Annotated in this window: 106 protein-coding genes, 1 tRNA gene and 1 pseudogene; 56 read left to right on the top strand and 52 right to left on the bottom strand. The window is 58.3% G+C overall.

Features of this window, described 5'->3' with window-relative positions:
- Window positions 1–95: 95 nt before the first annotated feature.
- On the top strand, window positions 96–545 hold the full coding sequence (locus L8V01_RS05835; RefSeq protein ID WP_269946192.1) for a DUF2871 domain-containing protein: 450 nt from the start codon (window positions 96–98) through the stop codon (window positions 543–545).
- A 180-nt stretch (window positions 546–725) separates the two neighbouring features.
- Here L8V01_RS05835 and L8V01_RS05830 read toward each other — a convergent pair whose 3' ends face one another.
- The 6 genes from L8V01_RS05830 to L8V01_RS05805 all read right to left on the bottom strand — a co-directional run bounded on the left by L8V01_RS05830 (window position 726) and on the right by L8V01_RS05805 (window position 3939).
- Window positions 726–1319, bottom strand: coding sequence for a Type 1 glutamine amidotransferase-like domain-containing protein (locus tag L8V01_RS05830; protein ID WP_269946191.1), 594 nt, complete (start codon window positions 1317–1319; stop codon window positions 726–728).
- A gap of 96 nt (window positions 1320–1415) precedes the next feature.
- Window positions 1416–1491 (bottom strand) — tRNA-Arg (locus L8V01_RS05825).
- A 70-nt stretch (window positions 1492–1561) separates the two neighbouring features.
- Window positions 1562–1843, bottom strand: a complete 282-nt coding sequence (locus L8V01_RS05820; protein WP_200436020.1) for a glutaredoxin domain-containing protein — start codon at window positions 1841–1843, stop codon at window positions 1562–1564.
- Complete coding sequence (locus tag L8V01_RS05815; protein ID WP_269946190.1) at window positions 1843–2373, bottom strand: dihydrofolate reductase; 531 nt, start codon at window positions 2371–2373, stop codon at window positions 1843–1845. The genes L8V01_RS05820 and L8V01_RS05815 overlap by 1 nt, the downstream gene beginning before the upstream one ends.
- Window positions 2373–3170, bottom strand: coding sequence for a thymidylate synthase (locus tag L8V01_RS05810; RefSeq protein ID WP_269946189.1), 798 nt, complete (start codon window positions 3168–3170; stop codon window positions 2373–2375). Before L8V01_RS05810 ends, L8V01_RS05815 begins: the two co-directional genes overlap by 1 nt.
- Before the next feature lie 10 nt (window positions 3171–3180).
- Window positions 3181–3939 carry a 3'(2'),5'-bisphosphate nucleotidase CysQ gene (locus L8V01_RS05805; protein ID WP_269946188.1) on the bottom strand — a complete coding sequence of 253 codons (759 nt, stop codon included), beginning with the start codon at window positions 3937–3939 and terminating at the stop codon, window positions 3181–3183.
- Between the two features lie 35 nt (window positions 3940–3974).
- On the opposite strand from L8V01_RS05805, the gene L8V01_RS05800 reads away from it, so the two are divergent.
- The 3 genes from L8V01_RS05800 (at window position 3975) to L8V01_RS05790 (ending at window position 11006) form a co-directional block, all read left to right on the top strand.
- Complete coding sequence (locus tag L8V01_RS05800) at window positions 3975–8774, top strand: ATP-dependent helicase (RefSeq protein WP_269946187.1); 4800 nt, start codon at window positions 3975–3977, stop codon at window positions 8772–8774.
- Between the two features lie 18 nt (window positions 8775–8792).
- Window positions 8793–9611 (top strand): DNA-formamidopyrimidine glycosylase family protein, encoded by an 819-nt coding sequence (locus L8V01_RS05795; protein ID WP_269946186.1) that lies wholly within the window; start codon window positions 8793–8795, stop codon window positions 9609–9611.
- A 141-nt stretch (window positions 9612–9752) separates the two neighbouring features.
- A complete protein-coding gene (locus L8V01_RS05790) occupies window positions 9753–11006 on the top strand; it encodes a site-specific integrase (RefSeq protein WP_269946185.1) in 1254 nt (417 codons plus the stop codon).
- On the opposite strand, the gene L8V01_RS05785 is transcribed toward L8V01_RS05790, so the two are convergent.
- Complete coding sequence (locus L8V01_RS05785) at window positions 10956–11333, bottom strand: helix-turn-helix domain-containing protein (RefSeq protein ID WP_269946184.1); 378 nt, start codon at window positions 11331–11333, stop codon at window positions 10956–10958. The two genes, L8V01_RS05790 and L8V01_RS05785, sit on opposite strands and share 51 nt — an antisense overlap.
- 133 nt (window positions 11334–11466) lie before the next feature.
- Here L8V01_RS05785 and L8V01_RS05780 point away from each other — a divergent pair, with 133 nt between their 5' ends.
- The 7 genes from L8V01_RS05780 (at window position 11467) to L8V01_RS05750 (ending at window position 15752) form a co-directional block, all read left to right on the top strand.
- Window positions 11467–11691: a helix-turn-helix domain-containing protein gene (locus L8V01_RS05780; protein WP_269946183.1), complete on the top strand. Its 225-nt coding sequence runs from the start codon at window positions 11467–11469 to the stop codon at window positions 11689–11691.
- An 80-nt stretch (window positions 11692–11771) separates the two neighbouring features.
- The gene (locus L8V01_RS05775) at window positions 11772–12362 is read left to right on the top strand and encodes a hypothetical protein (RefSeq protein ID WP_269946182.1); all 591 of its coding nucleotides are present in this window, start codon (window positions 11772–11774) and stop codon (window positions 12360–12362) included.
- Between the two features lies 1 nt (window position 12363).
- A complete protein-coding gene (locus tag L8V01_RS05770) occupies window positions 12364–13449 on the top strand; it encodes an AAA family ATPase (RefSeq protein ID WP_269946181.1) in 1086 nt (361 codons plus the stop codon).
- Window positions 13450–13624: 175 nt separating this feature from the next.
- Window positions 13625–13981 (top strand): hypothetical protein, encoded by a 357-nt coding sequence (locus L8V01_RS05765; RefSeq protein WP_269946180.1) that lies wholly within the window; start codon window positions 13625–13627, stop codon window positions 13979–13981.
- A complete protein-coding gene (locus L8V01_RS05760; RefSeq protein ID WP_269946179.1) occupies window positions 13978–14517 on the top strand; it encodes an HNH endonuclease in 540 nt (179 codons plus the stop codon). Before L8V01_RS05765 ends, L8V01_RS05760 begins: the two co-directional genes overlap by 4 nt.
- Window positions 14517–15314: a helix-turn-helix domain-containing protein gene (locus L8V01_RS05755; RefSeq protein ID WP_269946178.1), complete on the top strand. Its 798-nt coding sequence runs from the start codon at window positions 14517–14519 to the stop codon at window positions 15312–15314. Before L8V01_RS05760 ends, L8V01_RS05755 begins: the two co-directional genes overlap by 1 nt.
- 24 nt (window positions 15315–15338) lie before the next feature.
- On the top strand, window positions 15339–15752 hold the full coding sequence (locus L8V01_RS05750) for a YccF domain-containing protein (RefSeq protein WP_269946177.1): 414 nt from the start codon (window positions 15339–15341) through the stop codon (window positions 15750–15752).
- A 165-nt stretch (window positions 15753–15917) separates the two neighbouring features.
- Here L8V01_RS05750 and pgi read toward each other — a convergent pair whose 3' ends face one another.
- From pgi to L8V01_RS05735, 3 genes are all read right to left on the bottom strand, one after another.
- Window positions 15918–17555, bottom strand: coding sequence for a glucose-6-phosphate isomerase (gene pgi / locus L8V01_RS05745; RefSeq protein WP_269946176.1), 1638 nt, complete (start codon window positions 17553–17555; stop codon window positions 15918–15920).
- Between the two features lie 86 nt (window positions 17556–17641).
- On the bottom strand, window positions 17642–18988 hold the full coding sequence (locus L8V01_RS05740; RefSeq protein ID WP_269946175.1) for a Na+/H+ antiporter family protein: 1347 nt from the start codon (window positions 18986–18988) through the stop codon (window positions 17642–17644).
- A 47-nt stretch (window positions 18989–19035) separates the two neighbouring features.
- Window positions 19036–19359 (bottom strand): chorismate mutase, encoded by a 324-nt coding sequence (locus L8V01_RS05735; protein WP_269946174.1) that lies wholly within the window; start codon window positions 19357–19359, stop codon window positions 19036–19038.
- A 97-nt stretch (window positions 19360–19456) separates the two neighbouring features.
- On the opposite strand from L8V01_RS05735, the gene pcrA reads away from it, so the two are divergent.
- Window positions 19457–21982 (top strand): DNA helicase PcrA, encoded by a 2526-nt coding sequence (gene pcrA / locus L8V01_RS05730; RefSeq protein ID WP_269946173.1) that lies wholly within the window; start codon window positions 19457–19459, stop codon window positions 21980–21982.
- Here the strand turns inward: pcrA and L8V01_RS05725 are convergent.
- Window positions 21979–22737 carry a M23 family metallopeptidase gene (locus L8V01_RS05725; protein ID WP_269946172.1) on the bottom strand — a complete coding sequence of 253 codons (759 nt, stop codon included), beginning with the start codon at window positions 22735–22737 and terminating at the stop codon, window positions 21979–21981. The genes pcrA and L8V01_RS05725 overlap by 4 nt on opposite strands.
- Before the next feature lie 570 nt (window positions 22738–23307).
- A complete protein-coding gene (locus L8V01_RS05720) occupies window positions 23308–24057 on the bottom strand; it encodes a M23 family metallopeptidase (protein WP_269946171.1) in 750 nt (249 codons plus the stop codon).
- Between the two features lie 537 nt (window positions 24058–24594).
- Between L8V01_RS05720 and L8V01_RS05715 the strand changes: the two genes are divergently transcribed.
- From L8V01_RS05715 to L8V01_RS05695, 5 genes are read left to right on the top strand one after another with little or no spacing between them, the layout of a single operon-like run.
- Entirely contained in the window at window positions 24595–26172 is a 1578-nt protein-coding gene (locus L8V01_RS05715) for a cell division protein PerM (RefSeq protein WP_269946170.1), read from the top strand.
- 22 nt (window positions 26173–26194) lie between these two features.
- A complete protein-coding gene (gene purN, locus L8V01_RS05710; protein WP_269946217.1) occupies window positions 26195–26803 on the top strand; it encodes a phosphoribosylglycinamide formyltransferase in 609 nt (202 codons plus the stop codon).
- Between the two features lie 27 nt (window positions 26804–26830).
- Window positions 26831–28363, top strand: a complete 1533-nt coding sequence (gene purH, locus L8V01_RS05705; protein ID WP_269946169.1) for a bifunctional phosphoribosylaminoimidazolecarboxamide formyltransferase/IMP cyclohydrolase — start codon at window positions 26831–26833, stop codon at window positions 28361–28363.
- Window positions 28364–28377: 14 nt separating this feature from the next.
- Window positions 28378–29295, top strand: coding sequence for a serine hydrolase (locus tag L8V01_RS05700; RefSeq protein WP_269946168.1), 918 nt, complete (start codon window positions 28378–28380; stop codon window positions 29293–29295).
- 58 nt (window positions 29296–29353) lie between these two features.
- Window positions 29354–29986: a hypothetical protein gene (locus L8V01_RS05695; protein WP_269946167.1), complete on the top strand. Its 633-nt coding sequence runs from the start codon at window positions 29354–29356 to the stop codon at window positions 29984–29986.
- 7 nt (window positions 29987–29993) lie between these two features.
- Here the strand turns inward: L8V01_RS05695 and L8V01_RS05690 are convergent, their stop codons facing one another.
- From L8V01_RS05690 to rpmB, 6 genes are all read right to left on the bottom strand, one after another.
- Window positions 29994–30710: a TetR/AcrR family transcriptional regulator gene (locus L8V01_RS05690; protein WP_269946166.1), complete on the bottom strand. Its 717-nt coding sequence runs from the start codon at window positions 30708–30710 to the stop codon at window positions 29994–29996.
- A gap of 102 nt (window positions 30711–30812) precedes the next feature.
- Window positions 30813–31592, bottom strand: a complete 780-nt coding sequence (locus L8V01_RS05685) for a putative nucleotidyltransferase substrate binding domain-containing protein (RefSeq protein WP_269946165.1) — start codon at window positions 31590–31592, stop codon at window positions 30813–30815.
- Window positions 31593–31847: 255 nt separating this feature from the next.
- Complete coding sequence (rpsR, locus tag L8V01_RS05680; RefSeq protein WP_005279904.1) at window positions 31848–32102, bottom strand: 30S ribosomal protein S18; 255 nt, start codon at window positions 32100–32102, stop codon at window positions 31848–31850.
- Between the two features lie 15 nt (window positions 32103–32117).
- Window positions 32118–32423, bottom strand: a complete 306-nt coding sequence (rpsN, locus tag L8V01_RS05675) for a 30S ribosomal protein S14 (protein ID WP_005279906.1) — start codon at window positions 32421–32423, stop codon at window positions 32118–32120.
- A 3-nt stretch (window positions 32424–32426) separates the two neighbouring features.
- Entirely contained in the window at window positions 32427–32591 is a 165-nt protein-coding gene (rpmG, locus tag L8V01_RS05670) for a 50S ribosomal protein L33 (protein WP_005279910.1), read from the bottom strand.
- Between the two features lie 2 nt (window positions 32592–32593).
- On the bottom strand, window positions 32594–32830 hold the full coding sequence (gene rpmB / locus L8V01_RS05665; RefSeq protein ID WP_005279911.1) for a 50S ribosomal protein L28: 237 nt from the start codon (window positions 32828–32830) through the stop codon (window positions 32594–32596).
- Window positions 32831–33306: 476 nt separating this feature from the next.
- On the opposite strand from rpmB, the gene L8V01_RS05660 reads away from it, so the two are divergent.
- The 7 genes from L8V01_RS05660 to L8V01_RS05630 all read left to right on the top strand — a co-directional run bounded on the left by L8V01_RS05660 (window position 33307) and on the right by L8V01_RS05630 (window position 38652).
- Window positions 33307–33576: a type B 50S ribosomal protein L31 gene (locus tag L8V01_RS05660; RefSeq protein ID WP_005323793.1), complete on the top strand. Its 270-nt coding sequence runs from the start codon at window positions 33307–33309 to the stop codon at window positions 33574–33576.
- Between the two features lie 15 nt (window positions 33577–33591).
- A complete protein-coding gene (gene rpmF / locus L8V01_RS05655; RefSeq protein WP_005279913.1) occupies window positions 33592–33765 on the top strand; it encodes a 50S ribosomal protein L32 in 174 nt (57 codons plus the stop codon).
- A 164-nt stretch (window positions 33766–33929) separates the two neighbouring features.
- Window positions 33930–34628: a response regulator transcription factor gene (locus L8V01_RS05650; protein WP_269946164.1), complete on the top strand. Its 699-nt coding sequence runs from the start codon at window positions 33930–33932 to the stop codon at window positions 34626–34628.
- A 161-nt stretch (window positions 34629–34789) separates the two neighbouring features.
- Window positions 34790–36184, top strand: a complete 1395-nt coding sequence (locus L8V01_RS05645; protein ID WP_269946163.1) for a HAMP domain-containing sensor histidine kinase — start codon at window positions 34790–34792, stop codon at window positions 36182–36184.
- Window positions 36185–36293: 109 nt separating this feature from the next.
- Window positions 36294–37712, top strand: coding sequence for a S1C family serine protease (locus L8V01_RS05640; protein ID WP_269946162.1), 1419 nt, complete (start codon window positions 36294–36296; stop codon window positions 37710–37712).
- Window positions 37713–37797: 85 nt separating this feature from the next.
- Window positions 37798–38406, top strand: coding sequence for a MogA/MoaB family molybdenum cofactor biosynthesis protein (locus L8V01_RS05635; RefSeq protein ID WP_269946161.1), 609 nt, complete (start codon window positions 37798–37800; stop codon window positions 38404–38406).
- Window positions 38407–38421: 15 nt separating this feature from the next.
- Complete coding sequence (locus L8V01_RS05630; protein WP_269946160.1) at window positions 38422–38652, top strand: hypothetical protein; 231 nt, start codon at window positions 38422–38424, stop codon at window positions 38650–38652.
- Between the two features lie 140 nt (window positions 38653–38792).
- Here the strand turns inward: L8V01_RS05630 and mscL are convergent, their stop codons facing one another.
- On the bottom strand, window positions 38793–39281 hold the full coding sequence (gene mscL, locus L8V01_RS05625; RefSeq protein WP_269946159.1) for a large-conductance mechanosensitive channel protein MscL: 489 nt from the start codon (window positions 39279–39281) through the stop codon (window positions 38793–38795).
- A 236-nt stretch (window positions 39282–39517) separates the two neighbouring features.
- Here mscL and dcuC point away from each other — a divergent pair, with 236 nt between their 5' ends.
- Together dcuC and L8V01_RS05615 are read left to right on the top strand one after the other, a co-directional pair.
- Window positions 39518–40885, top strand: coding sequence for a C4-dicarboxylate transporter DcuC (gene dcuC / locus L8V01_RS05620; RefSeq protein WP_269946158.1), 1368 nt, complete (start codon window positions 39518–39520; stop codon window positions 40883–40885).
- A gap of 44 nt (window positions 40886–40929) precedes the next feature.
- Window positions 40930–42261, top strand: coding sequence for a lyase family protein (locus L8V01_RS05615; protein WP_269946157.1), 1332 nt, complete (start codon window positions 40930–40932; stop codon window positions 42259–42261).
- Window position 42262: 1 nt separating this feature from the next.
- On the opposite strand, the gene L8V01_RS05610 is transcribed toward L8V01_RS05615, so the two are convergent.
- Genes L8V01_RS05610 through L8V01_RS05600 form a run of 3 tightly spaced genes read right to left on the bottom strand, consistent with a single transcriptional unit; the run spans window position 42263 to window position 44512 of the window.
- Window positions 42263–43135 (bottom strand): MurR/RpiR family transcriptional regulator, encoded by an 873-nt coding sequence (locus L8V01_RS05610; RefSeq protein WP_269946156.1) that lies wholly within the window; start codon window positions 43133–43135, stop codon window positions 42263–42265.
- Window positions 43136–43156: 21 nt separating this feature from the next.
- The gene (locus L8V01_RS05605) at window positions 43157–43879 is read right to left on the bottom strand and encodes an SAF domain-containing protein (RefSeq protein WP_269946155.1); all 723 of its coding nucleotides are present in this window, start codon (window positions 43877–43879) and stop codon (window positions 43157–43159) included.
- Between the two features lie 57 nt (window positions 43880–43936).
- The gene (locus L8V01_RS05600; protein WP_269946154.1) at window positions 43937–44512 is read right to left on the bottom strand and encodes a 5-formyltetrahydrofolate cyclo-ligase; all 576 of its coding nucleotides are present in this window, start codon (window positions 44510–44512) and stop codon (window positions 43937–43939) included.
- A 67-nt stretch (window positions 44513–44579) separates the two neighbouring features.
- Here L8V01_RS05600 and L8V01_RS05595 point away from each other — a divergent pair, with 67 nt between their 5' ends.
- From L8V01_RS05595 to sepX, 4 genes are all read left to right on the top strand, one after another.
- Entirely contained in the window at window positions 44580–45506 is a 927-nt protein-coding gene (locus L8V01_RS05595; protein WP_269946153.1) for a UTP--glucose-1-phosphate uridylyltransferase, read from the top strand.
- A 56-nt stretch (window positions 45507–45562) separates the two neighbouring features.
- On the top strand, window positions 45563–46873 hold the full coding sequence (gene glp, locus L8V01_RS05590) for a molybdotransferase-like divisome protein Glp (protein ID WP_269946152.1): 1311 nt from the start codon (window positions 45563–45565) through the stop codon (window positions 46871–46873).
- Window positions 46873–47583 carry a GNAT family N-acetyltransferase gene (locus L8V01_RS05585; protein ID WP_269946151.1) on the top strand — a complete coding sequence of 237 codons (711 nt, stop codon included), beginning with the start codon at window positions 46873–46875 and terminating at the stop codon, window positions 47581–47583. The genes glp and L8V01_RS05585 overlap by 1 nt, the downstream gene beginning before the upstream one ends.
- A 143-nt stretch (window positions 47584–47726) precedes the next feature.
- A complete protein-coding gene (gene sepX, locus L8V01_RS05580) occupies window positions 47727–49115 on the top strand; it encodes a divisome protein SepX/GlpR (protein ID WP_269946150.1) in 1389 nt (462 codons plus the stop codon).
- Window positions 49116–49129: 14 nt separating this feature from the next.
- Here the strand turns inward: sepX and L8V01_RS05575 are convergent, their stop codons facing one another.
- Window positions 49130–49846 (bottom strand): DNA-3-methyladenine glycosylase I, encoded by a 717-nt coding sequence (locus L8V01_RS05575; RefSeq protein WP_269946149.1) that lies wholly within the window; start codon window positions 49844–49846, stop codon window positions 49130–49132.
- 153 nt (window positions 49847–49999) lie between these two features.
- Here L8V01_RS05575 and L8V01_RS05570 point away from each other — a divergent pair, with 153 nt between their 5' ends.
- Together L8V01_RS05570 and L8V01_RS05565 are read left to right on the top strand one after the other, a co-directional pair.
- Window positions 50000–50413 carry a DoxX family protein gene (locus L8V01_RS05570; RefSeq protein ID WP_269946148.1) on the top strand — a complete coding sequence of 138 codons (414 nt, stop codon included), beginning with the start codon at window positions 50000–50002 and terminating at the stop codon, window positions 50411–50413.
- Complete coding sequence (locus L8V01_RS05565; protein ID WP_269946147.1) at window positions 50400–51101, top strand: zf-HC2 domain-containing protein; 702 nt, start codon at window positions 50400–50402, stop codon at window positions 51099–51101. Before L8V01_RS05570 ends, L8V01_RS05565 begins: the two co-directional genes overlap by 14 nt.
- Window positions 51102–51117: 16 nt before the next feature.
- On the opposite strand, the gene L8V01_RS05560 is transcribed toward L8V01_RS05565, so the two are convergent.
- Window positions 51118–52737: a dolichyl-phosphate-mannose--protein mannosyltransferase gene (locus L8V01_RS05560; protein WP_269946146.1), complete on the bottom strand. Its 1620-nt coding sequence runs from the start codon at window positions 52735–52737 to the stop codon at window positions 51118–51120.
- A gap of 24 nt (window positions 52738–52761) precedes the next feature.
- On the opposite strand from L8V01_RS05560, the gene rsmI reads away from it, so the two are divergent.
- The 3 genes from rsmI (at window position 52762) to metG (ending at window position 57704) form a co-directional block, all read left to right on the top strand.
- A complete protein-coding gene (gene rsmI, locus L8V01_RS05555; RefSeq protein ID WP_269946145.1) occupies window positions 52762–53616 on the top strand; it encodes a 16S rRNA (cytidine(1402)-2'-O)-methyltransferase in 855 nt (284 codons plus the stop codon).
- Between the two features lie 245 nt (window positions 53617–53861).
- Window positions 53862–55718, top strand: coding sequence for a BCCT family transporter (locus L8V01_RS05550; RefSeq protein WP_269946144.1), 1857 nt, complete (start codon window positions 53862–53864; stop codon window positions 55716–55718).
- Between the two features lie 153 nt (window positions 55719–55871).
- Window positions 55872–57704, top strand: a complete 1833-nt coding sequence (gene metG, locus L8V01_RS05545; RefSeq protein ID WP_269946143.1) for a methionine--tRNA ligase — start codon at window positions 55872–55874, stop codon at window positions 57702–57704.
- Window positions 57705–57867: 163 nt separating this feature from the next.
- On the opposite strand, the gene L8V01_RS05540 is transcribed toward metG, so the two are convergent.
- Both L8V01_RS05540 and L8V01_RS05535 read right to left on the bottom strand, forming a co-directional pair.
- Window positions 57868–58368 (bottom strand): GNAT family N-acetyltransferase, encoded by a 501-nt coding sequence (locus L8V01_RS05540; protein WP_269946142.1) that lies wholly within the window; start codon window positions 58366–58368, stop codon window positions 57868–57870.
- Window positions 58369–58378: 10 nt separating this feature from the next.
- Window positions 58379–58873, bottom strand: a complete 495-nt coding sequence (locus L8V01_RS05535; protein ID WP_269946141.1) for a GNAT family N-acetyltransferase — start codon at window positions 58871–58873, stop codon at window positions 58379–58381.
- On the opposite strand from L8V01_RS05535, the gene L8V01_RS05530 reads away from it, so the two are divergent.
- The 4 genes from L8V01_RS05530 to L8V01_RS05515 all read left to right on the top strand — a co-directional run bounded on the left by L8V01_RS05530 (window position 58872) and on the right by L8V01_RS05515 (window position 63106).
- Entirely contained in the window at window positions 58872–59726 is an 855-nt protein-coding gene (locus L8V01_RS05530) for a TatD family hydrolase (RefSeq protein WP_269946140.1), read from the top strand. The genes L8V01_RS05535 and L8V01_RS05530 overlap by 2 nt on opposite strands.
- Before the next feature lie 285 nt (window positions 59727–60011).
- Window positions 60012–61193, top strand: a complete 1182-nt coding sequence (locus L8V01_RS05525) for a resuscitation-promoting factor (RefSeq protein ID WP_269946139.1) — start codon at window positions 60012–60014, stop codon at window positions 61191–61193.
- Between the two features lie 71 nt (window positions 61194–61264).
- Window positions 61265–62125: a 16S rRNA (adenine(1518)-N(6)/adenine(1519)-N(6))-dimethyltransferase RsmA gene (gene rsmA / locus L8V01_RS05520; RefSeq protein ID WP_269946138.1), complete on the top strand. Its 861-nt coding sequence runs from the start codon at window positions 61265–61267 to the stop codon at window positions 62123–62125.
- Window positions 62126–63106, top strand: a complete 981-nt coding sequence (locus L8V01_RS05515; protein WP_269946137.1) for a 4-(cytidine 5'-diphospho)-2-C-methyl-D-erythritol kinase — start codon at window positions 62126–62128, stop codon at window positions 63104–63106.
- Here L8V01_RS05515 and L8V01_RS05510 read toward each other — a convergent pair whose 3' ends face one another.
- A complete protein-coding gene (locus L8V01_RS05510) occupies window positions 63107–64420 on the bottom strand; it encodes a hypothetical protein (protein ID WP_269946136.1) in 1314 nt (437 codons plus the stop codon).
- A gap of 92 nt (window positions 64421–64512) precedes the next feature.
- Here L8V01_RS05510 and L8V01_RS05505 point away from each other — a divergent pair, with 92 nt between their 5' ends.
- Window positions 64513–66321 (top strand): ABC-F family ATP-binding cassette domain-containing protein, encoded by a 1809-nt coding sequence (locus L8V01_RS05505; RefSeq protein WP_269946135.1) that lies wholly within the window; start codon window positions 64513–64515, stop codon window positions 66319–66321.
- Window positions 66288–68021 (top strand): alpha/beta hydrolase, encoded by a 1734-nt coding sequence (locus L8V01_RS05500; RefSeq protein WP_269946134.1) that lies wholly within the window; start codon window positions 66288–66290, stop codon window positions 68019–68021. Before L8V01_RS05505 ends, L8V01_RS05500 begins: the two co-directional genes overlap by 34 nt.
- A 7-nt stretch (window positions 68022–68028) precedes the next feature.
- Here the strand turns inward: L8V01_RS05500 and L8V01_RS05495 are convergent.
- Window positions 68029–68942 (bottom strand): annotated as a pseudogene (locus tag L8V01_RS05495) (AEC family transporter).
- A 170-nt stretch (window positions 68943–69112) separates the two neighbouring features.
- Between L8V01_RS05495 and L8V01_RS05490 the strand changes: the two are divergent.
- Entirely contained in the window at window positions 69113–69703 is a 591-nt protein-coding gene (locus L8V01_RS05490) for a hypothetical protein (protein WP_269946133.1), read from the top strand.
- Window positions 69704–69791: 88 nt separating this feature from the next.
- Complete coding sequence (locus tag L8V01_RS05485) at window positions 69792–70115, top strand: putative quinol monooxygenase (RefSeq protein WP_259887353.1); 324 nt, start codon at window positions 69792–69794, stop codon at window positions 70113–70115.
- Between the two features lie 200 nt (window positions 70116–70315).
- Here L8V01_RS05485 and L8V01_RS05480 read toward each other — a convergent pair whose 3' ends face one another.
- On the bottom strand, window positions 70316–73798 hold the full coding sequence (locus tag L8V01_RS05480) for an acyltransferase family protein (RefSeq protein WP_269946132.1): 3483 nt from the start codon (window positions 73796–73798) through the stop codon (window positions 70316–70318).
- Between the two features lie 120 nt (window positions 73799–73918).
- On the bottom strand, window positions 73919–74716 hold the full coding sequence (locus tag L8V01_RS05475; protein ID WP_269946131.1) for an HAD family hydrolase: 798 nt from the start codon (window positions 74714–74716) through the stop codon (window positions 73919–73921).
- A gap of 68 nt (window positions 74717–74784) precedes the next feature.
- Here L8V01_RS05475 and L8V01_RS05470 point away from each other — a divergent pair, with 68 nt between their 5' ends.
- Window positions 74785–75828, top strand: coding sequence for a 3-hydroxyisobutyryl-CoA hydrolase (locus L8V01_RS05470; protein ID WP_269946130.1), 1044 nt, complete (start codon window positions 74785–74787; stop codon window positions 75826–75828).
- Here L8V01_RS05470 and L8V01_RS05465 read toward each other — a convergent pair.
- The 3 genes from L8V01_RS05465 to L8V01_RS05455 all read right to left on the bottom strand — a co-directional run bounded on the left by L8V01_RS05465 (window position 75805) and on the right by L8V01_RS05455 (window position 80087).
- Window positions 75805–76983: a DUF6882 domain-containing protein gene (locus L8V01_RS05465; protein ID WP_269946129.1), complete on the bottom strand. Its 1179-nt coding sequence runs from the start codon at window positions 76981–76983 to the stop codon at window positions 75805–75807. The genes L8V01_RS05470 and L8V01_RS05465 overlap by 24 nt on opposite strands.
- Before the next feature lie 133 nt (window positions 76984–77116).
- Window positions 77117–77716, bottom strand: a complete 600-nt coding sequence (locus L8V01_RS05460) for a TetR/AcrR family transcriptional regulator (RefSeq protein ID WP_269946128.1) — start codon at window positions 77714–77716, stop codon at window positions 77117–77119.
- Window positions 77709–80087, bottom strand: a complete 2379-nt coding sequence (locus L8V01_RS05455) for an MMPL family transporter (RefSeq protein WP_269946127.1) — start codon at window positions 80085–80087, stop codon at window positions 77709–77711. Before L8V01_RS05455 ends, L8V01_RS05460 begins: the two co-directional genes overlap by 8 nt.
- A gap of 233 nt (window positions 80088–80320) precedes the next feature.
- On the opposite strand from L8V01_RS05455, the gene L8V01_RS05450 reads away from it, so the two are divergent.
- Window positions 80321–80974, top strand: coding sequence for a hypothetical protein (locus L8V01_RS05450; RefSeq protein WP_269946126.1), 654 nt, complete (start codon window positions 80321–80323; stop codon window positions 80972–80974).
- Here L8V01_RS05450 and L8V01_RS05445 read toward each other — a convergent pair.
- From L8V01_RS05445 to L8V01_RS05435, 3 genes are read right to left on the bottom strand one after another with little or no spacing between them, the layout of a single operon-like run.
- Window positions 80971–81510 (bottom strand): gamma carbonic anhydrase family protein, encoded by a 540-nt coding sequence (locus L8V01_RS05445; protein WP_269946125.1) that lies wholly within the window; start codon window positions 81508–81510, stop codon window positions 80971–80973. The genes L8V01_RS05450 and L8V01_RS05445 overlap by 4 nt on opposite strands.
- Before the next feature lie 20 nt (window positions 81511–81530).
- Complete coding sequence (locus L8V01_RS05440; RefSeq protein ID WP_269946124.1) at window positions 81531–81908, bottom strand: hypothetical protein; 378 nt, start codon at window positions 81906–81908, stop codon at window positions 81531–81533.
- Between the two features lie 11 nt (window positions 81909–81919).
- A complete protein-coding gene (locus L8V01_RS05435; protein WP_269946123.1) occupies window positions 81920–82261 on the bottom strand; it encodes a hypothetical protein in 342 nt (113 codons plus the stop codon).
- Window positions 82262–82286: 25 nt separating this feature from the next.
- Between L8V01_RS05435 and L8V01_RS05430 the strand changes: the two genes are divergently transcribed.
- The gene (locus L8V01_RS05430) at window positions 82287–83156 is read left to right on the top strand and encodes a patatin-like phospholipase family protein (protein ID WP_269946122.1); all 870 of its coding nucleotides are present in this window, start codon (window positions 82287–82289) and stop codon (window positions 83154–83156) included.
- 151 nt (window positions 83157–83307) lie between these two features.
- Window positions 83308–84873, top strand: coding sequence for an aspartate-alanine antiporter-like transporter (locus L8V01_RS05425; protein ID WP_269946121.1), 1566 nt, complete (start codon window positions 83308–83310; stop codon window positions 84871–84873).
- An 86-nt stretch (window positions 84874–84959) separates the two neighbouring features.
- Here L8V01_RS05425 and L8V01_RS05420 read toward each other — a convergent pair whose 3' ends face one another.
- Window positions 84960–86594: a peptide chain release factor 3 gene (locus L8V01_RS05420; protein WP_269946120.1), complete on the bottom strand. Its 1635-nt coding sequence runs from the start codon at window positions 86592–86594 to the stop codon at window positions 84960–84962.
- 24 nt (window positions 86595–86618) lie between these two features.
- Window positions 86619–87455: an SDR family NAD(P)-dependent oxidoreductase gene (locus L8V01_RS05415; protein ID WP_269946119.1), complete on the bottom strand. Its 837-nt coding sequence runs from the start codon at window positions 87453–87455 to the stop codon at window positions 86619–86621.
- Between the two features lie 33 nt (window positions 87456–87488).
- Here L8V01_RS05415 and L8V01_RS05410 point away from each other — a divergent pair, with 33 nt between their 5' ends.
- Complete coding sequence (locus L8V01_RS05410) at window positions 87489–88889, top strand: TrkH family potassium uptake protein (RefSeq protein WP_269946216.1); 1401 nt, start codon at window positions 87489–87491, stop codon at window positions 88887–88889.
- Window positions 88882–89574, top strand: a complete 693-nt coding sequence (locus L8V01_RS05405; protein WP_269946118.1) for a potassium channel family protein — start codon at window positions 88882–88884, stop codon at window positions 89572–89574. The genes L8V01_RS05410 and L8V01_RS05405 overlap by 8 nt, the downstream gene beginning before the upstream one ends.
- Here the strand turns inward: L8V01_RS05405 and pth (L8V01_RS05400) are convergent.
- Window positions 89571–90218, bottom strand: coding sequence for an aminoacyl-tRNA hydrolase (gene pth, locus L8V01_RS05400; protein WP_269946117.1), 648 nt, complete (start codon window positions 90216–90218; stop codon window positions 89571–89573). The genes L8V01_RS05405 and pth (L8V01_RS05400) overlap by 4 nt on opposite strands.
- Before the next feature lie 35 nt (window positions 90219–90253).
- Between pth (L8V01_RS05400) and L8V01_RS05395 the strand changes: the two genes are divergently transcribed.
- Both L8V01_RS05395 and L8V01_RS05390 read left to right on the top strand, forming a co-directional pair.
- On the top strand, window positions 90254–91237 hold the full coding sequence (locus L8V01_RS05395; RefSeq protein WP_269946116.1) for a nitronate monooxygenase: 984 nt from the start codon (window positions 90254–90256) through the stop codon (window positions 91235–91237).
- A gap of 64 nt (window positions 91238–91301) precedes the next feature.
- Complete coding sequence (locus L8V01_RS05390; protein ID WP_394371657.1) at window positions 91302–92756, top strand: glyceraldehyde-3-phosphate dehydrogenase; 1455 nt, start codon at window positions 91302–91304, stop codon at window positions 92754–92756.
- Window positions 92757–92900: 144 nt separating this feature from the next.
- Here L8V01_RS05390 and L8V01_RS05385 read toward each other — a convergent pair whose 3' ends face one another.
- From L8V01_RS05385 to L8V01_RS05330, 12 genes are all read right to left on the bottom strand, one after another.
- Window positions 92901–94391 (bottom strand): ABC-2 family transporter permease, encoded by a 1491-nt coding sequence (locus L8V01_RS05385; RefSeq protein WP_269946114.1) that lies wholly within the window; start codon window positions 94389–94391, stop codon window positions 92901–92903.
- Window positions 94384–95097: an ATP-binding cassette domain-containing protein gene (locus tag L8V01_RS05380; protein ID WP_269946113.1), complete on the bottom strand. Its 714-nt coding sequence runs from the start codon at window positions 95095–95097 to the stop codon at window positions 94384–94386. The genes L8V01_RS05385 and L8V01_RS05380 overlap by 8 nt, the downstream gene beginning before the upstream one ends.
- An 86-nt stretch (window positions 95098–95183) precedes the next feature.
- Complete coding sequence (locus L8V01_RS05375; RefSeq protein ID WP_269946112.1) at window positions 95184–95843, bottom strand: response regulator transcription factor; 660 nt, start codon at window positions 95841–95843, stop codon at window positions 95184–95186.
- Entirely contained in the window at window positions 95836–97014 is a 1179-nt protein-coding gene (locus tag L8V01_RS05370; protein WP_269946111.1) for a sensor histidine kinase, read from the bottom strand. Before L8V01_RS05370 ends, L8V01_RS05375 begins: the two co-directional genes overlap by 8 nt.
- A gap of 29 nt (window positions 97015–97043) precedes the next feature.
- Window positions 97044–97931, bottom strand: coding sequence for a polyphosphate kinase 2 (gene ppk2, locus L8V01_RS05365; RefSeq protein WP_269946110.1), 888 nt, complete (start codon window positions 97929–97931; stop codon window positions 97044–97046).
- Between the two features lie 76 nt (window positions 97932–98007).
- The gene (locus L8V01_RS05360; protein ID WP_269946109.1) at window positions 98008–98868 is read right to left on the bottom strand and encodes a fumarylacetoacetate hydrolase family protein; all 861 of its coding nucleotides are present in this window, start codon (window positions 98866–98868) and stop codon (window positions 98008–98010) included.
- A gap of 5 nt (window positions 98869–98873) precedes the next feature.
- Window positions 98874–99410 (bottom strand): aminoacyl-tRNA hydrolase, encoded by a 537-nt coding sequence (gene pth / locus L8V01_RS05355; RefSeq protein WP_269946108.1) that lies wholly within the window; start codon window positions 99408–99410, stop codon window positions 98874–98876.
- Window positions 99411–99496: 86 nt separating this feature from the next.
- Window positions 99497–100150: a 50S ribosomal protein L25/general stress protein Ctc gene (locus L8V01_RS05350; protein ID WP_269946107.1), complete on the bottom strand. Its 654-nt coding sequence runs from the start codon at window positions 100148–100150 to the stop codon at window positions 99497–99499.
- Between the two features lie 223 nt (window positions 100151–100373).
- Window positions 100374–101759: a YkvI family membrane protein gene (locus L8V01_RS05345; RefSeq protein WP_269946106.1), complete on the bottom strand. Its 1386-nt coding sequence runs from the start codon at window positions 101757–101759 to the stop codon at window positions 100374–100376.
- 26 nt (window positions 101760–101785) lie between these two features.
- Window positions 101786–102760, bottom strand: coding sequence for a ribose-phosphate diphosphokinase (locus L8V01_RS05340; RefSeq protein WP_269946105.1), 975 nt, complete (start codon window positions 102758–102760; stop codon window positions 101786–101788).
- Window positions 102761–102775: 15 nt separating this feature from the next.
- Window positions 102776–104221 (bottom strand): bifunctional UDP-N-acetylglucosamine diphosphorylase/glucosamine-1-phosphate N-acetyltransferase GlmU, encoded by a 1446-nt coding sequence (glmU, locus tag L8V01_RS05335; RefSeq protein ID WP_269946104.1) that lies wholly within the window; start codon window positions 104219–104221, stop codon window positions 102776–102778.
- Between the two features lie 68 nt (window positions 104222–104289).
- Window positions 104290–105486 (bottom strand): MFS transporter, encoded by a 1197-nt coding sequence (locus L8V01_RS05330; RefSeq protein ID WP_269946103.1) that lies wholly within the window; start codon window positions 105484–105486, stop codon window positions 104290–104292.
- A gap of 121 nt (window positions 105487–105607) precedes the next feature.
- Here L8V01_RS05330 and L8V01_RS05325 point away from each other — a divergent pair, with 121 nt between their 5' ends.
- The 3 genes from L8V01_RS05325 to mfd all read left to right on the top strand — a co-directional run bounded on the left by L8V01_RS05325 (window position 105608) and on the right by mfd (window position 110726).
- Complete coding sequence (locus L8V01_RS05325) at window positions 105608–106357, top strand: trimeric intracellular cation channel family protein (RefSeq protein WP_269946102.1); 750 nt, start codon at window positions 105608–105610, stop codon at window positions 106355–106357.
- 124 nt (window positions 106358–106481) lie between these two features.
- Window positions 106482–107087: a TetR/AcrR family transcriptional regulator gene (locus L8V01_RS05320; protein ID WP_269946101.1), complete on the top strand. Its 606-nt coding sequence runs from the start codon at window positions 106482–106484 to the stop codon at window positions 107085–107087.
- Window positions 107088–110726 carry a transcription-repair coupling factor gene (gene mfd / locus L8V01_RS05315; protein ID WP_269946100.1) on the top strand — a complete coding sequence of 1213 codons (3639 nt, stop codon included), beginning with the start codon at window positions 107088–107090 and terminating at the stop codon, window positions 110724–110726.
- Here the strand turns inward: mfd and L8V01_RS05310 are convergent, their stop codons facing one another.
- The gene (locus L8V01_RS05310) at window positions 110727–112202 is read right to left on the bottom strand and encodes an amino acid permease (RefSeq protein ID WP_269946099.1); all 1476 of its coding nucleotides are present in this window, start codon (window positions 112200–112202) and stop codon (window positions 110727–110729) included.
- 57 nt (window positions 112203–112259) lie between these two features.
- Here L8V01_RS05310 and L8V01_RS05305 point away from each other — a divergent pair, with 57 nt between their 5' ends.
- Entirely contained in the window at window positions 112260–112847 is a 588-nt protein-coding gene (locus L8V01_RS05305; protein ID WP_269946098.1) for a MazG nucleotide pyrophosphohydrolase domain-containing protein, read from the top strand.
- An 11-nt stretch (window positions 112848–112858) separates the two neighbouring features.
- Window positions 112859–113620, top strand: a complete 762-nt coding sequence (locus tag L8V01_RS05300) for a lytic transglycosylase domain-containing protein (protein ID WP_269946097.1) — start codon at window positions 112859–112861, stop codon at window positions 113618–113620.
- The last annotated feature ends 35 nt before the right edge of the window (window positions 113621–113655 follow it).

The raw sequence follows: 113655 nt of genomic DNA, 5'->3' as shown, positions 1-113655 counted from the left end.
GATTCAAAATGGGGCCGAATGTAGAAAGATGAGTCCTTAGAGTATTTGATCCATCGTTAATCCAGCCGTGGCAGCGGTTGGGAAGGAGAATGACCATGAAACCTTTGTATTGGGCATCCATTTTCTACCTCCTGTTGGGCTTGGGCGCTGGAGTGTTCTATCGAGAATTCACGCGTGCCAATGATTTCCCCTCGGGTGAGTTCACTCAGCTCAGCGTGGCGCACACTCACTTGCTAGCGCTCGGTTTCATGATGAGCCTTATCTTCTTGGTATTGGAGAAGGTCTTTGGTCTGTCGCGCAGCCGCGGTCAGTTCAATGCGTTCTTCTGGCTCTATAACGTCGGTGTGGTCGTTACCGTTGGTGTCATGATCTGGCACGGATGCCTGACCGTACTGGGAGAGGAATCGTCTGCAATGATCTCTGGTATCGCTGGTCTTGGACACATCCTCATCACGGTGGGTCTAATCGCGTTCATTGCAGCACTGGGTAATGCCCTCAGTGAGGCCGAAGAAGCTAAGTCCCAGGCAGCAGGTGAACAACAATGAGTGAGACTGTCTCAAAGCGCCACAACGTCGGCTCTGCGAGATGGGAGCTTACCAAAACAAATGACCCTTATGGTCCCTACATAGTATTTTTAAGGGAACTGCTCGGTCACAAGGAAAGTACTGGTAGTTGAGGCGAAAAATGAACTTTCCTGGTCTGCTTGGCGTGTTTGTCATCGCAGATTAGATGAGAATGGACTTTTCATCTTCCATAAAGAGGGCTTGCCCATATCTCAAAAGCAACAGGTTCCATTCTCGGCCGTAGGTCTCGACAGTCTTACTGATGACCTCTATTGAATAGGGCCCAGTGGTTCCCTGTGCATGAGGAACAATGACATGAGGAGTGAAGTTTAGCCCTGTGTAGTCGGTGAGCTGCGGAGCCGTTTTGGAATCGTCCATGATTGATGCCGGCTCAATTGATGGGCCGGCAACAATTGCTCCTGCAGAACTTCCAGCGTAAAGCTTGCCCTGCTTTACTGCCTCAGTCAGTACACGGTCGGTACCCGTTTTCTTCAGTACGTCAAGTAGGCGGAACACGTCGCCGCTCGCGACATAAATGCAGTTGGCTGATGCAATTTCATTTTGAAGATCGCTTGATTTTGTTTGCGATAGGGTGAGAGGGACTAAGGTCTCTGCTGCCTCACCAATTGCCTTTAGTTCTGCCTGTGCAAATGGTGCTTGGCGCATCTCTGAAGCGGCATCATCGATATATAGCACTCGCCCTGAAATGTAGTCGCCGATTTCTGGGTGCAGGAATGAAGCGAGAAGAAGTTTCACGGGCCTAGATTACGAAATTCTTGCCACTCCCACCATTCGAAGAACAAAAGTCAAAAGTCTCGAGACAGCATAGGAACGATGCCTCGAGACGTTGTGTGGTGCCCCAGAGAAGATTCGAACTTCCGACACCGGCTTTAGGAGAGCCGTGCTCTATCCCCTGAGCTACTGGGGCAGGGTTGCGGGTGCAACTTGGCTAATCATAGCAGTGGGGCTGGGGTGCCCCGAAATGGCTGGGGTGTGGGTTAGCTTTCGGCCAATTCCTTCTGCTTATTGCGCACGGAGGAGGCTGGTGGGTTGGTCTCGTGGGTGCCGTCGGAGTAGAGGACGGTGGGGATGATGCGGTTGCCGTCGTTGACGGATTCGATCCAGGCGTTGATGTCGTCGGTGTTGTCACCTTCGACGTCGACAAGCGCGTATGGGGTTTCGGTGCGGTCCAGGTTCTTGATGAGCTTGGCGCAGAAAGGGCACCAGTCGGCGTAGAAGATGGTGACGTCAGCGGTGGTTTCGGGGGTTTGTACAGTCATTAAGCTGCATCCTTTCGGTCGTAGGTTAAAAAGCGGTACTTGATGGGAAGATCGCTGGCCTCTTTGTCCGGCAGCGCTAGGTGGCCCTTGGCGGAGGTGAGCCAGTCGGTGCTGTGGGCTAGCCCAAACTCATCGGGGATGGCGGGGGCGTAGATGGACTTATCGCCGTAGGTGCTACCGATATTGACGCCCATGAGGGTGACTTCAATGCGATCAACCTGGTCCAAGGTGGCGGTGTAGATTTGGCCGCCGCCGATAACCCAGGCGTCGGAAAGCGAGGGCATTGCGGTAAGCACCTGCGCGCCGGCGGACCACTGGCCGGGGACGCGGGAGGAGAGCACGTAGTTCTCGCGTCCGGGAAGTGGGCGGAACTTGGGGTTCAGGGACTCCCAGGTCTTGCGGCCCATGATGACCGGCGCGCCCATGGTCACCTCTTTAAAATGCTTGAGATCCTCCGGCACGTGCCAGGGCATCTGCTCGCCATCGCCAATGATGCCGTCCAAGGACTGTGCCCAGATCGCGCCCAACATTAAACGGACACCTGCGCCTTGATGGTGGGGTGGGGATCGTAGCCCTCAATCTCAAAATCGGCGAAGTCATAGGAGAACATATCTTCCGCCTTGTGGAGGTTGAGCTGCGGGTACGGGCGCGGCTCGCGGGAAAGCTGCTCTTTGACCTGCCCCACGTGGTCGTTATAAATATGGCAATCGCCGCCGGTCCAGATGAGCTCGCCCACCTTGAGTCCGGCCTGCTGGGCAAACATGTGGGTCAGCGCCGCGTAGGAGGCGATATTAAAGGGCACACCGAGGAACATATCGGCCGAGCGCTGGTAGACCTGCATGGACAAGGTGCCATCGGCCACGTAGAGCTGGAAGAGCAGGTGGCAGGGCATCAGCGCCATTTTGTCCAGCTCCGCGACGTTCCATGCGGAGACCAAGTTGCGGCGGGAATCCGGGTTGTTCTTGAGGGTATCGAGCGCCTGCTGGATCTGGTCGATGTGCTGGCCGTCCGGGGTGGGCCAGGAGCGCCACTGCACGCCGTAAACCGGGCCCAGTTCGCCGTTGTCATCCGCCCACTCATTCCAGATGCGGACCTTGTTGTCCTGCAGGAACTTGATATTGGACTCGCCTTTGAGGAACCACAAAAGCTCGCCCAACACCGCATGGAAATAGACCTTCTTGGTGGTCAGTAGCGGGAAGGACTCGGCCAAGTTATAGTGCAGCTGCGCGCCAAAGATGGAGCGCGTGCCGGTGCCGGTGCGATCGCCTTTGGGCGTGCCGGTCTCTAGGACCTTTTTCAGCAGATCCTCGTACGGGGTCTCAATCATGCGCACTAGTTTAGAATCCGCCGTGCTCCTCGGCAAAGGCCTGGGCGTGTTCCAAGATCTCATCCTTGAGCTCGGGGCGGCAGATGAGGATATCCGGGATGAACGTGTCCTCATTATTGAAGCGGATTTCGGAGCCATCCAGGCGGCAGCAGTGTAGACCGGAGGCTTGGGCGACGCCTACCGGGGCGGCCTGATCCCACTCGTACTGGCCGCCAGCATGGATATAACCGTCAAAATCACCGAGTAGCACGTGCATGGCCTTAGCGCCCGCGGAGCCGACGCCCACGGTTTCATAGCCCATTTTCTCCGCGATGTAGCTGGCTACCTTGGGCGGGCGGTTGCGGGAGATGACGAACTTCTTGGACAGCGGGCCGGTGACTGCGCGTACGTCCGAGGACTTGAAGGTTACGCCCTTGTCCGGCAGGCCCACCGCCGCGTGGATGGGGATGCCGTTTTCTACTAGGGCGATGTGTACGGCCCAGTCTTGGCGGCCGGTGGCAAACTCCTTGGTGCCGTCGAGCGGGTCTACGATCCACACGCGGTCCTTCTTCAAACGGGCAAGATCATCGGAAGCCTCCTCAGAGAGCATGCCGTCCTGGGGGCGGTGCTGCGCGAGGACGCGGGCGATCCATTCTTGGGCGGCCTCATCGCCGGCGTCGCCAAGCGAAAGGCCCCGCAGCAGGCCCCCGTTGCGCACACCTTTAAGGATCTCACCGCAGCCCTGGGCGAGGGAATTGGTCAGGCGGGAATCAGAAATCTCGACGGTCATGGTGCCCACATTACAACGCGGACTAGAGTGTGGGCATGCCAGAAAACATCCTCGACCGCTTCCGGCCGCAAGTAGCGCAGTGGTTTAAGGATGTATTTGCTGCTCCTACCGCCGTGCAAGCGCAGGCCTGGGAGAAGATTTCCCGCGGTGAGCACGCCCTTGTGGTGGCCCCTACCGGCTCCGGTAAGACACTCGCGGCGTTCTTGTGGGCGCTGAATAATTTGGTCGAGCGCGAGGGCCAGCTGGCGCTGCCGGTGGGCTCAGGGACAACCGGATCCGCCTCCGGGGTGAAGGTGCTGTATATCTCGCCGCTGAAGGCGTTGGGCGTGGACGTGGAAAACAACCTGCGCGCCCCGCTGACCGGCATTGCGCGCACTGCGGAAAACCTTGGGCTGGATGTACCGGATATTTCGGTAGGCGTGCGCTCGGGCGATACGCCTTCGGCGGAGCGCGCGCGGCAGGTGCGCAAGCCGCCGGATATCTTGATTACCACCCCGGAGTCGGCCTATTTGATGTTGACCTCCAAGGCAGCGGGGATTTTGAAGACGGTGGATACCGTCATTATCGATGAGATTCATGCTCTGGCCGGTACCAAGCGCGGCGTGCACCTAGCGCTGACTTTAGAGCGCCTGCAGCAGGTGGCAGGGGACTTCCAACGCATCGGTCTTTCTGCCACTGTGCGGCCGCTGTCTGCGGTATCGAATTTCTTGGGCGGCAACCGGCCGGTGGAGATTGTGGCCCCGGACGCGGAAAAGAAGTGGCAGCTGGACGTGCACGTGCCGGTGGAGGATATGTCCGATCTTCCTACGCCGGAGCAAGGCTCCACCATCGGCGAGATGACCGTGGATGATGCCATAGGGATTAGCGCGCCTTCTGTGGATGAATCCGCGCTGCCCACGGCGAAGTCCATCTGGCCGTATATCGAGGAAGACCTCTACGCGGAGATTATGGCGCACCGCTCCACGTTGGTGTTTGTGAATTCCCGCCGCACCGCCGAGCGGCTGACCAGCCGGCTCAATGAGCTCTATGCGCACGAGCACGATCCGGAGACGCTCTCGCCTGCGACTCGGCGCGACCCGGCCCAGTTGATGAAGCAGGTCGACGTCGCCGGCAAGGCCCCAGCCGTCATCGCCCGCGCCCACCACGGCTCGGTGTCCAAGGATGAACGCGCGATGACAGAAACGATGCTGAAAGAGGGCACGCTTAAGGCCGTGGTGGCCACGAGCTCGCTGGAGCTGGGCATCGATATGGGTGCTGTGGAGCTGGTGGTACAGGTGGAATCGCCGCCCTCCGTGGCTTCGGGCCTGCAGCGAGTGGGCCGCGCCGGGCACTTTGTGGGCGCAGTTTCGCATGGTTCCTTTTATCCCAAGCACCGCGCAGATTTGGTGCAGTCCACGCTGACGGTAGCGCGCATGCGCGCCGGGCTCATTGAGGAGATGCATACCCCGCGCAACCCGCTGGACGTACTGGCGCAGCAGACGGTGGCGGCGGTGGCCGCGGCCGGGGACGATGGGCTCGATGCCGATGAGTGGTACGAGATGGTTCGCCGGGCCTGGCCTTACCGCGATCTGGCGCGCGAGGTCTATGACTCCGTGCTGGACCTGGTCAGCGGCGTGTACCCGTCCACGGACTTTGCGGAACTTAAGCCCCGCGTGGTCTATGACCGCGTGACGGGGGTGATGACCGCGCGCCCCGGCGCCCAGCGCGTGGCCGTGACCAGCGGCGGCACGATTCCGGATAGGGGAATGTTTGGCGTATTCCTCTATGCCGGCGCCGGCGAGGGCTCCGGTGGCGCGCCGCGCCGGGTGGGCGAGCTGGATGAAGAGATGGTCTACGAGTCCCGGGTGGGCGATATCTTCACCCTGGGCGCAACCAGCTGGCGCATTGAGGACATCACCCGTGACCAGGTGCTGGTCACACCCGCGCCGGGGCATACCGGCCGCCTGCCATTTTGGAATGGCGATGGCGCAGGCCGTCCCTATGAGCTGGGCAAGGCGTTGGGAGAGTACCGCCGCGAGGTTTTTAGCTCGCCGGAGATAATCGCGGATGCCGACGATAATGCGCGTTCCAATATCGTGGCCTACCTGCAGGAGCAAAACGAGGCCACCGGTGTCATCCCGGATGAAAAGACACTAGTGCTCGAGCGTTTCCGCGATGAGCTGGGTGACTGGCGCGTGGTGCTGCATACCCCATTTGGCCGGCCGGTGAACTCCGCGTGGGCGCTTGCGGTAGGCGCCCGGGTAGGCGAGCGCACCGGCATGGACCCGCAGGCGGTGGCCGGCGATGACGGCATCGTGCTGCGCCTGCCGGAGGCAGAATCCGAGCCCGATGGATCCATCTTTGCCTTCGATGCCGATGAGATTGCCGATATCGTGGCCGAGCAAGTGGGCAATTCCGCCCTCTTTGCCTCCCGGTTCCGCGAGTGCGCGGCCCGCGCGCTGCTTTTGCCCAGGCGCAATCCCGGCAAGCGCGCGCCGCTGTGGCAGCAGCGCCAGCGTGCCGAGCAGCTTTTGGACGTTGCCCGCAAGTACCCGTCGTTTCCCATCATCCTGGAGACGGTGCGCGAGTGCGTCCAGGACGTCTACGACGTTCCTTCGCTCACGGAGGTCATGCGAGAGCTGGGCCACCGCCGCATCCGCATCGCGGAGGTCACCACCGAGCAGCCTTCTCCCTTTGCCTCTTCGCTGCTGTTTAACTACACCGGCGCGTTCATGTACGAGGGCGATTCCCTGCTGGCGGAAAAACGCGCGGCCGCCCTGGCCCTCGACCCAGCGCTTTTAGCCAAGCTGCTCGGCACGGTAGAGCTGCGCGAGCTGCTCGATCCGGAGATCATCGCCGAGGTCCATGCCCAGCTCCAGCGCACCGATCCCTCGCGCCGGGCCCGCACCACCGAGGAGGTTGCGGACCTGCTGCGCGTGCTGGGGCCGATTCCCATCGACGAGTTGGGCGAGCACACCGACGTGCCGCTATCCGCCTTGGACCAGCTGGGCACACGGATTATGCGCGTGCGCATTGGCGGGCGCGAGCACCTAGCCCAAGCGCAGGATGCACCCCTGCTTCGCGACGCCCTGGGCATCCCCATTCCTCCCGGCATCCCCGCCCAGGTGGCCACCATTTCCGATGCCTTACCGCAAATGGTCTCGCGCTGGGCCCGCACCCGCGGTCCGTTTGTGCTGCGAGATCTCACCGAAGCCTTCGGCATTTCCGTCTCCGCCGCGCACACCGTCCTTGGCGCGCTCGATGGCGTAGTTGAAGGCCGCTATCGCCAGGGGGTGGAGGAGCAGGAGTACTGCGCCGCAGCGGTACTGAAGACGATTCGCTCGCGCTCGCTCGCCGCCGCGCGGGCTGCTACCGAGCCGGTCTCGGGCGCTACCTTCGCCCGGTTCTTGCCGGAGTGGCATAGCATCGCACCAGCTGGAAAACGCCCGGCCCTGCGCGGTGTCGATGGCGTCTTTTCCGTCATCGAACAGCTCGCCGGGGTGCGCCTGCCCGCCTCCGCGTGGGAATCGCTCATCCTGTCCGCCCGTGTGGGCGATTATTCACCCACCATGCTCGATGAGCTCACCTCCAATGGCGAGGTGCTCATCGTGGGCACCGGCAAGGCTGGCGCGGCCGACCCCTGGATAATGCTGCTGCCTTCGGACTATGCCGCCCAACTCGCCCCGGAAACGGATGCCGAGGCCGTGAGCATGCTGCAGCGCGCCGTCCTCGACGTCCTTGGTCGCGGCGGTGGCTTCCTCTTTGCCGATATCGCCGCCGAGGTTCCCGGTACCACCGAGGAAACCCGCGAGGTCCTCTGGGGTCTAGTAGAGATGGGCCTGGTGAGCCCCGATTCCTTTGCGCCTATTCGCACCCGGCTGGCTTCCGGCGGCTCGCGCTCAGGCCGCACCGCGCATCGCTCAAAGCGCCGGCCTACCCGTTCCCGCCTGCGGATGGGGCGCACCTCTTTTGCTCAAGCACACAATGCCGCGGCCGCGCAGACCCCGCCCGATGTCATGGGCCGGTGGTCGCTCGCGGTTTCCGCCGCCACCGATGCCACCTCCCGGTCCGTCGCACACGGCGAGGCCTGGCTCGACCGCTACGGCGTGCTCACCCGTGGCTCCGTCGTGGCCGAAGACGTGCTCGGCGGCTTTGCGCTGGCCTATAAGGTGCTCTCCGGCTTCGAGGAATCGGGCAAGGCCATGCGCGGCTACGTCATCGACGGGCTCGGCGCCGCCCAATTCTCCACGCCCGCCATCATCGACCGCCTTCGTGGACTGGCCGATTCCCCGGACGTGACCGGCTGGCCTTCTGGCACCACCGAGCCCGAGACCTTCGTACTCGCCGCCTGCGACCCTGCCAATCCCTACGGTGCGGCCTTGCCCTGGCCGCAGCGCGACGACGCCGACGGCAAGGCCACCGGCGGGCCCACGCGTTCTGCCGGCGCGCTGGTAGTGCTTATCGACGGCCTACCCATCGCCCACCTCACCCGCGGCGGCAAAACCCTCACCACCTTTATCGAATCGCTGCCCGATGGCATCGACCCCGCCGAGGTGTATCCCCGCCTGGTAGGCGCGCTCACGGACATGGTGGCGAGGGGAGCGCTGTCGCCGTTGGTCGTCGAAAAGTGCAATGGCAGCCCCATCCATAAGACCAATGCGGCGGCCCACCTGCGCGAAGCCGGCGCCGGCATAACGCCTAAGGGCGTGCGCATCTCCGCTCGCGCCGCCGCACCACGCACCCCGCGCGCAGGGCGTCGGGCCGCTGATGCCATCGAAGAGCTTAGCTTTGATGATCCGCCGCCCGCCCCGCGCAATAATGGTGGTTTCCGCCCGCGCGGCGGGTACCGCCGCTAAAGCCACCTAGGAGGTGTTATGCCCGAAGGCGATTCCGTCCTGCAGCTATCCAACCGACTGCAGTTTATGGCCGGCCGCGAGGTGACCGGTTGCTCTGTACGCGTGCCGCGCTATGTCACCGTCCACCTAGACGGCATGGTGTGCGAGCGCGTCTGGCCCTACGGCAAGCACCTATTCATGCAATTCGACCAGACCATCGTGCACACCCACCTCAAGATGGAAGGCACCTGGGCCATCCACTATGTAGGCGACCGCTGGCGCAAGCCCGGACACACCGCCCGCATCGTGCTGCAGCTGGCCAACTCCCCGCGCGATATCGAGATCGTCGGCCACCAACTTGGCTTCGTAGAAATCTATCCTGCTGACCACTACCACCAGCGCATCGCTCACCTCGGTCCGGATATTCTCGACCCCGACTGGGACCGCGAGGAGGCCTTGCGCCGGCTTAACTCCCGGCCGCAGCGAGCCATCGGAGCGGCGCTGCTAGACCAAAAGGTCGTCGCGGGGATCGGCAATGAATACCGTGCCGAGGCGTGTTTCTTGGCGGGCGTGCATCCCGCCACTCCAGTAGCCGAGGTAGATACCGCCCGCATCCTCGATATCTCTCGGCGCATCATGTGGGCCAACCGCACGTCCCCGGTGCGCGTGACCACCGGCGTGCGCCGCGCCGGGGAGACCACCTATGTCTTCGGGCGCAACCGCAAGCGCTGTCGTCGCTGCGGCACGTTCATCACCAAGGGCGCGCTCGGAGGTGTGGACTTGGGCGGCGACGAAGGCGAACTCGAGCGCATCATCTGGTGGTGCCCGCATTGCCAGCCCCGTCAGGCCGCCTTTTGACTTGTACCAGTACAGGGATATTTTCTGGGGTGTGGTGTTTTCTTCGCAGTTCGCAAACTGTACTATGGTGTTCGTTCCAGTACAGGATGGGAGCTACCAGTACAGCTACCACCGCACAGCTACCGAAGCAGCTACACAACCATGAAACCAGTAAAAGACCTGAAACTAGGCTCCATCTATCAAACCAAAAATGGACGCTGGCGCGCCGCAATCACCGTAGGGTGGGACGGTAAAGGACGTCAGGTGCGCCGCACTGTCTCAGCAAAGACTGAGGCAGAGTGCATCCGCCGACGAAACGATTTGTATCTACAACTAAAAAAGGGTGAAAGCAACCCACAAAAAATAACCGTCGAAACCTTTATCAAAAAATGGCTAGACTCCACAGCCTTTGAACGCTACGCCCCGCAAACTCTCAGAGGCGTCAAAGGGCAGTCTCGAACGCACATAATCCCCGCCCTAGGGAAATACGCGCTGAAAGATGTTGGGGCAGACGAAGTACGAGAGTTAATATCAGCTGTTCGTAGCGCGGGGTGTGGAGATCTTCATACTCAGCAGGTCTATTCCACCTTTTCTGTGATTATGACGGATGCTGTAAGGCGTGGGCTCATTGATCGTAATCCTTGCGCAATGGTGGATAGACCTCGTGCTGTTCGGAACACGAGAACTGCGCTCACTGCCGATCAGGCGCGGCATCTGATTATTCATTCTGCCAAGGTTGGAGATCCGTTGGCTTCATTGTGGGCATCGTACCTTTTGCTAGGTGCTCGTAATGGTGAGCTATTAGGCCTTACGCGCAGTCGTGTGTCATTGGTGCCGGGTATGGCGCAGATTGATTTGTCGTGGGCGGCGACTAGCTTGCCTTGGCGACATGGGCAAAAATGTAAGTGTACGGCGGGGGCTGAGGCAAGATGGTGTAACGATAGGGAGGCTGCCGTTCCTCCGGCGTTTGAATGGTATGAGATTAGGGGAGCGCTTGCGTGGACGCGCCCTAAGACTGAGAAATCGCGCCGTATTGTTCCGGTTCCCGCGCCGTTGGATGAGGTGCTGCGGCGACATATTGCAGAGACGCCGCAGAATGAGTGGGACTTGATGTGGCTTTCAAGTAGTGGGCTTCCGCTGCGGCATAAGCGTGTCTTGATTAGGTGGAAAGCGGCGTTGAAAGATGCTGGTTTACCTATTGTGGATTTACATACGGCTAGGCATACGACGGCAACGCTTTTACGTGAGTGCGGTGTGGGGCCGGAGGTTATTGCGTCGATTCTTGGGCATTCTAATATTGATACGACTTTTGGGTATGTGCATGTGAATGCGGCGCAGACTCAGCGGGCTATGGATGCGTATTCGTCATTCCTCAGTTTGCCTGGCGGCTATGGTGAGGCCTCGGATAAAGGCTAGGGCTTCTCGTTGTAGGTGGGGTGGGAGGCGTTTGGCTTCGGTGGTGATTTCGTCGCTGAGGTTTGTGGGGGGTGTGGTTTCTAGTCCTGCGGCTTCGAATATTTGGTTGACGGGGAGGTTTACGCCTTGGGCTGCTTTGGCTAGTGCTTCTGGGGTGGCGGTGATGCGGATTTTTTGGCCGTTGCGGATGTTGATTCCGGTTTCTAGGCGTCTCCACCAGGATTCTGATAGGCCGGAGCGGCGGGCGGCTTCTGCTTTGGATAGGCCGTTGTGTTCGCGGGCCTGTTGGAGGAGTTGGCCGGGGAGCCATTGGTCGGGGGTTGTCATGGGTTTAGCGTATCAAGTTCATTGTTTGGTGGGTGATTTTACAAACCTCAGTACCGTATAGTACAGTTTAGTACAGGGGTAAGAAATAGCCCCGCCCTGCAAGGCAAACCCACCAGTCAGAAAGGAACTCCCCTTGGCTATCTACATTAAAGGCCACCCCGAGGGGCTGCTAGACCTCAAAGAGGCGCAGCAATACCTCGGCGGAATTGGACGCACCACCGTGTACTCATACATGAATCGCCCGCCACACGAAAACCGACTAATTAAAGCCTCGCGCCCTGGACGTAAGCTCCTATTCACCCGCCGCGACCTAGACACGTTCATTGAAATGGAACAGGCGCTAGCGGAAGCGGCCTAGCGCATAAGAAAAGCCCCCACGGCGCTGCAACACCATAAATGTGGAGGCTTGCACCAGTCAGAAAGGAAACTGAAAACCTGATGCCTACTCAGAATAACACCCCCGACCACACAAAGGCGAACGGTCTTAACCTCGCCCAGCGTGTAGTACTCCAATCCGCTGTACTCGGCAAGCTGTACAAGATGCACAAAGAGGAGAAGCGGGAACTAGAAAAGCAACTCGCCCCCGGCGACAAGCGCACCGTCACCAATGATCAGGGCGTGAAGCTGGGCACCGCTTCCATGAGCCAGCCTAATAAGAAAGCCGTATGTACCGATCCGGCTGTATTGCTTGGTATGGCTGAGGATTACGGTCTTGAAATCACAGACTCACTTCCAGATAAAGAGGATCCTCGCTCCCAAAAAATCATTGACCTACTTTTCGAAGATCATAAGGAACTGTTTGATTCCGATATTTCCAAGGAAGATAAGAAGTTCCTTTCGGGCAAAATTCTCGAAGAATGGCAAATTACTGGCCGGTTACCTGTCGGCTGGGAAATCCGCGACGCATCTACTTCGCGCATGAGTATCAATAAGGCGACTGACAATGTTGCTAAGGCTGCAATCGAGCACATGATTACCCGCGCCTCCAACTCGCTAGCAGAAATCACAGACGGAAAGGAAACCAAGTAAAATGCGAGAATTTAAGACCCGTAAACCAAGTGGCCGCGCATCGTTCCCCCTTATGCTCCTCGCGGGCCAAGAGGGTACTGGTAAGACGTGGGCGGCGGTTGAGGCAACCGGCATGGAGTCCGTAGACCGCGCTTTCTTCATCGAGGTTGGGGAGTCTCAGGCTGACGCTTATGGTGCTGTGCCGGGCGCTGATTTTGAAATCATCGAGCACGACGGAACCATCCGTAATATCCGTGAGGCGTTGCAATGGGCGGCAGCTCAGGAGCCAGCGGAGGGAAAGTTTAACCTCCTGATTATTGACTCCATGACCCAGATTTGGCAGCTGCTACAAGATAACGGGCAGCAGGAAGCGAATCGCCGCGCCCGCCGTAAAGGAAAGCCGGTTCCCGAAGATGGGGTGCGGCTGAGCATGGATTTGTGGAATCAGATTAAGGACGTGTGGAACGGTATCCTGCACCAGTGCCGCCAGTTCCACGGCCCGGTGCTGCTCACCTCCCGCCTGGAGTTGGTTACCGCAATGGACGATAAGGGCAACCCGACCCGCGACAAGCAGTGGAAGATTCAGGCGGAGAAGAACCTGCCTTATAACTGCCAAGTGGTGTTGCAGGCTCGAGCCCCACGTCAGTGGACAATGACGAAGATCGCCACCACCGTGCCGGAGCTACAACTGCCGGTGGGTGGGGAGATGCAGTTCAATGACTTTAGCGTGGCGAAACTCCTCACCTCTATGGGTATCGGCGCGGACGCTGAGGCCACCACGTTCGTGGAGACCCGCCCCGATGGTGAGTTCGATGAAGAGAAGATCCGCGAGGAGGAGCGCGCCCGCCAAGAGGAGGAAGCGCAGCGTCGGAAAAGTTACGTTTCTAAGCAGGCGCAGGGCTTGATGGATGCTGAGAAGAATCGTGACATGGATAAGCTCAGCGGCGCTTTGCGGTACTACCAAAAGCAGGGTGACGGGCAGTTAGTAGACATGGCGAAGGATACTATTCAGCGTCTACGTAAGACGCAGGCGGCTGAGGCTCAGCAGAATGTTCAGACCGTTCTTGATGGTGAAGTGGTAGAGGAACAGAATACTGAGGCAGCTTAGCGCCTAGCGCTTTTCTGAGGGTGGCCCTGCCCGCAAGCCGGGTGGGGCTATTTTTAATACCCTCAACAGCCCTTATGCTTAATTCTTAGTACCCCTCGTGTGCCTGCAAGCGCACGAGCGGGGAGTGACACAGAAAGGAAACACGGTGAAGCGAACACCACTTAAACGCACCCCTATGAAGCGCCGTCCCCGCCGTGGCGGCAGAATGCCCCAAGAGGTCTATGAGACTACGATGTTCAAGCGCGCTCGTGGGCTTTGTGAAGCCGGGCTGCCGGGGTGTGAAAAGAACGCTACTGACTTCCATCATCGGCAGCGTCGCCAGCGTGGCAATGACACGGTTGTGAACTCGGCTGCATTGTGCCGCGCCTGCCACCACCACATCACCCACGTATCACCGCAGGCGGGCCGCGAGTTGGGGCTGATTGTTCACTCGCATCACCCTAACCCTGCTGAGGTTCCTATGTGCGTACGTGGCGTGTGGGTGCTTCTCAATGAGGACGGCACCACCACCCGGACGGAGGTGCAGGCATGAAACGTGCTGTTGACTGGGCGATCCGCCAAAAAGGATTGCACCCTTACGAGAAACTACTTCTTATGACGATGTGCAACTCGGCAAAGAAAGTTACCGGGTTGCAAACCGTGCCGCTAGACCACGTTATGAATATTGGTCTTACGCCTGAGCAACTTAACTCTGCAATGTACTGTCTTGAGGATAAGGAACTGGTCATAGACCATCGATTCATCGATGATGAAAACGGGGTGTTCGTCGGCTTTTGGTTGACTCCCGAAGCTATCGATTTCCAGATTCACGGAGAGCGGGAACCGAAATTCAAAATTGAGGGAGTGCCCACTAACCGTCGCACGATTTCTTCATCAACCAAGCTGGCAGTATTGCGGGCCGACGGATACCAGTGCGTCGAGTGCGGTAGCCGTGACGATCTGTGTATCGACCACATCTATCCACTCGCTAAAGGTGGCAGCAACGATTACTCAAACTTGCAGACTTTGTGCCGACGATGCAATTCAGCCAAGGGTGCAAAGCTTTTTGATGAGGGGGTATTCGCGTAATGCCAGGAATCCTGATTGGAAAGAAGCCGGGCTGGGAAGCTATTCCTCATTGCGTATTCCGCTCACGCTTGCCGCACTCGACGGTTCATTTGCTCTGCAACCTACTCACCCACGCTGAGGGGTTTAAGCCGTCGTATGCCCTCATCTCTAGGCAAACGGGTATGTCTTCGGCCACTATCGCTAAGGGGTTAAAGGATCTCGTGAAGCTTGGTCTGGTGGAAGTCACTAAGGCCAAGAATGAGGGAACCTGGCAAAAAAATGAGTACGAGTTTGTTGCTGAGAATATCTGGCAATTGACACCGGATCTGGTTGATTATGCGCTGCGCGGGAAGTTACCAGAATCTGACGATACCGCTTTAGAAGCTAAAGACGGCCCCGCTTTAGAAGCTAAAGCCGATCCGCTTTTAAATCTAAAGTCTAAGAAGACCAAGATAAATAAACCAGATGAGATAAACCAACTTGCCCACCCTGCGGGCGAGCGTGAGTCCGACCCCATCAATGATGAGTTTGAGGAATGGTGGAAGCATGTTCCTCGTAAGACCTCGAAGAAGAAATCACGGACACTGTATCTCAAGGCGCGTAAGTTTGGGGTTTCTGCCGAAACGTTGGTGGAGGCGATTGAGCGCGATAAAGCGATTTGGCGGCGTGAGGGTCGGGATGTTTCTAAGATTCCGTATCCGTCTACGTGGCTTAGCCAGGAGCGGTGGGATGATGAGCCTGATGATTGGGTTGCGCCTACGCAAAGTGGTTCTGGTTCGTCGTTCTTGGACTTCGCGCCACTTCACCCCGCGCAGTAAGACTCCCGCGCTAGTGTGGGGGACATGCGTACCTTTCTTAACATCGTTTGGTTTATCACCGGCGGGTTCTTCCTAGCCCTTGCCTATTTCATCTTCGGCATCATTGCCTGCATCTTCATCGTCACTATCCCCGCGGGCGTGGCGTCGTTCCGCATGGGTAACTTCGCCCTGTGGCCGTTTGGCCGCTCGGTGGTGCAGCCGGTGAAGGGGAGCGGCTCAATGTCCACCTTCTCCAACGTCGTCTGGTTCGTGGTCGCCGGCCTATGGTTGGCGATTGGTCACATAACCACCGCGGCGGCACAGGTAGTGACCATCGTGGGCATCCCGGCCGCACTGGCCAACCTGAAGATGATTCCGGTGACCTGCTTCCCGTTCGGCCGCCGGATTGTTAACTCGGAGGAAATCCCCTTCGGCTGGGAGCCAATGGTCAAGCTTTAAACCGCATTCCGCTGACAAAACAAGCACGTTCTGCCTAATTTTCCTTTGATTTGGGGCAGAACGTGCTTGTTTTACATAGCCGTGGGGCAAGCGAGGCCATAAAGCAGCCGCGTTATCCGCCCCGCCGAGTGGGTGGGAGGAGATAACGCGGCTAAAAGTGGGCCTTTAGCGGTAGGTGCGGTACCAACCGATGAGCTCATCGGTGGACTGGTCGCCGGAGTTGGCAGCCTCAGCGCCGGAGACGGCCGGGGCCAGGTCATTGGCCTGCTGCTTGCCCAGCTCCACGCCCCACTGGTCAAAGGAGTTGATATCCCAGATAACGCCCTGGGTAAACACGATGTGCTCGTAGAGTGCGATGAGCGCGCCGAGCACCGCGGGGGTCAGCTCCTCGGCCAGAATCGTGGTGGTCGGGCGGTTACCCGGCATCACCTTATGGGGCACGACGGCCTCGTCCACGCCTTCGGCCGCGATTTCTTCTGCGGTCTTGCCAAAGGCCATCACCTTGGTCTGGGCAAAGAAGTTGCCCATGAGCAGGTCATGCATGGACCCGGAGCCATCGGCGGTGGGGAAGTCCTGCTTCGGGCGGGCAAACCCGATGAAGTCCGCCGGGATGAGGCGGGTGCCCTGGTGCATGAGTTGGAAGAAGGCGTGCTGTCCATTGGTGCCCGGCTCGCCCCAGTAGATTTCACCGGTGGAGGGTACGGTAACCGCGGTACCGTCGCGGCGCACGGACTTGCCGTTGGATTCCATGGTCAGCTGCTGCAGGTAGGCCGGGAAGCGGCCGAGGTCCTGGGAATAGGGGAGCACGGCGTGGGTCTGGGCGCCGAAGAAGTTGGTGTACCAGACACCCAAGAGGCCCATGAGCGCTGGGACGTTTTCTTCCAGTGGGGTGGTGCGGAAGTGCTCGTCCATGGCGTGGAAGCCCTCGAGGAAGCGCATGAAGTCCATCGGGCCGATGGTGCACATGAGGGACAAGCCGATGGCGCAATCCACGGAGTAGCGGCCGCCGACCCAATTCCAGAACGGGAACATATTCTCAGTATCGATGCCGAACTCGGCTACCTTATCTGCATTGGTGGATACGGCGACGAAGTGCTTGGCCACGGCGGACTCGTCACCATCGAATTGCTCGATGAGCCAGCGGCGCGCGGCGTGCGCATTGGTCAGCGTCTCCTGAGTGGTAAACGTCTTGGACGCGATGATGAATAGGGTGGATTCTGCATCCAGGCCATCGAGCGTGGCGGCCATATCGGCTGGGTCCACGTTGGAGACGAACTCGGCGGAGATGCCGGCGACTTCATAGGAGCGCAGTGCCTTGGCCGCCATGGCCGGGCCAAGGTCAGAGCCGCCGATGCCGATGTTGACCACCTTCTTGATGGTGTGGCCGGTATGTCCGAGCCACGAGCCGGAGCGCAGCGCGGTGGCGAAATCGCGCATGCGGCCTAAGACCTCGTGGACATCGGCAGCGACGTCCTGGCCGTCAACATTCAAGTCATCTTCGGCCGGTATGCGCAGTGCGGTGTGCAGCACGGCGCGGTCCTCGGTGTTATTGATGTGCTCGCCGGCGAACATGGCATCGCGGCGGGCCTCGAGGTCGGCGGCCTTGGCTACCTCTACCAGCTGCTTGACGATGTCCCCGTCGATCAGGTTCTTCGACAGGTCGACGTGCAAACCGGCGGCGTCGAAGGTGAAGTTGCGGGCGCGGTCTGCATCGGCGGCAAAAAGCTCGCGGAGGTTGAGGTCCTTCTTGTCCTCATATACCTTCGCGAGCTCGCTCCACTGGGCAGATGCGGTGATATCCATGATGGTTGGCCTTTCTGGCAACTAGCGCATTGGCAACATGTACCCCTCCCACCGTAGTCCAGAAAACGCTACCGCGTCGGGCCGTCTTAGAGGATGAGCGCGCCTACCCAGCCGGCGATAAGCAGCGGAATATTGAAGTGGATGAAGGTCGGAATAACCGAGTCGCGGATGTGGTCGTGCTGGCCATCCGCGCCCAGGCCAGCGGTAGGGCCGAGGGTGGAATCGGAGGCGGGAGAGCCGGCGTCACCAAGCGCGCCCGCGGTGCCAATGAGCGCAACCGTTGCCGCGGGGCTAAAGCCCAGCGACATGCACAGGGGCACATAGATAACGGAAATAATGGGAAGGGTGGAAAATGACGAGCCGATGCCCATGGTGACCACGAGGCCCACCACCAGCATCGCGCCGGCGGAGAGGACCTTATTGGTACCAAAGAGGTTGGCGGTGGCATCGACCAACGGGCCTACCTGATTCGTCTCCGTCATCACCGAGGCAAAACCCTGGGCGGTGATCATGATGAAGCCGATAAGAGCCATCATCTTCATGCCATTGGTAAAGACATCATCCGCGTGCTTCCAGTCCACCGCGCCGGTAAGCAGCAAAATACCCAAGCCGGTCAGCGCGCCGACCATGAGGCCATCGGATTCGAAGTCGAGCGCCTGCATGACAATCTGCACTGTAAAGGTGGCAATGATGGCTACGACGGAAACCCACACCTTATAAGCAGAGGGGGTCTCTTGGTGCTCCTCAGCGGCGATGGGCAGGTTCTCATAGTCGCGCGGTTTGCGGTAGCTAATGAAAATGGCGATGAGTAAGCCTGCGAGCATGCCCAGCGCCGGCACGCCCATGACCTGCATGATATTGATATCGGAGGTATCAAGCCCCGCCTGCTGGATATTAAAGAGCAGGATGTCATTCAAGTAGATGGAGCCAAAGCCCACCGGAATGAACATGTAGGTGGTGATCAGGCCAAAGGTCAGGCAGGTGGTAATTAGCCGGCGGTCCAAGCGCAGCTTATTCATTACTGGAAGCAGCGGCGGGACGATGAGCGGGATGAAGGCAATATGGACCGGAATGAGGTTCTGGCTCATGACGGACATGGCAATGAGCCCGACGATGAGCATCCACTTGGTAGCCAGGGCGGTTTTCGGATCCGCTTCGCCGCTGCCGCCGAGCTTGCGGATGAGGAAATTCGCCAGGATCTGCGGCAGCCCAGCCGAGGCCACGCCCATGGCAAAAGCGCCCAAAAGGGCATAGCTTAAAGCAATCTTGGCGCCGCCGCCGAGGCCATCTTGGAAGGCAACCATGGTGGCATCGAGTCCCATACCGGATAGGAGCCCGCCGACGATGGCTCCTAAGAAGAGCGCCACCACCACATGCACGCGCAACAGGGCGAGCACGAGCATGACAATGACGGCGACGAGAACTGCATTCATGCTAAGTCAGGGTACTGCATAGTATCGGCTGGGTCGTAATAATTCGACTAACCCAGTCGGCCGCGGCCCATGCGCAGCAGCGCCGAGGCGATGGTGGGTCCTTCCTCACCGAGTTCATCGCGGAACTGATTCAATATGGCGATCTCGCGCGTGTGGACCAGGCGGGTGCCGCCGGAGTTCATGCGGGTGCGGCCAATGGCCTGGGAGACTTCCGTGCGGCGCTTTGCGGCATCCAAGATGATGCGGTCCATGCGGTTGATTTCTTCGCGATACTGTTGGATCTCCGCATCAGAAAGGGGATCATCCGTTCCCGAAGGGGTGCGGATCTCCAAGCCGTTATCGACGATGTCTTTGTTTTCTTCTGCGGTCATAAGACCATATTGTGCCACCCGCCCACGCAAAAGGAAATAGCAGCTCGCACGGCGGAAACGGGACGTGTCCGGTGGGGCTAGTAGGTTGGAAGGCACTATGAACGAAAACTCTCCTTTTAGCCCCTCCCCGTCCACCGGCGGTGCCTCGACCCCTAGCCCCTTTGGCGGCTTCGGCGCACCGCGCGCAGCGAACCCGCAGCCTGATTCCCCCGATGCCTTGACCGAGGGCCTTAACCCGCAGCAGCTAGAGGCCGTTACCCATTCCGGTAGCCCACTGCTCATCGTGGCCGGCGCCGGTTCCGGCAAGACAGCGGTGCTTACCCGGCGCATTGCCTACCTCATGCGCCACCGCGGGGTGAATCCGTGGGAGATCCTCGCCATTACCTTTACTAATAAGGCCGCCGCGGAAATGAAGGAGCGCGTGGGCGGGCTGGTCGGCCCCGTGGCTGAGCGCATGTGGGTGTCTACCTTCCACTCCATCTGTGTGCGCATCCTGCGCCAAAACGCGCAGATCGTGCCGGGCCTTAATACCAACTTCACCATTTATGATGGCGATGATGCCCGCCGGCTTTTGTCCATGATTGCTAAGGACATGCAGCTAGATCTAAAGAAGTACACCCCGAGGGTCCTGGCCAATCAGATTTCTAACCACAAAAACGAACTCATTGGGCCCGAATCCGCACTGGAAAAGGCTCAGCAGACGAAGAACCCGTTTGAGACCACCGTGGCCCAGGTATATGCCGAATACCAGCGCCGTCTGCGCGCAGCCAATGCCGTGGACTTTGATGATCTCATCGGTGAGGTGGTGCGGATTTTCACCCAGCACCAGCAGGTGGTGGATTTTTATCGCCGGCGCTTCAAGCACGTGCTTATCGACGAGTACCAGGACACCAACCACGCCCAGTACGCGCTGGTTGCTGCGCTCGTGGGCAGGGGAGAGCTCGGCCCGGATGCGCCGGAGCTGTGCGTAGTGGGCGATTCGGACCAGTCCATTTATGCTTTCCGCGGCGCGACCATCCGCAATATCCAGGAATTCGAGCGCGACTACCCACAGGCGCACACGATCTTGCTGGAACAGAATTATCGCTCCACCCAGACCATTCTTAATGCGGCCAATGCCGTTATTGCAAAGAATGAGAACCGTCGCGAGAAGAACCTGTGGACCGCTCACGGTGAGGGCGAGCAGATCGTGGGCTATGTGGCCGATAACGAGCATGATGAGGCGCGGTTTATCGCCTCTGAAATCGACTCATTGGCCGATAAGGGACGCAGCTATTCCGATATCGCGGTCATGTACCGCACCAATAACGCCTCTCGTGCGTTGGAAGATATCTTTATACGTTCTGGTATTCCGTACAAGGTGGTCGGTGGCACGCGCTTTTATGAGCGACGCGAAATCCGCGATATGGTGGCCTACCTGCGCATTCTGGATAACCCGGACGATACGGTAAGCCTGCGCCGCATTATCAACGTGCCCAAGCGTGCCATTGGTGACAAAGCGCAAGGTCATATCGCCCTGCACGCGGAGAACCAAGGCATCAGCTTTGGCAAGGCGCTTGCCGATGTCCCTCGGGGCGAGGTTCCCGGCCTGGGAACTCGAGCCATTAACGCAGTCACCAAATTCAACGAGATGATGGAGGGCATCCGCAATCAGATTCCGTCCATGCGCGATGAGGTTACCGGCCAACCGGATTTGGGCGAGCTGCTTACCGCCATTTTGGATACCACGGGGTATAAAGCGGAATTGGAAAATTCGAACGATCCGCAGGATGGCGCGCGCCTAGATAACCTGAACGAGTTGGTATCGGTAGCTCGCGAATTTACCTCGGAGGCGGCCAACCAGCTTGCTGCTTCGGGCGCGGATGCGGTGGACCCCTCTGAGCTAGTGGAGGAGGGCGAGGCCGCGCCTGGCTCGTTGCAGGCATTCTTGGAAAAGGTCTCGCTTGTGGCCGATGCCGACCAGATCCCAGATTCTGAGACCGGTGTGGTCACTATGATGACTCTGCACACCGCAAAGGGGCTTGAGTTCCCCGTAGTCTTCTTGACCGGCTGGGAGGACGGTCAATTCCCGCATATGCGCTCACTCGGTGACCCGAAGGAATTAAGCGAGGAGCGCCGCTTGGCCTATGTCGGCATTACCCGTGCCCGCGAGCAGTTGTACCTTACCCGTGCCATTCTGCGCTCGGCGTGGGGCAATCCGGTGACTAATCCCGCCAGCCGCTTCCTCGGCGAGGTCCCTGAAGACCTCATCAACTGGCGGCGCGAAGACTCCGATAGCTCCTTGACCGGCGCGTGGGGCGAGGACGACTACCAATATGGTCGCTCCTACGGTCGCGACTGGTCTGGGTGGGGCAGTGGTGGTTCTCGGGGCGGATCCCGCGGTGCAGGGCGCGCTGCGTCTTCCCCATCGCAACGCACTAGGAAACCTGCGGCGACCTCAATGCCCAAGAACAATAACCTCAACCTCGCCGTGGGTGACCGCGTCAATCACGCCAAATACGGGCTCGGGACCGTTATAGAGACGGCCGGCTCCGGCAAGCGTGCCACGGTCACCGTGGACTTTGGTTCGTCCGGCAAGGTCCGGCTTATGCTCATCGGCGGAGTGCCGATGGAAAAGCTCTAGACCGAAATGCCGCGCTCGTTGAACCAGCTCACTGGATCAACAGGTGCGCCGCCACCCGGATGAACCTCAAAGTGGAGGTGGGGGCCAGTGGAATGGCCCTCATTGCCAATGCCGGCGATTTCTTGACCAGCGGTCACGTGTTCACCCACGTTCACCTTTAACTGGTCTGCTGGCATGTGTCCGTAGACGGAGATGGTGCCGTCTTCGTGTTGGATACGGATCCAGTTGCCAAAGCCTTGCGCCGGACCGGAATTAATCACCGTGCCGTCCATGACCGCGTGAATCGGGGTGCCAACCGAGTTAGCTACGTCAATTCCGTTGTGCGTGGTGCCCCAGCGCTGGCCAAAGCCGGAGCTAAGCGTTCCAGAGGTAGGGAACACTACGGTGTTGCCTGCGGAGTCCTTGCCGCGCTTCGGGCCAAGCCCGGAGTGGTTACCCTTTGGGGCGAATGCATCCTTCAACCCTGGTACAGAACCCGGGTCCAGGACGATGTTCACGCCGCCCGATTCGTTGCCGTCTACCTGTGGGGTCGCCTCGCCATTGAGGAGGCCAACCGAGGTGGTGGCTAGGCCAACAAGGGCGTCGACCACTCCGGCGTTATCTACATTGGTAGCGGTGGGCTCGGAGGAGCCGTCTGATACGTCCACGCTAGCCACTGGCTCTGCAGCAAAAGCGGTGGTGCCGGTAGCAAGAACGGTGCCGAGCGTGATGACGCTTAACGCTACATTCTTGCGTGCGCGGTTCATGCGCTTCATAGTTTTAAGTCCTTTTTCATGGCTGTGCATGGTCTCGGGACGCTCGCACCCTGAGGCGGAGCGGCGTCTTTCAACTGCCAACCGCGACACGCCGGAAAGCGGAAATGCTTGCATCCGTGTTCGCTTGTGGCAACGAGTTAAAAGTTAGCCCGCTTGAACTGTGCGCGCAATCTTAAAAATCGCTGGTAGCGGCGGAAATAATTCGAAATTATTCGAACATGCCAGCTTGTTGCGTGTGTTACGAATGTGACTAGAGTGGCGTGTGTAAAGTGCTGGTTTAGGGTCTGGGGGTGGACTTCGGGGGTAGATGTGTTGCTCTGGAAATGGTGTGTTGTGTTCAAACTCGGTGATTGGCAAAAATATGCATTTACCTGCGACAAGCCTGCGTACTGGACTGGCCTGTGCGGCGCAATGGGAATGCCGGGACGTACTTGTGACGTCTTGGGAAAAGTTGGCTGCAGCCTCGGTGATCGGGAGCCGTTGCTGGCTCCTTTGGCGCAATTGTGGACACGAAAAAGCGCCGCAGGGAAAGCCACTGCGGCGCTTAACAAGAAGGTATTGGGGTGGGCCTTAGAGGTCGATGCCTCGCTCAGCCAACCAAGGCTGCGGATCGATTGCCTCGCCACCGTTCGGGTGAACCTCGAAGTGGAGGTGGGAGCCGGTGGAAAAGCCCATCGAGCCCATGCCAGCAATCTTCTGGCCGGCGTGCACATGCTCGCCAACGGCAACGTCAAGGGTTTGCATGTGGCCATAAACGGTCATGGTGCCGTCGTCGTGCATGATGCGGATCCACTGGCCAAAGCCGGAAGCTGGACCGGAGTCGATGACCGTACCATCCATGACGGCAAGGATTGGGGTGCCGGGAGAGTTGGCGATGTCGATGCCCTTGTGGAAGGTGCCCCAGCGCATAGCGAATGGGGAGGTGAATGCGCCTTCGGCAGGGCGGGCAACGGAAGGTGCGCGAGCGGCTTCGTCAGCGGCGGCGCGTTCCTCGGAGGCTTGGATAGCCTTGTTGAGCTGGTCGCTAAGATCGGTAACCGGCTTTGCCTCGGCTACGTTGAGGATCTGTGGGGTGGCGTCAACGGGGGCTTCGGCAGCGTCCTGAACCTGGGTGGAATCGGAGGCGAGCTCGAAGTCGACGGACTGCGTCTTGGTAGTAGCCGCGTTATCGGACTGGATGTTTGCGGCGGCTGCGCCACCAACGCCGGCGGTGGAAACTGCACCTGCCGCAACCGTCATAACGGCGATGCGGCCCTTGGCGGTCTGCGAGGTGACAATCTTGCGATGGCGACCGGCGCCACGCTGAACTTTGCTTCGCATTAGGTCTTCTTTCGTCATCTTCACAATCTGTAAAAGGGTGTTACATCCCTGCCGGGTTAGTTACGAGATTGTGACCTTCTTGTTACCAACGAGATGTAACAGTAGCGTCTCGAAAAGATAACAGCAACCCAAACTAAGAATTCTTTAGGCGCTCTTCGTGGAAATTGCCCACGAGCTGGCAGCATGCCTTGAGTAGAAGTTTATAGGTGCGATAAAGATCCCACTTTGACTTCGCGTGCGTCACTTAAATTCGGTGACGTTCTAACTCATAGTATTGCATCAGAGTTAAAGGTGTGAAAAGAGGGTAGATTTCATGCTCCTTATATAATTGTATATTCCAGATGTAGTGGTTATTGGCGGTGATTTTGAGGGTGCCTCGTCGCGCCACCCCGAATTTGTTTCCGGAAGGTGGCAAAGTGGACGCCGATGAACAAAAACACCAGCCCCCAATCTCGGTCAACGCCCCGCCCGCGTAGCCAGGCGCGGGGCCGGACGGTCCGCGCGGAGCGCACCCCTCGCGCGCCCCATAGCAGCGGGGTGCGGCAACCATCTGGGTCAGCTCAACGCGTCGCCCGAAAGGCCGGCTCGAAAGCCAAGGCGCGCCGCGCTCCCGCCCCATTGACTAAGGCTGGCCGCATTCGCCGTCTGCTATTTACTGCGGCGGTGCCTAATGTGGTTATTGTCCTTATCATTATGGCCATTGCCCTCGGCGGACTATTGCTGGCTGGCTCGCCCATGGCGTGGTGGTACACCATCGTGGCGGAGTCCTGGATGGTCTTTAACCTTGCCCCGGTTTCAGCTGCTGAGGTGCATATTTCCTTCCTGCCGGCCTTGCCGGCCCTCATCCTCGCCACGGTGGTGGCAGTGCGGGTGCGCAGCGCGGTAAAACACAAAGTCAGTGTCAAGGACCTGCTTATCCTTTTGGCCTGCGTGCTCGGCGTCCCTGTGCTATTTACCCTCATTTCCTGGCTGATGCTGTGGGATGCGGGCAAGGTCTATGACGTTTCGCCGCCGAATCTCGCACAGGCGCTGCTCCGCGTTATTGTCCTCCATCTAGCCGCCATGGCGGCAGGTATGGGAACGCGCCTGTGGCGGGCCTTGGCAAAGTGCTATGGGCTTCCGCGCCTGCTTGTCGACGCCACCCTTATCGCCCTTCGCTACCTCGCCTATCTCGCCATCGGCGCAACCGTCGTCTTCGCGGTGGTATTTCTCATTAACGTTTCCCACCAAGGGGAGATGATGGATGAATATCCTACGGTGTCTGGAATGGGCGTTGCCGGGCTGGTGCTATTGAGCCTGCTATATCTTCCCAACGCAATCGTCAGCGCCGCCTCGGTTCTGGTGGGCTCGGAGTTTTCTGTGGGCGAGGGCTCGGTCAGTCTTTTTAGCGCTCACTTGGTTCCGCTGCCACCGCTGCCAATCACCGGCGGCATCCCGGCGTCCATGCCCGGTTGGGCCATAGCCCTACTCATTGTCCCCGTAGCTGCTGCGGTCTATTCCTTGTACAAGAAGCGGCCAAGCTTCCAAGAGGTCCTAGTGGCTACGGTAGCTTCCGCAGTGATTATGTTTATTGCCTGCTATTTAGTTAGCGGGGAACTCGGCTACTACGGCGCTACTGGGCCGCAGCTATGGACAGCCGCCGGGCTTGCTGCCTTGTGGATGGCCGTGGTGGGCTGCGCTGTCGCTGCGGGCTTTGCCTTTGTTGCTTGGCGCACCGCCCGCATGGCAGAAGCAGGGAACACCACAGGCTCGGAGGCGGACCAACCAGCTCCTGATCCGGCTGCCTCCGATGAGGACGCTGCGGGCAACGACGTAGCCGCCGATGCAGCCGCCGAGCCGGAACGCGAGCCCATTACTGATCCGGAAATCGTAGACGCTGAGATAGTCGAGGATGAGCCGACCGTCGATGATTCCGCCGAAGAGACCGAGAATGAGGAGGCTCCTGCAGGGGAAGCTCCAGCAGACGAGCCAGACGAGTCGGACCAGTCGGGCGAGTCGGACGAAGGGGCGAAAAGGAGCGTCGCCAAGCCGCTTAGCCAAGAGCTAGAGGCCGAAACGGACGAGGAACAGAATTCCTCTATCAAAGATTCCCCCGAGGAGGGGGAGAGGGACTAGGCTGTAGCGCGTGACTTCACCGATGCCCCCGCGTTATACCGCTGACCCTGATCACCTTCGAGTGGTCGTGCTCGTTTCCGGAACGGGCTCGCTCCTCCAAGCCATCGTGGATGCCCAGGCCGGGCACTACCAGGTAGTAAAAGTGGTAGCGGATAAGGAATGTCGCGGTATTTCGCGTGCACAGGACCACGGCATTGATACCGAGGTCGTGGCGCTGGGTGCAGATCGCGCCGAATGGAATCAACGTCTGGTTGACGCAGTAGATGCTGCGCAACCAGACGTTGTGGTTTCTGCGGGCTTTATGAAGATTCTGGGAGAGCGATTCCTCAACCGCTTCGAAGGCCGCACCATCAATACCCACCCGGCGCTGCTGCCCGCCTTCAAGGGGGCGCACGCCGTGCGCGATGCGCTGGATTATGGCGTGAAGATCACCGGCTCTACCGTCCATTTTGTTGACGCAGGCGTGGATACCGGCTCCATCATCGCGCAGCGGCCCGTAGCCGTGAATGCGGACGACGATGAGGCCAGCCTCCATGAACGCATCAAACAGGTAGAGCGCGAACTCATCGTGGAGGTGCTGCGCGCAGCAGACGTCCATGACGAGAAACTTACTATTCAACTCGCAGACTAAGACTTTTCGAAAGGCTTAATCCTCCTCATGAGCGAAGACCGCAAGCAGGTAAAGCGCGCCCTTATCAGCGTGTACGACAAGACCGGGCTGGAGGATCTAGCCCGCGCCCTCGATAAGGCAGGCGTGGAAATCGTCTCCACCGGCTCCACCGCGAAGAAGATCGCAAACCTGGGCATCGAGGTTACTCCGGTAGAAAAGCTCACCGGTTTCCCGGAGTGCTTGGAAGGCCGCGTCAAGACACTGCACCCTCGCGTACACGCCGGCATTTTGGCCGATACTCGCAAGGAAGGCCACCTCAACCAGCTCTCCGAGCTCGAGGTAGAGCCTTTCCAGCTCGTCGTGGTCAATCTGTACCCATTCCGTGAGACCGTGGCCTCTGGCGCGGACTTCGATGGCTGCGTGGAACAGATCGATATCGGTGGCCCGTCCATGGTGCGCGCGGCTGCAAAGAATCACCCGTCTGTCGCCGTTGTCGTGGACCCCTCTCGCTACGGTGAGGCCGTTGAAGCCGTCAACAATGGTGGTTTCACCCTGGAGCAGCGCCGCGGTCTAGCACGCGATGCTTTCCTGCACACCGCGGATTATGATGCGGCCGTCTCCGCGTGGTTCGTGGATCAGCTCAGCGAAGAGGGCCAAACCACCCCGCTGCGCTACGGCGAGAACTCGCACCAGGCAGCCACCGTCACCCGCACTGGGACTAAGGGCCTTGCCAATGCTATCCAGTACAACGGCAAGGAGATGAGCTACAACAACTACCAGGATGCGGACGCCGCATGGCGCGCCGCTTGGGATCACGAGCGCCCCTGCGTAGCGATTATCAAGCACACTAACCCATGCGGCATTGCCGTATCCGAGGAGTCCATTGCCGCCGCCCACCGCGCGGCGCACGCGTGCGACCCGATGTCCGCTTTCGGCGGGGTCATCGCCGTCAACCGCGAGGTCACCGTGGAGATGGCAGAGCAAGTCAAGGAGATCTTCACCGAGGTCATCGTCGCCCCGTCCTATGAAGACGGCGCCATCGAGGTGCTTAAGGCAAAGAAGAACCTCCGCGTGCTGCAGGCTGAGCACGAGGAACAGCACGAAGAGCGCAAGTACATCTCCGGTGGCATGCTTACCCAGCAGCCCGATACCTACCAGGCTGAGGGCGATAACCCAGCCAATTGGACCTTGGCCGCAGGTGAGGCTCTCAACGAGTCGGACCTGGCTGAGCTCGAATTTGCCTGGCGTGCCGTGCGCGCAGTGAAGTCCAACGCCATCTTGCTGGCCAAGGACAATGCGACCGTGGGCGTGGGCATGGGCCAGGTCAATCGCGTCGACTCCGCCAAGCTTGCCGTCGAGCGCGCCAACACCCTGGCCGATGGTGCCAACCGTACCGAGGGTTCCTTTGCTGCTTCCGACGCCTTCTTCCCGTTCGCCGATGGTTTGCAGGTGCTTCTCGACGCCGGCGTCAAGGCCGTCGTCCAGCCCGGCGGCTCCATCCGCGACGGGGAGGTCATCGCGGCGGCCAAAGATGCCGGCGTCACGCTGTACCTAACTGGTACCCGCCACTTTGCGCACTAGCCTAAGCTAGACCCATGTCATTCCCTATCCGCTGGGCTTGGGGCCCGGCAGCTGCTCTTAGTGCCTGCGCGCTCTTATTGAGCGCTTGCGGCGATGAGGATGCGGCGGATAATTCCCCTACTTTTGTCAATACCGAGGCACGCGGCACGGCTGATCCCCTGTATGGGGAGACGACGGCCGCATCGGCCCCGGTTTCATCTACGGCACCAGCTCCGGAGTCCGACTCGTCCTCCTCCACGGAGCCATCGGCCCCGGTCCCGGCCCCTGCCGGTGACGTCCAAGCCGTGCTTGACCGCATCGTGGCAGAACATGGAAACGTGGGCATTGCGGTCTCCGATGGCACCACCACCGTCGAGGCTGGGCGCACCGCTCCCGAAGCCGCGTGGTCAACTTCCAAGGTGCCCGTGCTCATCGCGGCAAATCGCACGGGTGGCGCCGATAACCAGTTGGTGTCTTCCGCGATTACCTACTCCGATAACGAGGCCGCCAGGACCGCGTGGGCGACACTGGGGGAGGCAGCTGCTGCCGCACAGGCCGCCCAAAGCGTTATTGCAGAGGCCGGCGATACCGCTACCCAGGTCCAATCCCAGGTCACCCGCCCGGAATTTACGGCCTTTGGCCAAACAATGTGGAGCGTGGGCAACCAAGCAAAATTTATGGCTGGGTTGCGCTGCGTTGAGGGAGCGCAGCCGATTATCGACGCCATGGGGGTCGCCGATCCCGCACAAAGCTATGGCCTACGCACCTTGCCAGGCGCCTTTATGAAAGGCGGATGGGGGCCGAGCCCCGCCGGTGCCTATGATGTGCGCCAGATGGGCATAGTGCAGCTGGGTGGCCACGACGTCGCCGTAGCAATGATTGCCTCTGCCCCCGATGGTCAATACGCCTCCGCGCAATCGGTTCTTACCTCTATGGCCGAAGACCTCGCTTAAGCCGATACGCAATGGCCAACCCCAGCCTGTTAGGTCCTAGCACTAGAAAGGAAAACTCATGACTTCTCGCTCTCACCTTCGCTCGTTTACCATCGCGGGCTTAGTCCCGCTCGTGGTAGCTAGCCTTGCGCTTAGCGGTTGCAACGACTCCAAAGATGAAGCCGCCCCCAGCTTCAAAGGGGAGGGCAGCGGAATGACCACGGTTAATAACTCCGATGAGGAAACGGAGGGTGCCGAGGAAACCACTGCCGCCAAAAAGACCGTGACAAAGGAAGAGGAAGCTCCAGAGGAACCACCGGTGGTCACGGTCACGCAGACGGAAAAGCAGGAGTCTTCATCCTCCTCCGGCGGGGGTCAGAAGAGTGGCGTGGAAAATTACATTTCTGACTTCAACGAGTACGGATGGCTTGATGGCGGCTACGCCAACTGTCAGCGCTTTGAGCGTGCTTTGTTTGCCGGCTCTGGGCCAGACGGCAGGGTCATTATTTGTGAAACCGGTGGCGGCGACAAGGTCTATCGCTCGTCGATGTTTGATGGTCAGTTCGAAACGAGCGACGTTTCTCAAGACGGCAATAACTACTACGTCAATGCGGATCCGTCTATCATCGTTGTGACTCCGAGCGGCGTGAGCGTGCGCGAAGGCGGCGGATTGGCCGCCGCGGGCGAATTCACGGAGTCGTGGCAGCGCTAAGGAAGAGTTAGCGCGCCTTCTTCTTGCGGTCGGCCGCTGCGGCGGCGGCCGCGGAGATAGAATCGTTGCGGTTCTTTAGCAGCTCGAGGGTGGTCGCCTCGGCGTTTTCGGGGACCCTGGCACCGAGGACGGCCAAGGCGGCGTCGGCAAGCATAGCGGCCGTCTTTGGCACAGTCTGGGAAGCATCAAAGGGTGGGTTGCCGTCATTAGGGCGCATTTCAATGACCGAAAGTGCGATATGGAAGGGCAGCTCCACGCGCGGATCATCCTCGCCCACAATGGCGGCGGCGTTAGAACGGAAATGGTTCTGCAAGCGATCGCGCGATTCGTGGTACTCCGAGAACTCTGAAGAATTGGCCACCGGAAGCTGATACAGACGGCCAACATTCCAGCCGCTGGTCAGCAACAGGCGCGATTCTGCGGCCACCAAAGACCACAGGCGCTGTTCTGGATCTGCGTCGGTGCCAGCCAGCTCATCGGCCAGTTCTAGGGAAGGCTCGATCGTGGAATTGAGCAGCGTTAGAAAGATCTCCGTCTTGGAGGGAAAATGATAGTACAGCGATGCCTGACGGATTCCTACTGCATCTGCAATCTGGTGCGTGGACGTGGTGGCAAAACCTTGGGTGGTGAAAAGCTCCGAGGAGGCGTCCAAGATCTCCTCGCGGGCGCTATTGCCCCTGCGCCGCGGACTGTGTTTGCGCGGCCTACCGACATTGCCTGCCATGCGGTGGGACGCCTCCTTTCACAAAAGAGAATTCACTTTTAATAACCAACTGTACAATCTTAAGTCCGACTAGGTACTGCTTCCGAATCCGCACCGTAGAGACTATTTATATTCTTCCGCTCGCCGGGTAATGGACTCAAACGTGGCCGATACAATCCGGCACGCCGAACCGTACGCGGTACGGTCCAATGGTGGCAGGTCTCGCAGCGTCGCCGCGTGATCGCTGACCCGCTCATACCAGCGCCGCAACTCTAACGCGTAGCCAGTGCGCCACGCTAGATCTAAAGATTCCGCATCGGAGGCGCTAAGCAAACCGCGCTCCACGCCAATCGCCAAGCGGTCTACGGTGGGTCGCGGTCCTGGAGCCGCCCACCGAGCGACGGCCGCAATAGGGGAGAGCAGGGTGGCCTTGATATCCACCGCGGCATCGCGATCTGGTAGTCCGTCTACCATCCTGAGCGCAGGCGGGCGCTGAGACAATGCCTCCTCAAGAAGCGCGTGCTCGCCACCACTTCCCAGCGGCAAGCCGGCGTCTACTCGGGTAGCGATGGAGTCGGTGGCCTCGTGAGCTTGAAGTCCAACATCAGCGAAGACACCCTGTAGGTCTGCATCCTGGCCAATCCACTCTACGGGCATGGAGGGCAGTTGGTCGCCACGGGCGGCCGCGCCGGTCAGACGCACAGGGGCATTAACGCCGGGAGCGCGGACAATATCCGTGACTAAACGGGAATACCAGTGTGCCAGTTCAATCTCATTGTCCTGATGGGCTACCGCATTTCGCAGGATATCTTGGGCCTCGGCGAGCAGACCGCGCGCCGTAGCTCGGGACTGGCAGTGCGGGGCGAGCTCTGAGAGATCGAGTAGGGACTGGTGCAGGGCCATTGCTCACTGCCTTTCACTTGTGCGGGCCTTTCCCCAGCGGCTGCGGGGTACACGAATAATTTCAATTTAACACCTCGGCTCCTTGGTATGAACAGCGGGCCAGCGTGGAGGTGAAAAACGGCGCGGTGAGGGGGTAAAGCATTAAAACGACTTTCGCCGCCTGCCCTCAAGGAGGCAGGCGGCGAAAGCTTATGGTTCTTTTACCGTGTCACACTTGCCAGCGGCAAAAGTGCGCTGTTGATACCCAGCTACTGTTTAGCGGGTGGTGAACGGCAGGAGAGCCATTTCGCGTGCGTTCTTGACTGCGGTAGCAACCTGACGCTGCTGCTGCGGGGTCAGACCGGTGACGCGACGGGAACGGATCTTGTGGCGATCCGAGATGAACAGACGCAGAGTCTTGGTGTCCTTGTAGTCCACCTTCTCGATGCCCTCAGCCTTCAAAGGGTTCTTCTTCGGGCGACGGCTCTGCTCCATACGGAACTTCTTTTGGTTATTGCGCTTATTAGCCATTGTGCAATTACCCCTTTACCAGCTGGACTTACGAACGCCCGGCAGCTCACCACGGTGAGCCATGCCGCGCATACGGACACGGGACAGGCCGAACTTGCGGAGGTAACCGCGTGGGCGGCCATCGGCAGCGTCACGGTTACGTACGCGGGCTGGGGAAGCGTCACGAGGCTGACGGTTCAGCTCGAACTGAGCCTCCAAGCGCTCCTCATCCGGGGTGTTCGGGTTCTTGATGATCTTCTTGAGCTCAGCGCGACGCTCCGCATAGCGGGCGACGATTTCCTTGCGCTGCTCGTTCTTAGCGATCTTGGACTTCTTAGCCATTGATTATCGCTCCTCGCGGAATTCGACGTGCTTGCGGGCAATCGGATCGAACTTCTTTAGAGTGATGCGATCCGGGTTGTTGCGCTTGTTCTTACGGGTCACGTAGGTGTAACCGGTGCCCGCAGTGGACTTCAGCTTGATGATTGGGCGGATATCGTTACGTGCCATACTTAAATCTTCTCCCCACGTGCGCGAATCTTAGCCACAACGGACTCGATGCCATCGCGGTCGATGATCTTCATGCCCTTGGTGGAAACATTCAGGGTGATGGTACGGCCCTCAGAGGGCAGGTAGTAGCGACGACGCTGCACGTTGGGGTTCCAACGGCGCGAAGTGCGGCGGTGCGAGTGCGAGACCTGCTTGCCGAATTCCGGCTTGCGGCCCGTTACCTGGCAAATAGCCGACATGGGTCTTCTTTCTCCTAGCCGCCCACATCGTGGCTATAAACAATGGAACGCCGACTGCCGAGTGAGGGTGGCAGTGCTCAGAAAGTGAGGTGTGAGCTGGTGCGGCGCCATCGTCAAACACCAGTAGACGGGGCGTAAAACGTATATTTTGACAACAGCAAGGGAAAATCTTACAGCCTTGGGCGGAAAATACCTAATCGCTTCCTCGCCATCGTTTGTGGCCTGTTTGCCGTGCTGGGGTGGCATTTGCCTGCGGGGCGTCGGCAAGCGTGGTGCAAGAAACGCGTGTGAAACGAGTGGTTGGCACCGGTTGGGGATTTCGCATCTGGGGTAGTTGACTGTAGGATAATTCAGGTTGTTGACCCATACCGCGCGGTACGGGGTCGACAGAGTAAAAACTGTACGTCCCAACTCGGGCACGATCCATGCCGAATGCGTGTGGAACCGACCCGTAGTCCAACCCTGAGGGAATATATATGAAGAAAGATATTCACCCAGATTACCACCCGGTAGTCTTCCGTGATGCTGGTACCGGTCACTCCTTTTTGACCAAGTCCACCGCTTCCTCCGACCGCACCGTGGAGTGGGAAGACGGCAACGAGTACCCACTGATCGTCGTTGACGTTACCGCTGAGTCCCACCCGTTCTGGACTGGTGCACAGCGCGTTATGGATACCGCCGGCCGCGTCGAGCGCTTCAACCAGCGCTTCGGTGGCATGGCTCGCCGCAAGAAGAAGAACGCGTAAGGAGGAGAGTAGAAAATGGCAACTCCTAAGTTTAAGAAGTCCCGTGCGAACACCCACGCACGCCGCTCCCAGTGGAAGGCTGACAACGTAGCCCTCCAGGAAGTCACCATCGACGGCCAGACCGTCCGTATCCCGCGCCGCCTGGTTAAGGCAGCCAAGCTGGGTCTGGTTGACGTAGAGCAGTTCTAAGCCTGCTCCGCCACTTCCCCGTATGGTCTCAGTAGGAGAGCCTACGGGGATTTATTTATTTGAGGACTAGTTTGAAGGAAGTTTTAAACTTATTTGGGGGTCTTTGGGGGTAAATATTGCTTTCAACTTCATGAAGTTGACTGCTATCAGTAATAATTAGGGCTATGAAAATCCTTGTGGTGGATGATGAACAAGCTGTCCGCGAATCGCTTCGCCGGTCCCTACGTTTTAACGGCTACGACGTTCTAACCGCTAACGACGGCTTGGAGGCCGTGAAGACGGTGCGCTCTGAGAATCCGGAATTGTTGATTCTGGACGTCATGATGCCCAATATGGATGGACTCGAGGTCTGCCGCACCCTGCGTAGTGAAGGGTGGGATCGTCCTATTCTTGTCCTCACCGCGCGTGATGGAGTGTCAGACCGCGTGGCTGGCCTAGATGCTGGCGCCGATGACTACCTGCCGAAGCCTTTCGCGCTGGAAGAGCTTTTGGCTCGCGTGCGCTCCTTGGTGCGCCGCGCATCTGCCGATTCCATTGCTGCTGAAGACCCAATAGAGAGCAAGCTCAGCTTTGAAGATCTAGAGCTGGATGCTGATACCCGTGAAGTAAGCCGTGGCGATCGTGCGATTTCCCTAACACGCACCGAATTTGCCTTGCTGCAGCTCCTCATGAAAAACCCCCGCAAGGTGCTCTCTCGTAGCAAAATCCTAGAAGAAGTCTGGGGTTATGATTTCCCTACTTCAGGCAATGCGCTAGAAGTCTACATTGGCTATCTGCGCAAAAAGACGGAAGGCGAGAGCGATTCCCGTCTCATCCACACTGTGCGCGGCGTGGGGTATGTCTTGAGGGAGACTAATCCGTGATTTTAAGGAAGCCCGCCTCTCCTGCGGTGGCTTCCGGGAAAGTACAGTCCACTCCTCTAACCGAATTCGCTGATCGTCAGGGGAGTTGGGCCTCACGGGCGCCACTGAGGTGGCGCCTAGCTACTGTTACTGGCCTTGTCGTTGCTGTTGCAGTTGCTCTGATGACATTGGCAACGTACTGGGTAGTATCTATGTCCCTGACAGCCTCGGTGGACGACCGCCTAGAGGCTAAAGCCGATGTCCTTTTGCGGCAGAGCCAAGACCCGCGGTTTATGGATGATATCGACCGCGAAATTGGGGACTTTAAGTCCTATAACCCTGGCACTCGGGTCGCCCTTTCACCTCCCTCTGTAAGCTTTTCCTATGGCGACACCATTCCCGAGGGCGGAGATTTCCACCGAACGGAAGACTACTCAGAAACATCTGTGCGTACCGTCGGTGGCGAGCGCGTTTTGGCTAAGCGGCATGACCTAGGAGCTACCGTTGTGGTAGCAGAGTCGCTTGCCCCTACCCAAGAGATCATCGCCATTTTGGGAACTGTGCTTCTCACCATCGTTGCCCTCGGAATCGTGCTGGCGATTTTCGCCGGCCTTATCGTTTCCAAGACTGGTATGCAGCCCATCGCCCGACTTAAGCGCGCGGTGGATTATGTGACGCAAACCAACGATCTGCGCCCTATTGAGGTGTCGAATAACGATGAAATGGCGCAATTGACCACCTCCTTCAATCAGATGCTTGAGGCGCTGCAGGAATCCCGCTCGCAACAGTCGCAATTCGTGGCCGATGCGGGTCATGAGTTGAAGACTCCGTTGACGTCCATGCGCACCAATATTGAGCTATTGATGATGCTAAATCGTAGTGGTGGCGGCTTTGGCATGAGCGATGAAGACCGCAAGGACCTCGAAGATGACGTTATGTCTCAGATGAACGAACTGTCGACGCTCATTGGGGACCTCGTTGACTTAGCGCGAGAAGATGGCAATGAGCGCGAACCAGAGCCGGTAGATTTGTGCGAGGTCATGATGTCTTCTTTGGAGCGCGCTCGGCGCCGCCGACCAGATGTGGAGTTCTTGGTGCGTTTTATACCGTGGGAGCTGGAGGGCGACCCATTCGCGCTGGGGCGCGCCACGCTTAATCTCATGGACAATGCCGCCAAATGGTCGCCGGCTACTGGCACCGTGCGGGTATCCATGGAACAAATTTCTTCCTGCGAAGTTCGTCTGCGCTTCGATGACTCGGGCCCAGGCATTGCCCCCGAAGAGCGCGAGAAGGTCTTCGAACGCTTCTATAGGTCTGCAGAGGCTCGCTCCATGCCGGGATCGGGCCTGGGCTTGGCCATTGTTAAATCTGTGATTGAGCGTCACGATGGAACCATCAAGATTAAAGAGTCCAATGATGGCGGAACTCGCATGGAGGTAATTTTGCCGGGTAAGCCGGCATCAGGCGAGGTATTTGTGGATGGACTGGCGGATCCGCAAGATAAACTACCAGGAGCCAAAGAAGACCCGAGCGATCGCGGCGAAATCTTTGCTCAGCGCTGGTTTAATCAGGAGTAGGATGCGCCCATTTATACTGGTGAAGTAACACAGCTACCTTTCGGGAATTCCTAGTAGGTTTACAGAACAGTATCAGTCTTGACCAAGCGAAGTGAGGCATAGTTTTCTCATGAACATGAGGAATGACGATTACCGCGGCTTTGATGGAACTTCCCAGGAGGGCTCGTTCCAGGAAGGCCCGGGTCGGGCCGAGCCGATTCAAGGTGGTCCGAACTTTGAAGAGTCTGAGCAGTCGAACGCTGGCGCACAGGCGCACGAGACTGGCTCCTATTCACAAGGCTGGAACCAGCCCCGTGGTGGTGCCGAAGGAACTGGGGCAAGCATGCCAGGCCCGCAGGGTGTGCCGTCGCAGCGGCAGTACGGACCGCAGGCACAGGATTTTCAAGGCCAGGGACAGGAGGGTCCGATGGTCACCCCACTGCCCCCACAGCCGCAGCAAAAGAAGAAGATTGGGCTCGGTGCTGCTACCGCTTTGGCCGCTGTAGCAGCGATTGCCGCAGGCTCAATCGCTGGCGCTATCGTGGGACTAAATTCCGGTGGCAATAACGACACCTCGGTGGTCAATGAGGCGCTCAAGGCGCAACCCACGGCAAACAGTACCGGCAAGGAGCCGGAAGAGGGGTCCGTTGAAGAGGTGGCTTCGAAGGTGCTGCCTGCTGTCGTCTCCATCCAGACGGTGACTCGGTCTGGTGGGGCAGAAGGCTCCGGCTCTGTGATTTCCCCGGATGGGTACGTATTGACCAACCATCACGTAGTCGCCGGTGCGGAGCATGGCGGGATGATGCAGGTAACCATGAACGATGGCAGCAAGCATGATGCAGAGGTTGTTGCCTCCGATGCCAATACGGATGTGGCGATTGTGAAGATTAAGGATGTTAAGGACCTGCCTTTCCTGCAGTTCGGTGATTCCGATTCAGTGGCCGTGGGCCAAGAAGTTGTGGCCGTCGGCTCACCCTTGGGCCTGAATGCGACGGTGACCTCCGGCATTGTTTCCGCCAAGAATCGTCCAGTGCGTGCTTCCCAGGAGGGTGGCGAGTCCTCGCTGATCGACGCCATCCAAACCGACGCCGCGGTTAACCCAGGTAACTCCGGCGGCCCCTTGGTTGATCGGGACGGCAATATTGTGGGTATGAACTCCATGATTGCCTCATTGTCTAGTAACTCCACCGGCGAGGGCGGTTCCATTGGCTTGGGCTTTGCTATCCCATCCAACTTTGCTAAGCGCATGGCTGATGAGCTCATTAACGACGGCAAGGTAACTCACCCCACTCTTGGCGTGAAGGTGCTAGCGCGCGATGATGGAAATGGCGCCCGTATAGCCGAAGTTGAGCCTGGCGGTCCAGCGGACAAGGCGGGGCTGAAAGAAGGCGATATTGTCACCCGAGTCAATGATCGTCTGATTGAAAATGCCGATGCGCTAATCGCAGCGGCACGTTCCCAGGACTTTGGCGCGACCGTGACCTTGGAGGTTACCCGTGAAGGCTCGGATGATTCCCGTCAGGTAGAGGTAACCCTCTCCGGCGAGTAAATTACTGTGCAAGACCTCTTTAGGTGCTGAATGCGCCCTACCTCACCCCGCCGAAAGGCCGTACTGCCTTAATTTAAGGAGAATAATGCCAGATTCGCAGCACGACTTGACCGACTCCGCACAGCCGGAGGGCGAGAACAAGCATGATTCCTTGATGGATGTAGCCGAGCCAGATGATGCCTTCCTGCTGGCGAGCGAGCAGGAAGATAGCGTGGCGGCCCCGCGCCGCGCCCTAATCGTAATCGTCACCGACCACCCTGGTGAGCAATCCGATAGCACCTCCCAACTGGTAAATGAGCTGCTCGCGGAGGCAAATTTCCGCGTGGACGGCGCCATCGTCGTGCGTTCCAAGAAGTCCAAGATCCGCCAAGCTATAGAGACTGCCGTGGTAGGCGGCGTGGACCTAGTCCTGACCGTCGGTGGCACTGGAGTAGGCCCGCGCGATAAAACCCCAGAGGCCACCCGTTCGGTCATCGACAAGATGGTTCCCGGCGTGGCTCAGGCGCTGCGTTCTTCCGGCCAAGCCTGCGGTGCGGTCGATGCCTGCACCTCTCGTGGTCTGTCGGGCGTTTCTGGCTCCACCGTAGTGGTCAACCTCGCTCCGTCGCGTGCGGCGGTACGCGACGGCATGGCTACCTTAGCGCCATTGGTGCACCACCTCATTGACCAGCTGCAGCAATCCAGCGTCCAATAACTGCCAGGTTTAACTATGACATCCCGTGCTAATCGCCGGCGCGTATTCCGCCAATCGGACGCTGCTGACTATGATCGCAGTGCTGATCAGCCAGGAGGAGGCGCTGCTGCCGGCGCTGATGAAGAACGCATAGTCGCGGTGGATGATGTGGATGCATCCCCCGGAGCAGAACCAGAGGAGGGGGAGTCCGCCCAGCGAGGTGAGCAATTCTACAGAGAAAACCAGCCCCCGCACTACGGCGGATAATCGACCTGAGGGGTCGGCCTCACAGGCATGGGCTAGATGGGGCCGAGGACAAAGGGAAATGCACGAGGTACAACAAAAGCCCGCGGTATCGCTTCTGGAGAAGTTATAACCGCGGGCTTCACGCTGCGTATTGCCGAGTATTAGGCCTGGTGGCGACCACCAGCGGAGCCGAAATTGGTATCGGTATCGGTGGCGGTAGAACCGGTAGCACCGGTGCCCGAAATACCATTGGTGGAAGCCTTTTGTGCCTCCAGCAGATCGCGGATTTCTGCAAGCAGTTCCTCGGAGGTTGGTGCCGGAGCCTCAGGGTCTACACCTTGGCGGCGCTTAGCAGCCTCGGTGAGCTTGTTGATCGGCATAACGATGAGGAAGTAGACCACTGCGGCGATGATGAGGAAGTTAATCGCTGCGGTGATTACAGCGCCGAAGTCCACAAGGGTGTTCTTGTTGTCGGTGATCTGGAAGCCTAGGCCGTCCACCTCAGCAGAGCCAAGGGAATTGATGATCGGCTGGATGATGGAGTCAGTAACGGCGGTGACGATCGCGGTGAAGGCGGAGCCGATGATGACTGCGGTGGCAAGTTCGATGACGTTGCCGCGCATAATGAAGTCTTTAAATCCCTTGAGCATGGTGAAATGCACGAACCTTTCTGGGAATAACTAAGGGTAGGTATAAACCATGGACAACGGAAACTCTAGTTTAGGAGAAAATTTACCACAACTGTTCCCCTGACCTCCGGTGAGATATTTCAAATATTTCTAGGACGTGAGAATGCGTCACACCAGGAGTGATATTATAGTAACACGAAGTGCTTTCCAGTGATGGAAAAGTAACATTGTTTCGGGTGTGAGGCGAAAGGATTTGAATGAGTGTCTTTCTTGCGCTATTGGCTCTAGTGGTGACCGTTGGGGCAGGGTATTTATTGGTTAGGGGGCATAAGCCAGTTATTATTTTGCTGCTTGCTGGTTTCTTATTGATAGCAGTGTCAACTGCTTGCCAGCCGGATTTTGACGTATTGAAGCCGGAAGAAACGACAGGCTCCCGCTGGTTAGATGTTATTGGAATCTTTGAAAGTGTGGCAGGAAGTCAGCTTACGAGTGTTGGCTTGATTATTATGGCAGCTGGTGGGTTCTCTGCGTATATGAACAAGATTGGGGCTTCCCAAGCGTTGGTAGAAGCATTGGCGGCGCCCATTTCAAGGTTTCAGCACCCTTATGTGATTTTGATTGGCACGTATTTCTTGGGTGTTGTTCTTTTCATGTTTATTCCTAGCGCCGCTGGACTAGCTATTCTTCTAATGGTGCTTTTGCTACCGGTGCTAAAAACAGCTGGGGTGAGTCCAGCTGCCGCGGGCGCGGTAATTGCTACAGCTTCTGCATTACCAATGGGGCCGGCCTCAGGTACCTCGGTCTTGGCAGCAAAGACGATTGAGCTCTCGCCAGTTGTATATTTTGTGCAAAACCAACTTGTGGTTGCTATCCCTACAGCAATTGCAATTGCTGTTACGCACTACTTTGTGCAGCGATACTACGATAAGCGTGGCCTTGAGAAATATCAGGACTCCAATGTTTTAGGTGGTAGCTCCGGTGACGCAGGACCGCGTTTCTATGGACTGTTTTTGGCACTTCCAATTGTCCTGTTAGTTTTCTTTAGCCCGTTGGTAAATGACAGCGTTGAGTTAACAACCGTGGGAGCCTTTTTAATAGTCTGGCTTCTAGCGATGGTGTGTGAATGCATACGGCACCGTTCCTTTATCGCTGCGACACAGGATGCCACGGCTTTCTTTACAGGAATGGGTAAGATGTTTGGGGGAGTTGTAGCACTCATTATTGCTGCACAAATTTTTGCCAACGGTCTCACGGCCACTGGTGCAATTCAGATGCTCATTGACAGTGGTCAGAAATTGGGTGCTGGTGCAATTGTCATTACAATTCTTTTCACCATTATTGTTGGTATCGTAACTTTGCTTACCGGTTCTGGCGTGGGCGCTTTCTCTGCTTTTTCTAGCCTTGTGCCGCAGGTTAGCCGGGAACTCGGTAGCTCTGCTGCGGCAATTATCACTCCGATGGAGTTCGCCAGTGGGCTTTTCCGTTCCGTTTCGCCAGTCTCAGGCGTCATCATTTCAGTAGCCGGAGGCGTTGGTATTTCGGCAACTGAGCTTGTACGGCGCACACTTCTGCCAGTCGCGGTTGGATTCATTGTTATGACTGGTTCGAGTCTTTTACTGCTGTAAAACGTTCTCTACGTCTGTATTTGATTTTTGGAGAAGGAGAAATCATGGGAATCGGAGCACTAAATTCTTCGTTTCAAAAAAATGGATATGTATCTGCGGATATGGAAAGGATCTGGGATGAGAAATCGCTGATCAAACGAATCTTTCAGGTTGAAGCTGAAATGGCAAAGGTACAGGCTGAATTGGGCATTATTCCGTGTGAGGCTGCGGATTTGATTTTGGAAAACGCTGAGCCTAGTGAAGAGCTGTTGCTCAAGGCAGGAAAAGGCGGCGTAGGAAATCCACTAGTCGCGGTTTTAGATGCATTACGTGAGGTCATTCCTGAAAAAGCTCGGGGATGGGTGCATTTTGGTGCCACAACACAGGATATCTTGGACACTGCCAGGGCACTTCAGATAAAAGAGGCAAGCGCGCTTTTGCATCGCCGACTCGATAATCTTGTTAAGATAACTGCCGACAATGCGCATGAACATGCTCACACGATGATGGTGGCGCGCACGAATGGTCAATATGCGCTTCCCACGACTTTGGGTACTCGGTTTGCGCGGTGGAATGCCGAGTTGAGGCGCAGTCGTGAACGCCTACAGGCAATGCGCTCACGTACTGAACAAATTCAGTTTACCGGTGCTGTAGGTACCTTCGCTTCTTTAGGTGAGCAAGGGCCAGAATTAAATAAGCGGCTTGCGAAAAAACTTGACCTAGTAGAACAAACTATTTCATGGCATGCAAGCTCCGATACGATTATGGAACTAGCGCTAAATGTTGCGGTGCTTGGACAAAGCTTGGCCAAGATTGCCGAAGATTTATTCGCCATGCAGGGGTCCGACCTTGTGGAAGTACGGGAGGAAATGGATGCGCATCTTTCGGGATCATCCACAATGCCTCAGAAGCTAAATCCGTTCACTACCATGAAAATATCTGTGGCGGCGAGATTGGCGAGTGGCATGGCCGCTACGTTGCTTACACAACCCCCAGCAACCTTCGAGCGAGATCACCGGCAATCCGAAGTCCACCGAGACCTGATTCCACAGATTTTTGTCGCAGTCGACGGCGCGGCGGCTAAATTAAACTTTCTCTTTTCCCGTCTGATTTTTGACACGGATGAGCTGGAAGCTGGAATTCGCAAGGGCGGCCCTGTCCTCATGTCGGAAGGAATAATGATGGCACTTGCTCCGCATATTGGGCACGGAACTGCTCATGATGTGTTGCAGGAATTTGCTAAGGAATATCGAGAAAAGCGAATGACTTTGAGCGAATTCTGTCGTACGCGCCCTCAGCTTGCTGCTTTGGAAGGCAGGCTTGATTTGGATTCACTCACTGATCCTCAAAACTATCTTGGCCGAGCTGTAGAAATTTCGGAGTCGGCCAGGGATTAATTCATTCCACTGAACTGGAAATGCGCGGGGTAATAAAATTGCCTTCCTCATCGATGAGCTTTTCTATCGTCTTGATGCGTTCTTCTACGCGTTCGGGTCGGCGGTGTTGAATGGCGGTTAGCAGTGCTTCCAAAACCGTTAACATGCCCACTCGACTCTTGAAACGTGGGTTTGGATTGCTATCAAGCACAAGTACATGGTCTGCATAGGTCTGAAGTGGGGTCACAGTTCGATTGCTTAACAGGATAGTGGTGGCAGATTGCGATCGTGCATATCGCAAAGCAATCTCGATTGGGCGCGGGTGGCGGTCAAAATTGGCGGTGAAAAGTACCCCTGAGGAATCAATATCTGCCAATACGTGAGGATGCGCCTCAACATGGGGTAGGAGAAATACTTGAGAGCGATGATACTTCAGCAGCATGTAAAAATATTCCATGAGAGCTCGCGTTGAGGCTACTGCGGTGAGGTAAAGTGGGCGAGATTCATCTGCCATAAGGTCAGCTATTTGTCGGAATTGAGTGGATGAAAGCTTAGGTAAAGAGTGTTCAAGCTCTCGGGCGACTTGAGAAAAATGTTGTGTTAATTCATCGGCGTCGATCGCCTTCTCACGCGAAGTCAGTCGCGTGAGGGGCCGATCGAAATTAGCAGAAACTTCAGCTTTAAGTTGGGTAGAAAAATCCTTAAAATCTGAATACCCTAATTTGCGAACAAAGCGAGTCACGGATGCTACGCTAACTCCTGCGCCCTTTCCGATTGCTTCTAAGTTCTGAAACGCCAAATTAGGAAATGATTTGGAAAAATAGATGGCCAGTGAGTGATCCGCTGCCGTCAACTCAGTGAGGACTGACATTCTTTCAAACAGCGATCCTTCCATAGAGCTCACTTTACACACCGCCTAAGATGTTCCTAGCATTCGGCTTTTATTTTGTGGGTGAGCCCTATCACCCACGATAACCACGGTTAGCGGCTGGCTCAGTGACGCGGCAGCTACATCATTAGCGTGGTCATTGGGCAAGGCGAGCAAAACCGTAGAGGAAGAGGCTTCACCTTCGGAAGTAGAGGTTGATACCACCCGGCCGCCGGAAGCAACGACGCGCGCTGCGGGGGCGTCCTCCGCCGCACCCGGGTGGGCAGCAGAAGAAGTCGCGCCGACGGCGGTAACCACATCTACGGTATCGCCATGATGTAGGTGCGGAATGATGTCGGGCTCGGCGAGTTTAACTGGAATCATGCGACCTGCCTTGCCCCCAGAGGGGTCGACCAGGCTGGAGACAAGGTCCTCGCCCAATAGACGCGTATCGGTGATAACTTCACCCTTGCTAGCCGCAGCGGTAATAACGCGGCCGCTGAGCTCCTCCGGCTCTTTAGCCACTGCAGATTCGGGGATGGAGGAAGCGGGCAGGCGGGCCAATTCGACGTCGGAAAGCGCAAGCTCTGCCCCAGCTGGGAGATCGCGGCTAAATACGGGAACGCGCGGTAACTCCTTAGCGGCCGAGAGCGCGGAAACGAGCGCGGCGATAAGCAGGGCCACCGCGATGATGCGGCGCATGAGCACGCCGCGGCGGTGGCCAGGTGTGCGCAAGGTAGAGAGCAGGCGAGGGGTATGTAAAGAGGGCATATATTTTTAGACTGCCCGGAGCCCCAAATGGTTCCCGCGCCATCCCTGCGCCTAAAACTAGAAGCGGGTAATGCCCTCAGCTGTGACTGCGGCATCGACCTTGCGGTCATGATCTTCGGTAGGAATTTCGTCCACGAACTCGGTGGGGTAGACCATGGCAAAAACCGGTGGCTTGCCGTGGGGCAGTGGCTCCAGCGCGCGGTCATAGTAACCGCCTCCCTTGCCCATGCGGTTGCCCTTGGCATCAACGGCCATGGCGGGGGCCAATACGAGGTCGCATTCGGCCAGCACACTGCTATCGAAACTCGGGCCTTGCGGCTCATTTAAACCCATTGCGCTTTCGCGCATTGCATCCTTGCCGCGGTATTCAGCGAAGGTCAGCGTGCCATTCTCTCCAGAGATGGGAAGTAGAACGCGAGAGACATGCTCCTTTAGCCACGGCACGAAGTCGGCACCGCCCGGTTCGGAGCCCAGCGGCCAATAGGCGGCAACGGTCATGGACTCAGTGAGCTCGGATTCTAGGTGCTCGCGCACAGCGGCGGTAAAAGCATCGTGGTCCTCGGAAGCAAGTTCGCGGCGGGCCTGGACCAAGCGGGCGCGCAGCTCGTTTTTGGCGGTGATGGAAGAGGTCATAAATTAATCATAACCCTGCGGCGTAGCGGTGCACGGGAAAATAATGTGGCGTTGTACGCTATTGTGCATGGCTATAGAACGCGAAGATTCCGCCCGCGGAATCACCACGGTTGTAATTCCAGCGGCAGGTATGGGCACTCGATTTTTGCCCGCCACCAAGACGGTTCCGAAGGAACTGCTGCCCGTTGTTGATACTCCCGGCATCGAACTCATTGCAGAGGAAGCGGCCTCTGTGGGCGCGCGCCGCCTCGCGGTGATCACCGCCCCGGATAAGCAAGAGGTCATGCGCCACTTTGAAGCCTTTCCGCAGCTGGTGGAAACCTTGGATGCGCGCGGCAAGGATGAGCAGGTGTCTAAGGTCAAGCGCGCTAACCAGCTCATCCACCCGGTTGCGGTGGAACAGGAAAAGCCACTGGGCTTGGGGCACGCGGTGGGCCTTGCAGAAGAAGTGCTTGGTGAAGACGAGGACTCCTTCGCCGTTATGCTCCCTGATGACATTGTGCTGCCCGCCACCGTCATGGCGGAAATGGCCCGTGTACGCGCGGATTTGGGAGGTAGTGTGCTGTGCGCCTTCGAGGTACCGCGCGAGCAGACTTATAACTACGGCGTATTCGATGTGGAAGATACCGCTGACCCAGCTGTGAAGAAAGTCGTGGGCATGGTAGAAAAGCCCGCGGTGGAAGATGCACCGTCTAACCTTGTGGCCACTGGCCGCTACCTGCTGGATCGCAAGATTTTCGACGCCCTGCGTCGCATCAAGCCGGGCAAAGGTGGCGAGCTGCAGCTTACTGACGCCATCGAGCTCCTCATTGAAGAGGGCGAGCCCGTCCATGTGGTAGTTCACAAAGGCAAGCGCCATGATTTGGGCAACCCCGGCGGCTATATCCCCGCTAACGTAGATTTTGGCCTGCGCGATGAAAAATACGGTCCCACACTGTATAAAGCAATCAAGCAGATCATGGCCGAATACGAGGCCGAACACGGCCTTTCCTAGAAGCCTTTCTTAAAGGCTGAGGATGAGGAAGCGAAGAAAGGGCGGGCATAGACCTTATGCGTTCAGTTGATGACCAGTTGGCGCTGGTAACCGATGCGGCGACAACGCCGGAGCCGGTGCGCATCGGTATTTCTAACGCGCTGGGTTTGATGTGCGCCGAGGAAGTTCAGGCCAATCAGCCCCTGCCGGGCTTTCCACAGGCGGCCATTGATGGCTATGCGGTGCGCGCCGTGGATATCGGTGGCGAGCGTGGCCTTAAGGTCCGCCGCTCCAAGAAGCAAGAGGATCCGGCCGCAGAAGGGGAGGAGGATGCGGATTCCCCGCAGCCGGAGGTAGAGCGTTCCTTGCCAGTAGTCGGCGAGGTTCCGGCTGGTTCAAAGCAGCCGCTGCGCTTGCAACCCAAGCAAGCCGTGCGAGTGTATACGGGTGCGCCATTGCCCACGCTTGCCGACGCCGTCCTGCCCCTCGAGTGGACCGACCGTGGCCGGAAGCGAGTTACCGCTCACCGTCCAGTGCGCTCCGGTGACTTTGTGCGCCGGGTGGGTGACGATATCCAACCCGGTGACGTAGCGGTGTCCTCTGGAACTGTGTTGGGTCCAGCCCAGATTGGCCTTCTGGCTGCGGTGGGCCGCTCTAAAGTATTGGTTTATCCGCGCCCGCGCATCACTATCATTTCCTTCGGCCGTGAGCTAGTAGACCTTGACCAGGAACCAGCTTTAGGCCAAGTCTTTGACGTTAATTCCTACTCTTTGGCGGCCGCAGCGCGCGAAGCCGGGGCCGAGGTGCACCGCGTGGGCATTGCCGAAGGCGAGCCGCGTCGGATCCGCGAGGCGTTGGAGAAACACATTGCCCGCAGCGAAGTGCTGGTCATCTCCGGCGCAGTCGGCGGTGCTGGCGCGGAGGCAATCCGCGAGATCCTCGATGACGTGGGAGATATCGATACCTCCCGTGTAGCCATGCATCCAGGTTCCGTCCAAGGATTTGGCTTGGTAGGCGAGGAGCGCATCCCGACCTTCTTATTGCCTTCCAACCCGGTATCCGCGCTCGTGGTTTTTGAGGTGTACATCCGTCCGCTCATCCGCTTGGCGCTGGGCAAGCGCAATGCGCACCGGCGCGTGGTGCGTGCCCGCGCACTAAACCACATCGATTCCCGGCCCGGCCGCCGCGGTTTTATCCGTGCCCGCTTAATGCGCGATGCGGAAACCGCTGACTACCTAGTAGAAGGCCTCGGTGGTGCGGCAGGAGCTCCAGCGCACCTGCTGGCAGGGCTTTCGGAGGCCAACGCAATGATTCGCGTGCCAGAAGAAGTAACGGAGATCCGTCCGGGTGATGTGGTCGATGTCTTGTTCTTGACCCAGCGCAGCTAATGCTTGATCCGTTTGGCACAGCGGCGGACAAATTCCGCCACCCTGCTACCGGCCCTGCCGATGACATGCACCCCGGTTGGCCGGAGTCAACGCCGTTCGTGCGGCTTCCCTCCTCGGCTGTGTTTCCATCGGGAGCGCGCATGCGTTTGCGCCCGCTTCTGCGTTCCGATGGCCACGCCTGGCGGCGCCAACGCATCGAGGACGAGGAGTTCCTTCGCCCAGTCGAGCCGACCCAAACGCTGCCTTGGGATGCGGCGCATAGCCAGCAGGCATGGTGGAATCATCTGATGTATCTGCGCACTGCCGCACGGGAGGCGCTGGTGGTTCCGCTCGTCATTGAGGTAGAAGGTCAGTTTGTAGGGCAGGTGACCTTAGGAAATATCCAGCATGGCAGCATTCGCGACTGCTGGATTGGTTACTGGGTCCATTCTGCCGTGCAGGGTGCCGGGGTGGCTACCGCCGCGACCGCCTTGGGAGTTGACCATGCCTTTGGCCGCGTGGGGCTGCATCGGGTTACCGCCACGTATCTGGAGCACAATCCAGCCTCAGGCCGGGTTTTGGCCACCAATGGGTTCCGGCACGAAGGTTACCTGCGGCGCAATCTGCATATAGACGGAGCGTGGCAAGACCATCATTACGTAGCTTTAGTGAGAGAGGATTACGCTTCCAGCGCCGTGGAGCGCCTGCGTCAAGCTGGCCGGTTGGCGTGAAATGACCTACGGAACTCTGGGAGTTTGACCTCAATTTTCACATAAGTCACAACATTGTAATTTGGGCGATTTTTGGGTGTTACGGTGCGGTTTCACCGTTTATGGTGGAATCACCATCTGTATTCAAGGGGAAGGTCTTTTTCGTGTCGACAGCTGTGCCGGTTATCGCGATCATCGTGGTGTGGCTCTTCGTGCTCGCACCATGGCTACTGGGCAGGAATAACCGCCCCATGAGTCATACCGGCGAGGCCTTTGAAGATACTCGCGTCTTGTTTGAAGGTGATTCTGGCAAGGTGGCCGGGCGGCGCCGTCCGCGCCTGCGGGCCGATGATGTCCACCGACGCGACGACGTGGACGAGGCAGGCTACGAAATGGTCGAGGCCGCGGATGTCGATGAGGCGGACACTGTAGCCGAGCCTGCCCAGGCCCCTTCTCGTTCCGTGACCATTGCCGGTGCAGCTCGCCGTGCCAAGTCCCAGCCTTTCGGCACTGGAAGCCGTGCAGTTCCTAATCCTTCTGCCGCCGGTGACGAGGAAGCGTCCCCAGCAGATGCGGATACTATCGACGGGGAACTGGTCGAAGAAGCCACTTCCACAGAAAGCGATCCTGCGCCTGAGTCGCAGGGCGCTGCTATTCCCGCTTCGCAGCACGCGAATACCGAAGAATCCGCTGTGACCACTGATGCGGACGACGCTGATGACGTCCTGCTCGAGGACGACGAAGAAGACGCTGCGCAAGATGATGCTGAGGACGTAGCCGCCGATGAGGCCGAGGTATTTAGTGCCCCGGCAGTTTCCACCGTGGCGAGTGATGCTTATGACTACGACGAGACCTACACTTCCCCGGTGGACCTCATGTATCCGGGCGCCGTGGACAAGGCCGAGGCTATCGAGGCCGATACCGTGGATGCTGATGCTACCGCGGATGCAGAGCCTGCAATACAAGAAGCAGCGGGGGACGGCGACGTCGATGAGCCAACACCAGACGCAGAGGCAGACGAAGCCGGCATTGATACGGATCTGTCCGAAGATGAGGTGGAATTTGCGCAGAGCCGCTTAGGCCGAGGCGGCTGGGATCCGGTGGCGGAAAAAGAAAAGTCTGCTACCCGCTACCAGCGCCGTCAGCGCACCCTATTGGGCCTAGCCGTCGCTGTGGTTCTTACAGTGGCGCTGGGAATCGTTGCCGGCGGTTGGACTTGGTGGTTGGCCGCCGTAGCCGGCGTGCTGACCGTGGTCTATCTCGTCGCCCTGCGGTCCCAGGTCCGCCAAGAGCGGGCACTGCTGCGCCGCCGCGTGCGCCATCTGCGTCGCGCCCGTTTGGGCGTGCGCAATGCCGACGATGAAGCGCTAAAGATCCCGCGCAACCTGCGACGTCCTGGCGCAGTAGTAGTAGAAATCGATGATGAAAGCCCTGATTTCGTGCATCTGCCGCTTAGCTATAGCGATGGCGAAGATGGTGATTTTGACGGACCACATGCAGGACCCGATGGCTACAACCGCCGTGATGACCTAGCGGCTCGCCGCGCCGGTTAAGCGTTGCCGCAGTATTAACCGGCCGCCTTCCGCACTTCGGCGGCCTGCGTTGGTTGCTGGCTCTTAATCGCCGCGTACTCTTGCGCTAAGCCGTAGTGAGGCACGCCGCTTTCGTGCCATACCCCAGAGGTGCCACGGCGATGGGAACCGAGGAGGTGGGTGTCTACCATGCCGATGGCCTCCATTAAAGCGAAACAGGTGACGGGGCCAACGAAGCGAAAACCCTTCTTCTTTAGCTCGCGCGACATGAGCTTAGACTCGTAGCTCTTTTTCGGAATATCCTCCATCACGGTGGGGTAGAGGTTTTCCGGCGGCTGGAATGCCCAGATGAACTCTGCGAGCCCACCCTCCTCGCGCAGCGCGATCGTGGCTTTGGCGTTATTGATGGCGGCGCGAATTTTAGTTTCGTTGCGGATAATGGAGGCGTCGCCAAGCAGGCGCTCTACGTCTGCTTCATCAAATTCGGCAACCTTGTCTGGATCGAAATTGCAAAATGCTGCACGGAAGGCTTCGCGCTTTTTCAGTACCACGGCCCAGGAAAGACCGGACTGGAAAGACTCTAGACTCAAGCGCTCATAGAGCGCCGCTTCCTCAAAAATGGGAAGCCCCCATTCGGTGTCGTAATACTCCTTAAGAAGGGGCGAAGACATAGCCCAAGGCGGACGGCCAAGGCCATCATCGTCATAGACCAAGGTAGTGCGTTCTGCGGACTGCGTTGTTGATTCGCTCATGGTGTTCTCCTTTTAACGTGTGCGTAGTCCCCATTGAAACAGCCCTTGCCGCAGAAAGCTGTTGCTTCCCCGCCACAAGGCGAATTTCCCAGGAAAGCGGGTGTAGCCTACCGCCTTCGCATTGAGTTGGGGGTTCAGGGTAATCTGTTCAGCATGAATAGACCTGCCGTACGCGATGCCGCACTGCTTATTTTTCGAGCGGTTCTCGGATTAATCTTTATCGCACACGGCGTGGACAAGATGTTTTTAACTGGCATGGACGAAACTGTGGGACAGTTCTCTGCCCTCGGGGTTCCGCAGCCCCACCTTTCCGGCTATATTGCAGCAATCGGGGAAATGGCAGGCGGCGCGTTCTTGGTGGTTGGCCTGCTTACCACCTTCGTGGCCGGTGCCCTTGCCTTGCTCATGGGGTGCGCCCTGTATTTTGTGCATCTGGGAAATGGGCTTTTTGCTGCCGATGGCGGAATCGAATACCCGCTGGTGTTGCTGGTGTCTTTGTTGATGATCGTGATTTTTGGTTCCGGTCGAGCCAGCATGGACGGGGTGCTCAGCAATGTTGACGCATAGTCAGGTCCAAGCGGCCGTCTCTGCGCAACTGGACGGCGAGCACTCCGAGTTGTCTAAGGACGTCATCGATGCCCACCTAGAAAGCTGCGCCGAATGCCGAGCCTTTCGCGATAAGGCGGCCGCGCTCTCACGCTCCCTAAATTTTGTGGAACCCTCAGATTCTGGCATGGCACCGCCAACGGATCTTTCCGAGGTCATTTTGGCCGGCGTGGAGCCGGAATGGCGGCGCACCTCGAGCGCTCGTCAAGCCAACCTGATGGTGGCGCGCATCGCCATGGTGCTTATGGGGGTCATTTTTGCAATCTGGGCTGTGGTACTCATCGTCCACGCCTCGGGGCTAGTACCGTTGGGTGCAGGCGGCACGGTGCTCGATCCCACCGCGGATCCAGAGCGAGCCAGCCTCCTCATGGAAGGCGCAGCGATGCGCTTTGGAATGGCTTGTGGTCTGTTCTTTAGCGCGTGGCGCCCCGCGGCGGTTACCGGTCTACTACCTGTATCGGCTACGATGTTTGCCTTCTTGTTTGGCTTTGGCATGCGCGATATCGCACTAAGCACCGTGACTATTGAGCAGGTGTATTTCCTTATCGCCACGGCTCTTGCGACCATTAGTTTGGGGTGGGGCTGGGCTGCCGAAAAGGGCTACTTAGTGCGCGCCTGGTGGAAGTCCCTTAACGCACAGCCACAGTAATCATGATTGCGCGTGGCTAGGTCCAGCTGGGCAACCACATCATGGAGTGGTACCAGGAATCAGGGATCTTGTAGCCGTACAAAATTGGCGAGAAGTAGAAAAACATCGCCACGACCAAGGCTAAGTAGAACACGGCGGCGATAGTCCCCCAGCGCACGGAACCGCCAGCCAAGCTTTGGAGCCATTCCCAACGCACCGGTCTGCCGTGGCCGATGAGCTGGCCCAGAGCCAAAGCAATAAGCACGATGACAAAGGGGATAAAGGCTGTGGCGTAAAAGAAGTACATCTGACGGTCAAAGGCCGCGAGCCACGGCAAGAAGCCAGCGGCAAAACCTACTAAGGGGATGAGGAAAGCGCGGTTGCGGCGGATGAGAAGTGACCACAGGCCCCACAGGACAGCCGGGATGACTAGCCACCAAATGGCTGGGGTGCCAAAGAGGTAGAGCATCTTGCGGCACTCATTGCTGCCATCACCGCACTGTAGGTCGGTGGAGGAGTAGTACAAGATGGGGCGGGCGCCAACGAGCCAAGCCCATGGCTTGGAATCCCACGGGTGATGGTGTCCGCCGGAGGAAGTCAAGCTCGCGTGGAATTCCAGGACAGAAGAGTGGTAGTAGAACCATCCGGCCAAGGAATCGGGGAGATGCATTAGCCACGAACCATCCTCGATGGTCCCGTCTACTTTGGCGTGGCGGTATACGGCAGTTTCAGAGGCGAACCAGGCCCGCCAAGTCCACGCGTAGAGCAGCACGGGTACCAGCACGATAGAAGCCAAGGCCGCCGGAGTATCGCGCACGAGAGTGCCTACTACATAGCGGCGCACGCCATAGCGTTTGCGCAACGCGAGATCGCTAAAGACGGACATCAAGCCAAAGAACATGATGAAGTACAGTCCGGACCACTTCACGCCTAAGGACAGGCCCAGGCACGCTCCGGCCAATAACCGCCACCAGCGGAATCCAAAGCGCGGACCGAAATCTGAGGAGCCCATCCGCCCTTTGCTAAAGGCACAGTGGAGGCGCTGCCGCATCTGGTTATGATCGCGTGCTAGCGCCCAAGCGGCGGCGACGATGAAGAAAACTTGGAAGATATCCAGCATGCCGAACTTGGAAGAGACCAAGAGCACGCCATCAAAGATGGCGAGCAGGCCAGCCAGGGTCGCTACCTGCCAGGATAAGGAGACGCGGCGCGCCAGGGACATCGTCAAGAGCACGGTGGCTGCGCCGAAAAGGGCCGTCATAAAGCGCCAGCCCATGGGGGAATAGCCAAAGACCCATTCGGATAGTGCCACGATCTGCTTGCCCAGCGGTGGGTGTACTACGAGCCCGTAACCGGGGTTGGTCTCAATGCCGCCTATGAAAAGGTTGTCCCAGCTTTTGACCATATCCCAGGCCTGTGGAACGTAGTGCTTTTCATCAAAGACGGGCGTGCCCTTGGATACAGGCGCGGTCAGTCCGACAAAACGGGTAATGAGTGCGAGCACGCCGACGACGCTAGTGCTTATCCAGTCAGCCTTGCCCCACACGTAGGCGCGGGGTGCTGGCGGAGCCACGGTGTCGTGCGTGGTGCGCGATGGGGCAGCGGTAGCAATAGTCACTTGGTTGAGTGTAGGCCACAAGGCGGCGCGCCCGCGCATTGAAGAGTATGGAATGCTAGAAGCATGTCTGCTTTAGGTCTGGATCCACTGCCGCGCGGGGTTATCCTCGCCGCCACGCCGTTAGGAAATGTGGGGGATGCCTCCGCGCGTTTAATGCATGCATTGCAGCATGCGGATGTTATCGCGGCCGAGGATACGCGCCGCGTGCGTAACTTGGCCCAGGCGCTGGGAATCGAGATTTCCGGACGGGTGGTGTCCAACTTTGATCACAATGAACAGGATCGCGCCCACCAGCTTATCGACGCCGCCGCGGCCGGCACCGTCCTCGTTGTTACCGATGCCGGTATGCCTATCATCTCTGACCCAGGCCTGTCCCTCGTGGCTGCGGCGGCCGAGCGCGATATCCCCGTTACCTGTTTCCCCGGCCCTTCTGCCGTGCCCACGGCGCTGGCATTGTCCGGCTTGGGTGTAGGGCACTTCCTTTTCGATGCCTTTCCTCCCCGCAAACCCGGGCCCCGCAAGACCTGGTTGGAGTCCCTGCGCAATGAAAAGCGTGCCATCGTCTTCTTCGAGTCGCCGCACCGCGTGGCCGAAACTCTGGCTGAGGCTGCGGATATTCTCGGCGCCGAGCGCCCAGCGGCCGTATGCCGTGAATTGACCAAGACGTATGAGGAGGTCCGTCGCGGCAGCTTAAGCGAGCTGGCTGAGTGGGCGGCAGACGGCGCTAGGGGAGAGATCACTGTAGTGATCGAGGGCGGTACGGCTGCGGCTGCTACCGCCCAAGAATTAGTGCCCAAGGCACTCGAACTAGCCGCGGCGGGTATGCGGCTTAAAGATGCCTGCAAACAAGCGGCGAAAGGGACTGAAGTTTCCAACCGCGAGCTTTATGACGCCGCCTTGGAAGCACGCAAGGCCTAAGCCCCCGTAGCCGCGATTGCGTCACACCTAGTGGTGACTGCAGATGGCTTCACTAAAAGGGCCTTTGTAATTGAATTGTTATAGTGTGCGGGTGGGTGAGAGGCTTAAAGCGCTATTTACATGGGGAAATGAAGCGTAAAAATCATTCAAATTACCGTGGAAAATTCCTGGGAAACGCCGTTGAGCAGCGAATTTTCTGCATATTTCGTTTGATAATTTAGTAGTTCGGCACCACTGTATATTTCATGACAAATTCGGAAAACATGGGCACAGGCGTGCCAGAAGAAGGAAAGGAACCGGTCGGTGCACAGGCACAGCCGGCTTCGGCTTCTTCGAGCGAGCAGCCTATTGAGAATTATCAGACTGTAGATGAACAGCTGGACGCACAATCTGCTACCGGCCAGCTTCAGGACATGATTCACTCCGATGGTTTCCACCCGGAGCGCTACGACGATCCTGAGGTGGAAATCGCGGCCGATCGTGACAATATGCCAATCGATTGGTCCATCGTCGGCATTGCCGGCGTGCTGATTGCCGCGATCGTCGTGTGGGGCTTGGCCGCCCCGGATAACTTCGCCAACTTCTCTTCTTCGGCCCTGACCTGGGTCGTAGACAACTTCGGTTGGGCCTATATTCTTTTCGGCACCGTCTTTGTGGTGTTCGTTGTCTTTATCGCTGCCTCTAAATTCGGCTCCATCAAGCTGGGCCATATTAATGAGGAGCCGGAATTTTCCACGCCATCGTGGATTGCGATGATGTTCGCCGCAGGCATGGGCATTGGCCTGATGTTCTACGGTGCCTCCGAGCCGCTTGCTAACTACCGCGACGGCACCCCCGGTGAGGGCACTGGCAACGTTGGCTCGTCCATGGCCTATGCCATGTTCCACTGGACTTTGCACCCTTGGGCCGTTTACGCCATCGTCGGTCTGGCCATTGCTTACTCCACCTTCCGCATCGGCCGCAAGCAGCTGCTAAGCCAAGCCTTTGTGCCGCTTATCGGCGAGCGAAATGCCAACGGCGCGGTGGGCAAGTTCATCGACATCCTGTCTATTTTCGCTACCGTCTTCGGCACCGCCTGCTCCCTGGGCCTAGGCGCCCTGCAGATTCAGGCTGGCCTGAAGGCCTCCGGCATCATCGATAACCCGACGAACTCCGTTGTTGTCGGCATCGTGTTGGTTCTGACCCTCGCATTCATCCTGTCCGCGATGTCCGGCGTGGGCAAGGGCATTCAGTACATTTCCAATGCGAATATGATTCTCGCCGCAGTGCTGGCCATCTTCGTGTTCATCTTGGGTCCGACCGTGACCATCTTGAACCAGATTCCAGGTTCTATCGGTAACTACCTCAACTACTTCACCGAGATGATTGGCCGTACCGCCGAGTCCGAGAACGGCACCGCCGGTGAGTGGCTGTCTGGCTACACCATCTTCTACTGGGCATGGTGGGTTTCTTGGTCCCCATTCGTGGGCATGTTCTTGGCTCGCATTTCCCGTGGCCGTTCCGTGCGCGAGTTCTGCTTGGGCGTACTCCTCATTCCCGCGGGTGTATCCACCCTGTGGTTCGCAATCTTCGGCGGCACCGCCATCCACATGGAGCAAAACGGCGAATCCATTACCGGTGAGTCTGCCGAGGAAGAGCTGTTCAATCTGCTGCAGACCATGCCAGGAGGCTTCATCGCTGGCATCGTTGCGGCAGTTCTGTTGGCGACCTTCTTCATCACCTCTGCGGACTCCGCTTCCACGGTGATGGGCTCCATGTCCCAGAATGGTGCTTCTACCGCTAAGCCGTGGCTATCCGCCGCATGGGGCGCACTGACCGCCTTGGTAGGCCTGACCCTGCTGCTGGCTAATGAGGACGCTCTGTCTAACCTGCAGAACGTCACCATTGTTGCCGCGCTGCCATTCCTGTTCATTGTCGTTGGCTTGATGTTCGCCATTTACAAGGCACTGAGCGAGGATGTCATCTACCTCGAATACCGCGAGGCACAGCAATTCCAGCGCAAGATGGCCCGCGAGCGCCGTCTGCACCGTGAATATCAGCGCACTCAGGTTCTTAAGAAGCGCCGCAATGAGCGCCTGAAGAATCCGATGAAGCGCAAGTAATCTGCGCCCTTAAGGCTGCCCATAGCCAGTGCCCATCGTTTCCTCTCCACGGGGGAGGCGGTGGGCGCTTTCTGCTGAAAATGCGGTTCACCAGCGAAGCCAATATCTGCCCTGATCGTGTAGGCAGGAGCTGGCTTCGATAAAGTAGGACCCATGACTGAGTCTGTAGTAGTAAATGTTGCTTGGCCCTACGCCAACGGCCCGCGCCACATCGGCCACGTGGCCGGCTTTGGCGTTCCTTCTGATGTTTTTGCGCGTTTCCAGCGAATGCGTGGCCGCAACGTACTCATGGTCTCCGGTACCGACGAGCACGGCACTCCGTTGTTGGTACAAGCAGATAAGGAAGGCGTATCCGTACGCGAACTCGCAGACCGCTACAACCGCCAGATCGTTACTGACCTGGCCAACCTAGGCCTGTCCTACGATCTCTTTACCCGCACCACCACCCGCAACCACTACTCCGTGGTGCAGGAGCTATTCAAGGGCTTGTATGCCAATGGATACATGCTTAAAAAGACCACCCAGGGCGCTATTTCGCCATCTACTGGACGCACCTTGCCGGATCGCTACATCGAGGGCACCTGCCCAATCTGCGGCGCGGATGGCGCCCGCGGCGACCAGTGCGATGAGTGCGGCAATCAGCTCGACCCAGTGGATCTTATTAATCCCGTATCTAAGATCAACGGCGAGACCCCTAAGTTCATCGAAACCGAGCACTTCCTGCTAGATCTGCCATCTATCAAGGGCGAGCTGCAGCGGTGGCTATCCACGCGCGAAGACTGGCGTCCGAACGTCTTGAAGTTCTCCCTGAATCTGCTTGAAGATATGCGCCCGCGCACCATGACGCGTGATATCGACTGGGGCATTCCCATCCCGGTTGAGGGCTGGCAAGATAATGACGCCAAGAAGCTTTACGTGTGGTTCGATGCCGTCATTGGTTACCTGTCTTCTTCCATCGAATGGGCTTACCGCATTGGCCAGCCAGATGCTTGGAAGGACTTCTGGCAAAACCCAGAGGCCCACCACTATTACTTCCAAGGCAAGGACAATATCACTTTCCACTCCCAGATCTGGCCGGCCGAGCTTTTGGGCTATGCCGGCAAGGGCGCAAAAGGCGGCGAGCTGCACCAGTACGGTGAGTTGAACCTGCCTACGGAGATCGTCTCCTCCGAGTACTTGACCATGTCTGGCTCCAAGTTCTCCTCCTCCAAAGGCGTTGTCATTTATGTCAAGGACTTCTTGGCGGAGTTTGGCCCAGACGCTCTGCGCTACTTTATCGCAGTGGCGGGACCAGAGAATAATGACACGGACTTCACCTGGGATGAATTCGTCCGCCGCATCAATAACGAGCTCGCCAATGGTTGGGGCAACCTCGTTAACCGCACCGTGTCGATGGCCTTCAAAAACTTCGGTGAGGTTCCAGCACCCGCAGCGCTAGAGGATAAGGACAAGGAAATCCTGCAGCTGGCGGAAGAGACCTTCGAGACCGCCGGTTCTTTGCTGGAGCAGTCCAAGTTCAAGCAGGCGATCACCGCTATCATGCACGTCGTCGGCGAAGCCAACGCTTATATTGCAGACCAAGAGCCGTGGAAATTGGCTAAGGACGAATCCCAGCGCGAGCGCTTAGCCACCGTGCTGTGGACTGCACTGCAGGTGGTCTCTGATTGCAATGTGATGCTCACGCCGTACCTCCCGTTTACCGCGCAAAAGGTCCATGAGACCTTGGGCCGCAGCGGCGTCTGGGCTGCACAGCCAGAAGTGCACGAAGTCAAGGACGATATTCCGGTTGAGCTCGTGGGTGCCGGTTTGCCGCCAGAAGGCCATGAGTACCCGGTCATCATGGGTGACTACAGTCACCAGCAGGCGAAGTGGGAGCGCATTCAGGTTGAGCCAGGCACTGCCTTGTCTAAGCCCAAACCGCTGATCTCCAAACTGGATCCAGAACTAGGCGAGACCGGTCCAGAGTGGGCTCCTGTTACTAAGTAACAGCGCACAAACGGCCGCGTTATTGCCCCTATACCGCAAAGTTAAGGGCATAACGCGGCCATTAGTGTATCCGGCGTAGACAAAACAAGCACGCACCTCCATATCTACGCCGAGAGAGGGAACTTCGTGCTTGTTTTGGATACCTAGGCAGAAATCGCAGCTATTAGCGCTCGAAATCGCGCTGGAGGTGCACCAAGCCGAGGCGGACGCCATCCTTGGTATGGATATTTGGCATGCGGCCGGTCTCGGTGAAGCCGAACTTCTTATGTAGGGCGATAGAACCCTCGTTGGTATCGACGATATAGGTGATCATCGTCTGCACGTAGGCATCGTCGGCGGCGAAGTCCATGAGGGCGTCGAGAAGCTCGGAGCCTACGCCCTTGCCTCGGGCGGACGGGGCAATGTAGACGGAATCTTCTACGGTGCCGTAGTAGATGGCCGGGGTCACAAATTGGAAGTAGGCCGCCCAACCGATGATTTCATCATCGTGCACGGCAACGAAGACTGGGGAGCCGGCCTTAAACATGTCTTTGAGCCACTCTTCGCGGTCGGCCACATCTTCTTGCCATGTGACCAGGTTGGCGGCGGGTTTCGCTGCGGAGCCGGCGTTGTAGATGGCGGTGAGCGCGGGGGCGTCGGCAAGCTCGGCAGGGCGGATATGCATAGAAATTCCTTTACACCAGAAGTTGTAGGTGGGCGAGGCTAAGCCAATGATCGAACTTGTAGCAAACCTCTTTAAGAGTACCCACGTTTTCAAACCCGAACTTTTCATGCAACTTCAGTGATGCCACATTGGTCGGAACCACCAGTGCGAGCAAGGAATGCACCTTCTTATCGGCGCGGGCTGCCTCAACGAGGGCGCCGAGGAGCGCGGTGCCCACGCCTTGTCCTTGCGCGGTGGGCGAGAGATAGATGGTGGTCTCATAGCAGCCGGTCCACACCCGCGGATCGCGGTAAGGGTGATAGAGCGCCCAGCCCAAGTAATCACCGGAATCAGACTCCGCAATAAGGCAAGGGCAGTCCTCCTCCCAGATGTGGCGCAGGTAGTCTTCGCGCTCTGCGATGCTGGCGGGGCTCGCGCGGAAAATGACGTCTGTGTGCTCGATAGCCCAGTTGAGGGTATCCGTCATGGCGGGCACATCTGCTAGGCCGGCGGGTCTGATCAACATGGCAGCCAATATTACAATTGTGGGCATGGCTAAAAAGAAGCGACGTCCTACTCCCGTTCCGGAGCCCGGCTTAAACGGCTTGGTTGATGCGCACACGCACCTGTTTTCCCATAAGGACACCGATGAGGTACTGGTGAATCGCGCGCGCACGGCTGGTATTGGCCGCATGGTGACAGTTGGTGATGATCGCCGCGAGTCGGCCGCTGCGTTGGCCACCGCGCATGCCTTCCCAGACGTTTATGCTGCCTGCGCTATCCATCCGGTACGCGCCAATGAGTTGGATGCGCCGACCAAGGTGGCGCTGGAGGAGATGGTGGCGGACCCGCGCTGCGTCGCGGTGGGCGAAACCGGCCTCGATGCCTATTGGGTTCACCACGAGCCGGAGACTACCGCGACCATGGTCCAGCAGGAGGAATCCCTGCGCTGGCATATTGATCTTGCCGTGCGATACGGCAAGACGCTAATGATCCACAACCGGGAGGCGGATGCGGACTTGCTGCGCATCCTTGCCGATGCCCCCGCTCCCGACACCGTCATGCTGCACTGCTTCTCTTCGCCGCTGAAGGTAGCCGAGGAAGCCCTAGAGCGAGGTTACGTATTGTCCTTTGCAGGAAACGTGACCTTTAAACGCAATGCAGAGCTGCGGCAGGCAGCGGCTAAGGCGCCGGCTGGCCAGCTTCTGGTGGAAACTGATGCGCCGTATATGACTCCAGAGCCTTACCGTGGCCAGCGCAATGAACCGGCTCTTATCGGGCACACATATGAGTGCATCGCACGCGCCCGCCACCAAACGGTTCAGGCGCTCGTAGCGGAGGTAAATGAAACCTTTGACCGCGTCTACGGCCTGCGTTAACGCCTAGGTGACGATCCTCACAAAATTGAAACCCGCTGGTCAGGGGTGGCCTGGGTGTTTAGTGTGGCAGCTGTGCGTCTAGTGAGGTGTGTTGCGGATTAGCTCTCGACTTTATCTTGCTGTTATCGTATCGTTATTAATCGTTCGTTTAGGTTCTAAGGTCGTGCAGCGCCACCCGCGGTGCGGCAGCAGCGGATCTGAGCAAGGGAATTGCCTGCGTGGACTTCTTTGCTGGCCTAAACTTTTGTAATTGTTGAAACCTGCACTACTGGAGATTTATTCAGCATGTCACCTCATCAGATTAAGCGCATCAATAACTCCCGCTCGCTGCCCCTGCGTCTGGCTACGGGCGGAGTATTGGGCACCCTAGCCGTCGGCGGCGTGGTAGCCGTTGCAGCACAAAAGGATGTCACCGTGAACATCAACGGCGACAAGGTGGAGCTGGCCACCTTTGCTAAGGACGTTGACGGCGCGCTGGAAGCCGCCGGTGTCCAAGTAAGCGAGGAAGATATCGTCTCCCCAGCGCCCTCTGAGTCCGTGGGCGATGGAGATGAGATCTCCGTACGCACCGCGAAGCCGGTGGCCGTAACTATCGACGGCGTGCAACAGCAGCTATCGACCACTGACCTGACCGTTTCTGACCTGCTGGGTAACTTGAGCGGCGTGGTTAAGGGTGCTTCCGTAAAGTCCGGTGACTCTGACGTAGACCAGGATGCGCAGCTGGAAGAGGGCATGGACCTAGAGGTTGTTTCTCCGAAGATCGTCAAGATCAATGATGGTGGCAAGGTCACCTACACCAAGATTGCCGCTAAGACCGTCGAAGACGTGCTCAAGGCGCGCAATATTGACGTCGACGATGATGACCGCGTCTTCCCGTCAAAGGACACCAAGGTCACCGATGGCATGTCCATCAAGGTGGACCAAGTTTCTACCACCGTCTATGACTCGGAAGAAGAGTTCGACGCTGAGCCTAACTTCGTGGACGACCCAGAGTTGGAGGAAGGCACCGAAGAGGTCCGCGAGGAAGGCGTTAAGGGCAAGCGCGTTATTACCCACAAGCTGGTGATGAAGGACGGCTCCAAGGAGTCCAATGACGTCATCAAGGAAAAGGTGACCGTAAAGCCCAAGGCGGCCACTATTGCACGCGGCACTAAGAAGGCCGAGGAAGAAAAGCCGGATGAAGGCGGCAATTCCGGTGCTGCTGCTCCGGCGGTAGCAGATGGCTCCGTATGGGATTCCATCGCCCAGTGTGAGGCCACCGGTAACTGGGCTATTAATACCGGAAACGGCTTCTCCGGCGGCCTGCAGTTCACCCCGTCTACTTGGGCCGCATTCGGCGGTACCGAGTATGCACCAGAGGCATGGCAGGCTTCCCGCGAGCAGCAAATCGCCGTGGCGGAAAAGGTCCAAGCCGCACAGGGCTGGGGCGCATGGCCGGCATGTACTGCCAAGCTGGGCCTGAGCTAAGCCGAAGGACTTACTGACCGCACACCTTATGTGGTGTGCGGTCTTTTTATCTCTTCTACTAAATTAGAAGCATGACTGATTCCACCGGCGCCGCGCTTTTGGGTCCTGTAGAAATCCGCGCCCTCGCGGAGAAGCTCGACATTGTTCCCACGAAGAAGCTGGGGCAGAACTTCCTGCACGATCCGAATACCATTCGGCGCATCGTCGCCGCGGCCGAGCTGGATTCTACAGACCGCGTCCTTGAGGTAGGCCCAGGCCTCGGATCGCTAACTCTGGGCTTGGTCGAGGCCGTAGATGAGGTTACCGCGGTAGAAATTGATTCCCGCTTGGCTGCGCAGTTGCCAGATACTGTGGCCGAGCGGGCGCCTGAGTTTGCGGAGCGGCTTCGTGTGGTGGAAAAGGATGCGTTGCGCGTAACGGCTGCCGATGTTGAAGCGCCGACTGCCCTCGTGGCTAACCTGCCGTATAACGTTGCCGTCCCAGTGCTGCTGCACCTGCTGGAGACATTCCCCTCCATTCGTCGCGTGTTGGTGATGGTCCAGCTGGAAGTGGCCGATCGCTTGGCTGCGCAGCCGGGAAGCAAGGTTTATGGTGTTCCCTCCGTCAAGGCGAGCTTTTATGGCAAGGTCTCCAAAGCCGGCACGATTGGCAAGAATGTCTTTTGGCCGGCGCCCAATATCGAGTCTGGGCTAGTGCGCATAGACGTCTTCGATACCGCCCCCTGGCCTGTTAACGATGAGTCTCGGGCTAAGGTGTGGCCGGTTGTCGACGCCGCCTTTGCCCAACGCCGCAAGACCCTGCGGGCGGCATTATCTGGCCACTTTGGTTCAGGAGCCGCCGCCGAGGAAGCGCTGCGAGCAGCGAACATCGATCCTAAGCAGCGCGGTGAAAAGCTTGCCGTGGAGGACTTCGTACGATTGGCAGGAATCTAAATGTCCGCACCGCTAGATAAAGAACCATTCGTCTATACCGCGCGCGCTCACTCCAAGGTCAATATCCACCTCGGTGTGGACGAGCCGCGCGAGGATGGATTCCACGAGCTTGCCAGTGTCTTTCAGTCTCTGAAGCTGCATGACACGGTGACATTGACGGACTTAGGCAGCCCGGAGGTGGATAAGCCGCGCATTCAAGGACTCACAGTCACAGGTCCCCACGCCAATGGCGTTCCAGAGGATTATACGAATTTAGCTTGGACCGCGGTCAACCGCATTATGCAGTACCTGTACACCACCCACGGGCCGAAGGCGCTGCCGGAGGTAGCGCTGGAAATCCACAAAGCCATCCCCACCGCCGGAGGCATGGCGGGTGGATCGGCGGATGCGGCAGCCGCGCTGCGTTTAGCCGAGCGCTGCTATGGCGGCTACTACGGCATCGACTCGGTAGGCGAGCCGATCTTGGACGCGCTCGGTGCGGCGCTTGGCTCTGATGTTCCCTTTACCCTGCTTGGAGGCACAGCACTTGGCACGGGGCGCGGCGAACAACTTACCCCAATGATGGCGCGCGGGACCTACCATTGGGCGCTTATCGCCTCGGATCGCGGACTTTCTACCCCGCAAGTGTTTCAGAAATTGGATGAGATGCGCGAGAAGGGGCGCGGCGGCGAGCCGCATATGGACACCGCGGCGGTATCGCAGGCGCTCATATCTGGTGACCCAGAGCGTGTGGCGCAGCACCTGCACAATGACCTGCAACCGGCCGCCCTCTCACTGCGCCCAGACCTGCGCAAGACCTTGGAAGCGGGGATGGCTGCCGGCGCGCTGCAGGGAATAGTCTCCGGTAGTGGGCCCACCTGCGCCTTCCTCTGCGCTGGGGCAGAGGAGGCTAGGGAGGTGGTTTCCCAAGTGACGGTAGAGGTTCCTGGAACCAAGGGCGTGGCCACCGAAGGCCCAGCCAGCGGCGCCGTGGTGCTGTAATTAGAGCACTGTCATCTCAGTGGGCTCAAGGCCGAGGTCGAAGCGGTTGACCTCCTTTCCTTGAAGGAGGTCAATGACTACGAGCTGCTTTTTCTGGGCGTCGGTAATGAAGGCATAGCCATCGGCAGCCTGCAGAATCGGGCCGGGCTGTTGCCACTCTTTATTTTCTTTCCACGGGGAGATCGCCTCGATCTGCTTGGTGATTTCACCGGAATCTGGGTCGATGATGTTGAGCTTGCCGTCGGTGGTAAGTACAAGCGCCTCGCCTAGGGGGCCGCGGGCTAGGGAACGGAACCAATAAGAGGCATCGAGATCTACCTTCTTGGCTGAAAAGTCTTTGGTATCCACCAAGGATACGGAGGTGGGGCGTTCGAACTCGGCGTCCTTATCGGTCTTATTATCAGCCAGGATAACATCGGACTCTTCGGATCCGGCGGCATTACCGGAACGTTGGTAGCCACCTGCGCCAGCATAAGCGGAGGCGTCAACCTTGTGGAACTTCTTGCCGTCGAAGACCACAGGGCCGTCCTCGCAGCCAAAAAAGATATTGCCGTTTCCGGCGGCAGCCTCTCCGTGTACCCCAGGGCATTTTGTGGTCTCGGTGAGAACCTTGCCGTTCTTATCTAAGTGCTGGATGGTGTGGCGCTCGTCCTCGGTGCCCTTGGTGATGAGCACCGAGCCATCCTTGAGCGGTACGGCCACTCCGTGATGCGCCGCTGCAGTCTCTACGGTATTGACCGGCTTGGCATCGTCCTTGCCTATGTTCTCGGTCTTGTAAATTTTGGCTACGCCGTCGCCATCGGAAAATAGTGCGGTAAAGCCGTCGTGGTGCACTACATGGCCGGCGTGTGGTGCGTTTATAGGGGCGTCGCCAAGCGAGGGCTTCGCGGTGTAGTAGTGGTTGTGATCCCCGTGGGCCTTGGTGATGCGTCCGGTGTCGAAGGTAAGGAAGCTATCCCCCTTGGTGACCATGACGTGGCGGCTATCACCGGCATCGTTCAAGCGTAGGAAGGCATTCATCTTTTCCTCGCTGAGGGCCTTTCCGGTTTTGGCATCATAAGACGTTAGACCTTCAGCATGGGAAATAACGATGCGTGTAGGCAGCTGGGCCACTTCGGTCTCGCCTTCTTTGGCCTCGAAGCCTGCGTGTGAGTGGCCAGCGTGGTCCTGCTCATGGGCATTGTCTTCCTCGCTCTGTGCGTGGCCGTGGGGCTGGAGGGAATCCTTTTCTTCTTCCGTGGGGGCGGAGCAGGAAACGATGGTCATTGCCGCTGTGGAGAGGACTGCGCAGAGGCTAAGTGTGTAGGTCTTCATACATAGAAACATTAGTGAAACTGAATTCCAATAGCAATAGTTAGAGGGGATGCGGGGGTACCCGCAGGAAGGTATTAAGATGGAGCCTCGTTATGGCAAACCTGATTAACCTCGAGCAAGTAAGCAAAACTTATGGATTAAAAACCCTCCTAGACGGGGTATCCCTAGGTGTGCAAAGCGGCGATCGCATCGGCATTGTGGGTGTTAATGGCGGCGGTAAAACCACCTTGCTTGAGGTACTCACCGGTATCGAGCCGCCGGACTCCGGGCGCGTTTCCCATACCTCGGATCTGCGCATGGCCGTGGTAACCCAGCGCTTTGACCTGCCCGATGAGCTCACTATCGCTCAAGTGATTATCGAGCCCCTCGAGCTGGAGACCTATGAGTGGGCGTCGAACGCCAAGGTGCGCGATGTCTTGGGAGGCCTGGGTATCGTAGATTTGGGATTGGATACTCCGGTGGGCTCACTCTCCGGTGGTGAGCGGCGGCGCGTGAACCTAGCCGCCGCGCTGGTACAGGACTTGGACCTCGTAGTACTTGATGAGCCCACCAACCACCTTGATGTGGAGGGTGTGCAGTGGCTGGCAGACCACCTGCTCAAGCGCAACCTAGCCGTGGTCGTGGTCACCCACGATCGCTGGTTCCTCGATACCGTGGCCACGTGGACCTGGGAGGTCCACGATGGCGTGGTAGATACCTATGAAGGCGGCTATAACGACTGGACCTTTGCCCGCGCCGAGCGCGCTCGCCAGGCCGATGCCATGGAACAGCGCCGCAAGAACCTCGCCCGCAAGGAGCTGGCCTGGCTGCGCCGCGGCGCGCCGGCCCGCACTTCCAAGCCCCGCTACCGCATTGAATCTGCCGAGGCGCTGATCGCCGACGTCCCGGAGCCGCGCAACAAGGTCGAGCTCATGGCCTTTTCTAAACAGCGCCAGGGCCGCGTGGTGATTGAACTCGAGGATGCCACCGTGAAGTCCCCTGATGGGCGCACCCTGGTGGATCACCTCACGTGGCGCCTAGCCCCTGGCGAACGTATTGGCCTGGTAGGTGTCAATGGCTCCGGCAAGACCACGCTGCTGCGCACCTTGGCCGGCGAATACGAGCTCGCGGCCGGCAAGCGCATCGAGGGCCAAACCGTGCGCCTTGGCTGGTTGCGCCAGGAGCTCGATGACTTGGATCCACAGCGCCGGCTTATCGACGCCGTCGAGGACGTCGCCACCTACGTACAGCTCGGCAAAAAGGAGCTTTCTGCCTCCCAGCTGGCCGAGCGGTTGGGCTTTTCCGCCAAGCGTCAGCGCACGCCGGTAGGAGATCTTTCTGGTGGCGAGCGCCGCCGCTTGCAGCTCACCCGCGTACTGATGGCCGAGCCCAATGTTCTGCTGCTGGACGAGCCCACCAACGATCTTGATATCGATACCCTGCAGGAACTGGAGTCTCTCCTGGACTCTTGGCCCGGCACCATGGTAGTTATCTCGCACGATCGCTACCTCATCGAGCGCATCGCAGATAATACCTATGCGCTTTTTGGCGATGGCAAACTCACCAACCTGCCCGGCGGCATCGATGAGTACCTGCGCAAGCGCGCCGCATTCGAAGCACAACAAAGCACCGGCGCGCTTAACCTGGGAGAGAAGAAGGCAAACAGTGCTGCACCGAAGCCAGAGAAGAAGCTTTCGTCCCAGCAAGAGCGTGAAATCACCAAGAAGATGAACGCGCTCGAGCGCAAAATGCAGAAGCTAGAAAAGGCGGCTGCGCAGATCAATGAGAAAATGGCGACCGCCGCGGAAAAGGTCGACACTCAAGCCTTAACCGAGCTGGACGCAGAATTGAAAGAAAACCGTAGCGCCTACGAAGAACTGGAGATGGAATGGCTGGAGTTGGGGGAGAAGCTCGAAGGGTAGAAGCCCGCATTGCCGATATCGCCGGCCACCTCGACCTGTGGGGCATTATCGGCGCTGCTGCCCTTTTTACCTTGGGGCTTACCCCATCCATCCTGCCGCGCGATTGGCTCTATCAAGGACTCGTCTCCGGCATCGGCGCTGGGCTCGGTTATATGCTGGGCATCGCGCTCAAGCTTGTCTGGTATCGACTCGTAGTGCGCTATGCGGCTCCCAGGCATTCTTGGCTTGATGCCACCACGTGGCCACCTCGGCGCTACCGCCTTGTCTCGCGCATTGCCACCGGCGCCTTTGTGGTCTGGATGGTGGGCTTTGCGATTTTTGCAGTGCGTTGGCAGCGCCAACTCGCAGCCGCCTTGTCCACACCTGCACCCACCATTGCCAGCTACGTGCTGGTGGTCCCCCTCGCCCTCGCGGTATTTTTAGCCTTTTTATTAGTCCTGCGCGTGCTGCGGTTTAGCGTGCGCTGGCTCTCTAGCCACTTTCCTCAACGCTTTCGCGCCGCCTACCGCGTTATGGGCGCGGTGATTATCGTGGCGCTGGTTGGCACCTACGCCGTGGAAAACCTCATCCCAGGCGCCATCGTTGGCGTGGGCGAGAGAATCTTTACTGCCCAAAACGCCGACCCTGATCCCGCCAGCAAGCGTCCCAGTAGCACTGAGCGCAGTGGCTCCCCAGACTCTCGTGTGGACTGGAATGGCGTGGGCCTGCAGGGATCGCGCTTCCTATCCTCCGGCGCGCACCGCAAGGAATTGGAAAAAGTTACGGGCAAGCCGGCAAAGGAACCGATCCGCGCCTATGCTGGCCTAGGCAACCGCGACAGTAATGAAGAGCGAGCACAGCTGCTTATCGACGAACTCGAGCGCACACACGCCCAAAACCGCAAGGCCCTGCTCCTTATTATGACCACCGGTACAGGCTGGGTGTCTTCTTATTCCGCTCAAGCTTTTGAGCTGCTCTACGGCGGCGATACCGCCATTGCTGCTGCCCAATACTCCGCGATGCCCTCGGCCTTACATTTCCTTTCCGGCGGTGGCCAAGTCGAGCGCGCTGGAGAAGAGTTCATTAACCCTATTGTGGACTGGTGGAATGGATTGCCGGAGGAAAAGCGTCCGAAGCTCTACTTGTACGGCGAGTCTTTGGGAACTACGGGTATTGAAGCGGCGTTTTCCGGGGTGCGCGATATCGCCAATTCCGTGGACGGAATCCTACTTACCGGCCCGCCGCACTTCAATCGCCTGCGCACCCAGTTCGTAGAAAGGCGTGACCCCGGCTCCTCCGAGATTTCCCCCGAATACGCCGGCGGCCTTGTGGTGCGCTTTGCTAACGATGCCGCGCAGGTACGCCAATGGGCAACGGTGCCGGAAGAAGAGTGGGGACGTACCCGCATGCTCTATATCCAACACCCTTCGGATCCTGTAGCTTGGTGGTCGCCGCAGATGGCTTTCAAGGAGCCGGATTGGATGCGCGAGCGAACCCCGTATTCTGCCGAGCGCGTCATGCAATGGATGCCAATAATTTCCTCCCTCCAAGTAGCTGCCGATTTGCCCGGTGCGAAAGATGTTCCCGATGGCCACGGCCACAACTACGGGGCGTCGGTATTAGACGGCTTTGCCGCCATTGCCGGACCAGACGTAGCAAGAAACATCGACCCCGAAGAATTGCAACGTGAATTTGCAGCACTCGACGTAGGTATTTACTAGGTACTACCTAGCCAAAGATGGCGGCGATAGCTAGCATTGCGGGCAGCGACAGGAACGTGGTGAGAAATACAGTATCCCGAGCGACGGTTTCCCCACCTCATAGGTGGCGGCATAGTTATACACATTTTGTGCTGTGGGCAAAGCCGCCAAAATCAACGCTGCATAAAGCTCCGTCCCACCAAGTCCCGACGCAGCTCCCACAACGAGTGCAATCGCGGGCATGCCCACCAGTTTCAAAACGGTTGCGGTAATTGTGGGCAGGCGATCCTCTTGCAAAAGCGCATCGCCCTTGAGCGAGGCGCCAAAACTCATGAGGATCATTGGAATGGACGCACCACCGAGAATCTCCAGCGGTTGCATAGCCACATCGGGTACCTGCTACCCCGCGGCGGAGACTATAAATCCTGCCACCGCGGCCAGCACCACAGGCGCGGTAACCCCTGAGACTACGGATCTCCATATCGAACGTAAGCTTGTGCCCTGCACATTAAGCCCGGCAATTATAAACGGTGAGAGCACCGCCATTTGCAGGACTAGGGCTGGGATAGCGTAGGTGGCGTCGCCGATGACGTAGGTGGCAATAGGCAGGCCGATATTGACCGAGTTGTAATAGCTAGCCGCTGCGGCACCTGCCATAGTTTCGGCACCGCTGCGGGAAAAGAATAGCCGGCTGCACACCCAATACAGAACCATGGTGGTTACGGAAGCTGCGGCAATTACTACTACGACCGGCGACACAAAGGCAGAGGTATCAGACTGAGCCACACTGGAGAAAATCAGCGCCGGTGTTGCCGCCCAAAATGCCGTGCGGTTGAACTGCAGTCGCGCCTCGCCTTTACCAATAACACCCCTGTGTGCAAGCACAAACCCCACACCGATGACTACGAAAATGATCGCGAACCCAGTCAATACGTCCAGCATTAGTCAACAGCCTTTCGCAGCCTTTTAGAAACATATATCTGCTGTGGGGTTATTGTCCCATCATCGATACTGCTTTAAAGGCACAGGGACCATAACAAAGCTGTATCGAATCGGCAGGGCAGCCCAGAAACACCTTTCCCAAAGCTTAGGCCCTATGGCACGGTAGAGACATGAAGCTTTCTCAACGTGCATCCATTGTCGCCCTGTCCACCGCTCTTGTCGTATCCGGAACTTCCAGTGTGGCTTCCGCTCAACCAGCAATGCCACCGCAGATTCAGCAGGCATCTTCGCAGGCCCAGCAGCTTTCTTCTGATCCTTTAACCGCGGTGAAGGATTTTCGTCTCACCTTACCTCCGCAAGCATATGAGCTTGCGGAAAAGTACAATATTCCGCTGCCGGAATTCCTGGCTAAGCCTGAAGGCCACGCACCTAAGGTCGCAGGAGAATTGGGTGCCGCCACCTCCACGCACCTCGAAAAAGCTGGACACCGAAAGGACGCGCGCGCGGCTGCTATTGCTCAGGAATGGGCCGATCAGGGTGCCGCCGGCAAGCTCGATTACAAGGGCGGGGTAGCCCACGGCCTAAATCACAAGGAAGAGGGCCAAGGCTCCGTTCACCGCCTGACCGAGCAGCAAGCACAAGATCGCCTGAATTGGTTCAACCGCGACGTTCCGGTAAACCCTAGCCCTCAGCACGGATTTGGCGTGGCAACCGCCTATGATGGCACCTACATTTACGTGGCGGAATATTTCCTCAACTAGTCCACGATTCACCTGCCCCGATTCCGCTGCCTTCATAGCCCCTAACTGCAACGATGCCGAAGGAACAAGGTGTCGGTAGGATCGGGGCATGATTTTGATTAACGTACAATTCCACGTCAAGCCTGAATACGCAGAGACTTTCCTCGATGAAATCAACTGGTACACCGAGGCCTGCAACGCAGAGCCGGGTTGCATTGATTTCAAGTGGTTCCGCGATCCGGAAGATCGCCAGCGCTTCCTGCTGCTGGAGTCCTACGCGGATGGCAAAGACGTTGAGCACGTTCAGAGTGAGCACTTCAAGCGCTCTTGCGAGGAGTTCCCGAAGTACCTCGTAGAAACCCCGGATATCATTAACGTCCACATCGATGGTCGCACCGGTTGGGATAAGATGGGCGAGTTCTCCGTAGACTAACCCCAATTTTATAAGCTCGTCCTCTACACACCACCGTGGAGGACGAGCTTTTTCTATGCCCGATTTGCTACCGGGCGCAGCACACCGCCCTTCGCGCTCACGGGGGAGGCTGAAACCGATGCTCCGGTAGTTCCCAGTGGGCGCGAAGGGCGGGGCGATAGGGGCCTAAGCGCTTGTCGACGCCGCTTCGAGCTAACGCGCTATTGCGACACGCACTGCGAGGACACGGTCTTGTCGTAGTTCGAGTACTTTTTCAGGGCCTCATAGAAAGCATCCGAGTACTCTCCGGTGCGCTCCGGCAGCGGGTGAACGCCGTCGGAATAGAGGATCGCCGGGTCTTTTTGTGCGTGTCCACACCAGTCTGCGACGTACACGTTGTCGTATTCCTTGGCGGCGTCTAGGACATCCTGTTGGGATTGGGACATCCATTCGCGGTCGCCATATGGGACAGCCATGACAACCGTATGGTCTTTGCCGATGATGTCCAAAGCTTCCTTAATCTGATCTGGGAAGGCAGGGCCGTTGGTTCCGAATCCCAAGAATACGGTGCTGCGAAGCTGCCCAGAATCCTTGAGCTGCTGCAGAACCTGAATGCCCGCAGTGTAGTGGCGGGAGACATCCGCATCGACGTAAATCTGAGGGAAGCGTTGCTTGAGGGCGTCACTAGAGGCCAGCATCACCGAGTCACCGACGGCGGTAATGTCCTTGCCCTGTGGCATGGGACGAGTCTTTTTCCCCTTCGAATCCTTGTCGCCTTTGTCCTCTACGGGTGCCTGCGGGGCAGAACTATTTGGTAGAGCAGGAGCGTTATTGCTGCTTTGGTTTTGCTGTTGGAGCTGCTCCAATTGCTGTTCTAGCTCAGTCTTATCGTTGGAATTAATTACGCCGTAAACTACTCCCGCAATAGAGGCAATAACGAGGAACGGAACTACTGGCCACATGGTCTTGCCAAAGCCATCACGCAACTCACTAAAACCTGGGCGGGAGGACCAGTAAGTCTTCCACGTCTTCTTGTAGCCACCGCGGCGGAAGGGGTTTTCGATGAACTGATAGGAAACCTCAGACAGAAGGAGAGAAATAGGCACGGCTACAAGGCCCAGGATCCACGACTTATCGGAGTTCTGGTTGCCTTCGAAAAGGGCCTTGAGCATCATGATGACCGGCCAGTGCCAGAGATAGAGCGAGAAGGATCGCTGACCAAACCAACGCATGACCTTGGTCCTAAAGAGCGGGGTCATGGGGCCGTACTCGCGGACTACGCCCCAGACCATAAGAACGCCGAGCACGCTGGTGAGGAAGAGGCCACCGCGGTAGGTGAACTCCGCGTCATCTGGCATCAGGAATAGCTGTGCGCCGTAGCCAATAAGCGCCAACGCACCGATGACTCCGGCAATGCGGGTTTCAGCTTTTCCTGCTGCGGGCCAAGAATCGGCCTTCGGGTCTGACTTGGTAGATGTCATCAGAAGCGATAGCACCGCACCGGTGAGCAAGCCGAAAGCGTGGGTATCAGTGCCGTAATACACACGCGTCGGGTCCTCGCCCGGTACAAAAATGAGCGCCATCGCTACCGCGGAGGCGATAGACAAAATTCCGGAGACCACGATAGGAAGCCGGCGCGGCTTGCGGCGAGAAATCAAGAAAACGCCGGTGATAAGGAGTGGCCAAATGACGTAGAACTGCTCCTCCACGGCCAATGACCAATAGTGCGCGAAGACCTGAATTTCATTGTCCGCGAAGTATGACTGAGAGGTAGCAATCTGCGTCCAGTTATTGACAAAGAATAGGGTGCCCAAGAATTGCTGGCGCAGGCCGACGGCTAGGTCCCCGCCGATCCACGCCACAAGCGCGGTGCACATGACCAAAACTGAAACCGCGGCAGGCAAGATGCGGCGGAATCGTCGCACCCAGAAATCCTTCAAGCTGATCCCACCGGAGGTCTGGAATTCACGCACCAGCAACGAGGTGATGAGGAAACCTGAAAGGACGAAGAAGAGGTCCACGCCTAGGTACCCGCCGGGGAGTAGGGAAGGGAAGAAGTGATACAGCACTACGGCGATGACCGCGAGGCCGCGCAGGCCGTCGAGCCCCTTGACCTGGCGCAGGCGGGCATGGCGCTTCTTTTTGACTACCTTGCTTTCCGGTGGGGTGGCCAAGGCTTCGGGGTCCTTAGCCTGCTGCTGTAGCGGATACTTTGACTTAGCCTCCGCCAGCGAGTCCTGTGCGGCTGGCTTCTGCACAGCCGGCTGTGGCTTAGCTTGCGGCGCCTTCTTGTTCTTTGCGGAAGCAGTACTGGCGGCGGCAACGCCCGCCGCAGTGGACTTGCCTGTGCTTGGCGACGCCGCCTTCGACCCATTCCTAGGCTGGGCCGGTTTGGGCTGCTTCGCAGGTTGAGGCTTTTCAGCCTGCGGCTTTGCTTTCGGCTTTTGGGCGGCGCGCGGTGATTTTTGTTGAGCCGGGGTAGGAGTTCCCACCTGTTGCGACTTTCGCGCCAGTCCACGGCTGATATCGGATGGTTTTACCTGTGGACGGCGCTGTGTCTTCTTCTTTACTTTGTCCTGTGGCGCAGAGGGCCTTGCCTGCTGGCGTTGTTCCTTCGGCTGTGGTTTGTTCTGACTCTCCTTTGGCGCTTTCACCGGTTGCTTTTTGGATTGAGCCTGTTTGTCCGCTTTTGCGGCAGGCTTCTTGGGCGCTGGAGATTTTGGCTTCTTTGGGGCGGCGTTCTGGTTGGAAGCGCCAGGCTTGCGCGTAGAAACCTGAGGCTGGTTCTGCGGTTTTGCTTTGTCTGCTTGCGCAGCCTTCTGCGGGCCTGGTTTGTGAACTTTCTCTGGTTGGCGGGAATTCTTCGCCGCGGCAGCTGGCTGTGGCTGCTTCGCCTTGGCAGGGGTGGAGGCTGCTTTCGCCTGAGCAGGCCGCTGCGTGGGGAGATCGGACTTCTTCGGCGCCTTTTTCTCGCTCGACAAAGAGTCCTTCATGCTCGATTTCGCTGCTGTCTTGGGGGAAGCGGCACGTGCAGGTCCGGCGTTGCGGGAGGACTGCGGCGAAGTTGCGCTGAAGCTTGCACCACGTCTCGGTTGTTGGACCGGTTCGTGTGGTTTACGCTGTGGCTTCTTTTCTTGTGTACGCGGTTGTTGTTGCTTTTGGGTTTGGGAGTGTGGAGAGCTTTGCGTTTTCTGCGGCTGAGCGGCAGAAGTCTTGCCATCGGCAGGTTTGCGCGCAGGCGATTTGGCTGCGGGAGATTGCTTTGCGGCCTTAGCTTGCTGCGCTTTAGAAGAATTATCCTTGTTGGCGCGTGGTTTCACGGTGCTTGGGCGCCTGTTTTCCTTTTGCGCAGGCTTGGCGGCGGGTTGTGAACCAGCGTCCTTGGAGGCAGCCGGCTTCGTCCCCGTAGCCGATGCAGGCTTGGTCGACGCAGCCTTGGGGGCGGATGCCTGCTTTCCTCGGTCTTTAGACTGGACATCCTTGGTCGAGCGAGCCTGTGGGTTGCCTTGCGGCGTGGTGGGCTTTGCACCCGCAGTCGAATCCGTGCTGTCGGATTTTTGGGGGTCGGCATTCTTCGCAGCTGGGGCTTGAGCCGCACTAGTAGAGCCAGTTTTGGGTTGTACTGGCTGATAGGTAGGCGTGCGTGGTTTATCTAAACGCTCAGGCTTTTTCTTTCCCAGCAGTGAGCGCAAAAATTGCTTCACAAAAACTCCCAAAGCACTACGTATATTTACTAAACGGACAATTTTAGCCCGCGCACAAGCCTCTCTCCCCATGCGGGGGAGTAACGAGGTGGCGCGCGGGTCGGAGGCGAAAATTCGAGTCTAAGACTCTTCGCTGTCAAAAAGCTGACGCAGGACTGTCATGACCCCATATTCGGTATTGGGCGGGGCGATGCGATCAGCAATCTCTTTTAATTTGGGGTGTGCATTCTCCATTGCGATGGCGGTACCGGCCTCATGGAGGAGCTCATAATCATTGAGAAAATCGCCAAAGGCGGCGGTGCGGGAAATCGGAACCGCCAAGAGCTTCGACATGGTCTGCAGTGCTACGCCTTTATTGACGCCATTGGCCATGACGTCGAGCCAGACGGCGCCAGAAATAGCGATATTGTGTTCCGGGACGGCCGCTAGAAGCGGCTGGTAAAGGTGCTTTTCGCTGCCGTCGGCGCAGTAGGCGGCAATTTTGATGATGTTCGTATCGAGCAGAGGATCGAGGTTATCGACCCATTCCACCGACCTATAGTATTTGGCAATTTCTGCGCGGGCCTGGTCATCGGCGCTCTTGTGCACATAGGCGGTATCCGGTGTGCAAAGCACTATGGTGTGCGGGACGTCGACAGTGCGGAGTGCAGAAATGGCGGCGTGAACGGCCGTGCTGGGCAGGGTAGTAGCACTGATGACGCGGTTGTCGTGCACCACCACGGAGCCATTTTCCGCAATGAAGGTATCTTCGTGCGGAAACATTTCCTGCAGGGTGGCAAGCTGGCGGCCGGAGGCAGGCACAAGGGTGACCCCGAGCTTGTGGGCGCGGGTGCTGATCGCGGCAAAATCTGGTGGAAGCTGGCCGTTGCCGTCCAGTAGGGTGCCGTCCATATCCAGGGCGATGAGCTGTGGGAGCAAAATCCGAACCTATCTGTGAATTAGTTGATGGTGGCTAGCGGCGTGAGCTGTGTGTCACACTAGGGGGTATGACAAACGCTGCACCTATTGTGTCCTCAATCCGTAACCATACCGGAGTCATTGAACTCAACCGTCCCAAGGCTCTCAATTCCCTCACCCCAGAAATGGTCGCCCTCATCGCAGCAGCGCTCGCGCAGTGGCGCGATTGCGATGAAGTGGAGCAAGTGCTTTTTACCTCAACCAGCCCCAAGGCGTATTGCGCAGGTGGTGACGTCCGCTATGCCCGCGAAGGGATCCAAGGCGGCACATTAGAAGACGTCGATAACTTCTTTGCGGAGGAATACACCTTAAACGGTGATATCGCGGAGTACCCCAAGCCGGTCATCGCGCTGATTGATGGCATTGCCATGGGTGGTGGCCTGGGAATTTCCGTCCATGGCTCACATCGAGTGATCACGGATAAGACTTTTGCATCCATGCCGGAGATGAACATCGGCTATGTCACGGACGTCGGCATGGCCTATGCCGCTCAGCGTGCGGTGGGAACGCGCGGCAAAGCTTCGCCAGAGTTGGCGAAGTTTTGGGGCATTACTGGTTACCGAATGTATGCCGCAGACCTCTTGTGGACCGGGCTAGCCACCCACTACGTGCCCGATGGGGAGGCCTTTGCCACCACGCTTATCGAGCAAGGTCTCGCTACTGCATTAGCACGGCATGCCACCGCACCTGCGGGTGATCCCCCTTTGACCGGGCTGGTTGAAGCCATCGAGGACACCTTCTGCCAGGACTCTTGGCAGGACATCACCGCAGCCTTGGAGGGCCATCCAGAGCTTAAGCAACTGGTAGCGGAATTGACCGCCCAAGCGTGCCCTACCTCCATTGTCGCGGCTATGGAACTATTCCGCGCCGAGCAGGAATGTAGTAGCGTGCGCGAGGCCTTGGACTTGGAAACCAACCTGGGCGCCTTTATGTACCGGCGCGCGGATTTCGCCGAGGGCGTGCGTGCGGTCTTAGTGGATAAACCCAACGATGCGGCGTTTGAGCCGGCCGCGCTTGACGACGTCGATGTGGAGGCCATCCGCGCCGCTTTACACGTCCACCCCGCGAAATGATCCATATGCGGCGCGGGCGCGATCGGCATCAATCCAAGCGGGCGGGGTAATCTCCAAGGTTGCCTCGGTGGCTGCAGGCGTAGGTTCGGGTAAGTGGAGCTGTGGGGCATCGAGGAGGACGAGGCCCACGCGGCCGTCGGCAAGCGTAGTGCCCGCCAGCGTCCAGATACCCAAGATGGGCAGTGCCAGGTGCGGGAGTTGGTGCCCGCGCGCCAGCTGGAGTGGAAGCTGAGGGTGCACCAATTCGGGCACCACCTCGTTCACACCGAAGCGCGCCAGGTTACCCGCCAACCGAGCTGCCGCGGTGTTCTTGAGCTCTGGGTCGGCCCACGCCCATGTGAATTCTTCTGCGGAGATGGTGGCGATGAGCACAGCGCTGGCTGCAATCTGCCCGCCGCGGTAGGAGACGGTGGCGGTAGCTTTGTCCGCATTGAGCTCTACCGTGGCATCGGGAAAGTTTCCCTGAAAATACATCTGGTTTTCCGCGCTGAGGTAAAACGCATCCTCCAAGACGCGGGCGGCAGCCAAGCCCGGGGTTATCCCAGAAACCTTGTGCACGTCGTGGCTTGCCTGCTCGAAACGCACCGTGGTGCCGTCTGAAAAATGCACATACGGCTCCTCCTCGGTGGAGTCCATCTCGAGGTATTGGGCTAGCGCGCGGGTAGGGCCAAGTTCATCCGTATTCGCCGGGCTTTGCTGGAGGCCGCGCATGAGGGTGCTGCGGAATTCTAAGTAAGGATGAAAATCTACCGCGACAATGGCTAGGTGTTTGCCTTGGCGTGCGCGCAGCACCGGCATATTTCCCACAATGAGGGAGGCATAGGCAGCCATGGTGTCGAGGTCTTGGGTCACTGAGCCGGCCTGTGGCAGGTCAGCAAAGTGCGTGGTGGCCGCGGTGGTCCAGTGCCACGCGTTATCGCAGATGACGGCTAACCGCACGCCGCGGAAATCAGAGACCTGTTGGGCGGTGCTTACCCGCACCTCCACGAGCTGATCGGTAGCAAAGCTGCCGTTCTCATCGCCAACGGAAGGGCCGAGGAAATTAAATTCCACGTCTGTTGCTGTGCCTATGCGTTCGCGAAAGGCGGCGTTGATACCAGCGCGGATAAAGCGGGCATCGGACGCAGCACGTGCAATGGAGTGATTAACATTCATGGTTGCTCATGATGATACGGGTACTGGCACGCGTAGTCATACGCCGCCACCAAGAAGCTCAACCTGCACAGCGATCTTTCATGCTGTAGCTAAGCGTCAAGGTGAACGAATCTATACGGTAGCGGCGCGCTTCCTAATCTAGGGTGCGTAAGACGGTAAAGGTGGCGTGAACCAGCTTTTTCTTCTCCTCGATGCTGACTTCACCTCCCGCAGCCTGGCGTCGGTCCAGCTCCTGCCGGATAGCAACGCTGCCGCCGGCGCACGCATTGAGGACAACGCTTAGCTCATAGTCCGTGTAATCAGTTCCGCGCTGCTGGAAGGCGGAAATGATGGTGTCAGATACGCGCTCGAAACGCCGCCTTTCTTCAGAAGTATGGCTGAGGTTATCGAGGGCCTCGCCAATGCGATACAGCGTATGGAGGGACCGCAGCTCCTTATCTTCGTCTTCCAAGGACTCGAGCAACGCTGCTTCCAATACGGCAAAGACGCTCTTGCCAGGGCAAACGGTGGGTATTTCCGCGGCGAAAGCCTCCAATACATCGGCCGCGAAGTACAGGAGGGCATCGGCCACCGAGGAGAAGTAGTTGTGAAAGGTGCGCGGGGAGACCCCGACAGCGGCAGTAATTCCTGAAACCGTGGCGGCTTCGGTGCCGCCGTCGAGGACGAGGCGCGCTGCCGCATCGGCCATGGCCTGACGCGTAGCCCGCTTCTTTTCTTCGCGCAGACTAGCCACGGTGTGTCTCGCCTACCTTCTCTCGTTGGGCGCGCAGGAGCGCCTCGCGGTCTGAGTGCAAGGCTTCGCCCTCAATGTCCATGTTAGGGGTGATCTTATCCAACCAGCGTGGGAACCACCATGCCTTTTTGTCCAACACGAACATGGTGGCCGGGATGATCATCATGCGGACCACGAAGGCGTCGATAAGAACGCCCGCAGCTAGGGCAAAGCCCATGGTCTTAATGAACGGCTCGTCCATCAAGATGAAGGCGGCGAAGACGGAAGTCATAATGAGCGCCGCGGCGGTTACCACGCGTGCGCCGTGCTTAAAGCCATTCGAGGTAGCGTTGCCGGCCGTCTTGCCATTGACAAAGCCCTCGCGCATGCGGGTGACCAGGAAGACCTGATAGTCCATGGCCAGGCCGAAGGTAAGGCCGATGAGCATAATGGGCAAGAAGGAAAGCAGTGGCTGTGGGTCGTCGACGATGCCGAACATGCCTTCTTGCCAAATGGCAACGGTGATGCCGAAGGTAGCAGCCATCGAAAGCGCGAAGCCGGCTGCGGCGATGAGCGGTACCCAGATGGAGCGGAAGACCAGCATCAAGACGATGAAGGCCAAGCCCAGCACGATGGCGACATAAGGGATAAGCACGTTATTGAGGCGCTCAGAAATGTCATCAAAGATTGGGGTGATGCCGGTAATACCGTAGGAGCCGCCGGTCTTTTCAAACTCACCCTGGTAATCGCGCAGGTGGTTGAGGGTTTCGGTGGTCTTTTCGTCAGTCGCTCCGGTGGTAGGGGTGATCATTATCTGCGCAGCATCATCGTTTTCGGTGGTCTGCACGATCTGGGCGTTTTCTACGCCGTCGTTGCTATTAAATTCCTGCAGTAGGTCCTGGAAGGCCGGCATGCGGTCCTGCTCGGGAACATCCGCCACATCAACGAAAGCGATCATCGGGGCATTGCGGCCTGGGCCAAAGGCATCGGCCGTGATCTCGTACGCCTCGCGCTGCGGGGTGCCGGGCTTGGCGGTGCCGTCGGTAGGCATGGCTAGGCGCAGCTGGGCGAATGGTACGGCCAAGATAGCCAGCAACACGACGCCCGCGATGAGGTGCAGCCACGGGTGGGCGCGCACGCGGCGTACCCAGCGCAGGCCCATGGTGGGCTTTTCGTCTTCTGGGTCTGGAACCTTCGGGCCAGGGACGCGGCCGGCGAAGATCTTGGTGCCCAAAAGGCCCAGCAGGGCAGGGATAAAGGTATTGGCAACGAGCACGGCGATAATCACCGTCGCCGCAGCAGCGATGGCCATGGTTCCCAGGAATGGGATGCCGATGATGGTCAGTGCGGCCAACGCGATGACCACGGTGGTGCCGGCGAAGACGACAGAACTGCCTGCGGTGCCCAAGGCCATGCCCATGGCGTGAGCGCGGGTGGCCTTATCCATCTTCTTCAGTTCCCTAGCTAGCTCCTTGGGGGAAAGGTTATTGAGACCAGACGAGGTAATGAGTTCATTGCGGAAGCGGTTGACAATAAACAGTGCGTAATCGATGCCGACTGCCAGGCCAATCATGGAGGCCAGGGTCGGGGTCATATCGGAGATGGTATCCGTAAATACGGTGGATACCTGCACACCAAGAATGCCGATGCCTACGCCGATGACGGCGGAAATGAGTGGCATGCCGGCAGCAACGAAGGAACCGAAGGTAATCAGCAGCACGATTGCGGCGACGATAAGGCCAATAACCTCGGCGCTGCCGCTCATCTGTTTGCCGGCGGCGCTAAAGGCATTGCCTTGGTATTTAACCGTGAGGTCGCCCTCGTCGTACTTGTGGAGCACGTCCGTTACCGCAGTCATATCTTCTTCCGGGATGTCCATGACATCGTCGGCGTCGAAGGTAATAGTGACGGTACCGGTAGTTTTGTCCTCGCTGAGTGGGGAGAGTTGCTGCAGGTTCTTCTTAATCTGCTCTTCCGGCATGTGCTGGGCTTTCATCTTTTCGCCCATCTGCTTTTCCATGCCGGCTGCGGCCATGACCGGGCTGACCAATTTGTCTTGGTTCTTGAGCGCACCGGTGTCCTTGAGATCGCTGAGGAGGTTGTCTACCTCGCCGGCTACCTGCTTATCGGTGAGGTCCTTGCCCTCCGGTGCTTGGATGACCACGGTGCCTTCGGGAGAACTCATGGCATCGGTGTCTTGGCCGAAGCGCTCCATCATTTTGTCTTGGGTGGTGGTGGAGTCCATCTCCGGCATGGAGAAGTTGGGGTTCGGTGACTTGGCAAAGCCGGCGGTGAGTCCCACCATGGCAACCAAGACGATCAGCCAGAAGGCTAGAAAGGGCCACACCTTGCGGTAGGACCAGCTGCCTAGCCGGTAGAGGATTTTAGACATCAAGTGTGCTTTCTCGTGCGATGTGCACGCAACGCTGTGCGCGCGGGTGAAAGTGAACAGTGAATCCGTGGGTGAAATTCTGCACCCTTCGGGAAACATTGCGTAGTGTATGCAAGTTTGCGGGTTGTGTGCAAAATATTGTGTGCTGGAGCATAAATGGTCGCTATTGAGATATAGGGTGTCTTTTCTTCGGGGTATCGGTAATAGCGGCACAGGGCGGTAGACTGTCCGGCATGCTCCACGCCGTTAGTTTCGCCCTCCTGGATTCCGTCAATGCCTTACTCATTGGCATCCTTGTGGCCATCGGCATTATTTTGCCCCGCGGTAAGTATCGGCGCATTGCCGCATTGGTGGTGGTAGGTGATTGGGTCGGAGTGCTCGTTGCAGCGGCAGTGGTGATGTTTTTTCTGCTTGGAGTAAAAGACCAAATTGAGGCCATTTTGAGCTCACCCATTGCCGGTTGGGTGCTTGTAGTGGTAGGCATCGCGGTGGCTTTCGGATCATGGCGATCTAAAGGGCAGCCCAATGCCTTAGTCAATCGGCTGCTAGAGCCGCTGCGCACGCCGTCACCGATTACCGCACTCATCGGCTTCGTAATGGGCGTAGTGCAATCGCTGACCTCGGTGCCTTTTTATTACGGGCTTATGCACTTGGCTACAGAAGATATTGCTCCGGCAGCACAATATGGCGGCCTGGTCTGGTATGCCAGCTTGGCGCTATCCCTGCCCACCATCTGCGGCCTATTTATCGCGGTGGTGCGCGCGCATCCCAAGTCAGCGGCGGGCCGGCTCTTTGCCGCAGCTCGCGCCAATAGCACCCAGGTGGCGCTCTTCGGTGGCTACCTCGTGGCGATCTTCCTTATCCTCATGGGCGTGCTTTCCCTCTAATCAAAGGTGACTTCATCCAGACTTAGCGCCGCATCGGATTGATGGCGCGCGCACTCTACATAGCGCGCAGCGTGAGGAATGAAGGACTGCGATTCTTCCAGGCTGAGTTCACGGCGCACCTTCGCCGGTACACCTGCGGCAAGGCTCCGTGGCGGGATTTCGGTGCCTTCTAGCACCACGGCGCCGGCGGCAATAAGCGAGCCCGCACCGATAGTGCAGCGCGAGAGCAGCGAAGAGGACATCCCCACCAGGCAACCGGCCTCCACGTGCGCGGCGTGCACCATCGCCATGTGGCCCACCGTGACATCATCTTCCAGCACACAAGGAGTATCTTCTTCCACGTGGAAGACGCAATTATCCTGAATATTGCACCGCGCGCCAATGCGAATTGCGCCCACATCTCCGCGCAGCACGCTGCCATAAAATACGGAGGATTCCGGGCCGATTTCTACGTCTCCGATGATGGTGGCATTCGGTGCAACCCATGCGCTGCGATGGATGCGCGGCTTCTTTCCAGCAAAGGGTAGGAGGAGCATGCTGGGGTCCTTTCCAGAATTTATTCGACCACTAGGGCCAAAGCGGGGGAGAGCTCATACTCGCCGGGGGCGGGGAGGTGGTCTAAGAGGGCGTCGCTAAGCGCCGGCGTAAGTGGAATAACCCAGCCGCGCCGGGGATCCTTGATGGGTAGAGCCTCCTTGTTGGTGGCGGCAAAATGAGCCGTGGCAGTGGGAGAGACCAAGGTAGCGGATTCACGGGCGCGGGCTACCTCGCAGAGCACTTCCGCGCCGGGCTGATTAGTGACCACAATGATAAGCGGGCCAGCGGTGTGGATCTCCAGCATTTCCACCCGTGCGGTGGGGGCGGTGGAATCGGGGCGCGCTAAGCGTGGGGGCTGCGCGCCGGTAAGCCGGGCGAGTGCGTCTTTTAATCCCATAAGCCCTTAGTCTAATGAGCCGGAACGGCGATGGTGCGGCAGCGTTCTAGATCGAAGTACGCGTGCTGCCCCGTGGCGGCGACGCGCTCGCGGGCTACAGACTCGTCTTGGGTAACGGCCGTGGAAAGGAATACTAGTGGGCCGTCTGGGTGGCGCCAGGTGCCCAAGTACCGCGCGCCTTCTTGCCTGGCAAGCGCGAGCGCTTTGCGTATCGCAGCCGGCGTGGGCTCATCTACTTCCAAAAGAGCCACACCGGTGGGGTTGTAGGCAAACCCGGTGCGGGGTTGCTGGCCCGTCTCGATATCGAAGGTGCCTTCCTCGTCCGCGAGCAATTGCCGGAAAATGCGCTTCATTGGGCCCAGCGTAGTATGGGGCACCATGATTGATACCAGCAACACCGCACTCGTTATTGAAGGCGGCGGCATGCGCAATTCCTATACCGCCGCGTGCATGGTCAAACTCATCGAGGAAAACGTGGACTTTGGCTGGGTGGGAGGCGTGTCAGCCGGGGCATCCCACACCGTTAACTATTTATCGCGCGATGCTCGGCGCGCGGAGGAGTCCTTTACGGACTTTGCCAAAAATCCTAGCTTCGGCGGCGTGGGTTCGTTGGTGCGTGGTACTGGATATTTCAACGCAGAGTACATCTATGAGCGCGCCGCGGATAAGGATCTGCCCTTTGATTGGCAGGCTTACCGCGACCATCCGGCCGATATGGTGCTGGCGGCGGCACGGGCGGATACCGGCGAGTCCGTTTATTGGTCGCGCCAGGACGTGCATACCCCCGAGGATCTTTTTGTGCGCGTGCGGGCCTCGTCCACGTTGCCGTTGATTATGCCGATGCGTTTTATCGACGGCGCGCCATATGTGGACGGCGCTTTGGGCTCTTCCGGCGGCATCACCATCGAGCAGGCAGAGCAGGCAGGCTATGAAAAATTCCTCTTCATCGGTACTAAGCCACGCGGGTATGTGCGCCCCGAGGTGGCGCGTCCAGCGCTCATCCGCCGTATCTTCCGCAGGTACCCCGCTATTGCCGACGCCCTCATTGCCCGCCCCACCTTATACAACGCCGCCAAAGACTGGCTCTTGGAATTGGAGCGCCAAGGCAAGGCCCAGCTATTTTTCCCGGAGGATATGCAGGTGGCCTCTACTGAGCGCAATGTGCACAAGTTGCGTGCGAACTACCAAGCGGGCAAGGCGCAAACCTATACGGAGTGGCCGCGGTGGAAGGAATTCCTCCTCGATTAGCTCACTGATAGCGCGGGTTGTGAGATGCACCGCTGCTGGGGGTGGGGCGTCGGCCGGGAAAGCGGTATGCCCAGTGTAAATGCCAGAAGGCCAAGGCATGGAAAAGCCTTTCACGTGGCGCTTTCTTGAGAAATGCCTAAACTATTCCAGCGTGTTAGCTATTTTTGATGGAAATATTTGGCTGAGCATTTTCTTCATAGTGCTGCTCGGCACGCTTTTTGGCATGATCCCCTTCGGCCCACTGCGCTTTGGCGCGGCGGGCACGCTTTTTGTGGGCTTGGCCTTTGGCTCATTCATAGACCTAGATAAAGACATCCTAAGCTCCATGCAAGAGCTGGGCTTGGGGCTTTTTATTTATATGCAGGGCCTTTCCGCCGGTGAGCGCTTCTTCAAGGGCTTTTCCAAACAGATGAAGCACATGCTCACTGCCGCAATTGCGATCATTGTGGCTGCCGGAGCTGCCCTATTCTTTGGTGGCATGTTGGGCTTGGATTCGCTTGCTTCCGTAGGCGTGTTCGCCGGCGCAACCACCTCGACGCCGTCACTGGCAGTGGCTCAGCAGCAAACCGGTGAAGAACTACCCGCTGTGGGCTATTCGCTGGGCTACCCCGTGGGCGTGGCAGTAGCCATCTTGTTTGTGGCCTTCCTACTCAAGCAAAACTGGCCTGCCAAGCGGGATAAGGACAATTCTGCCTCCAAGATCTTCCGTTCCCGCACCATCCGCGTTACCAAAGACGTGAACTACGAGGATCTGGAAGAAAAGTTCAAAGATCACTTTGTTATCGCCACTATCCGCCGCGGCAATAAGGTGCGCGTGGCAGGCGATCGCCCCGAACTAAATAAGGGCGATATTCTGCGCGTGATGGTCACCAAGGCCAAGGCCCGCGAGCTCACGCAGGTGCTGGGCAAGCGCCAGCCGCAGACTCCGTTCGTTGATAAGCGCCTCGTCATTGAAAACGTGGTTATTTCTAACCAAGATATTGCTGGGCGCACCGTGGAGGAACTGAACCTCTTCTCGCGCTACGGCGGGCGCATCGTGCGCGTGCAGCGCGGCGACGAGCAATTCTTGGCAAATAATGAAACCCACTTGGCTTCCGGCGATACCCTCGAGCTCATCGTGAAGTTTGATCGCTTGGGCGATATCAAGGACTACTTCGGTGACTCTATTAAGTCCTATTCCGAGCTGAACTGGGTAGCCCTTGGCGGTGGCCTCTTCCTAGGCTATCTGCTCGGCCAAGTAGTGGTGCCGATGCCAGGAGGTGCCTCCTTCGAGCTGGGATTTGCCCTCGGACCGCTGATTACAGGCCTGATTCTCGGCGCTTTGCACCGTACTCGCCGCATCCCATGGCAAGTTCCCGCTTCCATCAATACTGCGTTCCAGCAGTGGGGTCTAGTCATCTTCCTTGCTTCTGTAGGCCTATCTTCCGGTGAGGCGTTCATGTCCACCGCATTCTCCTGGATGGGCCTGAAGTGCATGATCCTTGCCGCCATTGTCACCTTGGTTGCCGCCATCCTCTTTGCTATGGCCAACCGTTTCATGGGGCAGTCTGAAACTCGCACCGCCGGCGGGCACTCCGGTATCTTTGGACAACCGGCGGTGGTCAACTACGCTACGGGGCTTAGCTCCGATACGCGCATCATGACCGGTTATGCCGCAACAATCGTGGTGGCGCAGATTGTCAAGATCGCGGTCATCCCCGTGATGTTGATGGTCTAGCTGACATAGCAAAGGGGCCGCTCACCGAAGATGAGGTGAGCGGCCTTTTTCCTTGCCTTTAGGAGGCGGGGCGAGGAAGCGGTGGCTTAGTCGGCCACGAGTGTTTCCATGGTCAGCTCTGGGTGTTCCTTTTCAATGAAAGCGAGCTTCCACTTATCACCAAAGAGAGCGATGAGCTCGCCATCTTGGCGGGTAAAGATTTCCACGCCACGCTGACGGCCGAGCTCCGGGGCGGACTCGGCATCGGTGCGCCGGGCCACGGAATAGGGGATGGGTTCGGTGACGGTTTCTACGTTATATTCGAACTCCATCCGTGCCTGCATGACCTCGAACTGCATGGGGCCGACGGCCGCCATTACAGGCGAGGCATCGCCACGGGCCTCGTTCTTGAGAATCTGGACTACGCCCTCGGCCGCCAGCTGCTCTAGGCCCTTGCGGAAAGCCTTGTACTTGCCCAGGGACTTCGCGCGCAGAATGCGGAAGACCTCTGGGGCGAACTGTGGCATGGGCTTGAACTGGACCTTTTTGCCGGAATAGATGGTGTCACCAGGGGCGAGCGAGCCGGCGTTGACGAGTCCCACGATATCGCCCGGATAGGCAGAATCGACGGTATCGCGCGTGCGTCCAAAGACGGTCAGTGCGTACTTGGTGGAAAAGCTGCGGCCGGACTGGGCGTGATTGACCTGCATGCCGCGTTCGAATTCACCGGATACCACGCGCATAAAGGCCAGGTTATCGCGGTGCTTTTGGTCCATGCCCGCTTGGACCTTAAAGACGACGCCAGAGAAATCATCGCTTACTTCGCGGACCTCATCAATGGCGCTGGTGGCAGCCTCTACCGCCTTTGGATCGGATTCGCGCGAGTGCGGAGCCGGAGCGATGGCGCATAGGGTATCCAGAATCTGGTGCACGCCAAAGTTCAGCATCGCGGAAGCAAAAATGAGCGGGGAGGTTACGCACTGCTCAAAAAGTTCCTGATCGTGCAGCGCGCCATCGGCGGCGAGCAGTTCGGCTTCCTCGACGGCGGTCTCCCACACGTCTTCTTCCTTCTCACCGGCGGCATCCGGGTCGAAGTGTTCTTCCGGGGCGATAGTGGAACCGCCAGCGGTGCGGATGAAGTGAATATACTCATCGGCCTCGCCGTCAGCATTGATATGCGCCAGACCGCGGAAGTCACCGGCAATGCCGACCGGCCAGTACAGCGGGGTGGGCTGCAGCTGGATTTCGTTGACAATTTCGTCGACAAGCTCCAAGGGCTCGCGGCCCACGCGGTCCCACTTATTGATCACGGTGACGATGGGCAGGCCGCGGGCCTTGCACACGCGGAAGAGCTTGAGGGTCTGGGGCTCGAGGCCCTTGGCGGCGTCGATAAGCATGACTGCCGCATCCACTGCGGTGAGCACGCGGTAGGTATCTTCAGAAAAATCTGCGTGGCCCGGGGTATCAACTAGGTTGATCATGTAGGGCTCGCCCTCGTGCCCCTCCGGCGCATACTCGAATTGGAGCGCCGAGGAAGCCACGGAAATGCCGCGGTCCTTTTCCATATCCATCCAGTCAGACACGGTGGACTTGCGGTTGCCCTTGCCGTGGACCGCGCCGGCTTCATTAATAACGTGTGCGTGCAGCGCCAGCGCCTCCGTCAGCGTGGACTTACCAGCGTCCGGGTGGGCGATAACGGCAAACGTGCGGCGGCGCGAGGCCTCAGAAACGACAGAACTCATGCGCCATAGTCTAGTGGTTTCCCGCTACCACTCCACATTGAGGCGGCGCCCCAGATCATCAAAGACGCGGCGGGCTACGGATAGCTTCTTTGCAATGGGGCGCTGCAGGCCGGGTTTGCGTTTGTCGTTGTAGTACTCGCCGGATTCAAAGTGGATTCCCTCGGTGCCCGTCAAATAGTAGGCGAGGTTATCGCCGCCTGCCGCAGGCTTGCCAAAGGCCTTGCCAATCAGCCCAGAATACATTTTGGACATTAAGCCAGTAGAAGACTTGGAAAAGTCTGTCGCCAGCACTCCAGGGTGGAAGGAGACCGCATTGAGACCGTGAGCATCGAAATAGCGGGTGAGCAGGATATCGCCCAACTTGGCGTTGCCGTAGGCGCGCTCAGGGCTAAAGTGCTCCAGCGTATTGGGATCGTTCGGATCAAAGTTGGACATGAGGAAATTAGCTAGCGAAGCCGTCTGGACCACGTTGGCGTTATCCGCGCGCAGTTTTTCGCGCAGCAGAGAGGTCAGCAGGTAAGGGGCGACCACGTTGACCTGCCAGGTGCGCTCAAATCCATCGGCGGTGGTGGAAGGGCCGTCGAAAATGCCGCCAGCATTATTGCCCAGTGCATGGATATGGTCCAGCTCGGCCAATTCTCCGGCGAGGCGGTGCACCTGACCTAAGGATTCGAAGTCTGCAAGAAAGTACCTGCCGCCGACCTCTTCGGCCACTGCGCGGGTCTTTTCCGGATTGCGGCCGATGATAACCAGATTGTCGTGCGGGCGGGTGCGGTGCAATTGGCGTGCGGCCGCAGCCCCCAGCCCGCCCGATGCGCCCGTAATCACAATGGTCCTGGCAGTGCTATTTGGGGAAGTCATAGCACCAATCCTATCTATGCGGCGGCGGTGGTGCTGGCCACCAGTTTCTTTGCACCGCAAGCAGGTCTATACTTCACCCTCGTGAAACACCTGCTTTCCGTGCGGCAGTGGGGACCGGCGCGCTTAACCGCAGCCGGATTTCTTTTACTCATTTTGCTGGGAACGGTTTTGCTCATGCTGCCGTTCGCTGAGGCCGGCACCGCCCGCGCTTCATTCCTGTCTGCCCTTTTTACCGCTACGTCTGCGGTATCGCTAACCGGCCTTATTGTGGTGGATACCGGTAGCTTTTGGAGCCCGGCCGGTCAAGTCATCATTTTGGCACTCATTCAACTTGGTGGCCTTGGCATCATGTCCCTGGCCTCGCTATCCGGCCTGCTATTTACCGGGCGAATAAGCTTTAAAGCACGCAAGACCGGTGCCTATGAGGGACGCCCCATTGCCCCAGGCGGAATCCGCAAGACGCTGATTTTTACTTTTGCCTTTACCGCCGTGGCCGAGACCATTATTGCTGTCATTGTGGCCGCGCGTTTGATGATCGGCTACGGTCACTCCTTTCCGCGTGCTGTGTGGGAGGGCATCTTCCATGCCGTCTCCGCCTTCAATAACGCGGGTTTTAGCACCAATAGCGATAACTTGGTGCCCTTTGTCTCCGATGCCTGGATTCTATTGCCCTTGGCCGGCGCGCTGATTGGCGGCGGCTTGGGCTTTCCCGTATGGGCGGAGCTGGTGCGCTTGGCGCGGCGCGACCGTCACGTGGTGCACCGAATTTCCATTACCGCGCGCATGACCTTGGCGGCTACGGCCGTGCTCTTGGTTTCCGGTGCGGTCTTTTTCGCTTGTATGGAGTGGACCGGGCTTTTGTCCTCGATGTCTTTGGGAGAAAAGCTCCTCAACTCCTTCTTTGCTAGTGCGTCTCCGCGCACGGCAGGATTTAACGCCATCGACTATGGGCAGGCGCATCCCATTACGCTGATGGGCACCGATATCCTGATGTTTATAGGCGGCGGCTCTGCCGGTACCGCCGGCGGCATTAAAGTCACCACCGCCTGCGTGCTCTTGGCAGCCATGGCAGCAGAATTTATGGGCCGGGAAACCACCACAATTGGCCACCGCAGCCTCCCCCGTTCGGTAACTCGCCAGGCACTAGCCCTGAGTTTTGCCGGGGTCATGGTGGTCACGTTGGGCGTGGCGGCCCTGCGCTTTTTCGATCCGGAGTTTAGCGGCGATCAGGTGTCCTTCGAAGTGCTCTCCGCTTTCGCTACTGTGGGCTTGTCCACTGGCATTACCGCGAGCCTATCTGCACCCTCGCAGATAGTGCTGTGTCTCATCATGTACCTGGGCCGTGTTGGCCCAACCACCCTGGTAGCGGCGCTGGCGGCAAAATCCGTCAGCCGGCGTTTTAGCTACCCCGAAGAAAGGCCGTTCCTTGGCTAATATTCTCAAGGCGTTGGGAAGCACCCGCGCCGGTATCGATATTCCACCCGTCGTCGTCATTGGGCTGGGGCGATTTGGTTCCTCGCTTGCCCACGAGCTTATGGCCAATGGCGTTGAGGTCCTCGGCATTGACTCCAGCGAAAAGCGCGTGCGCGAAGAAGCGCCGTACCTTACTGAGACCATCGCGGCCGATACTACTGACCCAGAGGCCCTGCGCCAACTAGGCGTGGAGGAGGTCGAGCGCGTCATCGTCGCTATCGGCTCCCACCTGGAAGATTCCATCCTTACCGCGTCCAACCTAGTGGAGCTGGGGGTTAAGGATATTTGGGCCAAGGCAGATTCAGAGGCGCACGCGCGCATCTTGAGCCAGATTGGCACCCACCATGTGATCCGGCCAGAGCGCGATACCGGCCGCCGCGTGGCTTACCTTCTGGGTGGGCGCTTCCGCGATTTTGCAGAGATTGCTACCGATTACGGCGTGACCCAGATGGCCGTGCCTTCTTCCTTGCTCGGCCAGCCACTCGATCTCGCCGCCATCTGGCGCCGTCACCGCGTGCAATTGGTCTCGGTGCGCCGCGCGGAAGGGGAGTGGGCCCCGCTTGCCGACGCCACCGAGCTCACCCCCACCGATTTCATCGTCGCCGCCGGCAGCCCCCAGGCCCTAGAGAAATTTTCCCAGTGCTAACGAGAGTGGATCTGGTTTTGGGCCTTGCCTAGCCCTTCGGTCACGATGAGGCGGGCGGCCTCGGCTGCGGTGGCGATGGCGTCATCAAAGCCTGCGCCGGCATCAACTGGCCCCAGTACATAGTCTGGAATGGACGAGCCCTTGGGCGGCCGTGCAATGCCAATGCGCACGCGCAGATAGTCGCGCGTTCCTAGGCGCTCGGTGAGCGATTTGAGCCCGTTGTGCCCATTCTCATTGCCGCCCTGCTTGATCCGGATTTTATCGGCCGGAAGGTCCAGCTCATCGTGGACGACAATGATGTGATCGGGAGCGATATCCAAGTGCTGTGCCAATGGCGCAATTGGATCGCCAGAAAGATTCATGAACGTGCCCGCACGCACGGCAAGCACCTTTCGGCCCTCCCATGTCAGCGGCGCTACCTGGACATCCATCCCGCGCACCGGCTCGAGGACATCTCCACCAGCCGCGAGAAGATCGTCGATGGCCATATAGCCCACATTGTGGCGGGTAGCGGCGTACTTCGCGCCGGGATTTCCCAAGCCTACGACAAGCCAGTCTGCCTCCAGCTCGGCCGGATTAAGGTCTGACTGCGGCCTATTTTTCGAGCCGAATATCCGCGCGAAAAAATCTCCTAAAGGTGCCACTGCGTTAGCTTCCTCTCTCGGTAGGGTGGGGTGCTATGACTCAGATTATTAGCTCCCTTTCCCGTAGCGTAATCCCCGCACCCATGGCCGGTGGCCCTACCACCCCGGAACTTGTACGCGCTGCTCATGCCGCAGGCTCTTTTGGCACGCTAGGTTTGGGCTCTGCCAGCATCGATTCCGCACGCACACAGATTGACCAGTGTGCCGGCATTCCGTTCGGGGTGAACCTCTTTTGCCCACAACAGCCACTTTCCAAACCGCAGCTGGAAGCCGCTCGCGAACTGGCCCGAGCAGAAAACCAACCACTGCCTGAGCCCAATTACTCCTTTGACTTTGAAGAAAAGCTGGAGCTAGCGCTGCGCGGCGGGGCCCGCGTGGTGTGGTCGATGTTCGGTACCTTTACTTCCCACCAATTGGAGCGAATCCATGCAGCCGGCGCAGAAGCGTGGACCACCGTAACTACCCCCGCAGAGGCAATTGCAGCTGCCCGCGGCGGCGTCGATACGCTTTGCGTCCAAGGACCAGACGCCGGTGGACACCGCGGAACTTGGGACTTAGCCGCGACTCCCAGTTCCCTGCCGTTGGAAAAGCTGGTGGCCGAGGTGCATGCCGTCGCGCCAGAGCATCCCATTATTGCAGCAGGAGGCCTGCGCACCGCAGAAGATATTGTCACCGCTTTGTCGTGGCCTGGAGTCATCGCCTGCTCGTGCGGTTCCGCTTTCTTGCTCGCTAGAGAAGCGGGAACGAGCGACTACAACCGTCGGCTTATCTGCAATGGTGGAAAGACTGTCACTACCCGTGCCTTCTCGGGCCGGTATGCACGCGGACTCGAAACCTACTACACCCGTAGCCACCCCAACCTTCCACCCGTTTATCCGCTCTTGAACCCCGTACTCAAGGAACGCCGTGCGCAGCACGATGATGCCGTAGCCTACTGCCTCGTCGGCACCGAAGTAGAGAAAATTAACGGGGGTACTGTGGCCGACATCCTGAATCAACTATGCCAAAACCCAAACTAGTACGCGCTAATATTTATGTTTGAACATTTAATGCCACCCCCGTGACAGAAAAGGAATGAATTACGTGACTGCGAACGCACATGTTGGCCATGATGATTGGAACGAGCGCCTCGAGCTGGCGCAGCAAATGATTCCACTCGTCCACCAGCTGCACCGCAACAACAACGTTGTCACCACCATCTTCGGCCGCCCGCTGGTGGGGCAGACCGATATCGACATCATTAAGTCCCACCGCTACGCACGCCGCATTGCGCAGCGCCACCTGTCCACGGCGGAAACCCTGCCTATCCTGGTGGAATTGGCAGACATGAACCTGGGTGCTGCCAGCGTTGACCTGGGCCGCCTAGTCCTTGGCTGGGAGGAATCCAACGAGGAAAACCTCCGCATGTACTTGGAAGGCGAGCTGTGCGACATCGTCGGTGCCGGTGTTGATCTGGAAACCACCGACGTCGTTCTTTACGGATTCGGCCGCATTGGCCGTCTGCTAGCCCGCCTGCTCGTTGCCCGCGAGGCGGCCTACGGTGGTGTTCGCCTGCGCGGCATCGTCCTGCGCAAGAAGGGCGACGGGGACATCCTCAAGCGCGCATCATTGCTGCGCCGCGATTCCGTCCACGGTGCCTTCAACGGCACCATCTCCGTGGACGAGGAAAACGAGGTCATTTGGGCTAATGGCACCAAGATCCAGATGATCTACGCCAACGACCCCACCGAAATCGACTACACCTCTTATGGCATTGACGATGCCATCTTGGTGGATAACACCGGCGCTTGGCGCGACCGCGAGGGTCTTTCCCAGCACCTCAAGGCCAAGGGCATCTCCCGCGTGCTCCTGACCGCACCGGGTAAGGGCGATATCAAGAACATCGTCTACGGCATCAATAATGACAACATCACCGATGAGGACACAATCCTCTCTGCCGCATCCTGCACCACCAACGGCATTACCCCAGTGCTGAAGGTCATCAATGACCGCTACGGCGTAACCCACGGCCACGTGGAGACTGCACACTCGTTCACCAATGACCAAAACCTCATCGATAACTACCACAAGGGCGATCGTCGCGGCCGCGCTGCCGGCCTGAACATGGTGCTTACCGCCACCGGCGCTGCTAAGGCCGTAGCTAAGGCCCTGCCGGAGTTCGAAGGCAAGCTCACCGGTAACGCCATCCGCGTTCCCACCCCAGACGTGTCCATGGCTGTGCTTAACCTCGAACTGGAAAAGGAAGTAGAGCGCGAAGAGGTCAATGACTTCCTGCGCAACGTCTCCCTGCATTCTGACCTGCGCCAGCAGATCTCCTACATTGCCTCCCCAGAGGTCGTATCCTCTGACTTCATCGGCAATACTCACGCCGGCATTGTCGATGGTGTAGCCACCATTGCCTCCGGCAAGCACCTCGTGCTCTATGTCTGGTACGACAACGAATTCGGCTACTCCAACCAGGTAGTCCGCATTGTGGAAGAGCTGGCGGATTCCCGTCCGGTTGTTCTGCCAAAGCGCGTATCTCCTGCTGAGCTTTAAGCGCACCTAGCCCAAGCCCGCGGCTTAACCGCGGGCTTTAGTCGTTTTATCCTTATGCGCCCCGGCGCTGGGCCGATATTGCAGCCGCGTTGTTGACCCAAAACGGGCCGAAGCGCCCGATATTGTGGCTGCTTTTTAGCGTTTCTACCTTGTGGGCCGCAGAGCAGTAGTCCGTAGTAACCGTGCGGATGCCCATGAACCAGCGACAGCAATCAACAACGTCAGAAGCGCCGCAACGGTGTAGCGTCCCGGAGAATCGGCATTCATCGGCCACGCTGGAAAGGCAAGGAGCCACAAGAAAGTCTTGGCTAGTACATCACCGCCGAGGGTTACGGAGACTATCGTGCCTACGATAGTGAAGGCGAGCGCACTCAAAATACCGAAAAGCAGCACGATAACTAGGGAAACTACCGTGATGGCAAAGCCCACCCCCACAGCCAGAGGCAGCTGTGCTGCTGCGGCCATGGCAGAACCACCAGAGCAGACCATCGCGAGCGATGCGGCAGAACACACGATCACAACAGTGCCAAGTAGCCACAAAAGGAGTGCGATTGGGCTATAGCGCGACTCAATATAACTGAGAGGCCACGAGGGCGCGAGAAGGGGCCACACCATCACGGGAAGGATCCCCGCACCTACCGGTAGCAATAAGAAGAGGAAGAATCCCTCTACATAGCTAGGCGGGTAGATAGCGGAGAGGAAAGCCAGAGCCAGCGCGGTTAAAGCTAAGCAGGCGATGAGTGCGGGGCTCAAAGCGGCACGGTGAAGTCCGCGCACCGCGCCCATAAGCCGGGAACGAGCTGCTGCACGAGGTATAGCCGCGGGGGTCCAAGTTCCAGCAGCGGTAGTTGGGGTGGCATTAGTAACAGGTGCCCCCGCGCGGCGGAGCAGAGAAAGACGTCGTGTGCGGCGAGGAGTAAGGATTGCAGCGCAGGTACCGGCTACCGCTAATAGGAGACATAGCACCGCAGCAGGCAAAGGACTTTCTTGCAGCAGCGGATCTCCCGGATCGAGAGGAACGGAATTCTGATGAATGCGCAGTGCAGGAAGTAATAGCCGCAGCGGCCATGCTGGCGGGAAAGCCCACCACGCATTGCCTTCGACAGTGCTCGGTAAAACACTAACTACCTGCCAGACAATACTCGCAACGAGCGCGGCGGCAAGACCACAACGACGTGCACCCGCTGCAGCGAAACCGGCGATGCCGATGGCGCCTAGGAAAGAATAGACTCCAGCTACTAGTAACAATTGATGGTTCGCTCGTCCTTGAAGTGCGACCACTGCCCAGGAAACTCCGAAATTCAGGACATGGAAGGCCGCAAGGCTAGCGAGTATGACAAGAAAGCGGGAAGCCTGTTCATAGTGAGGATTGACTCGCCGCCACAGCGTACCGCCGCTCCGAGTACGGGCCTCTCGGTGCTCGGGAACAGTGGCAAAAAGCGCAATGAGAGGTGCATACATGCCCGTGACGAACATGGACTGCCATCCTAAGACGCCAGTAGCGTCCTTCGCGGCGGAAGCAAAGGAGGAAAATAGTACGGTCATCACCACGAGCGGTATAGCTAGGAGCGGGAGCCATTGCAGCGCGCTACCGCGGCTGCGCAGGAGCTCGGCGGAAAGGTAGCGCTTAAACATGGCGCTCACCATCCGGAGACGTCAGGCGGAAAAATTCTGCTTCAAGTTGACCACTGGGAGCCAAGTTCTCTAGTGCGCCGGAATAGCGAATGGAACCCTCAGCAAGAATGGTGATGTCTTGGGCTAGATGGACAACCTCGCCGAGCTGGTGTGAACTCACGATTACGGTGTGGCCGACAGAAGCAAGCTTTTGCAAGAGGTTCCGCAGTTCTACGATGCCTTGCGGATCAAGGCCATTTTGTGGTTCATCCAGAACAAGGATTTCTGGATCGCCTAGGAGAGCCTGGGCCAAGGCGAGGCGTGCCTTCATACCGGTAGAAAAAGACTTTGCCTTTTTGGAACCAACTTCGCTGAGACCGGCGATGGAAAGCACGCGGTCGACCTCAGCTTCCGGCAGCCCGAGCAATCTAGTGTGTACGCGAAGATTGGCTGCAGCAGAGAGATGCCCGTAAAAGGCAGGGCCGTTGACGGAGGCACCCACGTGGTCCAGGACTTCGTGAGACCAGGGAACGCCATCTACTTTAACCACCCCGGAATCGGCGGAGAGCAGGCCTAAAAAGATCGAAAAGAGCGTAGATTTTCCGGCGCCATTGCGTCCCAATAAGGCGTGGACGCGACCAGGCACGATGCGAAAATCTATGTCGCGCAAAACCATGTGAGGCCCAAAAGACTTGGAGACGTGCTCAAAGGAGACTTCATAATTCATACTGCGTAGTCTCGCGCGCTGGGACGCGAATATCTTCCGCCCACAAGACGGACTTCGCAGCGAACATCTCCTACCGTAGTAGGAGACTAGGCAATTCCAGCGCGCTGAGCCAGCAAAACCAGCGCCACTCGGTCGCGTGCGGCAAGCTTAGAAAGCAGCGCCGAGACATGTGACTTTACCGTCGTGTCAGCGATGACCATCTCGGCGGCGATTTCAGAATTCGTGGCCCCACGGGCGATGAGCGAAAGTACCTCCATCTCGCGCCGGGTAACCAGGCTAAGCCCTTGGCGTTCCTGCGCACTCAGTTGGCCACGGGTAAGGGCGGTGCGGTAGGTCTCCAGAACCGGTCCAGTTACCTGAGCAGCCAGTACCGATGCGCCCTTGGCGACGTCCCGGACAGCCCCCGCAAGTACCTCCGGATCGGCGTCTTTGAGCAAAAACCCATGTGCGCCAGCGGCGATAGATTGAGCCACCAAATCGTCTTCATTAAACGTGGTGAGCATGATGACGCGGCAGTCAGGGACGCGAGAAAGGATTGCTTGGGCCGCGGCGATGCCGTCCATTCCCGGCATTCGGATATCCAGGATGGCTACATCAATGCGGTGGCTCATCGCCGCGGTGACGGCTTCTGCGCCGGTGTTCGTGGTGGCCACGACCTCAATATCATCCTGTGCGTTGAGAATGGTGGACAAAGCGGCGACAAGCATCGCTTGGTCATCGGCGAGCAGGACACGAATCTTAGACACGGCTTTCCTTCTGCAACGGTAGCTCGGCGCGCACGATGAACTTTTCGGCATCGCCCCAGGCATCCAGCTTTCCACCCAAAGCGTGTGCGCGTTCTGCAATGCCAACAAGACCCACACCGCTGCCGGGCACTTGGCTGGCAGTTGGGGAGGGGTTGGTAGATATAAGGGCGATCTGGGCGACGTCGGCTAGCGCTAGCTCTACTTCCACCCGTGTACCGGCTCCTTGATGCCGCAACGCATTAGTTAGGCCTTCAGAAATGATGCGCACCAGGGCCAATTGCGTGAGCGCTGCAACCTCGCAATTTTGTGGCAGGCGGGCAGAAATATCCAAGCCCGCCGTGCGGAATCCATCGATAATTCCCTCGATGTGCTCTAGCTGCGTGGTGGGCTTCAGAGCGGTGGGGCCGGTGCTGCGCAGCGCCGTGACGATGCCGCGAACCTCTTCCAACGCAGAATCCGCACCATCGCGAATGCTGGTCAGCGCTTCCTCGGCAGCTTTAGCATCTGATCGCCCGGCAATGATTCCAGCATTGGCCTGAACCTTTATCAAAGTTAGGGAATGGGCCAATACATCATGCAACTCTCGTGCGATGAGCAATCGCTCTTCTTCTTGGGCTTGGCGGAAACGCTTTTGGGCTAGGCGCTCGCGCTGGCGTGCCAAGTCGAAGTAGCGTACGGCGGCGAAGTAGGTAGTGCCCAAAACAGCCCAGTGCACGACCAACATGGCCACGTAGCGGCGGTCCAGTTGGTAATGCAAAACGAAAGACTCCGGATCTATGCGCCACATGAATGGCGAAATGAAGGAGCCAAGAATCGTTAGAGCCAGTACCGTGCGAGGAATGGCACGGCGCGTGACATAGCGGGAGGTGGCATACACCGCCATGGGGGCAGTCAGGGCCCAAGGGGTAAGCCCTAGATTGGTGGGCAGCTGGCTCATCCAAGCCACGGCCCATGCCGCGAGCAGCACAATAAAGCCCGTGGCGCTGAGCACGGGACGGCTCCGCCAGATCCACATAAATGGCAGGAATAGCAACGATAGACCTGCCTGAATAATCTCAATTATGCTGGGATTCTTCGCGGCAGAAATCACATAAAATAGCGCAATGAGCACCGCCACCGCAGTGAGGATTTTATCTCCTAAACGCGCTTGCGCGGCGGTGTCAGTGCTCATGAATGAAGATAGTAATATAGCCGGTGCTGCTACTTCTTCTTATCCTTCTTCTTGCCCTTCTTTGAAGTCTTCTTCGCCGTCTTGTGCTCGGACTTGCGCTCCAGCTTGGCGGCGACGTCCGGTACGTAGCGGAACTCTTCGCGGGCGGGGCGTTCGTAGGCTTCGCCATCAGACTCAGGGCGCTGCGGAATCTTTGGCATCTCGCGCTCGATCTTCTCGTATGGAATGGTGCTCAGCAGGTGCGAAATGACGTTGATACGCGAGCGCTTCTTATCTTCTGATTCCACGGTGTACCACGGGGCGGTCGGGGTATCGGTGTGGATGAACATCGCATCCTTGGCACGGGAGTAGTCTTCCCAGCGGGTAATGGACTGTAGATCCATAGAGGAGAGCTTCCAACGGCGCAACGGATCGTTGCGGCGGGATTCAAAGCGCTTAATCTGCTCCTCATCGGAGACCGAGAACCAGTACTTGCGCAGCATGATGCCGTCTTCTACCAGCATCTGCTCAAAGGTCGGTGCTTGGTGGAGGAAGCGGACGTATTCTTGGTCCGTGCAAAAGCCCATGACGCGCTCGACGCCGGCGCGGTTGTACCAGGAGCGGTCAAAGATGACGATTTCGCCCTTGGTAGGCAGCTTTTCCACGTAGCGCTGGAAGTACCACTGGCCCTGCTCACGAGAGTTCGGCGCGGGCAGTGCCTCGATGCGGCAGGTACGTGGGTTGAGGTACTGGGTGATGCGCTTAATCGCGGAGCCCTTGCCGGCGGCGTCGCGGCCTTCCATGATGATGACTACGCGGGCACCGGTTTCAACGACCCACTGCTGCATGTCCACGAGCTCTGCCTGAAGGCGCTCGAGTTCCTTTTCGTAGGCCTTCTTGTTGAGTTTCTTGGGGGATTTGCTGCTTTTTGTGCTCATTAACCCAGCTTAACCGGCGCGGGTAGCAGGGGAGAAAACGGTCCCGCCCTCGTCGGGGTGAGAACCTGGGCACAGCTTAAGCGCAGGTACAGCCTGGGCCGCAGCCGGGTTCGCCAAAGCGGGTTGTATTGGAAATATGCCCCAAGCCCTCAATGGAAATCGTTACGTTTTGGCCATCGTGAATAAACTGCTGCGGCTCTCGTGCAAAGCCAACGCCTTCCGGGGTGCCAGTAACGATGACGTCTCCTGGATTTAGCGGATAAAGCTGCGAGCAAAACTCGATAAGCTGGGCTACCGAAAAGATAAGGTCATCGGTGTTATCACGCTGTCTTTCTTCGTCGTCTACTGTAGTGGTAAGTATGGCTCCAGAACCCGGAGCCCACTCGTCAGCAGTCGTCAGCCAAGGTCCGAAGCCGGCGGTGCGATAAAAGGACTTGCCGGCATGGAACTGGCTAGTTTGGCGCTGGAAATCACGCAGCGTGTAGTCGTTCATAATGGCGTATCCGGCCACATAGTCAAGGGCCTCGTCTCGGCTGACATGGTGGGCGCGCTCGCCAATGATTACCGCCAGTTCGCCCTCATAATCCAACTGTTGTGTGCCATATTCTGGAATGAATACATCGTCATATGGGCCTGTAAGGGCATCCGCGAACTTGATGAACAGGGTGGGATGCTTGGGAAATTCGCGTCCCATTTCGCGGATGTGCTTGGCGTAATTGAGCCCAACGCAAATGACTTTGCCGGGAGCTGGTACCACGGCCTCCAAGTCAGCGTGGTCAAAGACCACCGGTTCGCCGGAAAGCTGGGCGGCCTTACGCCAATCCTCGCTGCGCAGCAGCTGGCCCACATCCTCATAATCCAATTCGACACCCACATTGTCCCCATCGATGCGGATAGCGGAGGTGCCAAAGCCGGTGCGTAGGGTAGCCAGTTTCATGGCGACTATCCTACGCGCAGGATTTCATCCACCGCGTTGGCACAGATGATGGGAATCTCGGCCTTTTCTTGTTTTGCCCATGGCTTGAGCACAAACGACGCCGGGTCCATCCGGCCTGGTGGGCGCCCAATGCCAATTGAAAGGCGCTTATAGTCCTTTGTCCCTAGGGACTTGGTGGTTGAGCGCAAACCATTATGACCGTGGTCGCCGCCGCCATGGCGAAGTTTAATGGCGCCAAAATCGAGCTCTAGCTCATCGTGGATGACGATGATATCGGCGGCGGAGAGATGAAAATATTGCGCTAAAGCCTTGATTGGCCCGCCGGAAAGGTTCATAAAGGATCGCGGCTTGGCACAAATAATTTTACGGCCACCGGCCAAGGCCTCGGCTACTTCGGTATTGGTTTTCTTGTGCACCGAAAAGCTGCTCAGCAGTTCCCCCGCCAGCTCGTCAGCTACGTCGAAACCGATATTGTGCCGAGTGCCTGCGTACTTGGGGCCAGGGTTTCCAAGGCCTACTACGAGAAGTGGAGTCACGCGCACAATTGTCTCATATGGCGAAGGAAAAACGACGAGGCCGCCGCAAGAAGCAATTCTCACGGCGGCCTACGTGCTTGAAGAGGAGGAGATTACTCCTCGTCGGAGTCGGAGGAACCTTCGCCCTCATCGACGGACTCAGCGCCAGCGTCTGCGCCGCCTTCCTCAGCAGCCTCAGCAGCTTCCTCGAGCTCCTCATCAACCTCAGGCAGGGAGATGGAGACGATAACGGTATCTTCCTCTGCCACCAAGGTGGTGCCCTCCGGCATGGTGACGTCGGCTGCGGTAACAACCGCGCCGTCCTCGAGACCCTCGATGGAAACCTCGAGCTCTTCCGGAATGTTCAGTACGTCTGCTTCAACCATCAGTACGTCAGCATCCTGGATGTGCATGGTGCCTGGGGCCGGCTCGCCGGTCAGGGTGACCGGAACCTCAACCTCAACCTTCTCGCCACGCTTAATGGCAAGGAGGTCAACGTGATCGATGTCCAGGGTCAGGACATTCTGGTCAACGTGCTTAACCATGGTCAGGTACTGCTCGCCGTCGATCTCCAGCTCCAGAACGGCGTTGACACCGTTGTTACGAACGAGGGACTGGATGTCCAGCAGCGGAACTGCGAAGTGAACCGGCTCCTGGTGGCTACCGTAGATAACGCCTGGGACCTTCCAGTCGCGACGCAGGCGGCGTGCGACACCCTTGCCGAACTCGGTACGTGCTTCAGCCTTGATTACTGGGCGCTGTGCCATGCTTCATTCTCCTTAGTCAAAGTAGTGCGGCGCGGCCAACGCGATAAAAACGACGAAAGCCTGCCGATGGACGTCTTGGACGAGTCATCGCAGGCGTATATAAAAGCAACATGCTCTAACTTCAATCGCGTCGATAACGGCTTCCTCATCCTGAGGTTGCCCTCGCCGAGACTGAGTTAGATTAGCATGTCAGGCTTCCTACAACCAAACCCCGAACGGGGCCTTAGCGGTTATTGTCCTTCTTAGGGACTTGGAAATGCTCTGTATCGGGATCTCGTAGCTTCTCTGCGGGAGGCCGCGTTGCGTCTAGCTTCTGCCAGTCTTTTTCCAGTTGGTAGTCTTCCGCATGGAAAGGAAAGGATTCTTGGTGATCCAGCTCCGCAATGACATCGTTTGCAACCTCATCTCGTAGGTGCGTGACTGACAAATTGGAGTTATAAACTTCGCGAGAAAGCTGAGATTGGTCTGAGGTAGTGAACTTTTGCTTCGGATCAATCATGCGAAGAATTAGGGCACGGATCTTGTTGCGGCGGCGAGACTCGGCATTGACAATGCTGCGGCCGCGGCGCAGCCACGTATAGATGAGCAAGCCGATGACGATGATGCCGATATAGCCCAAAATTGGGAAGACCATGCCGACGAGAGTGCCAAACGGAACAAACGACAAAACGAATGCGATGATGACGCTAGCTACCAAGATAGGCAAGTACCGATTGGGCCGGCGAGCGCTGAGGCGTCGCGCCATTCCGTAGAAGTTGGAAATCGCGGTGGAGAAAATCATCAGGTAGATAAAGACCGCTGCGGCGGTGCCCAACCAAGGATGAATCTCATTCAGCATTGCGAGAGTAGGAAGGTCTGCGTCCCAGACATCTTCCACGCTCAGCAGCAGTGCGATTACCAGCAATACCAACATTCCGGAAAAGAGCAGGCCGCCAAAGAAGCCACCGCGCCCCGCTTGCCGGGAATTAAGAGTGTCTGCGCCCATGACAATGCTCATTGCAGTGGAGGCCATGAGCGAAAGTCCAAGGTAGTTCAAAGTTGCCACCCACCAGAAGGGGAGCGGGGATTCCACGTGTGCGCTGGCGAATTCGTGTGCCTGTTGCAGGCCAGATGGCGGATCAATAAACGCCGCGCCCACTGCCAAAAGGAGCAAAATTAATACGAAGGGGGTAATCGCTCCTAGGACGTTTGTCACCTTTGCCACATTCATGGAGCTTACGATGAGGACCAGGACGGCCATGAGTGCGGAACCAACCCATGGTTGCAATCCCCACTGCTGGTGTAGGTTGGCCCCGCCGCCGGAGAGCATGACGAAGGTGTGGCAGAACTGGGTGAAGATGATGGCGTAGTCCACAAAGCGGGCTACTGGCTTTGAGGCAATCGAGGAAAACACGCGCCCGTGTGATGTTGCCTGAAAGTAGGAGCCGTATTGCATCGCAATCATGATGGTCAGCGGGTCGAGGATGAGCCCTACGCCGGCTCCTACTATTCCCCAAATGCCGAAAGCGGTGAAGTACTGCAAGAGCTCCTGGCTGGAGGCGAATCCGGCACCGACGCTAGGAGACTTGCCGCTGTTTTGCAGCAAAATAAAAGCGGTGAGCAAAGCCATGCTCACCGCCTTTAGCTATTGGGTATTTAGGCGCGGTCGAAAAGGGTGGTTACGGATCCATTTTCGAAGATCTCGTGGATGGTCTGCGCTAGCAGCGGTGCGATGGAGAGCACCGTGAGGTTGGACCAGCCTTCAGTGGACTGCGGCAGGGTATCGGTGGTGATAACTTCTTCCGCGCCGCACTCGGAGAGGCGCTCGCGTGCGGGATCGGAAAAGACGCCGTGGGTGCAGGCAATGACAACCTTCTTGGCGCCCGCATCCTTGAGCACGCGTACGGCGCCGGCGATGGTACCGCCGGTGTCAATCATGTCGTCGAGAAGCACGCAGTCCTTGCCCTCAACATCGCCTACCACGCGGTTGGACACCGTCTTATTGGCCTCGGTATTGGAGCGGGTCTTGTGTACGAAGGCCAGCGGGGCATCGCCCAAGTCATGGGCCCACTTTTCCGCCACCTTCACGCGGCCGGCGTCTGGGGAAACCACGGTGATGTTATCGGTGGCGTACTTAGATTTGATGTAATCCGTCAAAATTGGCTGGGCGTGCATGTGATCGACCGGGCCATCGAAAAAGCCCTGAATCTGATCGGTGTGCAGGTCCACGGACACGATGCGATCTGCGCCAGCAGCCTGCAGCAGGTCTGCCACCAGGCGGGCGGAAATCGGCTCGCGGCCCAGGTGCTTTTTATCCTGACGTGCATATGGGTAGAAGGGCAGGATAGCGGTGATGCGCTTAGCGGAGCCACGCTTCAAGGCATCGATCATGATGAGCTGCTCCATCAGCCACTTGTTGAGCGGCTGGGTGTGGGACTGCATTACGAAGCAGTCGGCACCACGCACGGACTCCTCAAAGCGGATAAAGATTTCGCCATTGGCGAAGTCGCGCGCGGTAGTAGGAACCAGATCAGTCTTGAGCTCCTTAGCCACAGCCTCCGCCAACTCTGGGTGTGCACGCCCAGAGAAGAGCTTCATGTTCTTGCTGCTACCAGTTACCTTGCCAGTCATGGGAGAATATGCCCCTTACTTTTCGTTGTCCTGCGCACGGGCTGCGGCCTCAGCCGCGGGAGTGCCCGGACGCTTCTTTTGAACCCAGCCCTCGATGTTGCGCTGTTTGCCACCGGAGACTGCGAGTGCTCCCGCAGGAACATCGTCCTTAATTACTGTACCCGCACCGGAGTATGCGCCATCACCGACATTGACCGGAGCGATAAACATTGTGTCAGAACCGGTGCGCACGTGGCTGCCGATGGTGGTGTGGTGCTTGTTCACGCCGTCGTAGTTAACGAAGACGGAGGAGGCGCCGATATTGGATTCCTCGCCCACGGTGGCATCGCCAATATAGGTAAGGTGCGGCACCTTGGAGCCGCGGCCGATCTGCGCGTTCTTTGCCTCTACGAAGCCGCCGAGTTTTCCGTTCTCGCCCACCACGGTATTCGGGCGAATATAGGTAAACGGTCCCACCTTGGCATTAGTGCCAATGACAGAATCGCTTCCGTGGGTGCGCACGACGGAAGCGCCCTCGCCTACCTGCATATTGGTCAAAGTGGTATCGGGCCCGATCTCGGCGTTATTGGCGATGCTGGTAGCACCCCACAGCTGGGTGCCCGGGTGGATGATGACATCGGAGCCTACTGTGACATTGACGCCAATCCAGGTGGTTTCCGGATCCACGATGGTGGCGCCGCCGCGCATCGCTTTTTCTACCGTGCGGCGGTTGAGTTCACGGCCTGCAGCGGCAAGCTGTACGCGGTCATTGACGCCCGCGAGTTCGGCAGGGTCGGCTGCCACATGCGCGCCGACGCCGTGCCCAGCGGTGCGGGCAATCTCGAGCACATCGGTGATATAAAGCTCGCCCTGGGCGTTATTGGAGTCGAGTTTCTGGAGGGCGTCGGCAAGCACGCGGCCATCAAAGGCGAAGACACCAGAGTTGACCTCATTGACCCGGCACTGCTCTTCGGTGGCATCCTTTTGCTCCACAATGGCAGACACACTGCCGTCCGCAGAGCGGATGATGCGGCCATAACCAGTCGGATCATCGAGGCGCATCGAAAGCACGGTAACCGCATTACCCTGCTCAGTGTGGGTAGCGCGCAGGCCCTCAATGGTTTCCGGGGTAAGCAGCGGTACATCACCATTGGTGACGATGATGGTGCCCTCGAACTCTGGGATAGGTTCCAAGCCGCAGGCTACAGCGTGGCCAGTGCCCAGCTGCTGTTCCTGCACCGCCTGGAGCACCTCACAGTCCAGCTCCGCAGCAATGGCGTCGACCGCGGGGGAGACTTGGTCGCGTTGGTGCCCCACCACCGTGACGATGCGCTCCGGATTAATCCCGGCAGCGGCATGCAGAGCGTGGCCGAGCAAGCTGCGCCCGCCAATCGCGTGCAAGGTCTTTTGCTTGGTGGACTTCATGCGAGTGCCGGCACCAGCCGCGAGGACTACTACGGCACACGGGGTTGTTGCTACCACGGGTTATTGAACTCCTGAGGGTTGAGTCTGATTATTATCCGGACTACATCCTATAGCCCGAGTGCAATTTATGTGTGAGAAACCTCCTTCAGGCCGCGGGCGCGCCACACGCCGATAAAACCGATGAGGGAAAGGAATAGCAGCGCCGCCTCCGGCCCGGCAAGCGCTACAACGGAGGAAATACCACCCACGATAAGCAAAATGACGCCCATCATCGTATTCGCGCCGCCCACATACTGGGTGCGCTTATCGCCGCCGGCCATATCCACCACGTAGGTCTTTCGCGCCACGCGGATGGCGGTATGGGCTAAGTTAACCGCAAAGAAACCTATAGGCATAACCCAAGCATTGACCCCATCTGGGGCCCAATGCGAGCTGGCCACCAAAAGCACCAGCACGACGGAAGCCACGGCCGCGCCCACAGCCATGGTGTTCTTAGAGGACTTATCCGAATACACACCGGAAATACGCCCGCCTACCAGCGAGGCCAGCCCCGAGGCAAGCACGAAGCCGTAGAGCCCGGAAAGGTTGCTGCTGAGCAACACGATAAAAGAGGTAGACAGCGCCGAGACCAAAAGGAGTGCGCGGACAATGACGAAATTGCGAAATTGCCCGTCGCTAGTAAAAAGCTGCCAGGTATCTTGCCACCAGCGCTTATCGATGCCCCCTTCGGCTTCCTCTGGCACCGGCTCATCCACGTGCGAAAAGACCCACGCGGCTATGGCCCACGTGGCCGCGCCAATGGCGAGTACCGCGCCCATCATGGGGATGCTGAGCTCGCCCAAAAAATAAAGGATAATGCCGGTAAGCAAGGTAGCACCGCCGCCGAGCGCGGCCGCACTTCCGGTCACTCGGCCACGCGCGCCCTTGGAAATGGTGCGAGCCTGTACGTCTTTGCCCGCTATCGAGCACAGGGCGCGAAAAAGCGAGAGGGCCGCCAAGGCCACAAGCGCCACCACGCCGAGTACTACCCCGTGGGCAAAGAATGTTGCTAGCGCGATGACCGCGGCAGCTACCGCCTGGCCAAGCGAACCGATAATCCACAGGCGCTTGCGGGCCCGGTATGTAGTCACCCACGGGGTCAGCGCCGCCTGCGGCAGCATCGAGCCTGACTCGCGGATAGGGGTAAGCAAACCGGTAAAGAATGCTGGCACGCCGGCCGCACTGAAAAGTGCAGGCAAAACCGTCTTGGCGGCAACAATCTGATCTCCCAAATTTTGCAGGCCATTGGACCAGATGAAATACCGGGCATTGGATTTAGACATGGAAAAGCGATCTTTCAGAGAAACGAGTTGGTTAAATAAGAGCCATGCTGACACGCCGGAGACGAAAACGTGGTCGCAGTCACGCCGAAATTCTACCCGTGCGGCAGGAGGCCTAAGAATCATGCACGATGTCGATCCCCTAATCAATTCGCTCTACCAGGCCTTTGATCTCCTCGGCGTGGCATTGAATGGCATCATCGGCGGCACCATCGCCCGCCGTCGCGAATTCGACATCGTTGGATTTGTATTCCTTGCTCTTTTCTCCGGGCTGGCCGGTGGCATGCTCCGCGATATGCTCATTGCCGATGGGGCAGCGGCCGCCATTGCCGATCCGTGGTACCTGGGGCTTGCCTGCGTGGGTGCGCTCATCGCTTTCCTTACCGATCTTAAAGGCAAGGCATGGGAACTTTTTCGTGAACACGGCGATGCCATCATTCTCGGCGTCTGGTCCACCACCGGATGCGTCAAGGCGCTTACGCACGGCATGCCGCCTATCCCGTGCGTGTTCTTGGGAGTGCTCACTGCGGTGGGCGGTGGCATGGTCCGCGATATCGCCTCTGGGCAAATCCCGTCCATCTTCGGCGGCAGCCCCCTCTACGCTGTGCCATCAATTCTGACCGGCATCGTTATGGTGACCTTTGCCCATTACGGCCAATTCGCCCTCGGCATGATCATCTCGCCCCTCGTTGGCAGCGGCATGGCCATCCTGTCTTACTGGCGCGGCTGGGTACTTCCCCGTGCTGGCGTCGCCCCCGTTAACTACACCGCTGCACAGGTGGCTGCGATTGCAAAGAAAGCCGAGCTAAAAGGATTTCGCCGCGGGCGGAAGAAAACTAAAAAGCTTCCCCACCAGGACTCGAACCTAGAATGACGGTACCAAAAACCGTAGTGTTGCCGATTACACCATGGGGAAACACAGCCGAAGCTGTACGCATAGCGTACCTGACACACCCGGGTAAATCACAAATTGCGTGGCTAAGGATAGGGTAGAGGGCATGGCTCGACAAAGGATGACCGGCCGCGAACGCCGCGAACAACTTATTTCCATCGGACGCGCCGCATTTGCGGAATTGGGGTTTGAAGGAACCAGCGTGGAAGAAATTTCTGCCCGCGCCGGGGTATCTAAGCCCGTTGTTTATGAACACTTTGGGGGAAAGGAAGGCCTCTACGCGGTGGTGATCGACCGCGAGATGCTGGCTTTGGAAAAGGTCATTACTGATTCTTTGGAAACCGGCAGCTGGCGCGAGCGAATCGAGCAGGCCGTGATGGCCATTTTGGCTTATGTCGAAGAGGAAACCGATGGTTTTCTTATTTTGGTGCGCGACGCCAAGCCAGGCGATGAGCGCAGCTTTTCCACGCTGTTGAACTCCGCCGTGGGCCAGGTTTCCTATATTTTGCGCGAAGCATTTGAGCATCGTGGTATCCAACCGGATTTGGCGGATATTTACGCCCAAGCGCTGGTGGGAATGGTATCGACTACAGCGCAATGGTGGTTGGATGAGCGCAGCCCGGATAAGGAAGTCGTCGCCACGCATATTGTCAATCTATGCTGGAATGGTTTGTCTGGTATGGAAGTAAAGCCCAAGCTAGGAGGCAAATAGATGGCAACGCCAATGCTGGCTGGCCTGCTGAAGGTAGCGGCCTCGGATCCCAAGCTCAAGGGCATGATTTCCCATGTGGGGGAAGACCTCCACATTACGGGCCTAGATCAGTCTCGACCGTGGGCTTTGGGAACCTTGGCCCACCATGCTCCGGTCCTCGTGGTGACCGCCACGAGCCGCGAGGCGGAAGATCTCACCGCGGAGCTGACGGCGATGCTAGGGGAGAAGGTAGCCATGTTCCCCGCGTGGGAGACGTTGCCACACGAGCGCCTGAGCCCAGGCGTAGACATCATCGGCCGCCGTGCTGAGGTTTTGCACAACCTCGATAGCCTGCAGGTCATCGTCACCGCTGCCCGTGGCTTATCCCAACCTATCCTCAAAGAGGTAGAAGGCCGAGCTCCCGTCCACCTAGAAGAGGACCACGAATATGACTTTGATGAGGTGGTCCGCGAGCTTGAGTTCCGTGCCTATAAGCATGTTGACATGGTGGCGAAGCGCGGCGAGTATGCTACCCGCGGTGGCATTATCGATATTTTTCCCACCACTCTTGATTACCCAGTTCGCGTGGAGTTTTGGGGCGATGAAATTACCGATATCCGCCAATTCTCCGTAGCTGACCAGCGCACCATCCCAGAAATCGAGGTGGGGCGTGTAGACATTTTCCCTGCCCGCGAGTTGCCCATTACGGATGCCATCACCAAACGCGCGGCCGATCTTGCGGTCAAGCACCCCGGCAACCCCGCCTTGGTGGAGCTATTGACCAAAGTCAGCGAAAGCATGCCGGCCGAAGGCATGGAGGCACTCCTGCCCGCGCTTTCCGACGCCCCCATGATCACCCTCCCCGAATTCCTCCGCCCCACCACGCACGTGGTCATGGTCGCTCCGGAAAAGATTCGTCGCCGCGTTGCGGATCTAGAAAAGACCGATGCGGAATTCCTTGCCGCTGGTTGGGAAGCCGCGGCCATGGGAGCTGATGGTCCGTTGGCCACTGAAGGGCTCGACACAGAGGCGTCCAGCTACCGCTCCTATGAATCGCTCGAGGTCACTATTAGTGAATCCGGGCTGCCCTTGTGGACTTACTCGCCGCCAGGAATGCTGGCAGCCCCAGAAGAAGAGACGCTGCCCCTCGAATTCGAACCTGGCCCCACTCCGCGCGGCAATATTGAAGAAATCGACGCCATGATGGCCCAGCTGCTCGCGCACACCAACGCGGGCGGCCGTGCCGCTTTTATTGCGCCGGCCCCAGGTGCCATCAAGCGCATGGTGGATCGCTTCGCGGAAAAGGGAATCCGCACCAAGGTGGCTACCCCCGGCTGGGAACCCACCGCCGGTGAAGTCACGCTTTACCAGGCGCTGAGCCATGCCGGCCTGGTATTTCCCAAGGTGAAAAAGCCCAAGGACGCCGAAGCCCTTCCATTGGTCGTCGTAACCGAGACGGACCTGACCGGCAACCGCGTAGGCGATATCGCCGAAGCGAAGCGGCGCCCCGCCAAGCGCCGCAATAAGGTCGATCCGCTTGCGCTCAAGCAAGGCGATTTCGTGGTGCACGAAACCCACGGCATCGGCAAATTCTTGAAGATGGCCGAGCGCACCATCCAGTCCGGCGACGAGACCAGCCGCCGCGAATACATCGTGCTTGAGTACGCACCCTCCAAGCGCGGCCAACCCGCCGATCAGCTCTGGGTGCCTATGGACTCGCTGGATTTGCTGAGCAAGTACACCGGCGGCGAATCACCCCACCTTTCTAAGATGGGCGGTTCCGACTGGAAGAACACCAAGAAGAAGGCTCGTGCTGCCGTGCGCGAAATCGCCGGAGAGCTCGTCGAGCTTTACGCCAAGCGCCAAGCCGCGCCGGGCCACCAATTCGCCCCAGATAATCCGTGGCAGGCGGAGATGGAGGATAATTTCCCCTTCGTGGAGACCGAAGACCAGATGCTGGCCATCGATGCCGTCAAGCAGGACATGGAATCCACGGTGCCGATGGACCGCGTCGTCGTCGGCGATGTGGGCTACGGCAAAACCGAGGTAGCCATCCGCGCTGCCTTCAAGGCCGTGCAAGACGGCATGCAGGTGGCCGTCCTCGTGCCCACCACGCTGCTAGCACAGCAGCACTTTGATACCTTCAGCGAGCGCATGACCGGCTTCCCCGTCAAGATTGAGGTGCTCTCGCGCTTTACCTCGAAGAAGGAAGCCGAGGAAATCTTCAAGGGCTTGGCCGATGGCAGCGTTGATATCGTCGTCGGCACGCACCGACTCCTGCAGACCGGCGTGCATTGGAAGAATCTTGGCCTCATCGTGGTTGATGAGGAGCAGCGCTTCGGCGTGGAGCATAAGGAGCACATTAAGGCCCTTAAAGCCAGCGTGGATGTGCTTACCATGTCCGCTACACCTATCCCGCGCACCCTAGAGATGTCTATGGCCGGCATCCGCGAGATGTCCACCATCCTTACCCCGCCAGAGGACCGCCACCCAGTGCTGACCTACGTGGGCGCTTATGAGGACAAGCAGGTAGCCGCGGCTATCCGCCGCGAGCTACTACGCGATGGCCAAACCTTCTTCATTCACAATAAAGTCTCTGACATTGAGAAGAAGGCCCGCGAACTGCGTGACTTGGTACCTGAGGCCCGCGTCGTCGTCGCGCATGGTCAAATGAATGAGGATGTCCTTGAGCAGACCGTCCAGGGCTTCTGGGACCGCGAGTATGACGTCTTGGTATGTACCACCATCGTGGAAACGGGCCTGGATATCGCCAATGCGAATACCCTCATTGTGGAAAACGCCCACCACATGGGCCTGTCTCAGCTCCACCAGTTGCGCGGGCGCGTGGGTCGTTCCCGCGAGCGCGGCTATGCCTACTTCCTGTACCCCAAGGGCGCTACGCTCACGGAAACCTCCTATGACCGCCTGGCCACCATCGCTCAAAACAACGACCTTGGTGCCGGCATGGCCGTAGCCATGAAGGACTTGGAGATGCGCGGTGCCGGCAACGTCCTTGGCGCCCAACAGTCCGGCCACATTGCCGGTGTGGGCTTCGATCTCTACGTGCGGCTCGTGGGCGAGGCGGTCGAGACCTTCAAATCGCTCGCCCGCGGCGAGGCCCCCACCGTTACCGATGAAGGCCCAAAGGAAATCCGCATCGATCTCCCCGTGGACGCGCATATTCCGGAAGGCTATATCGACTCCGAGCGCCTGCGCCTGGAGGTCTACCGCAAGCTTGCGGCCTCGCAGAATGACGATGATCTCAAGGCCGTCATCGAGGAAATGGAAGACCGCTTTGGCCCACTGCCGCAAGAGGTCCTGCGCCTGCTTTCCGTTGCCCGCCTGCGCCACCAGGCGCGCCGCGCCGGCATTTCCGATATCACCGTGCAGGGCACCCGCGTCAAGTTCCACCCAGTGGAGCTGCCGGATTCCAAGCAGGTGCGCCTCAAGCGCCTATACCCGGGCTCCAGCTTCCGCGCGGCGGCGAAGGCAATCAACGTGCCATTCCCCAAGGCCGGGCGAAATGTCACCTCCCCGAAGCTGCGCGATACCGAGCTCATTCAGTGGGCGGCGGACTTCCTAAGCGCGCTTTTCGACGTCGACCCCATCAATGTGAGCGGTGCAAAGTCCACCTCGAACGTGGTCAGCGTAGGCGAGTAGCTAGAGCGTGAGCCAGCCGGTGCTCAAGCCCCAGATGGCGGTGGCGGCACCGGCCAAAACAATGGCCACCACGCACCACTCGAAGGTGTTGAAAATGCGTTCCTTCTTCCAGATCCGGGTGCCGACATATGGGATTAGGCCTGGGACTACGGCCAGTGCGCCGAGCAGCACGTAGACGGGATCGGCCGCGTAAATTAGCCATAGCGAATAGATAAAAGCGAGCAAAGCGATGGCTAGGTGCTTGCGGTTTTCTTTACGGCTTACCTCTGGTCCAGAAAGGTCAAATTTGATACCCGCCTGCGGGTGGGACAGCCCCTTGCCGCGAAGCGCCAGAAGCAGCAGGTACAGGGAAGAGAAGATATACGGCAGCAGGTACATGATGGTGGCCAGCTGCACCATGGCGTTATAGGAGGCCTCGTTGAGGTAGAAGACGATAATGAATAGCTGGATTGCCATCGTAGAAATCAGCTGCGCTACCCATGGCGCACCTGCCACGTTGATTGTGCCGATGCGACGGGGAATGAGCCCGTCGATGGCCATCATCACGATGGGCTCGGCACACAGCATCTGCCAAGACACATAGGCTCCCAGAACGGACAAGCACAGTCCAATAGACACCAGCGCGCCGCCCCATGGGCCGATGACTTCAGTGAGTACGGACGCCATGGAATTATCGGGCAGCGCAGCCAACTCTTCCTTGGTCATAACGCCGAAGCTCAAGGTGGACACGGAAACCAGCAGTGCGAGCACGGAGAAAAAGCCGATCACGGTCGCACGGCCGACGTCGGTGCGCTTTGCAGCCTGCTTGGAATAAACGGAAGCGCCCTCCACGCCAATGAATACCCACACGGTAAAGAGCATGATGCCTTGGACCTGCTCAAAGACGCTAGCCTCGGCAGCGCGTCCCCAAAAGTCCAAGGTGAATTTATCCCAGCTGAACCCCAGGAAAGCAATGAGTACAACGAAGGCAAGGATGGGCACAATCTTGGCAATCGTGGTGACCAAGTTCATGAAAGCCGCCTGTTTAATGCCGCGGGCCAGGACAGCAAAAATGCCCCACGATAGCAGGGATACGGCAATAGCGGAGGTCCAGTGATGGTCGGCGTCGAAAAGCGGCAGGTAATGCCCCAGAGTATTGAAAAAGAGCGTGGCATAGCCCACCTGCGCCATAACGGAGCCCAGCCAATAACCCCAGCCAGAGGTAAAACCAATAAAATCGCCCAAGCCGGCGCGTACATAGGAATAAACGCCTGAATCTAGGTGCGGTTTGCGGCGGGCCAAAATCTGGAATACAAAAGCCACAGAGAGCATGCCGATGCCCGCTACCAACCAGCCAATGAGCATCGCGCCTGGGCCGGCAACGGAGGCAATGTTTTGTGGCAGCGAGAAAATGCCCGCGCCCACGGTGGAACCGATGATCAGCGCGACGAGGGTCCACAACGTCACGGAGTGGGATTTATTCTGGCTGGAGGTCATTGGCCTAAAATACCTTGAATAGCCCCATAATGGGAACTCGAGCTAGACTTTGTGCCCATGACTGTGCTGTTGCTCGATGAACGCTGGCCCACCATGATTCCCATGCAAGCACACGGGAAGCTGCGTGGCCCGGTTTACTTCACCGGTGAAGTGCCAGTTTCCGTGCGGTGGAATTTTTCCGATCTCCTAGTAGGGGAGGATGCCATCGGAACCTTGGTCAGCACCGACGAACACGATCCTGAAACCCGCGCTCGCCTAGCTACTGGAGAGCCAGTCATTCGTGCCGAATCCCTCGCGGACCCAGTCATGCAGGCGCGCCGGACCATGGCCACCGCGCGGCGCATCGGGCAGTGGGAACGAGAGCAAACCCATACCTCCCTCTTGCCATATCTTGAGGAAGAGTCTGCCGAATTCGCCGCAGCTGTGCGCAATCGTGAGCCAGAGGGCGAAGTGCTCAAGGAGCTAGGAGATATTTTCTTGCAGGTCCTTTTCCATGCAGAAATCTCCACCTTCTCGCTCGATGACGTCGCCCAAAGCTTCGTTAACAAAATGCGCGCTCGCGCCCCATACTTGTTTGATGGGACGACGGAGATAGTCGACGTCGACACGCAAGAGCGTCTATGGCGTGAAGGAAAGAAAATGTAGGATGGCATCTCATGAAGAGGCTGCTGCAGATATTCGGGGGCTGCGGAATCGCCGTAGTCGTCATTGTCGCGCTAGTGGCATGGCTGCTGACGGGGCACGGTACTTCTAAGCAGCCCGTACCTGAAAACATCCCGCCCGTTGAAGGCAAAGAGGTCGCCCACATTGACGTCAACGCCCCCGGCCGTACCGCAGATAAGCTTACCTACTGGGCCTCTGACCTAGCTGAGCAGACCGGTATCCCTCCAGCCGCCCTTCGCGCTTATGGCAACGCCGAACTCATCGCTCAGCAAAAGTGGCCGGGGTGCCACCTGCGCTGGAATACCCTCGCCGGACTCGGCTACGTGGAAACCCGCCATGGCACCTACAACGGCAATTGGTTTAAGTCCTCCAAGCTTGACGACGCCGGCTACCCCCAACCACCCATTAACGGCATTGCCCTAGATGGCCTTAACAATACGGCTCACACCCCAGATACTGACAACGGCGAAATCGATGGAGATTCGGAATATGATCGCGCCGTCGGACCAATGCAGTTTATCCCAACGACGTGGGAATCTGTGGGTGCTGATGCTAACGGCGATGGGAAGGCGGATCCCAACCAAATCGACGACGCCGCTATCGGTGCAGCCGGACTTTTATGCTTTGGTGACAGAGATCTCTCTGACCCAGATCAATGGAAAGAAGCAATCCTAAATTACAACCAGTCCAGCGAGTATTTGCATAAAGTTGCACACGCGGCCAATGCCTACTCCGTTCCACAAAGTGCCAAGTAGTGTCACACAGCAAAGTTTTCTGGAACAATTGGGAA

This window comes from Corynebacterium curieae, assembly GCF_027570035.1.
In the GTDB taxonomy this organism is placed as follows: domain Bacteria; phylum Actinomycetota; class Actinomycetes; order Mycobacteriales; family Mycobacteriaceae; genus Corynebacterium; species Corynebacterium curieae.
This window is presented reverse-complemented; position numbering and strand designations above follow the sequence as displayed.

Coding starts and splice junctions, on each gene's coding strand:
- L8V01_RS05835 (WP_269946192.1), top strand. CDS start 96: ATGAAACCTTTGTATTGGGCATCCATTTTCTACCTCCTGTTGGGCTTG.
- L8V01_RS05820 (WP_200436020.1), bottom strand. CDS start 1,843: ATGACTGTACAAACCCCCGAAACCACCGCTGACGTCACCATCTTCTAC.
- L8V01_RS05815 (WP_269946190.1), bottom strand. CDS start 2,373: ATGTTGGGCGCGATCTGGGCACAGTCCTTGGACGGCATCATTGGCGAT.
- L8V01_RS05810 (WP_269946189.1), bottom strand. CDS start 3,170: ATGATTGAGACCCCGTACGAGGATCTGCTGAAAAAGGTCCTAGAGACC.
- L8V01_RS05805 (WP_269946188.1), bottom strand. CDS start 3,939: ATGACCGTCGAGATTTCTGATTCCCGCCTGACCAATTCCCTCGCCCAG.
- L8V01_RS05800 (WP_269946187.1), top strand. CDS start 3,975: ATGCCAGAAAACATCCTCGACCGCTTCCGGCCGCAAGTAGCGCAGTGG.
- L8V01_RS05795 (WP_269946186.1), top strand. CDS start 8,793: ATGCCCGAAGGCGATTCCGTCCTGCAGCTATCCAACCGACTGCAGTTT.
- L8V01_RS05790 (WP_269946185.1), top strand. CDS start 9,753: ATGAAACCAGTAAAAGACCTGAAACTAGGCTCCATCTATCAAACCAAA.
- L8V01_RS05785 (WP_269946184.1), bottom strand. CDS start 11,333: ATGACAACCCCCGACCAATGGCTCCCCGGCCAACTCCTCCAACAGGCC.
- L8V01_RS05775 (WP_269946182.1), top strand. CDS start 11,772: ATGCCTACTCAGAATAACACCCCCGACCACACAAAGGCGAACGGTCTT.
- L8V01_RS05770 (WP_269946181.1), top strand. CDS start 12,364: ATGCGAGAATTTAAGACCCGTAAACCAAGTGGCCGCGCATCGTTCCCC.
- L8V01_RS05765 (WP_269946180.1), top strand. CDS start 13,625: ATGAAGCGCCGTCCCCGCCGTGGCGGCAGAATGCCCCAAGAGGTCTAT.
- L8V01_RS05760 (WP_269946179.1), top strand. CDS start 13,978: ATGAAACGTGCTGTTGACTGGGCGATCCGCCAAAAAGGATTGCACCCT.
- L8V01_RS05755 (WP_269946178.1), top strand. CDS start 14,517: ATGCCAGGAATCCTGATTGGAAAGAAGCCGGGCTGGGAAGCTATTCCT.
- L8V01_RS05750 (WP_269946177.1), top strand. CDS start 15,339: ATGCGTACCTTTCTTAACATCGTTTGGTTTATCACCGGCGGGTTCTTC.
- pgi (WP_269946176.1), bottom strand. CDS start 17,555: ATGGATATCACCGCATCTGCCCAGTGGAGCGAGCTCGCGAAGGTATAT.
- L8V01_RS05740 (WP_269946175.1), bottom strand. CDS start 18,988: ATGAATGCAGTTCTCGTCGCCGTCATTGTCATGCTCGTGCTCGCCCTG.
- L8V01_RS05735 (WP_269946174.1), bottom strand. CDS start 19,359: ATGACCGCAGAAGAAAACAAAGACATCGTCGATAACGGCTTGGAGATC.
- pcrA (WP_269946173.1), top strand. CDS start 19,457: ATGAACGAAAACTCTCCTTTTAGCCCCTCCCCGTCCACCGGCGGTGCC.
- L8V01_RS05725 (WP_269946172.1), bottom strand. CDS start 22,737: ATGAAGCGCATGAACCGCGCACGCAAGAATGTAGCGTTAAGCGTCATC.
- L8V01_RS05720 (WP_269946171.1), bottom strand. CDS start 24,057: ATGCGAAGCAAAGTTCAGCGTGGCGCCGGTCGCCATCGCAAGATTGTC.
- purN (WP_269946217.1), top strand. CDS start 26,195: ATGCCCCCGCGTTATACCGCTGACCCTGATCACCTTCGAGTGGTCGTG.
- purH (WP_269946169.1), top strand. CDS start 26,831: ATGAGCGAAGACCGCAAGCAGGTAAAGCGCGCCCTTATCAGCGTGTAC.
- L8V01_RS05700 (WP_269946168.1), top strand. CDS start 28,378: ATGTCATTCCCTATCCGCTGGGCTTGGGGCCCGGCAGCTGCTCTTAGT.
- L8V01_RS05695 (WP_269946167.1), top strand. CDS start 29,354: ATGACTTCTCGCTCTCACCTTCGCTCGTTTACCATCGCGGGCTTAGTC.
- L8V01_RS05690 (WP_269946166.1), bottom strand. CDS start 30,710: ATGGCAGGCAATGTCGGTAGGCCGCGCAAACACAGTCCGCGGCGCAGG.
- L8V01_RS05685 (WP_269946165.1), bottom strand. CDS start 31,592: ATGGCCCTGCACCAGTCCCTACTCGATCTCTCAGAGCTCGCCCCGCAC.
- rpsR (WP_005279904.1), bottom strand. CDS start 32,102: ATGGCTAATAAGCGCAATAACCAAAAGAAGTTCCGTATGGAGCAGAGC.
- rpsN (WP_005279906.1), bottom strand. CDS start 32,423: ATGGCTAAGAAGTCCAAGATCGCTAAGAACGAGCAGCGCAAGGAAATC.
- rpmG (WP_005279910.1), bottom strand. CDS start 32,591: ATGGCACGTAACGATATCCGCCCAATCATCAAGCTGAAGTCCACTGCG.
- rpmB (WP_005279911.1), bottom strand. CDS start 32,830: ATGTCGGCTATTTGCCAGGTAACGGGCCGCAAGCCGGAATTCGGCAAG.
- L8V01_RS05660 (WP_005323793.1), top strand. CDS start 33,307: ATGAAGAAAGATATTCACCCAGATTACCACCCGGTAGTCTTCCGTGAT.
- rpmF (WP_005279913.1), top strand. CDS start 33,592: ATGGCAACTCCTAAGTTTAAGAAGTCCCGTGCGAACACCCACGCACGC.
- L8V01_RS05650 (WP_269946164.1), top strand. CDS start 33,930: ATGAAAATCCTTGTGGTGGATGATGAACAAGCTGTCCGCGAATCGCTT.
- L8V01_RS05645 (WP_269946163.1), top strand. CDS start 34,790: ATGACATTGGCAACGTACTGGGTAGTATCTATGTCCCTGACAGCCTCG.
- L8V01_RS05640 (WP_269946162.1), top strand. CDS start 36,294: ATGAACATGAGGAATGACGATTACCGCGGCTTTGATGGAACTTCCCAG.
- L8V01_RS05635 (WP_269946161.1), top strand. CDS start 37,798: ATGCCAGATTCGCAGCACGACTTGACCGACTCCGCACAGCCGGAGGGC.
- L8V01_RS05630 (WP_269946160.1), top strand. CDS start 38,422: ATGACATCCCGTGCTAATCGCCGGCGCGTATTCCGCCAATCGGACGCT.
- mscL (WP_269946159.1), bottom strand. CDS start 39,281: ATGCTCAAGGGATTTAAAGACTTCATTATGCGCGGCAACGTCATCGAA.
- dcuC (WP_269946158.1), top strand. CDS start 39,518: ATGAGTGTCTTTCTTGCGCTATTGGCTCTAGTGGTGACCGTTGGGGCA.
- L8V01_RS05615 (WP_269946157.1), top strand. CDS start 40,930: ATGGGAATCGGAGCACTAAATTCTTCGTTTCAAAAAAATGGATATGTA.
- L8V01_RS05610 (WP_269946156.1), bottom strand. CDS start 43,135: ATGGAAGGATCGCTGTTTGAAAGAATGTCAGTCCTCACTGAGTTGACG.
- L8V01_RS05605 (WP_269946155.1), bottom strand. CDS start 43,879: ATGCCCTCTTTACATACCCCTCGCCTGCTCTCTACCTTGCGCACACCT.
- L8V01_RS05600 (WP_269946154.1), bottom strand. CDS start 44,512: ATGACCTCTTCCATCACCGCCAAAAACGAGCTGCGCGCCCGCTTGGTC.
- L8V01_RS05595 (WP_269946153.1), top strand. CDS start 44,580: ATGGCTATAGAACGCGAAGATTCCGCCCGCGGAATCACCACGGTTGTA.
- glp (WP_269946152.1), top strand. CDS start 45,563: ATGCGTTCAGTTGATGACCAGTTGGCGCTGGTAACCGATGCGGCGACA.
- L8V01_RS05585 (WP_269946151.1), top strand. CDS start 46,873: ATGCTTGATCCGTTTGGCACAGCGGCGGACAAATTCCGCCACCCTGCT.
- L8V01_RS05575 (WP_269946149.1), bottom strand. CDS start 49,846: ATGAGCGAATCAACAACGCAGTCCGCAGAACGCACTACCTTGGTCTAT.
- L8V01_RS05570 (WP_269946148.1), top strand. CDS start 50,000: ATGAATAGACCTGCCGTACGCGATGCCGCACTGCTTATTTTTCGAGCG.
- L8V01_RS05565 (WP_269946147.1), top strand. CDS start 50,400: ATGTTGACGCATAGTCAGGTCCAAGCGGCCGTCTCTGCGCAACTGGAC.
- L8V01_RS05560 (WP_269946146.1), bottom strand. CDS start 52,737: ATGCGCGGGCGCGCCGCCTTGTGGCCTACACTCAACCAAGTGACTATT.
- rsmI (WP_269946145.1), top strand. CDS start 52,762: ATGTCTGCTTTAGGTCTGGATCCACTGCCGCGCGGGGTTATCCTCGCC.
- L8V01_RS05550 (WP_269946144.1), top strand. CDS start 53,862: ATGACAAATTCGGAAAACATGGGCACAGGCGTGCCAGAAGAAGGAAAG.
- metG (WP_269946143.1), top strand. CDS start 55,872: ATGACTGAGTCTGTAGTAGTAAATGTTGCTTGGCCCTACGCCAACGGC.
- L8V01_RS05540 (WP_269946142.1), bottom strand. CDS start 58,368: ATGCATATCCGCCCTGCCGAGCTTGCCGACGCCCCCGCGCTCACCGCC.
- L8V01_RS05530 (WP_269946140.1), top strand. CDS start 58,872: ATGGCAGCCAATATTACAATTGTGGGCATGGCTAAAAAGAAGCGACGT.
- L8V01_RS05535 (WP_269946141.1), bottom strand. CDS start 58,873: ATGTTGATCAGACCCGCCGGCCTAGCAGATGTGCCCGCCATGACGGAT.
- L8V01_RS05525 (WP_269946139.1), top strand. CDS start 60,012: ATGTCACCTCATCAGATTAAGCGCATCAATAACTCCCGCTCGCTGCCC.
- rsmA (WP_269946138.1), top strand. CDS start 61,265: ATGACTGATTCCACCGGCGCCGCGCTTTTGGGTCCTGTAGAAATCCGC.
- L8V01_RS05515 (WP_269946137.1), top strand. CDS start 62,126: ATGTCCGCACCGCTAGATAAAGAACCATTCGTCTATACCGCGCGCGCT.
- L8V01_RS05510 (WP_269946136.1), bottom strand. CDS start 64,420: ATGAAGACCTACACACTTAGCCTCTGCGCAGTCCTCTCCACAGCGGCA.
- L8V01_RS05505 (WP_269946135.1), top strand. CDS start 64,513: ATGGCAAACCTGATTAACCTCGAGCAAGTAAGCAAAACTTATGGATTA.
- L8V01_RS05500 (WP_269946134.1), top strand. CDS start 66,288: ATGGCTGGAGTTGGGGGAGAAGCTCGAAGGGTAGAAGCCCGCATTGCC.
- L8V01_RS05490 (WP_269946133.1), top strand. CDS start 69,113: ATGAAGCTTTCTCAACGTGCATCCATTGTCGCCCTGTCCACCGCTCTT.
- L8V01_RS05485 (WP_259887353.1), top strand. CDS start 69,792: ATGATTTTGATTAACGTACAATTCCACGTCAAGCCTGAATACGCAGAG.
- L8V01_RS05470 (WP_269946130.1), top strand. CDS start 74,785: ATGACAAACGCTGCACCTATTGTGTCCTCAATCCGTAACCATACCGGA.
- L8V01_RS05465 (WP_269946129.1), bottom strand. CDS start 76,983: ATGAATGTTAATCACTCCATTGCACGTGCTGCGTCCGATGCCCGCTTT.
- L8V01_RS05455 (WP_269946127.1), bottom strand. CDS start 80,087: ATGTCTAAAATCCTCTACCGGCTAGGCAGCTGGTCCTACCGCAAGGTG.
- L8V01_RS05450 (WP_269946126.1), top strand. CDS start 80,321: ATGCTCCACGCCGTTAGTTTCGCCCTCCTGGATTCCGTCAATGCCTTA.
- L8V01_RS05445 (WP_269946125.1), bottom strand. CDS start 81,510: ATGCTCCTCCTACCCTTTGCTGGAAAGAAGCCGCGCATCCATCGCAGC.
- L8V01_RS05440 (WP_269946124.1), bottom strand. CDS start 81,908: ATGGGATTAAAAGACGCACTCGCCCGGCTTACCGGCGCGCAGCCCCCA.
- L8V01_RS05435 (WP_269946123.1), bottom strand. CDS start 82,261: ATGAAGCGCATTTTCCGGCAATTGCTCGCGGACGAGGAAGGCACCTTC.
- L8V01_RS05430 (WP_269946122.1), top strand. CDS start 82,287: ATGATTGATACCAGCAACACCGCACTCGTTATTGAAGGCGGCGGCATG.
- L8V01_RS05420 (WP_269946120.1), bottom strand. CDS start 86,594: ATGAGTTCTGTCGTTTCTGAGGCCTCGCGCCGCCGCACGTTTGCCGTT.
- L8V01_RS05415 (WP_269946119.1), bottom strand. CDS start 87,455: ATGACTTCCCCAAATAGCACTGCCAGGACCATTGTGATTACGGGCGCA.
- L8V01_RS05395 (WP_269946116.1), top strand. CDS start 90,254: ATGACTCAGATTATTAGCTCCCTTTCCCGTAGCGTAATCCCCGCACCC.
- L8V01_RS05385 (WP_269946114.1), bottom strand. CDS start 94,391: ATGTTTAAGCGCTACCTTTCCGCCGAGCTCCTGCGCAGCCGCGGTAGC.
- L8V01_RS05380 (WP_269946113.1), bottom strand. CDS start 95,097: ATGAATTATGAAGTCTCCTTTGAGCACGTCTCCAAGTCTTTTGGGCCT.
- L8V01_RS05370 (WP_269946111.1), bottom strand. CDS start 97,014: ATGAGCACTGACACCGCCGCGCAAGCGCGTTTAGGAGATAAAATCCTC.
- ppk2 (WP_269946110.1), bottom strand. CDS start 97,931: ATGAGCACAAAAAGCAGCAAATCCCCCAAGAAACTCAACAAGAAGGCC.
- L8V01_RS05360 (WP_269946109.1), bottom strand. CDS start 98,868: ATGAAACTGGCTACCCTACGCACCGGCTTTGGCACCTCCGCTATCCGC.
- L8V01_RS05350 (WP_269946107.1), bottom strand. CDS start 100,150: ATGGCACAGCGCCCAGTAATCAAGGCTGAAGCACGTACCGAGTTCGGC.
- L8V01_RS05345 (WP_269946106.1), bottom strand. CDS start 101,759: ATGGCTTTGCTCACCGCTTTTATTTTGCTGCAAAACAGCGGCAAGTCT.
- L8V01_RS05340 (WP_269946105.1), bottom strand. CDS start 102,760: ATGACTGGCAAGGTAACTGGTAGCAGCAAGAACATGAAGCTCTTCTCT.
- L8V01_RS05330 (WP_269946103.1), bottom strand. CDS start 105,486: ATGTCTAAATCCAATGCCCGGTATTTCATCTGGTCCAATGGCCTGCAA.
- L8V01_RS05325 (WP_269946102.1), top strand. CDS start 105,608: ATGCACGATGTCGATCCCCTAATCAATTCGCTCTACCAGGCCTTTGAT.
- L8V01_RS05320 (WP_269946101.1), top strand. CDS start 106,482: ATGGCTCGACAAAGGATGACCGGCCGCGAACGCCGCGAACAACTTATT.
- mfd (WP_269946100.1), top strand. CDS start 107,088: ATGGCAACGCCAATGCTGGCTGGCCTGCTGAAGGTAGCGGCCTCGGAT.
- L8V01_RS05310 (WP_269946099.1), bottom strand. CDS start 112,202: ATGACCTCCAGCCAGAATAAATCCCACTCCGTGACGTTGTGGACCCTC.
- L8V01_RS05305 (WP_269946098.1), top strand. CDS start 112,260: ATGACTGTGCTGTTGCTCGATGAACGCTGGCCCACCATGATTCCCATG.
- L8V01_RS05300 (WP_269946097.1), top strand. CDS start 112,859: ATGAAGAGGCTGCTGCAGATATTCGGGGGCTGCGGAATCGCCGTAGTC.